Here is a 115,343-nt window from a genome sequence, read left to right on the forward strand (position 1 = left end):
CGAAGAACCCGGCGTTGGAGGAGTCGGCGGTTTCCTGTTTGCCGACCTGGATCATCACGTCCGCGCGGCGCCGCGCGACATCGTAGTTACCGCAGCCCGCGATGGGGCTCCACTGCACCCGGTGCGGCCACTGCACGGTGCCGGTCAGTTCCATGAGCCACGCCGTGCCGCGCAGGCTGGCGGTGGCTTGCAGCACGTCGGGGCGGATCGAGGTGACCACCGCCGGTCCGGGAAACCGGCGCAGCCACGGAATGATCACCTGCGAGGTTTTGCCCTGGCGCGGTGCGGCCACCAGCAGCACCGACGACTCCAGCCCGGCATACAGTTTCCGCCGCCCGGTGCTGCCCAGCTCCACCGCCACGTCGGCCAGCTCCGGCTTACGTGCCAAGGTCGGGCGGATGCGCGTGGCCGTCTTCAGCACGGCACGGGCGGACAGTTTCCGGTCGAGTTGCTGCGCCGAGGCCATGCCATGCGGTTGTCCGGGCGGGCGCGCCCACCGCCACACCAGCACCGTCACCGTGATCAGCACCGCGCACACCAGGACGGCGGCGGTGTAGAAGCCGACCGGTCCGGGCAGCTGCGCCTGAGCGGCGGCCGGCCACGCCTCGCGTGGGTTGCCCCAGTGTTTCGGTAGCGCGACGGCGAGGGTGAAGCACTGGTCGAACGGGACGTCGGGCCAGGTCCAGCGGAACAGCAGCCCGCCGATCTGCCCGGACAACCACGTACCGGTCCCGAGGAATCCGAGGCCGCCGATCAACGCCGCAACGGCGTAGTCGGAACCCGACATCGCGCCCGTACCGCGAACCCGGGTCGTAGTCGTCGTGTCCATATCAGACTGACATCCGCTCGTTGGTGTAGTACAGGCCGCGTTCGGTGGGGTGCAAAACGACCTGCACGACGTGGGAGGCGGTGCGGCCGATCTTCCACACCGCGCGGCCGATCTGTTCCCCGGACCATGAGGCGATGTGCGCGCATTCGGTGTCGGTCAGGCCGATGGCGTCGCGGGTCATGGCGAGCGGTTCGGTGTCTTGGCGTAGGCAGATCCGCACGTCACACGACGCGATCAGGTTCCGGGCGATCGCGACTTCGGCCGATCCGGCGGGGCCGACTGCTTCGAAGTCCGCGAGCCGGTGCGTGGCCAGGAGTTGGATGGTGCCCTGGGCGCGGGACAACCTGAGGTCGGAGTCGATTTTGCGGATCATGGCGGGGATCCGCATGGCCCGCCACAGCTCGTCGCGGATGACCAGGCGGACGGGTCCGCCGGGGGTGTCGATGGCCGCCTGCCCCCACGAGCTGACGCAGGCGAGGGTCATGGCGACGGTGTCGTCACCCCGCCCGTCGATCCGGGACAGGTCCACGGTCTGGATCGGGGCGTCGAAGTCCATCCGCACCGTGGTCGGACGGTCGAACAGCCCGGACAGGGAGCCTTGGACCATGTTGCCGAGGGCGTCCGCGGCCGGGCGAATCATCTCCCGCAGCGCCGCAACGGAGCCGTTGTCGACGCGCATCTCGGTGGCCATCTCGGGCAGTGGGTCGCGTAGCAGCGCCCATACCTGGGGGATGGTCGGATCCACGAGCGTGGTGCTGGCGGTGGCCTGGCCGGAGGCGTGGGTGATGGCCAGCGACAGGGCCGCTTCCTCGGTGGGCTCGAGGTCCCGGCCGAGCCGGACCGTGATGAGGGAGCCGAGCAGGGTGATCCGCCGCCGGTGGATCTCATCCAGGCGTTCGCGCAGCAGGTCGGGGTCGGCGGGCAGGTTGTCGCCGAGCGGGCCGGCGTCGAGGGGGTTGAGCCGGGCCGGTAGGCCCGGGCCGATCTCGACCGGTTCCACACCGAGGGCGCGGGCGAGGGGAGCGTATTCGTTCTTGATGTCGCCGGGGACGAACGCCTTCACGCCGTAGGCCATCAGCCGGTGCGCGATCGCTTTGATCGTGGCGGACTTCCCCGCCCCGGGAACCCCCGTGATCATCATGTTGGGGTTGGTGACCAGACCCCGTTGCAGCCATTCGATGGGGTGGCAGGTGAACGCGCCGCCGGAGAGGCAGTCGATGCCGATGTAGGCACCGACCGGGGGCATCGACGCCCCGTACAGCCACGGGTACAGGCCCTGGACCTGCCCGGTGGAGCCCCGGAACGTGGGCACTGCTGGGGTCAGCGGGGCCCGGCCGCCGAACGGGCGGGCCCAGCCCCGCGACGGCGGCACCGGCTCCCGCGCCGCGCGCGGCGCCCGTCCTGTCTTCTTCTCAGCCGCTGCCGCCGGGCGGTCTTGCTTGCTGGTCGTGCTCCCGAGAAGGTCGCTCAGGTCCGCGACAGGCAGGTCACGGGTTTGGGTGAACAGTCCCATGGCTGCCGTCACCACCTTTTCTTGGGCAGGCCGAACCCGAGTGGCAGGGCGCTCATCGCGAACCCGACGTCCTGGGCGAACCACATCCGCCGCAGCTCGATCCGCGCCGCGGCCGCGTCGGCTTCCAACTCGGCGCAGGCGTCCTCAAGCCGGTCCGCGTCGGTGACGGTCACGGTGACGTACGCGGTGAACCGGACCAGGCCGTGCCCGGCGGCGCGTTCGATGTCCTGCAACCGGGCCCGGTCATGCGCCTGCCGTTCGTGTTCGGGGACGATCTGCCCGGTGCGTTGGCGCATCGCGATCGCGACCTGCCGCGCGGTGCGTTCCCGCATCACTTCCCGTTCCGCTTGGCGCGGCCCCAGCGGCTCGACATGCAGGCTGAACGCCCGCCGGTGCTGCCCCTCACCCAGCAAAGGGGCGAGGGCGGTGGCGTAGACCTCGTTGCGGGGCCAGTCATGCACCCAATACGTGACGCTGGTCGCGCCGTCATGGCTGTACGCGCCGGGCTGCGCCACCGCCGCGGCAGGTCCCGCGACGGCGGGATCCACGCCCGCGTCCAGGCCCTCACCGGTGGCGAGGGGGCCGGTGGCGGTGGCGCGGCGCTCGGCGAGGTGCCGGACCGAGTGCGGGTCGAACGCGGTGCGGATCACCTCGGCCAGATCGCGGGGGCCCAGCCAGGCGTCGATCTGCAGGTCCGCGCCGGCCACCGACCCGGCGACGGCCCGTAGCTGCCGGGTCAGGACCGCGGCGGCTCCGGCGGTGCCGCCGCCGGCCTGCTTGATCGCCCGCGCGGCCTTCTTCGCGTCCATGGTGAACGCCAGGAACGCCTCCCGATCCGAGGTCGCGAGCGTTGCTGTCGAGAGCAGTCCGGTGGTGATTTCCGCCGACACCGTCGGGGCGTCGGGGGAGAGGTGGTCGGTGTGCCAGCGGCGCAGCGCCGCGCCGGACTCCGGCAGCAGGCGTTGCATCGCCTGGACCCGCACGATGGGCGCGCCTTCGGTGCACAAGCCGGCGAGCAGCGCACCCCACCCGGCGACGCGTTGCTCGCGGCGGGCGGTGTCGACCAGCCCGATCCCGGGGAACCGGACCCGGGCGACGGCGGTGTAGGTGCGCTCGTGACGATGGTGTGCGATGGCCAGGGGTTCACCGCCGGGCATGGCAGCTTCCAGGATCTGTACCGGCGCCAGAATCCCCGGTAGGTCCTGCGGGCGGGGCGCGGCGGGTGCGGCCGTCTTCGCGGGCGGGGCGAACGCCGCGGACGCGAACTTGTGCTGGCCCTGGAACCGCAGGATCCCGTAGGAGGCCGCGGCGCTGGCCCATTCGTCGACGGTGCGCCCGCCCACCCGCAGGAACGCCAGCCCGACCAGGAGCACGGCGGCCGGCCAGGTGACGAATCCGGCGGCCAGGCTCGCGATGGTCAACGGCCACGCGGCGAGCACGACCGCGACCGCGAGCATTCCGAAGCGGGGGCCGGACAGGCCGTACATGAACGCGACCTTGTCCTGCTGCCACCCGGCATAGGTACGCGGGCGGGAACGATCCTCAGCGGAAACCGTGGTCACGACTGCTCACCCTTCTGGTGCTCGACAGGACTGCTCTGCACGGGACGGACATGCTCCACCGGACCCACCTGTCCGCTCGAGGGAGACGGTTCTGGCCGTGCCTGCTCGACGGGGCTGGCGGACCGTTGCTGCGGGATCACCGGCGTCGACTGCTCCCCGCCGGACGGTCCGGGCTCGGCGGCCATGCTGTTGGCGCCGGCAGTGTGGTGGTGCTCCGCCGGGCCGGGCGAGGGCGCCGGTAGCGCGGACCCTGCCTCACCCCGTCCGGCGGCGTCTGTGCCCGACTCCACCGCTGAGCCGCGGGAACCGCCGACCTCACCCGGAGGGGGTGCCGAGTTCCCCGAGCCCGAGTCACCGGACGGTGGGGAGTCCGAGTTGGAACCGCCGGTCGTGGAGCTGTTCATCGGCGGGACCGGGCGGGGATAACCGGCCGGCTGCGCGTACGGGGACGCGCCGGGCAGGCCCGCATGTCCGGCGGTCTGTTCCATCCGGCCCACCAGGCTGTTCGCCGCCCGCTGCGCCATCTCTACACCCTTGGCCACGACCAGCGGAATCCCCGCGCCCGCAGCACCTGCCGCCGCGCCCGCAGCCGCGCCGCCTGCGCCCGCGGCACCCGCACCGCCCGCACCGCCCGCACCCGCACCCGCACCGGCGCCACTTGCGCCGCCGGCGGCGCTGGAGGCGGCTTCGGCGCGGGAACCGTACTCCGCCATGGTGCGCGCCTCCGCGTGCTTGCCGAACTGGCTCGGATCAACCCCGGCGGGCTGGCCACCACCCGCGCTGGAGGTCTGGCCGCCGGCGAAGCCGAGCACCGCCGCGAGGCCGGAGGGGCCACCCGAGTGCGCGGCGGCGAAGGTGAAGAACCGGGCGATCGCCGGCCATGCCAACGCCGCCAGCAGCAGGATCAGCATCCCGGCCAGCAGCGTGGCGAGGTCTTTGTCCTCGTTGCCGGCCACTCCGAACCCGAGCGCGAACACCAGCGCGATCACCGGCTTCAGCACGATCAGCCGCACCGTGGCCGACACCAGCTGCGACCACCACTGCTTAGTCGCGTCCGACACCATCCCGACCGCGGCGATCGGCGACGTCGCGATCAACGCCACCACCGCCGCATTACGCAGCAACAATTCGAACCACAACACGAGAACCAGCACGATCCCGATCACCGCGAGCAGCAGGATCAGCGACGGCGCCTGCAGAGTGTCGAACTCGAACAGGGTGGTCAGCTTCGTCGTCAGCCCCTGCGTGCTCCCGAAGCTCTGCCGGATGATGAACGCCGTCATCGCGTCCGCCGCTACCAGCGCCGTACTCGCCACAGTCAACGTGGCCAGGAATGCCAACGCCGCCTTGCCCACACCGATGAAACCTTGGGCGAGGGCGTTGCCGTCATGCGTGATCACTGTCCGCGCGATCTGCAATAGCAGCAGCAACACCGCCACGAAGCCGGCGATGCCCAACGACAGCCCGTAGACACTGCGGACCCCGGACGATGTCAGGTCCACGTTCGGGAACGCGGCGAACGCCTCCGCGAACCCCTTCAACATCGTCACCGCGGCCTCGGCGAACGACTTACACACCGACTCCCACGCCGACGACGCGGCGCCACTGATCACATCGCCGACCAAGTCCGACGGTGTGCAGGTCAGCGGCAAGTTGGTATCACACGGCACAGCAAGCTCCAGCGTTTGAGCGCGAGTCAGGTGAAAGGGGATTCAGTGTCAGACGGTTAGCGGCAGCCAGCCGGCGGCTACAGCTTGGGCACTGCCCGGAGCGAAGCGCAGCTCCGCGTAGTCCGGGGCGTCGGAGGCCCGCCGGACCATCTTCCAGTCGCCGCCCGACCACACCAGCGGGACCGGGAACACTCCCACGAGGTTCCGCATGCCCTTCGCGGGCGTCATGACGGTCAGGTAGCCGAGAAGCAGGACATTGACGTGATCAGCATCGGCGTCGCGGATCTGATAGGACACCGGCCCCAGAGTCATGGAAGCGCCCGCGGGAACCGGCCCCGCTACGGGCAGCCCGAGGCGGCGGCGTGAGTCTGCCGGGCCTTCGGCGAACTCGGCGGGTCGGCGCCCTGACACGGGATCGGTCACCGCCGTGCCGATCTGGATCGCGCGCGTCGGGTCCAGAGTAGACCCGACCTGAGCGGCGTACTCCACCGCCGCCGACACCGCACCGACCTGCGTGTGGGGGTATCCGACCGCGACTCCGTTCACCCGGCGGGCACCCTGGGCCAGCCGCAACGGCGAGGCGCCACCCGCAACGGCGGGGGTGGTGCTCGGCACAGCCGAGACCGTCGCCCCGGCAGGGGCGGTCGGAGCGGCTGGCGGGGAGGCCGCCACCGACGCGTGGTCGCGGCCCCGCACCAGCACCAGCACCGCGGCCAGCGCGACCGCGACGCCCACAACCAGGGCGATCAACTGCCGCCGTGCCGTACGGGGCGTGGCCAGGAAGGTGTTCTCCACCGGAGGCCTGTTCAGCCGGCCGCGGACTGGACCGCGTTGATCATCGGGATCGCGACCGCGGAGGCGAGGACACCGAGGGCGGAGAACAGAAACGCGCGCTTGCCCTTGTGCGCGGCGTCGGGCCGGTCCGACATGCTGCCCCACGCCATGTATGCGCCCGACGCCACCGCGACCACGCCGCAGACGATCAACACGCCCCACTTCACATACGAGATCAGCAACTGGATCGCGGACGAGCCGCCAGTGGGATCCACCGCGGCCGGGTTCGGGATCGGCGCGGCCACCACGACATCGGACAGGTGCGACAACAACACGGGAACTCCAGAAGTTACGCAGGGTCATGATCGTCCAGATCCCTGCGAATGACGTCGAGGCGGCCGCTTAGGGGTAGCCGACGGGGGGCTCACTCGTCAGGGGAACGGTCAGACAATAACCGAGAGTGATGCTCGCCTGTCAACCCTTGTCGGATAACTCCTCGTGTTCCGCCGGAAGCAGTCAAACGGCTTATAGCGGCCTAAACCACGCTGGCGACCGCATTGACGAGGAAGCCGCGAGCGCAAAACCACGCCGTTGCCCGGGCGCCCCGGTCCGGCGGCCACCGCTGGGCATCTACCTTTCACCTGCGGAATCGGTTTGCGACAGGGCTGCAACTGGGGTGCTGTGCATCGCCAGTTCAGGTAACCGACGGTGGTTCCACCATGCGACCTCCCCTCGACGGATCGCTCCCTCAGCCGCTCTTGACGTCACCGTCGAAGCATCACGTACAGTTACCGACCGGCGGATCCGGGGCGCTTGCGACCAGTCCCGCCCTCGCCGGGCTGCCCCGCCCAGCTTTCCATCCCGAAAAACCAGGACGGTTACTCTCCGATGTCATCCACGCCCCTCCAGCGCGTCCAGTGAAGCTGCGCGTCCTCGTTGCGGCCATCGCCGCGCTGCCGGTCCTGGCCACCGTCGGCGTCGCCGTCGCAGCCACCGGCTCCGGCGCGCTGGACCCGGTCTCCTGCGCCAGCCCTCTGTCACCCGCGACCAGCGACCCGACCGGCGGCAGCGCACCGATCAGCTACGACGATCTCGCCCCTGCACAGATCGGCAACGCCCGCATCATCTACACCGTCGCCGTCCAACGCGGCCTACCGACCCGGGCCAGCGTCATCGCGATCGCGACCGCCCTGCAGGAATCCCACCTGTACAACCTGGACACCGCCGTTGACCATGACAGCCTCGGCCTGTTCCAGCAGCGCCCGAGCCAAGGCTGGGGGACACCCGCGCAGATCCTCGACCCCGCCTACGCCTCCAACGCGTTCTACGACCGGCTTGTCGGCATCAACGGCTGGCAGGCCATGTCCCTCACCGAAGCCGCGCAGAAGGTGCAACGCTCAGCATTTCCCGACGCATACGCGAAATGGGAACCGCTTGCCACGCAACTCGCCGCCCAGTTCGCCACCGAACAACCCGCCCCCGCCATCCCCGGGAACGCGAGCGCAGACTGCGCCGAAGAGGGCGACGGATTGCCCACCGGCGGTGACGTCGACCTGCCCAACGGCATCACCCTGCCCGCCGGAACCCCGGCACCGGTGGTCACCGCGATCGCGTGGGCACTCGCCCAACGCGGTACCCCCTACCACTTCGGCGGTGACTGCACCGACCCCCACAGCGGAAACCCGGCCCACCAATGCGACTGCTCATCCCTCATGCAACAGGCCTACCGGCACGCCGGAATCAACATCCCGCGCACCACGCTCGACCAGATCCACGCCGGAACTGCCGTTCCCGCCGTCTCCGCCATCGCTCCCGGCGACCTCGTCCTCATCGCCGGCAGTCTCGGCAGCCACAGCCGCCCCCGCCACGTCGGCATGTACATCGGACAAGGACTCATCGTCCAAGCCCCCCACACCGGAGACGTCGTCAAACTGACCCCCCTCTCCGCCTGGCACAGCCAGATCGCAGCCATTCGTCGCGTGGTTAACTGACGGTCGGGTAGCGCCATCTCCCCGAGACGCAAGGCGCCGCAGCAGCCTGAAGCGGTCACGTGGCCCACGCTGTGTACGCTCACCGGTTCGGGCTGCCTGCGGTCGGGTACGAAGGAACCGGGGGATGGGCGTGCGGATACTCCTGGGTGGCGACGTCAACATCAACCGTGACGCGCCGGTCACCGCGTTGCAGCCGCTGGCGTCGGTGTTGGCCGACGCCGACATTCGGTTCGTCAATCTGGAGGGCCCGCTGTGTGATCCCTCCGCCGATCCATTCAGCCCGGACATCCCGCACAAGCCGGGTTGGCGCCACAGCCCGCCACGGATGGTCGACGGGTTGCTCGCCGCGGGCATCGATGTAGTCAGCTGCGCGAACAACGTCAACTACCCGCCGACCGCGGCGCTGGCGAGCATCGACGTCCTCGACCGGTACGGCATCGCGCACTGCGGCGCCGGCGTTGACCGCGCGGCGGCGCGCTCACCCGCGGTCGTCGAGCGAGCCGGCGCGCGGGTCGGATTCCTGGCCTACACCAGCATCTTCTTCCCGTACGGCCACGCCGCCGGCGACCGTCAGCCCGGCGTCGCCACGGCGCGGGCGGAAACCAGTTACCGGCCCGACCCGCGTGTCGCCGAGGTGCCGGGGCGTCCTCCTGTGGTGTGCACCGTCGCCGATCCGGGCGACCTCGCCGCCCTCCGCGACGACGTGCGCAGGCTGCGCGACCAGGTCGATGTCGTGGTCTTCTCGATGCACTGGGGCGTGCCCGGGGACGGCCTGTGCGACTACCAGCGGCAGATCGCGCACGCCGCGATCGACGCCGGGGCAGACGTCATCGCCGGGCACGGCACACATGACGTGCACGGCGTCGAGTTTCACCGGTCGCGCCCGATCCTCTACGGCCTGGGCAACCTGGTCTTCGACTGGCCACCGATGTGCGGCCGCGGCGCCGGCCTCTCGCCATCGTCGACGTAGCACAGCGGTGCCTCACCCTGCACATCGTCTCCGCCACGGACGAACACGGGACGATCCAACTACTCACGCCCGCCGACGCCGGGACAGCGATCGCGGACCGCGTCACGCGGCTGTCCGCGGAACTCGGCACCACGGTTGTGGCGCATGACACCCATCTCGACGTCGAATGGCCGATCCGGGAGCGACCCGATAGCGCTCAGGAGGATCCAGTGGCGTTCGGGCGGGTGGACGTCGGTGGCAGCGGGAACCAGTAGTTCACGGTGGGTCCTTGCGTGGCGAGCCCCGCTCCCATGGATTCGTACAGGCGGCGGGCCGCGGTGTTGTCCTCTCCGGTCGTGAGGAACATCTTGCTGGCGCCGAGCTCCACTCCGGCCTTTATGAATGCCCGCAGCAGTTCACGGCCGATGCCGTGCCGCCGCCGGCGCTCGGCGACTTCCAGATTGTGTAGGTACAGCATCCCGGCACCATCCGGCCGGGGCAGCAGGTAGCCCCAGCACCAGCCCTGGACGTCGTGATCCGCCGCGGCGATGAACGCGATCGTCCCCGGCGACCGGGCGAACCCGGCAGCGCCGCCCGAACGCCGCAGAATCGTCGGGCCGCCCCCTCGAAGGCCTCCACGTCGGCCGACGCAACACGAATGATCACGAAAGCATCCTGCCCGAGTCCGCCCATGATCATCCCTGTTCGGATCTGGTGACACGCTGCTGATCACCTCACGCTTTGGGCAGGGACCGGCATGGAGCTGGTCTGAGTTCACCCGACCGACTTGCGTGGTCGCCTTGTGTGGCCGGCGGGCTGGTCCGGGCGGAGGTCGGCGATCAGGCGGGTCACCAACGGGCGCAACGCGGCTGATCTCGCGTGGCGCCATGCGGAGATGCCCGGCATGACGGTGTCCGGGATCGTCGCGGCACGGATGCACCACATTCCGGCCAACCCCACGACGAAACGCGATGCCTCGGGCGGCAGCGTCCGCAGCAGCCGATACGCCCGGTCCGTCGCCGCGGGTTGGCCGAGGGTGTGTCCGGTGGCGACCACGTCGGCCGCGAGCTGGGCGAGGTCGATCCACGGGGCACCGGCAGCGGCGTACGCCCAGTCGAGCAGCACCGCCGATCGTTTCTGGGCGTCGACCGTCGTGTTGTCGAGGCGAATGTCGCGGTGGACCAAGGCGTCGCCGGCCGTCCAGCGTTCCCACCCGGCGACCAGGTCGGCGGCTGGCCCTGCGTGCGCCGCCTCCCAGGCGTCGCCCGTACCGATCTCAAGCAGGCGTGTCCAGCCGTCGAAGTCGAAGATGCGCTGGGCAACCGGAGGCAGAGTGCCCGGTGCAAGGTGTCCGTTCGCCGTCCGGCATGCCGTCGCGACGGCCGCGATCGATGCATCGGTCCATGACTTTCCGGTTGCGCCGACGGCCCAGGTGGTGGCCAGGGCGATCCAGTCCCCGTGTTCGACGGTGGCGAGGCGTTGGGGCGCCGGCACCGACGTCGGCAGGGCGTCCAGGATCGCCGCCTCCTGACGGATCATCGTGTGGTTGTGTGCTCGGACCTCAGCAGACACGGCCTTGACGAAGACCTGTCGTCCGTCGGCCAGTCGCAGGCCCGCGGCGGGGCCGGGTGACATACCGCCGTGCAGATCCGTGTGACCGGCGATCGTGGCGCCGAGCGCCTCGGCGACGGCCGTCCGCACCGGTTCCGGGGTGTCGGCCCAAGCGGCCCGAGGGGTGAACGTCACGCCGCATCGTATGCCGGACACGCTGGCGGGTCTCTGCCACAGCAGATGGTTACGGGTCATTCCCCGCCGGTCGGCCTTGGACGGCCACGCGGATCGCACGGTGTCACTGTTGGCCACGCTGAGCGACAGCCGGAGTCGGTGGTGGGGCGCCGAGACGGCCATCCGGTAGCGGCGGTGGGTTGACGTGAGCGGTTTGCCAGGGCAGGAACGCAGCGCTGGACAGGACCCCGATGCCGCAGATCAGCAGCGCCGTCCGTACGTCGGCCACGGCGGCCAGTGCGCCACCGGCCGCGATGCCGGCAGGTTGGCTGACGCGTGAGGTGATCGACCAGCAGGCGCCGACGCGGGACAGGTACCGGTCGTCGGTGACGGCCATCCGGTAGGCGGCGAAAGCCGGATTGAACAATCCCGAGCCGAACAGCGCCAGGGTGCTCAGCCCGATCACGAGCAGCAGGCCACCGAGCCCGGCAGGGACGGCCGCGAGCGGGCACACCCACAATGCCCTACCCACTCCGGCGGCGAGCATGACGAGGCGCTGCCCGTATCGCCGTGTCAAAGGGGTCAGCGCGAGCGCACCCAACACCCCGCCGAGACACGGGAGCCCGTAGGCGAGGCCGTACTGCCAGGCGGGCAGGTGCAGCTCACGCAGCAGCAACACGGCCAGCAGCGGAGATCCGGCCATCATCGCCGCGCCGAAGATCTGCGCGTTGAGGAACAGAGCGCGCAGGCCCGGGTGCGCGGCGATGTAGCGCCAGCCCGCCACGATCTGAGTGCGGCGGCCAGCCCCGGCGATGCGCGCCGGCGGCCCCGGTTCACGGCCACCGATGCTGCGGATGCCCAGAGCGGACAGCAGGAAGCTCACCGCGTCCACACTGACCGTCGCGGCGACGCCGAGCCACGAGATCAGCACGCCGCCCACCGGCGGCCCGGCGCTGTTGGCAATCCAGAACGTCGCTTCCAGCCGCCCGGTCGCAGCGGTCCGGTCCGCGGCATCCACCAGAGCCTTGAGGTGGGCGCCGCTGGCCGCGGTGAAGACGATCGCGCCGGCTGCCTGCACGACCGCGACCGCAGCGAGGTGGGTGTAGGTGAGCGCGCCGGCCACCAGCGCGGCCGGGATGCTGAGGAGTGCGCCCGCCCGGGCCAGGTCCGCGCCGATCATGATCGGCCGTTTGCGGCGGAATTCGATCCACGGCCCGGCGGGCAGGGCAATGGCGGCCGCTGCCAGGCCCGACACAGTCGCCAGCAGCGACACCTGCCAGGCCGGGACCTGCAGCACGAGGATCGCGACCAACGGGATCGCGCCGAAGCCGACAGCGCTCCCGGCCTCGCTGGCCGCGGACGCGGCCCACAACCGCCGGAAGTCGGAGCCGAGAGCCACCGCAGCACTGTACTGAACAGTGAGGAGAGACTGCCCGGTGGCGCCTGATCGGGCGCTCGGCGACCACAAAACCCAGCTCAGCGCTTCCCAGGGCACGGACAGGTGATGTTTAGTTCACCGTGAGTCCTCGCGTTTGCGAGCCCCGCTCCCATGGCTTCGTAGAGGCGGCGGGCGGGCGTGTTGTCCTGCCCGGTCGTGAGGAAACACCTTGCTGGCGCCGAACTCCACCCCAGCTTCCATGAACGCCCGCAACAGTCCACGGCCGATGCCCTGCCGCCGCCAGCGCTCGGCGACTTCCAGATCGTGGGGGTACAGCATGCTGGCCACGTCACGATCTGCCAGGTGGCCGCACTGGTGCTGGGGAACTGTCGGTGGGGTGGCGCTGATGTGCGCCACCCCACCGACGGCGCTGCCCGTCTGGCAGTGGCCGGACCGAGGCTGCCTGGGAGCCTGTGGTTCCGGTCGTGTAGGGGGAGGGATTAGCCCTTGACGGCGATCTTCTTGCCGTAGGCCTTGACCGTGAACGAGACCCTCTTGTGGGTCCACGGGTTCCTCGCGCGCAACTTGACGCCGCGGTCCACGGTGGTCACCTTGACTATCGTGGCGCCCATCATGCGGTTGAAGTCGGCCGCGTCCCGGCGGACGGTCCGGCGCAACGCGGCGACCTTGATCCGGTGCCCGTGCGCGGCTCGGCGGGTGTCGGCCGCGCCCTGGGAGGCGACCTCGCCGACGGTGGCGGTCATGTTCACGTACGCCACGCCCCTGGCCAGTGTCGCCGTGCTGATCGTCACCGAGGCGGCTGGCAGCGGCACGTGCTGCGCCCCGTAGGTGTACGCCGTGGTGTCGGTGAAGCCGTCGCCGGTGCCGCGGCTGCTGGTCAGCGTCCCCGCCGCGCTGACGTGCAGGGTGATCGCCATGCCGTCGCTGTCGTGGTAGGTGTAGTCGGTGGACCCGTCGTCGTGCACGGTCTTGGTGCCCGCGTGCGCGCTGTCGTCGGTGAGCGCCTCGGCCGGAGTCTCCACGCCGGCGCCGATGTTGTCGACCAGGGTCGACGACGGGATCGCGGTGAACTGGTAGCGGACCTGGGGGCGGCCCATCATCTTCACCGCCGCCCGCTCGTCCGGCTCATTCAGGGACCGGTAGATGCCTACCACCGACGACGTACATGGCGTATTCGTAGCTGCCGAACCGGGACCGTGTGTATGCGATCTTGTGCGTGGTGTCGACCACCATCAAGGACGAGGCCGACTTCGAGCCCTCGCCGAACGTCTCGATGGCTTTCCAGCCGCTGCGGGCCGCGACCGTCGAGGCGTCGGCGACCGTCTTGAGCGCCGCGGCCATCGCGGTCGCGTCCAGCGAGGCCGTGGTGTCGGCGGCGTAGGCGGGGGCCGGTAGTGCGAACAGGCCGGCGGCCAGCGACACGGTGGCGGTCAGCAGGGAGGAACGGGTCGGACGAAACATCGGTACTCCGGGCAGAAGCGAGGGATGTGGATCAGAACGACGAACGGTATCGAAAGGTGCCCGTAACGCGGCTCAACGCAGCAGGTGCTGTTACTGACCGCTACCGCGATGGCGGATCGCCACCCGGCCTATCAACGGTGGCCATCCGTCCCGAGGCGGACTCGCCGGACCCGGACTGGCTACCAACTGCTACGTGTCCGATACATTCCGTGCGGATCTGGGTGGCGGAGCCTGCGAAATGGCAAGCGCGGCCGTCGCGGCCGCAGGGTCACGACCAGACCGGCACACCACCAGATCACTGTTACGCAGAGTTGCTGACATTCATGTCGCGAACCACTCACATGTCGAGATGTCGCTCATCAGCTGCTGGCTACCGGAATGGTGGATCGGACGGCGGACCGTGTCGGGCGGGTCGCGTCCACCCGGTGGACGCTTTGCCAACCGAAGCGCTGAGCGAGTGTCAACCCGAGGCCAGTCCCGAGGTGCGAATGTCCTTGGCTGCGGGCCAGGATCGTGAAGCGATACTCGGTGCAGGCCAGGATCATGGTGGCGCCCCTGGCACCACCAGGTCACATACGGGGACCGTCTTTGGGGCCCGTACCGTTCGGTGATTGTCGCCAGCGTGCGGGGGCTGACCACCGGATACCTGGAGATCACCTCAATGCTGCACTCCGCGCGCCTCGCCGCGATCGGAATGGCCCTGCTCACCCCGGCCTCGCTGGGCGTGGTGGCCGCGCCCGCGCAGGCGGCCACGTCCGGCCTGGCCGCAGTCGTGGAGACCACGAAGGTGCAGTACAAGGCCGCCAAGGCAAGCAGAACAAGGTCGTCGTGACCCGCACGGGCAACACCATCACGATCGACGACCGAGTGCCGGTCAAGGCGGGCCGGGGCTGCCGAGCGGTCAAGGGCGACAAGACCAAGGTGCGGTGCACCACGTCGAAGACGCCGACCAGGGTGCGGGTCTACACCTATGACCGGACCGACTCGATCGTCAACCAGACGGGGCTCGGCATGACCGCCGATGGCGGCAGCGGAAACGACACCATCACCGGGGGCCCGCGCCGCGACAGGCTTCGCGGCGGCACTGGAAACGACAAGATCTACGGCCTCGGCGGTTCGGACGACATCCAGGGGTGGGACGGCAACGACCGGTTGTACGGCGGCGACGGCGGCGACCGCATCGACGGCGGCGAGAACGACGACGCCTTGTACGGCCAGAACGGCGACGACTACCTCGACGGCTGGACGGGCGACGATCGGGTGTTCGGCGGCGCCGGTATGGACTGGATGTTCTCGAAGGCGTACCTCAGCGACGACTATGCCTTCACCGACGACACGGACCACGACGTCTTCGCGGGGGGCAGCGGCCGGGACAAGGTCGATTACTTCGGCTACGACGATCCGGTCACGGCCGACGCCGACGGGGTCACCGGCGACGACGGCATGAAGGGCGAGCACGACACCATCAAGACCGATGTCGAGGAGATCCAGGGCGGCCAGGCCAACGACCGGCTCTACGGCACCAGCCACCAAGACATCCTCTTCGGCGGCCCCGGCAACGACATCATCAAGGGGTACGGGGGCGACGACATCCTGGGCGGCGAACTCGGCGCCGACGTGATCGACGGCGGCTCCGGTGATGACGAACTCGTCGGCGACGATTTCGATTTGGGCCCGGTGAGCGCCGACATCATCCGGGGTGGGCCGGGCCGGGACCGGGTGAACTACATGAACTACACCACGGCGGTCGTGGTCGACCTGGACGGCGCGAAGGGTGACGACGGCCAGGCAGGCGAGCACGACACGGTGGGTGCCGACGTCGAGGACCTCATCGGCGGTTCCGGCAATGACCGGCTGACCGGCAACGCGGCCGCGAACGAGATCTGGGGTTGGGCCGGAAACGACATCATCCGCGGCGGCGCCGGCAACGACACGCTTTCCGGTTTCGAGGGCCGCGACAGTATCTACGGTGAGGACGGCGACGACGAGCTCGACGGCGACGCTACCGACCGGCTCGACGGCGGCCCGAACGGACCCGTTGGCGACCTGTGCCAGCCATCGGACAGCGGCACCGTGGTCAACTGCGAGCGGTAGGCGCTGACGGCGCCGTGTCACCCCGAACCTGGCCTACTCGCGACCGGGCGCTCCAACCAGGCGCTGCAGCGCGAGTTCCCGGACGAGGTGCAGGGCCGCATCTACCCTTTCGAAGGCAGGTCAAGTTTCGCCGTGCAACGCATGAAGCCGAGGCGGCGGCACGGGGGAACCGCAGCCTCGGCATCCACAGTGTACCTATGCGTAGGATCTTGAAACACGGCCCTCGTAGCGGCTATCACCAGATGAGGTCTCTCCGCAGTGACCAACCACCGCTACGGGGGCCGCACCAGCACCGCACAATCTGGTGCGGAGTGCGATGTGCGGCCCGGACCACACGACGAGGTCCATCAGGTCATGCGAGGCGGCCGCAGTTCGTCGGTGTCAGCGGAGATGGTGGAAGTAGTCGGCCACCGTGAAGTGGATGTTGGTGTGTCCTCGCTGCTGACTCGAAAATAGGCAGTGAGTAGGCAGGCGGCAGCGCCGGGGCGGAGCCCCGGCGGGTTTGTTGCTGGCTGACCTTGACGGTGGGTGCGGGTGTTATGCGAGGGCTGGCTCGGTGCGGGTGGTGAGGGTGACCTGCTGGCCGGTCAAGCGTTCGAGCTGGTGGATCAGGTTGTGTTGGTGTCGTTGGTGGTAGCGGGTGTCGTGGAAGCCCGATCCGAGGTCGTGGTAGCGGGCGGCAGGATCGGCGAGCAGGTGCCAGACGACGGTGAGGATCGAGTTGCCGGTCGCGACGATTGCTCGCATCTTGCCTCGGCGTCGCGATAGGCGTCGATAGCGTTCGCCGAGGAAGGTGTCGCTGCGGGCCAGTACCGCGGTGATCTCCCCGAGGGTGCTGGCCAGCCATGGATTGCCTTTGCCAGTGGTCGCCGGTTTCGTTCGGCCGGCGGACTGCTTCGCGCGGGGAGCGAACCGGGCCCAGGACGCCAGATGCGCGGCGGTGGGAAAGACGCTCATGTCGAACCCGAGTTCGGCGATGAGTTCCTGGGCGCAGCTGGCACCGATGCCGGTGACCTCGTCGAGTTGCTGAACCTGCGCCGCGTATGGGCTGATCACGTCCTCGATCACGGCGTTCAAGTCGGCGATGTCTGCGGTCATGGCGTCGATGCGTTCAAGCATCTTGGCGCAGAGCAACGCGTGATGTTCGGCGAAGTGGCCGGTCAACGCCTCCCGCAGTTGGGGGATCTTCGCGCGGAGCCGACCACGGGCCATCTCCGCCAGCACGTGGGGGTCGCGTTGCCCGCCGATCAGCGCGGCCAGGATCGCCCGGCCGGAGACGCCGAAGGTGTCGGAGGCGACCACCGACAGCTTGATCTGCGCGTCTTCCAGGAGCTTCTCCAGACGCTGCTTCTCCCGGGTCCGATCGCGGATCAGCGACCGGCGATACCGGGTGAGGTCACGTAACCGGCGGATCGGCTTCGGCGGGACGAAACTCGGTGCGCACATTCCTCGCTCGACGACCTTGGCCAACCACACCGCGTCCAACTTGTCGGTCTTGGGCCGGCCCGGCACGTTCTTCACGTGGGTGGCGTTGAGCAGCCAGCACTGTAACCCCTCGGCTTCGAGGAGATAGAACACCGGCTTCCAATAGTCCGAGGTGGCCTCCATCGCCACCCGGGTCACCCCGAGCCCACGCAACCGATCGGCCAGACGCAGCAGCGACCCGGTGGTCGTGGCGTACTCGGCGACCTCCTGACGGCGCCGGCCCGCAGTGCTCTCATGAGGGATCCTGATACACGCCGTCAGAACGGCTTTGCCGATGTCCAACGCGGCGACCCGCTCGACCAGTTCGGTCGCTTCTACGGTTGCTTCCATTCCTGGCTCCTCGCGGCAGACACCATCAGGTGGCTGCCCGCGGGGCCGAGGGAAGAACAGAGGCGGACTCGCGTGCTCGAGGCAACAATGCAGGGCCCTGGAAACCGGCTCCCAGCGTCAGACTACTTGACGGTCTCACAGACCAAGCCGCGACGCCGTCGGCGGGCAACCGCCCCCATTTTCCCGCCGGTCAGGGCGTGCAGAAAGCACACGAAGGACTACTTGTGAATCGCCAGGTGCGATATCTCGCTCGCGCCGCTGGTGTTCGGCGCCCCCTCGAAGGGCATCGTTGCCGTGCCGTCCAGATGATCGTTCGTGCAGTCTCAGATCTCCTGAAACCCGGCGCGGACGTTGACCTTGATCCAGCCCGGGATGCCCTGGCGATCCGGGTGGCGTTCAGTCGGCAGTCCCCATCTACCTTGTCGTCCTGGCCCAGCGTCCTCTGGGCGAATGTCGTCGGAACGGTGTTGAGCAGGTGGAGCGTGCGCGGTGCCCCATTTGTCATCGTTGAATGTCGTGGTGCCGCGGCGCGTCATCCTCCATGTGGTCGGATGCGTGTTCCTGCTCTGCGAGCGGTCCGCACGTCTCGTGCCCCAACTGTCACGCTGCGTAGATTTCGATCTTGTGGGCCGATGCAGTCGTTTCCGGTTCTGTAGGGTGGCCCTGCTGGATAGCGCGACACACCTGCGGGGAGGGGTTGGGCGATGTTGCCGGCTGATGGGGCGATGCAGCAGATTGCGGTGGAGATCGATGGCCTGAAGCAGGTCGCCGCGAGTTTGCGTGGGGAGTTGGAGGACAGCTTCCGGGTGCAGGTGCCGAAGGTGCATGACGCGGTGCAGCCGGGGGCGACCCTGGGCGCGTCGATCGCCGGAGGTGCCTGGGTCGGTCTGCAGGATGCTCTGCATGCCAGCTTGCAGGGCACCAGTGACGCGTTGTTCAACCTCGATCAGGGTACGCAGGCCGTCACCACTGCGGCGGAGCAGATCGCCCAGGACTACGGCGATGCGGATGCCTTCTCGAAGGCCAGGGTGGAGGACGTTCACGAGATCATGGTGGCGCCACCGCAGGCCCTGGCACCGCTGTCCTCGACGATCCCGGCGGGAGACCTCTGATGGCGGAGGTGGGACGCTTCATCGCGGGTTCCAATTACAGCGGGTTCGACGTGAAGCAGTTGTTCGCCATGGTTGATGCCGCGCAGTCGAGCCTGGCGCCCAGTCATGCTCAGGTCGATGCGCTGAACCGGGCCCAGCAGATGCTGAGCGCGCATCAGCAGGCCTTGAGGAATGCGCGGGCACAGCTCGCGGATCGGTGGCCGCCTGAGACGAACGCGGCGTCGAACGCCTATCTCGTGGAACTCGACCGGCTGATCACGGCGGTTGGTGACACTGCGTTGACCTGCGCGGTGAACGTGTTGCACATCAACCTTGTCAGCGACGCGATCGTCGCGTCCCACAAGGCGGTGAAGCCGCTGTACGACGAGTACGTCGCCAACGAGAGTGCTCTGGCCAAGTACGAGCAGGACGTCCATGAGTTCGGTGATGGCGCCAAGGACATCCCCTTCGGCAAGAGCATCGCCGAGGGTGCGAAGCGGCTGTTCTCGGATCCGCCGGTCGCTGACGGTCGTCAGGACGAGCTGACCCAGCGTGTACGGCAGGAGATGACGTCGCTGGCCGGGGCGGCGCAGGACGGCGCCGCCCGGATCCAGCCGCCGACACCGTACGTACCGCCGAAGGTAAGCCCCAGCCAAGCAGCCGGCGAACAGAAAATCGGTGGTTCGGGCGGTAGGTCGACCGGTGGGGCTGTGCGGCCGCCGCGCATCGACCCGCCGGCGCACACCCGTACTTCCCCCGACGGTGACACGCCCACGCTTGGCGGCAGTGGGGGCGGCGGCGTGCCGTCACCGATCGGCGGCGCGCATCCGGTTCCGTCTGGCGTTCATCCCGGGCTGTCCGGGAGCGGGCCGGCCCTGGCGGGTGGCATCGCCGCGCCGGTGCTGCCTGCGCCGGTCCATCCGGTGCCGGCCCCAGGGGTCGGACCCGTACCCGCACCGCCCCCGGCTGCCGGGGGCGGGTTGCCGGGACTGCTGCCCGGTCTTGCCGGGCCGGTGGCAGGCTTTGGCCCGGTCGGGCCCGGCGGGGGGATCGCTGGTGGTGTCCCTGCCGGGCGGCCCGGCGCACTGCCTAACTCGAGCGGCCCGCTCGGTGGCCTGCGCAACGGTGTTATCGGCGGCGTCCCCGGCGCAGGCGGGATCTCCGGCCAGGGCGGCGTCCCGGGTCCGGGTGGCATCCGAGGCACGAGCGGGATTCCCGGCCTGGGCGGCGCGGGCAGCGGCGGCCTGGGGGCTGGAGCCGGCGCCCGGCCGAGGATCAATCCGGTCGGTGGGGTCATCGGCCAGCAGCACGAGGCTTCGGCCGGTAGCCCCGGCCGTGGTCCCGGCGGCCGCGTCGCCGGATCGGCGGGGATGGCTGGCGCTCCGGGTGGACGCCGGGGTCGCGGCGGCGAGCCGGCTGACGGGCAGCGGTGGGATCCTGACAACCCGTGGGAGACTGCGGAGGGCGTCGACCCGGTGATCGCACCTGAGCAGTCGAGCGGCCAGGTCGATCCCGGACCGGGCATCATCGGATTGCACCGGTGAACCCACCGCGACACCGCTTCACCCGCCTGGCCGCCGCAGCGGCCAGCGGGGTTCTGCTGGTCCTCGTGGGTGCGTCACCGGCGCTCGCGGACTCGATCCGGGAGCGCCAGTGGCATCTGGACGCGTTGCACGTCACCGCCGCTCACAAGGTCAGTCAGGGTGAGGGCGTCACGGTCGCGGTCGTCGACACCGGCGTCCGCGCCGATCACCCGGATCTGGCCGGCAACGTCCTGCCCGGCGTCGATTACCGCGAGGCGGGCACCAAGGGGTGGGTGGACACCGATGGACACGGCACCGGCATGGCCGGGATCATCGCCGGGCACGGCCACGGCCGGGGTGACGCCGACGGTGTCCTGGGCATCGCACCGAAAGCCAAGATCCTGCCCATCCGGGTTCTCAACGACAACAACCGGCCCACCACCAAGATCCCCGACGCCATCACCGAAGCCGTCCGCCAACACGCCGACGTCATCTCCATGTCCTTCAGCGACACACCCGACGGACCCCTCCAACGCGCCATCCAGCAGGCAATCGACGCGAACATCGTGCTCGTCGCCAGCTCCGGCAACCGCCCAAGGGACGTCTTCCTGCAGTACCCGGCCAAGTACCCGGGTGTCGTCGCGGTCGGCGCGACCGGACGTGACGGCAAAGTAGCCCCATTGACCATCACCGGCCCGGAGATGACCCTGGTCGCGCCCGGCATCGACATCGCCACCACCGACAACGACGGCGGCTACGTCGAGTCCAGAGGAACGAGCGACGCCACCGCGATCGTCGCCGGCGCCGCCGCACTGATCCGCGCCAAATACCCGGACCTGTCCGCCGCCGAGGTCGTACACCGGCTCACCGCCACCGCCACCGACAAAGGCGCCCCCGGCCGCGACCGCGACTACGGCTACGGCGCGCTCGACCTCGTCGCCGCACTCACCGCCGACGTTCCCGCCAGCGCCGGGCAGCCTTCCGCGGCCCCGAGCAGCTCGGCAGCCCCGCTCCCGGATCCGACGACGAACGCCAACACCGCAGCAGCCCCCTCCACAAGCAAGGCGGCCGCAGTCAACTGGACGGCCATCGGCGTGGTCGTCGCCGTCCTCAGCATCGTGATCGGCCTGATTGTCGGCCTGCCCGTCTGGCTGGTCCTCCGTAGCCGCCGACACCGCAAACCGTGACATCCGGGTTTCCGCGACCCGACTCAGCGTCCGCAGCATTCGGTACGTAGTCAACAGACAGCGTTCGGTTAAGCCGTGTCCGATCAAGAGCACCGTTCACCACCTGCTGCAGCGCCGGCATACGCGGGGCCGCGAGACAGAAACGCGAGTCAGAAACCAGTGTGATCACCCGCCGGATCGGGCGTCGGTGGACTACCGCTCCAGCGCCGGCGAACGGTCGAACAGCACAAGGATCGACGGCCGTCGTCGCCCTGGTCAACCGTCCCCACAGGGGCAGGTCGCTCGGGTAGGGTGGCGGGTCCGCAGTCGGGACGGGGGAGGTGCCGGTGCAACCGGGGGGTTTCGAGGTTGACGTCGAGGCGTTGCGCGGTATCGGAAAAAGTGTGGCAGGGGTCGCCGCGACATTGCGGGAGGCGGTGAAGGCGGCCGGCTCCGGTCTGGCGCCCACAGGACTGTCGGGCTCTGCCGCCGCTGCCGCGGCGCAGGCCGCCGAAAAGGTGTGGCATGCCGATTTGCGGCGACTCACCGGCCAAGTCGATGACTGCGGCAAAAGTCTGGTCAGCGCGGCGCAGGAATACCGGGCCACCGACGAGGCGAACGCTCACAAGCTGCACCGCAGCGGGGCGGGGCTGGGCCGGTGAGCGGCATGACGTTGCAGGAACTGCTCTGGTTCGACCCGGGGCCGTGGCATTCAGCGGCCGACGCGTGGCATCGGCTGGCCCAAAGTGTCGATGACGCTTCCGACGAGATGATCAGCGGTACCCGTGACCTGGGTGAGGCGTGGTCGCAGGGCCCCGGCTCGGCCGCCGCCGCGGAGAAGGTCGCCAGCCTGCGGGGCGAGGTGACCAACACCTATCTGCCGGCGAAGTCTCTGGGTGATGTGCTCGACGAGCACGCGTACGCGATGGTGGGGCTGCGGAACGTGGCCGAGGGGATTGTCGCGTCGGCAAGGCAGGCCGGGTACACCGTGGACACGGCGGCCGGCACGATTACCGCGCCCGCGTCCGCGTACATGGGTGGCAACCTGGAGCAGACCGGCCGGGAGACCGGCGAACTGCTCAATGAGTTGCGTACGGTCGTGGCGCGGGCGCAGGCGCAGGATGACGCGACCGCCGCCACCATCAACGGCAATGTGCCGTCGGTGCAGTACGGTTTCGGCGCCGCCCCGCCCGACAAGATCGCCCGGGCCGAGGAGCTGGCGAAGAAGATCAAAGATCCGACGTATGAGCCGACCGCCGCGGAGCTCGACGAACTGCGGGACCTGGTCAAGACGTACGGCAAGGACCACATCTTCGCCTACACGTTCCTCAACGACCTCGGGCCCAAGGGCATGCTGGAACTCAGCGGCACGCTGGCGACCTTGCAGCTCGACAATCCCGGCAAAGACGCCGACGGCATGCTGTTCAACCGCCACACCGCCGACGACGTGCGGGACCTGCAGAACGGTCTCGGTGCGATGCTGGGCACCGCGACCCACGCGACCGGCACCCAGACCGGCCCGCGGGGCGAACAGTACGTGCCCGGCGAGTACGAGCTGTCCGGCCAGTGGATGTCCGATCTGATGGTCGCCGGGCGCAGCAAGATGGACATCGGTGATCCCTCCAGCCCGGCGCGGCACCTCGAGGGCGTCTACGGCTACCAGCTGCTCGGCCCGCTGCTGCACAACGGCGACTACGACGCGAAGTTCCTGTCCGCCGTCGGCGGCGACATCACCGACTTCGAGATGTCCCAGGGCAGGAACAGCGCCCTGTGGACGGACGTGCGCGGCGAGAACGTGCGCCTGGACTGGACTCAAAGCCACGACGACAACCCGGTGCCGGCCGGCTACGACCCGATGAACGGCCTGATGGATGCCCTGTCCCGCAACGGTGACGCCACTCGGGACCTGCTCACCGGTGTCACCAGCTACACCGGCGACGGCCCCGACGGCGGTCGGCTGCCCCGGCTCGACTACCTGCTCACCGACCGGGACTGGAGCGCGACCGCGGACCACCCCGGCGGGCCGGGCTGGTATACGGAGCTGGCGCAGCATGGCGGGGACTACAAGAACGGCGCTCTCGACAAGTTCGGTGTTGCTCTCGAGCACGCCACGATCGACCATCCCGGGCCGGACGCGCAACGCCTCGTCGAGTCGATCATCTACGAGACCAACGTCGACGAGCAGGCCATGGGCTACGGCAACGGCGAAACCCCGGGCCACGGCAAGACCGGCGACTTCGCGACCACCGATGTGATCAACCCACAGCTGCGCGGCTCGATGGGCCACATCATGTCGGCGTACATCGACGACGTGAACCGCAACATCGCCGAGGGAAACCACGTCCTGGCCGGCGACGACCAGCACGTCAACGTCGACCGGAACCACCTGGTGCGATTCCTGGCCGACCTCGGCAAGGACCCGGGTGCGCACGACACCATCGCCAAGGCCGAGGCGGCGTACGCCACGGGCCAGTACAGCGAGATCCTGTCCGGCAAGCAGAATCCGCACGACGACCTCGCTGGCAACCTCCGTGCGATGGAGACCGTCTCGCACCGCTACGGCAGCGTGCTGGGCGCTGTCGACTTCGGGGCGTCCGAGGCCCACCACGCGACCAGCGCCGAGCTGGACGAGAAGTACAACCAGGGCGTCGAGGACCGGTACAAGGTCGTCGGTCGCGTGGTCGACGAGGTCATGGGAAAGGCGACCAGCAAGATCCCGGTACCCGTCGTCGGTGACCTGGCCAACGAGTTCGTCAGCGACCTGATGACCAAGGCCGAGGAACAGGCGAAGGTCGACAACCACGGCCAGGCGACCTACGAGGTCGGCGCCATGCTCGGCGCCGGACGTACCACCTCGGTCGACCTCACCGAGTATGCCCTCTACCACTCCGGCAAACTCGAACACTTGCCAGACAACTTCACCTCAAACGGGGAGCTGAAGCCGGTGAGCGAGTGGACCGCCAAGGATCAACGGGCCTGGCAGGACTACAAACTTCATTTTGGTGAGAGCACGGTGGGTGTCGCCGGCACCCACGCAGGGGTCTCCTATCAGAACGGCTACGGTTGGGCGAGGGACACCCTCCAGCATTGGAAGGACACGTCCAAGTGAGAATCGATACTGGCTCGCCCCGGCCGAAGGTGTTCGCCGTCGCGATCGTTGCCGTGACGATGGGCTCTGCTATGGCGGGTTGTACCGACGGCAGCCGGCCCGGGGACAAGACCTCACCGTCGGCCGCCTCGAGCAGCGCTGCCGGGTCTTCCATGACCTTCGAGGAGGCGTACCGGAAACTGCCGATGGACGGCACCAAGGATCTACCGATCACCTGGGACCTGTCGGGGGCGCCGGACACCGACGAGGTCCTCGCCGCCCGACGGGGCCTCGCGTTCGAATACTGGCTGGACCAGGCGACCGACTGGACACCGATCATCCCGATCGGACGGTTCACCGTCACCGAGGAACGGTACGAAAAGCTTCTCGCGCCGTACGCGAAGATCTCGGCGGCCGAGAACCCGATGATCGGTCCGATCTGGGTCAAAGTCATGGGTGTCGAGAAGAACGGCGCCGACCAGGCAACCGTGACGTTCTGCACGGACCACGGCTACTGGCGCCACGCCAAGGACAGCCCCCAGGTCCGCAAGGACCGGGCGAACCTCGAGTCGTACCAGATGAAGAACGTCGAGAGCGGCGACGGCGAACACCATTGGCGCGTCGACGGACTGATCGACAACGATGGAACCCGCGAAGCGAAGTACGGCGCGCAGTGCACGAAATGGGCCCAGCACCAACCCTGACAGAACACGCGTTCATGCGACGCCGCCCAGGAATCTGACTGAAGCGATTCCAACCCCCGCCCGGGTCGGTGCCTACAATCCGACTCGGTTCAATGACCGCGAGGTTGTCGCGTGGCGGTTCGGCGAGGCAACGGCCTTGCTCGGCGTGCTCGTTCTCCCATCGGAGCCCGGGCCACTCTGGGTCCCGTTCCGGATGGTCGGCAGGCAGCACCCGGGGCTTCGCCTAACAGCTGTGTGCCGCGCGAGCGGTCCCCAGAGTCATAGGGGCACTCAACTCTCAATGCCCAACGCTGACCGTCGTTCGCCGACGGGCCCACCGAACGACTGGGCGGATGGCCGCAGCAGGCGCCAACATCAGTACGGCGACGAGAAGCCACCCGGCTCCACCCAAACCGAGAACGAGTGAGGTTAGAACGATCGGCGCGGCCATGCCGCCGAGCTGCAGACCCATAGCGTAGGTCGCCTGGTACTGCCCCTGCTCATCAGCGGACGCGAGCTCATAGGACAGGCCCCATCCGGCGGCGGAATGACGGAGTTCCCCAGTGACGTGCAAGAACGCCCCGACCAGGATGAGCCCGATCGTCAGTGGTGGTGGTCCGAATGAGCTGGACGCGAACGCAAGGCAGGACACTGCGATTAACGCGCCCGCGCTGCGGAACGCCCGGATTGCTCCAGCCACCTCCTCTGTTCCACGAGACATGCGTACTTGGAAGAGAACCACCATCGCTGTATTGACGATGACACAGACGGCGATGAGCCAGTGCGGAGCGTCGGTGTATTGGGCTATCCAGAGCGGGAGGACGAGACTTAGGATGTTGTGGTGCATCGACATCATTCCGTCGAGTGCAACGAATGCCAGGAAGGGCTTGTCGCGAAGCGAGGTGAGTCGGGGACCGCTGGTTTTTCTTGGTGTAGGAGCGATGTCGGGCAGACGAAGAGCCAGCCACGCGATGACCAGGTAGCTAATCGAATTGCCCAGAATGAGGGCGCGGTAGGCCACTGGCGTGCCCACCGCAAGGCCGATTCCGGCCACGGACGAACCGAGGGTCAGCCCGACGTTGGCGGTGGAGCGGAAGAAGGCTCGGGTACGGACGAGTTCTTCGCGCGGGATCACTCTGGCGATGGTCGCCTGGCGCGCACCGCGTTGTCCGGCGTCTGCCAGGGCAGTCAGGGACGCGACCAGGATGAAGCCGCCGACGGAGGTCACGAGAAGCATCGCGGCGGAGAGGGCGGTCAGCGCCAAATAGAACCACACCTGCAACATTCGAGGGCCGTACCGGTCGGCGATGTATCCCATCGGCGTGCTGGCCACCAGGGACACCAATGCCGACACGGACAGCCCTAGGGCCACCTCCGTGGGCGTCAGACCCACCATGGTCGTGAGATACAAGGCGCTGGATGTGAGCCAGAGGCCCGAGCCGGTCGTGTTCGCCAAGGTGATGGTTGCCAAGGTTCGGGGTGGCCCGGTTGGCAGCCGAAGACGCGAGATCACGAAGGTATCTAACCATCGATGTCACGGCGGGTGAACCGCTCGCCGCACAGACGTCGATCACGGTTGGGGAGTGAGTCAGGGCAGCTGTGCCGAGTTTAGGGGATGCCTGGCGTTCACGACCTCTGTGGACGCGGGGAGCGCGAAGTTCCGAGAAAGCGGCAGCTGGCCGAGGCGTGTCTGGCGGCATCGACGGATGGCACCCGGCCGGGGCCCAATCGGTTTCACTATGATCGACAGCCTGCCTACGCTGTCAGTGCGATCGCGGATCTGCCGGGACCTGTCCGTGCGTGCGGCCTACCGAGGAGCCTTGAATGGACTGCGACGTCGAAATCGTCGTCGATCTGCGCGCAGAGCTGGCCGAAGGGCCGTGGTGGGATGCTGCCGCTCGCCAGCTGGTCTTCGTGGACATCGTCAGCGGCGTCGTCCACCGTTACTCTCCGCAGACAAACCATCTCGAATCGCTCCGGATAGGTCAGCCGGTGGGCGCAGCGGTGCCGCGGGCTAGCGGCGGCCTCGTATTGGCACTCCGCGATGGGGTGGCGGTGTGGGATGGTGTGAACCCACCGACGATGGTGTGCGACCTCGAGGGCGACGTGCCTGGGAATCGCCTGAACGACGCAAAGTGCGATGCCGCGGGGCGACTATGGGTGGGCTCGATGGCCTCGACGCCCGCGGCCGGCAGTCTGTACACAGTCCTGCCCGACTATTCGCACGTGCGGGTCCTCGGCGGCGTGACCATCTCGAACGGTATCGGGTGGAGTCCTGACAACAACACCATGTACTACAACGACAGCCGCACGTTTCGGGTCCAGGCCTTCGACTTCGATCTAAGTTCGGGTTGCCTCAGCGGGGGGCGCACATTCGCGCGGCTGAGCCCGGAAGAGGGCGAGCCGGACGGCCTGACGGTGGATGCCGATGGATACGTCTGGATCGCCACCTTCGGCGGTGGCGCGGTGCGGCGATACGACCCGGCGGGTCGGCTCGACGGCCTCATCGAGTTCCCCGCGAGAAAGGTCACCAGTTGCGCATTCGGCGGCACGGACCTGGACGAACTCTACGTTACGACGGCGGCGATCGACCGCGATGCGCAAGAGGCTGCCCATGAACCACATGCGGGCGGCGTCTTCCGGTGTCGCCCGGGGGTGCGGGGCCGGCTCGACCACGCCTTCGCCGGGTGACCGCTAGGCCCGGCGCACTGTCACTAACGCCTGCTCACGAACGGAGACGACACTATGGGTGGAGCGCCATCCGAACTCGAGGGCGGTTACCGGCTGTCCGCCGTGATCATGAGCCACCCGACTCGTGCTCGCCTGGTGGAGCGCCTGCAACGTTCCTGCCCAACCCTGGACTTCCAGGTTGTCATGGACGACTCCGCTCAGCCGTCACCGGACGGCGCTTTGGCCACTGCCCTGCGCGCCTGGAGTTCAGTGGTGGACGATGCGACCCATCACTTGGTGCTCCAGGACGACGTCATCCCCTGCTTGGACTTCGCCGTCCGTCTGTCGCGCGCCATCGGCTCCGACCCAGACCGGGTCTTCTCCCTATTCTCCGAGTGGGGTTCGAAGACCGCCCAGATGATACGGATAGCTGCCCTCGGTGGCTACGGTTGGGCGACAGTCGCCGACGCCTTCCTGCCCGCGCCCGCGGTGCTGATGCCGGCGGAGTCCGCGGTGGAATTCGCGCGCTTTCTCGCCCTCCGTCTTGCCGAGGGCGAGAAGCGGGACGCTTTCCTACTGCTCCACTATCTGCGCGACCATGGTCGGCAGCCCCAGGTCTGCGTGCCCAATCTGGTCCAGCACGACGATCCGTTGCAGGCGAGCCTGCTGCCCAATGGCAAGGTCCGCGGCCCTCGACGTACGGCTTGCTACCCGGGTTCGGCGGCATTGCCCGACCCGTGGCCCCCGCAGATCCGCCAGCTTCCCCAGTACCTCCCCTATCACTCTCCCCACGATCTCGTCGCGAACGTCTGTTTCTCGCCGGACGCCGACCAAGGCTGGCAGACCGTTCCGGCCTTCGCCTGGCTGGCCGAACGTGGCTGGTCATTGACCGACCTCGACGAGTTGTTCCGAGAGTCGATCCGGATTGCCGGTCTTCAACTCGACGACGAACCACTCGGGTACGACTCTCTGAAGGAGAGCGTCATCTCCGCCTTCGTAACGGGATGGGTACTCGATGAAGGGCAGGACCTGCGCGCTTTCGATCCAGACCATCTGTCGGCGATCCAGCTTTCCGCGCTCGGCACCATGGCAGCCGGTCCCTTCCGTCGGGTGTTGTCCGTGCGGCAGTTGAACCACCTGGAAACCGCGATGCGGCCGTTGCTGACGAACGCGATCCTCAGAGGCATGGAAGCGCGGGACGCGGCGGGTGGACCAGCGCACGGGAGGGCGCCGCAATGCGCCGCGTGAGCACCGTGGTCTTCGACTTCGGCGAGACGCTCGTCGACGAGACGACACAATGGTCGACCTGGGCATCCTGGCTGGGGGTGCCACCGTTCACGCTCATGGCCACACTCGGCGGTTTGCTGGAGCGGGGCCGTCCGTTCAAGGAGGTGTTCCGCCTCTTCGATCCGACATTTGACATCGACGAGGAAATTGAGCGGCGCCGGACCCTCGGGGACAGCGTTCCGCTTGACCGGACGACGCTGCACCACGACGTCGCGCCGACCATGGACCATCTGGCTTCGGCCGGCTATCGGCTCTACATAGCAGGCAATATGACGCCGCAGGAGCGTCTCTGTCTCGCTGGGCTGGCGCTGCCCGTCACGGCCGTGCTGTCACACGGCGATCTCAGCGCGCGAAACTCCGAGGCAGCGTTCTTCGGCTCACTTGTGCAGCGGCTCGAAACCGCGACGGGCGACATGGTCTATGTCAGCCACCGCCTCGACACCGCGGGCCTAGCCGCACGTCAGGCCGGTGTCCCGTTCCTCTATCTGCAACGCGGGCCGATCGCGCACCTGCGCCTCGGCAAGCCGAGCGATCGCGCCACCCGGTGGCGGATCGTCGGTCTGGACGACCTGCCCGGTGCGCTCGACGAGATGAACCGCACCGGGCCGTGGTAAACACCGGCCTGGCCAGGTGGCTCAATGGTCGGTGGGGATCACCCTGGCGCCGCCGAGGACGGTCGCGCCGATCCCGAGCCGAGCTGCTTCCTCGATAAGTACGCCGGTCCGGACCGCCTCTGCGACTGAGCGGTGGAAGACCAACACGCCGTGGTTCTCTAGCAGGAGTGCATGGGTGTCGGGCGTGATGGCCGATCGGATGTTCGCCGCCGCATCTGGGGTTCCTCGCCGTGCATACGGGACGACAGGCACGCCCGCATCCAACCCGAATATCACCAGTGGCTCGGCCCAGGGGAGGATCGGGTGGCCAGCCACCGCGTACGTCGTGGCGGCGGGTGAGTGGGTGTGTATGACGCAGTTGGCGTCGTCCTGCTCGGCGTACACCGCGAGGTGCATCTGTACTGCAGCAGCGGACAGAGGCGGCAGATTCCCTTCGAGTACCTCACCGTCGAGCCTGATCCGGACGATCTGCGCCGCCTGGAAGCCTCGCAGGCTCGGAGACGCCGTGTAGAGAATCTCGTTACGACCAGTGAGGCGCAGACTCACATTGCCGTGACCGCTCAACGACAGAATGTCGGCCGTCGTGACGGCGGCGGCTGCCGCGACAAGCTCGTCGCGGGCGGAGCGCAGGTCGACGATTGTCACAAGATTGATGCCTCCTCCATGAACAGCGGCCACAAGAGCTACTTAAGACGGTGCCGCGGCAGAGGCAGAAGGATCACGGAACCCGCTCTGCGCTGCATCGATCATCATACTGCGGGTGGTGCAGGCAGCAGGCCCGCAGGGCACTCGGCTCCGCGAGAGTCGCGGGGACCCTCGCAACGGCCTGCCCATCCAGCCGATCTTGGCTATGGTGGACAACGTTGTAAACATGGATCATGAGGGCCGACAGTGGGGCGGTGTCGCCCTACGGGCTGAGGAGTCGTGTCGGGCGAGGCGCACCGGAGGTGCGCCGAACTCGCAGAATCCGGGGCCGTGGCCCGCGGCAGCCCGATGTAGTCTTGGCCAGCACAGGGGAGAGCACATGCCATCCACACAGGAAAGCCTCGTACATATTCTCCGCGACAAGATGAACGTGTCGGTCGACGACATCACCTCCGGCCTCTCCCTCGGCCCCGAGGGCCTGGACTTGGAGTCGCTCAGCATTACGGAGCTGATCATGCACTGCGAGGAAATGCTGAGCGTGAGGATCCCGGACAGCGATTACCAGCTGGTGCCGCAGATGACACTCCAGGAACTCGCCGACTATCTCGACCGCAGGACCGGCGAGAAGGTTTGAAGTGAACTCTCCCCTCACCCTCCGCGCGCTCGCCGAGTTGCTGGCCGAGGCCCCGGTCCTCGACACCGTCCCAGCCTCGGATCCCGACCAGCCCTTCGTTCTCGATTCACTGGGGCTGACCTGGCTGGTCCACCTGCTTGAGGACAAGCACGGCATCACGGTCGACCTCGACGACTCACAGCTTCGTGAGCCCACTACCCTCCGTCGTCTACTTGGCCACGTCAACGTGACGGCCGATCGCGAAGGCGTGGTCGACGCATGACGACCGACGTCGCGATCTCTGGTTTCGGAGTCTGGAGTGCGTTCGGCCGAGGACCCGGCCCGCTACTTGATCACGTGTTTCAGGGCAAGGCCAACTTCCGCACTGTAGACAGGTTCGATGTAACCCGGTTTCGGTCGCATCATGCGGCGCAGGCGACAGACGCTCCGACGATGGCTCAGGCATTCGCTGACGCCGCGCAGGACGCCGTGGCCATGGCAGAGCTCTCCCTCCCCGGCCGGGCAGGTGTACTCCTCGGCACGCAAGGTGACTGGAGCGGCCTGACCTCCTACTGGCGAACCGGGGAGCTGCGGGGGCTTCCGGCGGCGACCGCCGGACACCATCCGGCCGGTCTCGCCGCGGCACTGGCACTGGGCCCGGGCCGGCGTCGCGCCTTCGTCAACGGCTGCATCGCAGCCACGACCGCCATCATCCAGGCCGCACAGCTCATCGCGTACGGGCGTGAGCAGGTCGTCTTCGCCGGCGGCGGCTACCTCGTCGATGAGGAGTTCTTCGCCAAGTTCGACTCCGGGCATGCGTTGACCACCGCCTCGGTAGTTCGGCCCTTCAGCCGAGACCGCTCCGGGCTGCTGTTAGGTGACGGACTGGCCGTGCTCATCCTGGAGCCGCTGCACCAGGTGCTTGACCGTGGTGCGCGTCCGTTGGCCGTCATCTCCGGTTGGGGGTTGGCATCGGATGCTTACCACGTCTGTCGACCCCACCCTGACGGCCGGGGAATGGCTCTCGCCATTTCCCGGGCGCTGGAGCGGGCTGGCGCTGCTGCGGCGGATATCGACTATGTCAACGCCCACGGAACCGGTACACCTGCGAACGACCCAGCCGAGAGCCGGGCGATCCGGCACGTCTTCGGTGCGCAGCCACCTCCCGTCAGCTCGACCAAATCGACAACCGGGCACGCTCTGGAAGGCTCCGGAGCGCTGGAGGCAGTGATATCGGTTCTGGCGCTGACCCACGGACTGCTGCCTCCGACAGCGGGATTCACGGAGGTCGACCCGGACTGCGCCGTCGACTGCGTTCCCAACGCTCCTCGGCAGATCGCCGTCCGGCAGGTGGTCAGCTTGTCCGCCGCGTTCGGCGGCGCCAACGCGGCTCTGGTCCTCCGCAGGCCGTCATGAGGATGAACGTCCAGACCACCGCGGCCATCGGCCCTTGGGGACACACTCTGGAACAGTTGCCAGAGTGGCTCGATGCAGGGTGTCCCGCACCGTCCGACGGGCACAGCCCGCTTGAGCTGCCGATGACTCGAGGCTTCATCGAGTCGCGCTTCATCTCCTTGGTCGACCACGCGCTGACAACATGCCTCACCGCAGCGCCGCCCGACTTTGACGGGGAGAATACGGCAGTCGTGTTGGCGACGATACTGGGCGACACCACGACGGCCGACAAGGCCAGCGCGGCCGTGGGTGCCAGTCGGCGCCCGCAGCCGTTGCTGTTCTACCAGTCGGTACCGACGTCCGTGCTCGGGCACGTCAGCCGACAGTTCGGCATTACCGGCCCGTTGGTCTGCGTGTCCGGCGGAGCGAACCTGTACCAGGACGCCATGGAGACGGCCGAGCTGCTTTTCCTCGACGGACACCTTCGACACCTGCAGATGGTCTACATCGACCTCGGCACTGGGCCGCGCCCTCAGGCCACCCTGGAAATGCTCGCAGAGGATGGCGGCGAGGAGTTGGCGGCGCCTTGGGAGTGCTGTATCGCAGCGTTGACGACCGCGGGCGATGAGCCGGTCTCGGTGGATCCGCCGGGCGGGACCGGCGGGCTCACGGCCGCGCATCTGCCCCGTCCGATGTTGGAGTTCCTGCGGCTCGCTCTGCGGAGATCCAGGTGACCAGCACAACGCGAGGGTGTGGGGCCGGGAAGCCCGCCGATTCCCGCCCTGCGGTCGCGGGATGGGCTGCAGCGGCTCCTGACTGCAGAGAAGCCAGTTCCCAACGAGTCCACATCGGGGTGTAATCATGAGTCTGCAAACGATGCCGAACATCGTCCCTTGGGAACAAGGGCGTCAGGTTCCGTGGCCGACGCAGGCGTCGGTGAACCCGGGCAAACGCCGGCGGCTTGGTCGGCTCGGTCCAGGGGACGGCCGCTACCTGTTCGTACCGATGGACCACTCGGTTTCGGACGGCCCGATCGCCTCCGTCGAGGCGTTTCGGAGCATCGTCGCCGATGTAGCCGCCGCCGGCGCGGACGCCATTGTCGTTCACAAGGGTCGCGCCGCCGTCATCGCCGACGTGCCTCTCGGCTCGTGTTCACTGGTCGTCCACCTGTCAGCAAGCACCAGCTACGCACCGGACGTCAATGAGAAGGTACTGGTGGGGACGGTGGAGGACGCCGTGCGTCTCGGCGCCGATGCAGTGAGCATCCACGTCAACTTCGGCACCCCGACCGAGGCTGCGCAGCTGACGGACTTCGGTGTGATCGCCTCAGCCTGCGAACGCTACGGAATGCCGCTGCTGGCCATGGTCTACGCGCGCGGCGAAGGTATCGCCGATCCGTACGATCCGGCGGTGCTGCGACACATCACGAATGTGGCGGTTGATCTCGGCGCGAATATCGTCAAGACGTCGACACCCCGACCGATCAGCCGGATGAGTGAGATCGCCGAGGCATGTCCGGCGAGCCTCGTGTTCTCTGGCGGACCGCGATCGGAACACGACGACAGCAGCCTGGCACGGCTCGCCGAGGAGGTCGTCGCGTCCGGCGCGTCCGGCCTCGCGATCGGCAGGCGGGTATGGACCCACCCAGAACCGGCGAGCGTGGTGCGCACGCTCGTCGACGTACTGCACCCCTCGGCCGGCGAGGGCCGGATACCTGCGGCCCGCACCTCAGGAGAGTAAGAATGAGAAGCACCTGGATCGACCTTCGCCGCGTGCCCACCGAAGCCGTGGACGCCGTGCGTCAGGCGGCCCTACATGTACGCGTCACCGCCCTCGTCAGCGAGGACCCGGCACAGCTGGCGGACCTGCCCCCGACAGTAACCCGGGTCTACGCGGGACCCGAGACGATGGCCTGGTCGATGGACCGCGTAGCACTGGCCGACCCGGCCAGCTACCACGCGGACATGCTCATGCTACCGGTGTCTACCTACACCGACCTCGCCGACGCCGAGCGCCTGGAACAGCCGCTCACCCTTTACATCAAGGTGCACGACCAGGCCAGTCTGGAGTTGGCCTGTGCCAGCGCCGCAAGGATGCCGCGAACGGTGGTCGAGTTCACCGACCCCACCAAGATTCCGCTCGAGATCGTGATCGCCGCGGCGGACAAGGCATCAGGCGAGCTCGTGTGCGTCGTCGCGGACCGGACTGAAGCGGAGATCGTCCTTGGCGTCCTGGAGAAGGGGTCCGAGGGCTTGCTTCTCGCACCGATTGCTCCTGCCGAGGTGATGGACCTGCAAGAAGTCGCCACGGAGTCGTCACCTGCGCTGAAGCTCGTGACGCTGCGCGTGGAAAGCATCAGCCACGTCGGTCTCGGCGACCGCGTCTGCATTGATACCTGCAGCCACTTCGAGGAGGACGAGGGCATCCTGATCGGGTCTTTCGCCCACGGGTTTATCCTGTGTTGCAGCGAAACCCATCCACTGCCGTACATGCCGACGCGGCCGTTCCGCGTCAACGCCGGAGCCCTGCACTCGTACGTCCTGCAGGACGATAACCGGACGAACTACCTCTCGGAACTCCGTTCCGGAATGTCGGTGCTGGCCGCCCGTGCCGACGGTACCACCCGGAAAATGGTGGTCGGCCGGGCGAAGCTGGAACGCCGCCCACTGTTGATGATCACTGCGCAGGCGCCGGAGGGGCAGCAAGTGTGCCTGACCCTTCAGGACGACTGGCACGTCCGTGTGCTCGGCCCGGGTGGCAGGGTATTGAACGTGACGGAGCTAGCACCCGGGACGGAACTGCTCGGTTATGTGGCCGACGACCGCCGCCACGTCGGGTACCCGGTCGACGAATTCTGCCGCGAGCAATGACGAATCACTGGAGCGACGGTCTGATCGATAGTCCGTCCGACGCCACCCCGGCGGTACTCTTCCCGGGCGGTGCCCTTACCTATCAGGCGTTACGCAGGTCCGTGCGGGACTGGGAGAAGCGTCTGCGTGAGACGAAGGTCGGCGAGAGGGACGCGGTCGCGATCCAGGTGCCGCCCAGCGTTACCTATCTGAGCCTCCTGCTGGCTGTGCTCCGCCTCGGTTGCCAGGCGCAGTTGCTGGATCACCGCCTCACACTCGACGAACGCCGCAGATACCTGCATGACCTGCGGCCGGCGGTCACCGTCACCACCGATGGCAGGGCGGCTGTCACGGGGTTCCAGGCGGTGCGGGAGGCTCGGCTCCTCACTGCGGAACAACCCGCGCCGTCCACGCCACACGCGATTGTCCAGTTCTCCTCCGGGTCCACCGGTGACCCGAAGGTGATTGGGCGCCACAGCACGGCGTTGGAGGCGGAGCTCGCCCGCTTTGCCGCCGTGCCGGGCTGGGTCGGGAAGGGCGACGTCCTCCTGGTACTGAACTCGTTAGTGCACAGTTTCGGACTGATCGGCGCGGTCCTGCACGGTCTGTCCGTCGGGGCGACCCTGGCGTTCGCCGCAACGTCCCTGCCCCGGGACCTGAAAGTCGCGCTCGCCGAGTTCAAACCCACCCTGGTCAGTGGCGTCCCCGCCCAATTCGACCTCATGGCGCGCCTTCCGGCAGGCAGTCTGGGCGAGGTGCGGGCGTGCGTTTCCGGTGGCGAGGTGATGTCGGCCGGCACGTATGAACGATTCAGCAGCCAGCACGGCCTTGTCCCAGGGCAGTCGTACGGGCTGACCGAGGTCGGCGTCGTCGCCATGGACGTCACCGGTGCCGAGTCGCCGGCGGTGGGCCGAGTGGTCGACGGGCAGGAGGTGCAGATCGTCGAGGGGGAGGTAGTCGTTCCGGTGCCCGAGTCGCCCTATCTGACCTCGGTCGGTTCCGAGCGTGTACGTGACGGACGGTTGCATACCGGCGACCGCGGAACGCTGAGCGACGCCGTGCTGCAGATTCACGGGCGGACGGACTCACTGATAGTGATCGGCGGATTGAAGGTGGAGCTGTCCGAGGTGGAAGCGGTGCTGCGCCGGGCGCCTGGAGTCGACGAGATTTTGGTCCTTCCCCACGGCGACAGCATCGAGGCACATGTCGGGAGTCACTCCGGGGTCACCGCAGAGTCTCTGTATGCCTGGTGCGCGCAGCACCTGGCTGATTACAAACGGCCCCGGACCATCGTGGTCGGTCCGTCGCTGCCTCGCACGGTCACGGGCAAGCTCCTGCGTCGACCGCACCTCCTGGACGCGCGCAATCGGGACGTCGCCCCGTGATCGTGGTCAAGCCGGCGTTCCGCGGGCCGCTCTGCGCCACCGCTCATCCGGAGGGGTGTTCGGCCCAGGTCCGGGCGTGGGTGAACCGGATGAACGCCTTCCCGCCGGTAGGCGGGCCACGACGCATCCTGATCATCGGCGCCTCCGGGGGGCTAGGGCTGGCGGCGCGTATCGCTGCCGCCTTCGGCAACGACGCCCGGAGCATCGGAGTGTGCCTGGAACGGCCAGGGCTCGCCGAGCGGCCCGGAACGGCCGGCTGGTACCGCACCGTCGCCTTCGAGCAGCTCGCCGCCCGCGAGGGGCTGTTGTCCCGGACCGTCGTGGGCGACGCTTTCGCCGACGAGGTCAAGGCACGAACGTGTGACGTCGTCGCAGCGACGGTCGGTGAGCTCGACCAGGTCATCTATGCGCTGGCCGCACCCCGGCGGCGCCATCCCCGCACCGGCCTGATCCTCCGGTCCGTCCTCAAAACCACCGGACGACCGTTCCGGGACAAGGCGTTCGACCTGTACGAGCGCGTAGTCCGGCCGATCACCGTTGAGGCTGCGACGGATACCGAAACCGCCGACACCATTGCCGTCATGGGCGGCGAGGACTGGAGCTGGTGGATCGAAGCTCTGCTCGCGAGGGGCCTGTTGGCCAAAGGCGCCGGCACGGTTGCCTTGTCCTACGTCGGTCCTCCACGGCTGGCACCGACCTACCGAGGTGGGACCCTCGGCGCCGCGAAAGACCACCTCGAGACCACCGCCGCCCGGCTGGACGACCTGCTGGCCCGACGATGTCTCGGGTCGGCTCGCGTCGCGGTCATGCGGGCCATGGTTACACAGTCCAGCCTCGTCATACCGATGAGCGCCCTATACACGATGTTGCTTCTGCGTGTGTCCGCCGAACTCGGCCTCGGCGAGGACACCCTCGACCAGGGTCAGCGGTTGCTGGCGACTGCATCGTCGCCGTCCGCCATGGACGACAAGCGGCGGTGGCGCCTGGATGACCTGGAAATGCGTGACGACGTCCAGAATGAAGTGTGGCGACGCTGGGACCGAGTCGCGACCGACAGTCTCCCCGAGCTGGGTGATCTCGACCTCTTCGAACGCGAACTGCACGGTGTGTACGGATTTGACGTACCGGGGGTCGACTACGCCGCCCCGGTGGAACTCGTCAGGACGTCGCCGACCGTCCTCATGTGATTGGCCCGACGGTGCGGGCTGTCATAGGACGGGGTTCCCGGCCGCGCCGGCCGTTCGGTGCAGAGTGGGCAATACAGCTGGTAGCTTCCCTAGACGATCATGGCCGTGTATGGACGGCAACGAGGAACGGAGTTCTGATGGAACGGCAGTCGCCGCTCCGGCGGTCGGTCCCCCGCCCTATGACCGGAAGCAGCTCGTCGGCGAACGCCGCTGCGGCGGCACTCGTGGAGAATTTCCGTGGTCCCGTCCTGCTACCCGGCGATCCCACGTACGAGATCGCCCGGGAGATCTGGAACGCCGACATCAACCGTCATCCCGGTGTGATCGCCCGCTGTACCCAGGTGGCGGACGTGGTGGAGGCGGTACGCGTGGCCGGGCAATACGGCCTTGAGGTTTCGGTCCGTGGGGGCGGGCACAACATCGCGGGTACGGCGCTCTGCGACGGCGGCATGATGATCGATATGTCTCTCCTGAAGCACGTCCGCGTCGACCCGATTGGTCGCCAGGCAACGGCGAGCCCCGGTCTCACCTGGGGCGAGCTGGACTCGGCGAGCCAGTCGGTCGGGCTCGCAACCCCCGGGGGAGTGGTTTCGACGACCGGCATTGCCGGCCTCACGCTCGGCGGCGGATTCGGTTGGCTGTCCCGAAGGCACGGCTGGAGCTGCGACAACCTCTTGAGCATCGAGATGGTGACCGCCACGGGTGAGGTGATCCGCGCCGATTCGGACGAGAACGGCGAGCTGTTCTGGGGGGCGCGGGGAGGCGGTGGCAACTTTGGCATCGTCACCTCGTTCGTCTTCCAGCTGCATCCCGTAAATGGCGTCTACGCCGGATTCCTACTGTACGAGTTGGAGCGTGCGTCGGAGGTACTCAGGCACTGCCGTGACCTCATGCATGACGCCGCGGACGAGTTCTGTCTGGTGATAGGAATCGGCAACGCACCCCCGGTCGCAGGGCTGCCGGCCGATCTGCGTACCGCTCGAGTTCTGCGCATCGGGTTCTGTCATTCCGGACCGATCGACGACGGGCGGAGCGCGGTGGACAGCATCACGCGTGCCCACCAGCCGGTATTTGCGCAGTTCGGGCCAATGGCGTACCGAGAGCTTCAGACGATGTTGGACGCTGGGGCCCGATTCGGCCTGGCACACTATTCCAAGTCGCACTTCCTCGCTGAACTGAGCGACGAGGCGATCGATACGCTGGTCCAGCATGCTCGACAGCCGCAATCTCCGCGCTCTCGGGTGGTCCTGCATACCTGCGGTGGGGCGGCGTCTCGCCGCAGCGAGGATGCCACCGCGTTCGGACATCGGGACGCCCTGTACAACCTGCAGATCGACGCCACATGGGAGCCCACCGAAGACGGGTCTGCAGACGTCGCGTGGGCCAAGGAGTTCGGTGCCGCAATGCAGCCGTTCAGCAATGGTGGAACATACGTCAACTTCCTCAGTGACGCGGCTGACCGAACGGGCGTGCAGGCGGCGTACCGCGGCGGCAAGTACCGCCGGCTCCAGGAACTCAAGACCCTGCTCGATCCGGGAAACTTCTTCCACCACAACCAGAATGTGCCCCCGCTGCAGGAGGTTGCATCATGACCACCGCTAACGGTCCCGAGACCTGGCTCGTCGATGCGTTCACCAGCCACCGGGGCGGCGGCAATCAGGCGGCCGTGGTGGCGCTGTCGGCGCCCGCACCGGACTCATGGCTATCGGCGACGGCCGCCGATCTCGCATTGCCGGTGACCACCTACTTCTTTCCCGAAGAGGACGGCTGCATTCGGTTGCGTTGGTTCGCCCCATCCGGGGAGCTGCCATCGTGCGGTCACGGTTCGCTGGCCGCGGCCGCGGTTCTGATCGAGGAGCGCGGCTACCGCGGCCCTGTCACGTTCGATACTGCTCTAGGCTTGCTGACCGCACGCCGCACTCGTGACGGCATCGAACTGACGGTACCGGCACAAGTGACCCGGCCGTGGGAGTTGCCTGGCTGGGCGATCGAGGCGCTGGGGATAAGCCCCCTGGAGACGCGGCGATCCGAGCGGCACGCATTGGTGCGGGTAGCAAGCCAGTCCGACGTGGACTCCATCGAGCCCGACCTGCGGGCCCTGGCTGGTCTGCCCACCGTGGGCCTGGCTGTCACCGCACCCGGGACCGGCCGTTTCGATCTGGTATCCCGCTGGTTCGTCCCCCGGGAGGGCATCGAGGACCAGGCCACCGGAACAGCGCATGCCATGCTGGCGCCCTACTGGTGCGAGCGGACAGGCAGGAGCCAGCTCGTCGCTCAGCAAAGATCTGCCCGAGGCGGCGAGTTCGAGCTGACAGTCGACCGCGGGCAGGTCACGCTTTGGGGGCAGGCCATCGTGACGGTGCACGGTAACCTGTCCGACCGACCACCCGCCGATGGTGGCGACCCGCGGAATGAGATCCGGTGACACGAATGGACGCGCCGATGCTGGGCTCCTTCAGCAACGTCCTCGACCGGGTACGTGCGCTGCTGCCGAACGTCCAGGAGGCGGCCGACGAGTCTGAGCAGGCAGGACGCATAACCAGCCGCACGCTGCTGGCACTTCGGGATGCCGGCACCTTCCGCATGTGCGTGCCGCGGTCGCTGGACGGCGGTGAACTGCCCCCCGCGATGGTACTCGACGTGGTGGAGACGTTGGCCACGGTCGACGCCAGCACGGCATGGTCGGCGATGATCGGAGCGACAACCGCCGTCGTCTCCGGCTACTTGTCGGAGGACACGGCCAAGGAGATCTACGGACCCTCGACCACGGTTACGGTCGGGCCGTTTGCCCCCCTCGGCAGGGCCAGGCGGGACGGCGACGGCTATCGGCTGAGCGGCAGATGGCCCTATGTGAGCATGTGTCGGGACGCCTCGTGGATCGTCGGCGGCGGCCTCGACGACAACTCCCGCCGTACCCTGTTCCTCTTTCCCGCGAGGAATGCCCACATTCACGAGACGTGGCAGGTTATGGGTCTGCGAGGCACCGGCAGCCACGATATTGAGGTCCGCGAGGAGTTCATCCCGGCTGCGCGCGCGGTTCCATTTGGTTTCGAGCAGCCAGTAAACGACGCGCCACTGTACCGATTTCCGGTTCTCGGCCTGCTGGCGGCGGCCATCTCGTCGACGGCGATTGGTGCCGCCCGCGGAGCGGTCAACGACCTCATCGAGCTCGCCGGTGCCAAGACACCGACGTACGCCATCCGGCGCCTTCAGGAACGTCCGTTGGTTCAGCTGCAAGTCGGGCAGGCTGAAGCGGAGCTGAGGGCGGCCCGGGCGTTCCTCCGCGAAGCGGTCGCCGAAGCTTGGGATCAAGCCCAGGACGGCACAGTGGGCGTGACTCAACGGGCCACGCTGCGTCTGGCCGCCGCGCAGGCGACCGCGACGAGCGCCAGAGTCGTTGACCTGATGTACGCGGCTGGCGGAGGCACGTCCAACTACCTGCACAGCCCGTTGCAGAGACGGTTCCGAGACGTCCACGCAGCGACGCAACACGTCATGGTGAGTTCAGCGACGATCGAGCTGGCCGGACGTGTCCTGCTCGGGATGAGGGTGGATCCGGACCAGCTCTGAGGCTCACGTGACCCGTTTTCCGGCGCGGAACACGGCCTGTACCTGATGGATGGCGGACAGGTCTCGCGTAGGGTCACCCGACACTGCGAGGATGTCTGCGTCAGCGCCCGGCCGAAGGCGACCCTTGGCGGGAAGCCCGCAGCAGTCCGCCGCCCGGGAGGTGGCCGAGCGTAGCGCCTCCACGTTGCTCATGCCCGCTGCCGCTGCCATCTGGCGTACCGTGAATGGCAGCACGTCGTGCGGCTTTGCGGGCGCGATACCTGCGTCCGAGCCGGCGACCAGCCTCACTCCTGCGGTGTGCATGTCCCGTAGCAGGTCGTCTGCCACGGCGAGGCGGGCGGCCACGGCGGGTGGTGGAGGCGGCGCGCCGGGAAGCGAGCCCAATGTCGGGCAGACCCAGATCCCTCGTCTGGCGATCTCGTGGATGGTCGCATCGTCCGGGGCGATTCCCTCAGGGACCCAGAACTTGGCATGCTCGAGCCCGTGCACCCCTGCTCGGACAGCGGTACGGATGCCGTCGCGGGCATGGGCGTGGACGGTCACGGAAATGCCGGCGTCGTCGGCGACCTCCACGGCCATGCGTAGCTCGGCGAACTCGAATTGCACGCTCAGCGGGTCACTGCCCGGAGTCATCGACCCCCCGGTCCCCATGACCTTGATGACATCCACGCCACGCTCGATCAGACGCTTCACAGCCGCCCGAATCCCGTCGACGCCGCGGGCCTCACCGCCCATGAAATGGCAATGACCGCCCGGCGAGGTGATCGGTGGACCCGCGGCCACAATATGTGGGACGACCTGGTCGCCCGACCGTGGTGCATCACGAAAGTCGAGCACCGAGAAGCCGCGACCGCCCAGGTCACGGATAGTCGTGACGCCGGCCGCCAGCGCACGTCTGGCATGCGTGGCCATGAGGCGGTGAAGCTCCTCCTCGGTGCCACCGAGGAACGACTCCAGCGGCTGCAACGTGGCATCAAAACCAAGATGGACATGCGTGTCGATCAGCCCAGGTAGGAGAGTGGTGTCCCCAAGGTCGTACTCCTGGAGATCGGAGGGGGTCTCGCCCCCCGACACCACCGCGGCGATACAACCCTGGTCGACAATGACGAGCGGTCGGGCCAGGCAGCTCTCGGACTGACCGTCGAACAAGCGCGCGGCGCGCAGCGCAAAGCGGCCCCCGTTATGCCGGCTCCCCGGCGCCGAGGACACGGCGCTCCTCCTCATACTGCTCGATCTCGCGCCGGATCGCCGTGGCTGTGTCGTCCACCCATCGAGTCACACCCGGTGTAGCCGACGGCGAGTCGAGAAGCCAGCGATTCGATGCCTGAAGCGGCTCGAGTTGGCCCTGGAAGTGCGGAGCGACCTCCTCGGCGAACAGCTGGTAGGACTCGAGCGTCATCTGCCGGTTGGCCAGTTCCGCACCCTGCAGCATGTAGCAACCGAAGCCGCCGGACTTCTCGATCAGCCGCCCGATCGTGTCGACCGCCATCTCGGGTGTGCCGATGACGCCGCCGCCGAGCCCGTTGATCTGGTCGATCATCTCGTCAAACGTGCTCGCCGTCAGGGTGGGCAAGGGGATGATGTGGCGCAGGTACTCGAAGACCCGGCCGAGGCCGAAGCGAACGTTTCGGCGCGCCTCAGCCTCGGTACGTGCGATGTGCACCGGCGCCATCATGCGCCAGCTGGTCCGGTCGACGACTCTGCCGTGCAGTGCGGCCTGCTCTTCCACGATGTCCCAGTGGTCCCGGAGCACCCCGAAGCCGTCCGGATGCCACGAGGCGATCGAGAGCAGCCCGATGCCGTTCGCACCGGCGATGCGGGGGCCGGCAGGGGAGATGGAGGCCGCAACCGCCATCTCGGGCAGCGGATGGCTGTAAGGCCGCATCTGCAGCCTCGCCTCGCGCAGCGTGAACCAGTCGGTGTCCTTGCTGATGGGTCCCTCACCGCGGAGCAGCTCTAGAATGACTTCGATGCCCTCGCGCATCATTCGCCGCTGCTCACCGGGGTCGATGCCCAACATTCGGGCGTCGGAGGCGAGCTGACCTGGACCGAACCCGAACATCACGCGCCCCCGCGACAGATGGTCCAGCAGGACCATCCGCTCGGCGGTAGTGAACGGATTGTGGTACGGCACAGACAGCACGCCTGTACCGAGCCGGATGTGCTTGGTCCGCTCCGCCGCGAAGGCGAGGAAGAGTTCGGGGGACCCGACGAGTTCGAAGCCGCCCGAGTGATGCTCGCCCACCCACGCCTCGTCAAAACCCCAGCGATCCATCCACTCGATGAGTTCGAGGTCCTTCTCCAGCGCTACCGTGGGGCTTTGGCCCAGCGGGTTGATGGGAAAGAGCATGGCGCCGAAGCGCATGGGCTTGTTCACAGTCAAATCTCCCCCGAGCGAAGAGTGTGCATGCAGCGATGGTGATCGCTATAGACCGTCCTCTCGCTGCACTGTGGGACCTTAGGCGCAAGCTCCGACAGGGTCAACTCCGCGCGTTGCTGGGGCGGATCGGGTTGATGGTAGATCATCACTCCTCTAAGCTCGGCCATCGGGACGAACGGGGACCGTCCATCTAGCTTGGCAAGGAGTCATACCGTGCTCGCTGAACCAGTCGTCGAAACGAGTTCCTGGTTGGACGTTGCGGCGCGCTGGAGTTGCCGACAACAGGACGCGGTGCGTTGTGATTGGTACCACGGCACGTGGCAGTACCTGCGCTTGTTGAACCTGGTTTCCAACCCGGGCTGGCACAGCAACTACTTCCTGCGGATCTTGCCCGAGCGTGCGCCCCGTTCCGGCCCGGTGCGCCTGCTCGTCAGCGGTTGCGCAGACTACTCGGCCTATGCGCATGCTCTAGCTGGGCTGGGCGATCGGCTCCAGGGCACGGCACTCGACTGGTGCCCTACGCCGCTGTACGCGACTGCATGGTTTGCGCGCTATCGCGGCGCCCCGGCCCCGGAACTGGTGTGTGCGGACGCTGTGGCACACCGACCCGCATCAACGTACGACCTCATCATGAGTGACTCTTTTCTTCCGCGCTTCTCGCCCGAGGCCCTACCCGCGCTTCTACAGTCCTGGCGGCTGAGCCTGCGGGAAGGCGGAACGGCGGTCACCACCGTGCGGATCCACGAAGCCCGGACCACTGGCACTGGTGGGAAGCCGAGCACCGCACAGCAGTGGCGCGCCGTGGCTGAGGCGAGTGCTCCGTGGTGGGGGAGTGTTTCCACGCTGCCTCACGCGGACCTTGTGGATCGCGTCGTCCACTTCGCCGAGCACCAGGAGCGCAACGCCATGTATGACATCGACGACATGGTTCGGCTGTTCCGTGACGCGGGCTTCCAATCGGTGGAGCACGAGGCCGTTGAGGTGAATGGCCGGCGATTCGCTCGCCTGGCCGCCATATAGTGACGATCAACCGAAGGGCCCGACAAATGAGTGACACTAGCCCCGGATTCACCATCCGCGGCGTCGACCACCTGGCAGTCGGCACCGACGACATGGCAGAGAGTCTGCGGTTCTACGTGAAGGTGCTGGGTTTCCGTCTGGTGATGGCACGTCGGACGCATCCTGCGCCGGACGCAGACAACCCACTGGTTTCCGACGACGACCCCAATAAGGAAACGGCGGCCTTCCGGCGGCCGCCCGGAGCTCCCCAGTTCGACGACATTCGCCACTACTGCCTGGACATGGGCAACGACTCTGTGTTCAGTCTTTTCGAGTACCCTGCTGGCACTCCCACAGCGGTCCGCGACTCGATTGCGGGCCTTCAGCACATTGCGCTCCATGCCGAGCGACCCGAGTTCGAGAAGGTCCGGGCACGCCTCGATGAATTCGGTATCGACTACCTCGGGCCGTTGTACCTCGGCGACGGCCACACCAGCATCAACCTGTTCGACCCCTCAGGTCTACGGCTGGAGATCGTTACCGCCGGGCACGAGGACACCTACTCCTCGGTGGAACGGGCGCGGATGCCGGAGGACCTTGTCCGCTCCGAACTGCTAACCCTGTTCGGCAGCGAGAGCGAAGTCGATGAGATCCTCCTCGCTTCGCGCGAGGGTTAGGGATCGTGCCATAGCGTGGTGGTTCGTCGATCGGGCATGACGGCTCGTCGAACAACCGCCGACGACATGCGGCACGGTGGGAGCTGCTTCTGCCGGACCGGCCGCCGCACCGCGGCGGCCGGTGGGCCGATTCACCCGCCGTTTCGCGAGGCAAGGATCATCGGAGCGTCCAGGGATACCGCTGCCAGAACGACGTCGTCTGCCTGATCAGTCCGTGTCGTCGATCGGATGGGTGGCCGGTGGCAACACCACCCGCCTGAGCCACCGGGGCGGCCGGTCGACTACGGCCGCTACCGGCGGCTCCTTCGGCAGCGTTTCCGTGGCAGAACATTCCTGGACCAGGGCAGACCCCTGGAGCTGACGGGTCCAATCCGGACCGAAGACGAGCTCAGGATCCGATAGCGGACCGTACATCATGACTCCCATGCTCAGATGATCTGCCGCAGAATTCCTTCGGAAACCATCTGCGAAGCGCTGCCGACTACATCGCGTGCCAGGGCTGGCAGGTGCGGACGCACGGCCTCCATGGCGCCCGTTGACATGACACATCGCAGAGCGCCCTCGCCGAGGGTGCCCAGTGCCGTTGCACCGTATGAGCCTGGCCGGTAATCGAGGTCCGTCGACGGCGCCAGTCCTCGTGCCGTCATAGCCAGGGCCGCTGCGGTTTCGACGACCCCCGCGAGGTGTTTCCGCTCCTCAGCGGTCAACGGGGCAGACTGTAATGGTGACTCGGCCAGAGCCTGAGCGGTATGGCTGGCGGACCAACCCTGCCGTTCAAGAACCGGACCGAGCGATTCACGCAGCCAAGAATCGTGCGCGGCGTCATCGCGCCTCATGTGCAACGTCTTACCTGTGAGCCACTGAAAGAATGGGTACGTAGCCAGGTCGGACACCACCGCCTCGGTGAGTGCGGTGGCTTCTGGCCGGTAGCAGACCGAGTGCCGTCGACCTTGCCAACCATTCCCCGTCCTGCTCGGCAGGTCGAGGTGCTGCACGAGGTTGGGAACCGAGATCAATTCGCGGATACCTCGTGCGGAGAGAAAGCGATGAACGACCACGTCCTCCGGTGGTGCATCGGCGCCCTGCCGGGCCAGGTGCGCACCAAGGTCACGAGCGACCTCGGCGGGAAGTACGAGAGCCTGAGTATGCGCGTATTTGTCCACGGCCTCTGCCCAGCCGGCGCCGAGCAAGGCAGCCACCCGGACCGGCGAGGCTGATTTGCAGCCCCACTCGGCGAAGAACGCGAGCGCGTCTGTCGGATGTGACCGTGCAGCATTCTCGACGCAGTCCAGCAGCGCGGAGCTCAGTTCGACGTCGTCCTGCAGTACTAGGTGGTGGGTAGATGTTGCCGGTGCGCAGGACCAAGCGATTGCGGCGGACTCCAACGCGCTGGGTCGCGACGTCGCCGTCATCTCGAACGAGACCTGCACCTCACGTGGCGCGAGGCGTGCCCGTAACGCGTCAAGAGGCTCCTGTCTCTCCGGGATTGCCATGACTGCCACGGAGAGTCGCACGCCGCGGGACTCGTCGAGTGTCGCAGCGTCCAGCATGATCGGTTACGCTAGCCGACGGGCCCATCTAGGGGCAACCATCCACTATCAACACAGCTGGCGTCGATCGACGCTCAGGAGTGAGGGTGTCGGTAGGATACCGTCCAAGCTGGCCGTAACCGGATGACATTCAGACTGAGCTAACGCGACTACGGGGGGACGTGCCGTGATCGAGGAGGTCACACGAAGTTGGGCGCTGGTGCTGGAAAGGGGAGTCGAGCCCGACCAGCACCTCTTTGAGGAACTTGGCGCTGAGTCGGTGAAGGTGCTGGAACTGCTGGACGTCATGTCAGAGCGCTTCGGTGTCTTCCTGACCGTCGAGCAACTCTACGAGAACCCCACGCCCAGGGCGGTCGCGATCCTCGTCGAACAGTCCGTCTGATGTCGGATGAACTCATCCCGGTTCCACTGACCTGGGGACAACGGGCGATCCTCGGAACAATCGACCAGCTCGGTTCCGGGGGCGACTACTTCAACATCCTCCGCGTGGTCCCACTACCCGAATACATCGCCCCGGCGCAGATCCGGAAGCTCGTCACCACCGTCACCACCGAGAATTCGGCGCTTCGGACACTGGCGCTCCGGTCTGGGCCGCATCTCTTCCAGCACACCGTGGCACCGGAGACGATCCGGGTCGAGGTCTACGAGACAGGCGGGAACGTGCTGGCTCGGGCACGCGCCGTCGCCGCCAATCTCGCGGCCGCGCCGATCGACCACGCGGCGCAGCCCCCGGTTCGGTGGGCAGCGGTGACATCGCAGAAGGGAGAAGCCGCGCTGGCGATTGCTGCGTCACACTTCGCAGTTGACGCGTACGCTCTTGCGCTACTGGTGCGTCGCGTCACTGAATTGGCGGCCGATGCGAGTGCGGAGCAGTGTTCGGTGTGGCAACCACGAGCTCAGGCGCTTCAGGAGTCGACGCCCGGGGCAGCCGTCCGGACCAGCCGCGCGATCGACCGCTGGAAGAGGGTGACCGGCCAGGTGCCAGCCTCGGCTTGTTGCGTCCCGGACAAACGCGACCGGCCGGATCGGTTTGTGGAGTGGAGTCTCGACTCGGTCGACATGGTTGCCGCCAGCACAAGAGTTGCTACACGTACCGGAAGCTCTCTGGCGTCTGTGGTTCTAGCCGTATGGTGCATCGCGATCGGAGTGTTAGACGGCCGATCAGCCGCCTCGATGACTCTGATCTCGGGCAACCGTGTCCGAGAGTATGAGCGTAGATACGTCGGGCCGATGGCCCAGGACACGGCCATGTGCGTCGAGTGGTCGGCGTTGTTGGCTTTCGACGACTTCGTCAGTCAGGTGCACCGCGAGGCGCTCAGCGCGTATGCGGATGGCAAGTACGATCCGGAAGCGCTCGCAGCCTCCCTGGGTGCCTCGAGCGGCGAGGTTCGCCCGCCGCGCAAGATACTGACGTTCTTCAACGATGCGCGCGGTCAACCGAGCCACATGTCGACGACCGGTGCGAGTCCCCTTGCCGGGGAGCCGCGCCGTCTCGGTGCCTGGCCAATGCTTGATCTTGCGCGTTTTCTCATGCTGCAGGAAACCCCCATGGGCTGCCGCCTGCGCCTGCTGGTCGACACGGAATACGTCGAGGACCGCCGTGTGCCGGAGCTGCTCCTTGCAATCGAGAATGCGGTGATTGCGGGCGCCGAGGCGCGGACCGTCGATGATGTCCGGAGCACGTTCTCGGCCAGGTTCGCTGAATAGACGACGTTTTCGCACGTCGTCTTGAGGATCGAGGAGGCTAGCTGCATGGAGAAAACCGACGAGGCTTCTTGCCGGCGGATGGGTCTTGTGGGGTGAGGTCGGTGACCAAGTACGCCGCGAGCGGAAGCTCCCCACTGACGTTCGGTCAGCTGTCGGTCCTGCGTGACCTACAGGATCTCCCCGCTGAGACCTGGTGGCAGACGTACCTCTGCAAGAGTGTGGCGCTGCGCCCCGGTACGACATTGTCCGACGTGACGGCGGCCCTCAGTGTGGTGAGCCGACGACATGACTCGTTGCGGACCTACTTCGTCGGCTCCGAGGACGAGATGGTTGCCGTCACCGTGCCGTCTGGTCTGCCGCCGGTCGAGGTGATCGAGATGCCGGACGCAACGGAGCATGAACTGGCGTCGACCGCGTTGCAGAACTGCCGGAATCCCTTCCAGTGGGATCGGGAATTCGCCTGGCGCGCGTTCATCTTCACCGCTTCTGGGTCTTTGCGGGAGCTGGTGTTAGTTCTCGACCACATGCTCGTGGACGGAACAGGCCTTCGCCAACTGCTCGCGGAGTTGCGGGCGTTGTTGCGTGGCGACGACGAGGAGGGCCGCCAGCTGCTCGCATCGGCACCTCGTCAGCCTCGGGAGCTGGCAGCGGCCCAGGGTTCCGAGCTGTGGTCGGCCCGGCGGAGGGCTATCGATCAGTACTGGGACCGTCTCCTGGATCTGCCGCCACACGTGTTCCCGTGGCCTACTGGGCAGAAGAACGCCGGGCGGGTCGGCGGGGTCTTGTCGTCGGCGCGCACTAGGGCCGCACTTGGGCAGGTAGCCAACCGGCTGAGTGTCACCCCACAATCGATCATGCTCGCACTGACGGCAATCGCCTTAGCTGCGACCCTCGACCAGGAGAACGTCGCACTCTCCTTGCTCGCCAACAATAGGTACGATCCGAAATGGCGTCACCTCGTTTCTTCGATGAATCAGATTACGCCCGTGGCAGTCGCGGTCGGTCGAACGGACGAGAGTTTCGAGTCTTTTGCGCGCAGAGTCCACGTGGCGGGTCTTAATGCTTACCGACACGGAAGCTACAACGTTGACGATATCGCCGAAAAAGTGCGTAACGTCCGTGGCAGCGAACTTACATTCGACGTCTACTTCAACTTCATGGCATTCGACGTGCCGCGCCATTCGGAGGCGCCTCTCAGCAGCTTTCCGGAACCGGAACTCAGACTGCACGAACCACAGCGGCAAGACGGCCAACGTCTCGACTTCAGGGTACGTGGCGGCGCCAATATGGAGATAGCTATGCGCGCTGATCCGACCGTGATGTCATCAGACACGTTGTCGCGGCTTCTGGCATGGTACGACGAGGAGCTTATTGGACTCAGCCGGGGGGAACGCGTTGGCGTAAAGGACTCGATCTCTCGCATCCACTGACTCTCTACTGCTTCGGCTCCCCACCGCCGCCGGCTTCGTTTCGACCGGGAATTCGTTCGCGCAAGCGTCAGGCCGGAGGTCATAGGGGCACCGGTTCGGGTTCCGATTGCATGATGAACTGCCTACCTTCCCTTTCCGGAGCCGACTTGGAAGGCGGGGTAATGGCAGGTTGTAATGCTCCCGGGCGGCGCATACTCCGGGCGCACTGTAGTGATCTGCGTACTGTTTGCAAGCGATTCAGGTGCGTCAGTATATGCCCTTTCCTCGACTGCGGCGTTGCTGTAGCCTTGGATGCCGGTGGGAATGGCGGGCTTCGAGACCTCCTCGAACTCCTGTTCTCCAACTCCTTCGGACAGATCCGAAGGAGTCAACGCAAACTGCGATTTACGAGGGAGGTGAAGACAGATGAAGGGCGTGTGCAAGAAGGGCGTTTGCAAGAGGGGTGTTTGCAAGTAATCCAGGCGTGTCAAGCAGGCACTACTGATTAGTATCCGGGGGTGGTCGGTGTTAGCACTGGCCACCCCCGGTGCTTTATTTCTGCACGCCGTATCGAAACCGTGATCGGCGCGCTGAGTTTCGAGCCATCGGTAGTGAGTCGGTAAAGTGCGGCCCAAAAGAGCGGGCAATGTGAAGGTTCGATTAGCACGCGTTCTTCGGAATGGCCGCTCGCCTGTTCACCCGAATGGGCAGAATGCCGAAGGCGCGGTACAGGGGTCCTGCATCGGCTCGAAGAAGCGCACTTGCCGGTAGAATTCTGGAACCCCTCGCAGTGGTCCGCCATTCAGTCAGGTCTCTCCGCAGTGATCTGTCCGCTGCGAGGGGTACCAGCTTCGCGGGCGGCTGTCGCCCACCTCAGTTCGGCCCACAGCATTTGCCCACCCGATAGGTCCAGCGTCGTGGATGGGACAAGGTGGCTACTGATTTACTTGACCCGCCGCGGGTGGGCCTGGTTCGTTCTCCGGGCGGGCGGGGGACGTCCGCCAGGGTCCCGCCAGTCCGCGCCGTCGTCAAGCCGACCGGTTTCGCCTCTACGGTGCCGGGCACGCCCGGCTTGCTGCGCTGCGCCGGGGCCGCTACGCGGCGCCCGCCCCGCGCGGCTTGCCGGGCTGGCTTGACGTCGGCTGCGCCCTGCCGGGGACTCCGTGGCCGTCCCCGCCGACGGCCGGACACGGCCCTGCGCAGTACGTGCTCGCGCCAGGCTGGGGCCGGGCGGGGGATCGCCGTTGCGCCGCGACGACACGCTGCCTGCGGGAGGATGACCGGTCCGCGTGACAAGTACGAGGCCGTCCGGACGTCCCCGAGCGCCTGATCGACCCGGTGGACGACCGCACCAGATTCCTGTGACGAAAGGTAGGGTTGAGCACATGAACACGGAGACTTGGTGGTCTCCAGCCCACCCGTGGGGGTTCAAGTCCCCCCTCGGACACACACTAAGCACACGGCCGAGGTCGGATGAGACGACCTCGGCCTTCACTGTCTTTGCGCCCGGCTTGTAGGTGAGCCTGAGCCCGATGCGGCTGTACAGCTCCGCCTTGTCGCGTGGATCGGCCTCGCGGAGGACGGCGAGCAGGCTGCCGAGGCCCTCGACGATCGCGCCGATTTGATCTTCGTTGAGCCGTTGCGGCGGCGCCGCGCTGAGGCGTAGCGCGGCGGCAGCGGTAGATCGGACGGCGGAGGTCTCGCGGATCCAGCCAGCGATCAGGGCGGGGTCTCCACCGGCATCGAGCGCGGCACGGTAGCGCTCGATCTTGGTGTCGCAGTCGGAAATTGTCCGGTTGAGCCGCTCGGTCTCGTCGTTGGCGTCGTGCGCGGCGAGTGCGGCGCGGTAATGGGCATCAGCGATGCTGCGCAGGTTGGAGGCGAGATTGTCGCCCCTCAGCTCCTGGCGCAAGAAGCGATCGATCGGCTCGATGATCGCGTCTTCGCGGAGATAGAGCACAGGTGGATGCGCGACCTGGCGCTGTCGGACGAAGTCGCGGGATGCTTTGCAGCGGTAGTACAGCCGGCCGTGGTTCGGGTTGCCGACCATGTGGCGTCCGCAAAGCCCGCAGGTGATCAGGCCGCGGAACAGGTACGGCCGCGTGCTGCGCCGGGGCGCGCGACCGACCTCGCTATTGGTTCCACGAGTCTTGATCGTTCCCTGTGCTTGCTCGTACAAGTCCGCCGTGATGATTGGCGTGTGGGCCTCCGCCGTTGACCACACCCACTCGCTTCGGTCGTTCCACCGGTGCTTGTTCTCGTGTCCGAGTGCGATGTCCTCGACGTTGATGAGGACCTCGTCGGTGCGCTGCTTGTTCCAGACCTGCCGACCGGTGTATCGAGGGTTGAGCAGGATGGCACGGATTGCGGTCGTTTCCCACACCAAGGTGCGGCGGTGCGGGTTGCGCTGACGGTCGTAGGCAGACGGACAAGGGATGCTGTCCTGGGTCAAGCCGCGAGCGATGGTCGTCATGCCGCGCCCGGCGACGTACTCGTTGAAGATGCGTCGCACGACTGGCGCAGTTGCGGGATCAAGTTCGAGCCGGTGGAGTCGTTTGCCCTCGGCGGCCTTGCCGGGGTTGGGGTGTGGTCCGGCATCGGCGAGGCGATAGCCGTAAGGCGGCCGGCCGCCGAGGTAGCGGCCTTCCATCTCGGTCTGGGACTTCATTGCGGCCCGCACGCGGATCTTGATGCGGTTGCGTTCGCCCTTGCTCATGCCGCCATAGAGGGCCATGACGAGGTCATGGGCGTCGGAGCCGGGGTCGATGGCCCCGCCGACTTCGGGCACCCAGAGGCCGACGCCGTAGTGCACGAAGACGGGAAAAGTCATGCCGAACTGGCTGCCGTAGAAGGCGCGTTGCGGCTCACCGATCACCACCGCATCGAAGTCGCGGCCAGCACTCTTGATCGCGTCGAGAAGGCGCAGCGCCTCGGGTCGCCGTTTCCAGGGCAGCGAGCGGGAGAGTCCGATGTCGAAGAACTCGGCGACGATCTCGCCGCCGGTCGACTCGATCAGGCTGCGGGCTCGGGAGAGCTGCCAGGCTTTCGACGCCTGCGGGTCCTGCTGGTCCTCGGTCGACACACGTCCGTAGAAGGCGAACCTCATGCCTGTCGAGTCTTCCGGGCTCGGTCGATGATGCGCCACAGCACATCGGCGGCGGCTTCGGAAAGTGGGACTTCTAGGGACGTCTTGAGCTGCCCATTCTCGATTTCCAGCGTCGTGCACGTTCGTATGCTGCGATTTCTCCCTTCGTCGGTCGGGCCTTCCATGGCGATCGCTGGCCTCCTTTCTGATCGGTGGGTGGTGTCCGCGCGGTCGTCCGTCCGTCGTCCGTCCGCGCGCTGATCTGCGCAGACGCGCGCGAGCGGACGGACGTCCGTGCGGACGATTGGGTCAGGCGCGCCAGCGGCCGCGGGTGACCTGGCGAGCGTTTCCGGCGGCGGCGAGCGCTTGGAGCCGGTCGTAGATCCAGGTGCGGCGCATGCCGGTCGCTTCGATCAGTTCCGGGATCGTGAGTCCGTCGTCGGGCGCCTGGTCGAGCGCTTTCAGGAGTGCCTGCTCCGGGTCGTCGGCGACCTTCGGCGGTTCGAGGGCGCGCGATTGATGGTCGATCGCGGCTCGGGACAGCGGGTCAAGGTCGGGCCGCTGGTCGGTGTACCGGGCGGCCGTTTCCCGGACCTTCTCGTCGGTGACGAGGTAGGCGCGGGCACGGCGCGGCTGGTTGTGCCCGTCGGCGAGAACGTAGAACTTGCCGGGTGCGTCGAGGGTGTGCGCGTGCCAGCCGGCGGCGAGCATGCCGTTGTCCAGGATCAGATCAACGTCGCGCCGCTCCCGGACTCGCAGGCAGACCCGGACGCTCATTTGTGAGCGCAGCGCCCCGCCTCCCATGGCCTTCTGCGTCGGGCGTTGCGTGGCGGCGAGCAGGTCGACGGCAACCGCCCGGCCGCGTCGGGCGACCGATTCGGCGTACGTGACGGCGGCCGGGGCGGTGTCGGCGAGTTCGGCGTACTCGTCGATGACGATGACCAGCGCCGGAGCGCTCGGCGTGGGCTCCCAGACGCGGGTGTTGTCGCGGCCGGATGCTTGGGCCCGTGCGTCGAGGACGGCGACGGCGTCGGAGAGAAGTCGGGTCGCCTCGTCGGGGGTGGTCGCGAGCCGGGCGAGGCATGGCGCCCACGGGCGCAGTTCCATGCCGCCCTTGAGGTCGATGCCCCACAGGACGACGTCGGCGCAGGCGGCAAGGTTGCCGAGTACGACGTTCAGGACGCCGCTCTTGCCCGAGTCGGTCGTGCCGCCGATCAGCGCATGCCGTCGCAGTAGCGGCACCCGGACGGGTGTCGCGTCCTCGAAGACACCGAGTTCGATCGGGTCGGCGAGGGACCGAGCGGCCGGCCCTGGCCACGGGATCGCGCCGGAGTGCGGATCGACGGCGAGGACCCGCATCGTGCACTGGCCGGCGTGCGCCGGGTCCTGCTCGACGCGGACCGCGCCGGGCCGTGTCCCCAGCGCCGACTCGATGGCCGGCACCCGGGCCACGACATCAGCGACGCTCTGCCCCGGCCGGAGCTTCATCCGAGCGCGCCAGCCCCAGGTGTCCACGGCGGCTGACATGACCCGCGACCCGTCGAGCCCGATCGCTTCTGCGAGGTTCGGCCACGCGTGGATGACGCGATCCACCCGGACGCGTGCGCGTCGGCGCCGGTGTGCCCACCAAGGGACGCCGAATGCGACTGTCGCGACTACGAGGAGGGTCGGCAGGGGAGTGCGGCAGGGCCCGAGTGCCGTCGCGGCGGCGAGCCAGCCGCCGACGACGGCGGTCGTGGTCGCGGCGTAGGCGCGTTCCTCGGCGCGGTTGAGACCCCAGGGCAGTCCGCGCAGCCCGGCAGCCAGTGCCGCGACGGCGGTGAGGACCGCGACCACCGGCCAGGTACCGGAGTGGCTGCGGTGCAGCGCGAGTCCGGCCAGGGTGAGTGCCAGTCCGGTCGTGATCGGTGCGAGTTCTGACCGGTACCGGAACAGGGCGCGCCCGATCGCGGCCAGGCCGACGACGAGGAGCGGCTCGTCCGGTACGAGTAGGAGCGGTTGCGGGTTGCGGCGACTCCACCGGCGGTGCCGGCGTCCGTAGGCCCTCATTCGGTGGGTTCGCCTTCGTCAGGCAGGGTCCAGGCGCGATGTTCAGCGACCGCGTCGCGGAGGTACGCGAGAGGGTCGGGTTCGCCGTCGTGGTGGGCGGCGAGAGTGGCATGCGCGGCGGCGAGCAGGTCGGCGAAGTCCCACCGGGTACGGCTCAGCAGCCGGGCGAGGCGGTTGACTTCGGCGATCAGGACGGGGATGTCGGTGACGGCGGTCCAGATGTTGACCGGCGTCGGCCGGCATCGGGCGGCGTGCAGATGGGTGAGAACGGCCTCCTGGTCGACGGTCGGGCGCGGGGTGTGCGGTTCGTTGGTCATGGGCGGGGTGAAGCCTCCTTTCGGTCGGTGCTGTCGGCGGTTTCGGCGGCGAGGATCCGTCGCAGCTCGGTTGCCTTGGGTCCGGCGATGCGCAGGGCCGAGCGCAGTCCGTCTCGGCTGATGGGGCGTCCGTCGTGCGCGGCGCGGTGCCGGGCGTCGGCCTCGCGGGCGGAGTTCAGCAGGTTTGCATCGGTGCGGCTCTTGGTGCGTCGGGTCCGGACTCGGGTACGGGTCTGGGGACCGTCTTTGGCGGTCGGTGCCGGATCGCGATCGGTCGCTGTGACGGTTCCGAGTGCGTGCAGGTGAGCGGTCAGTCCGAGGACGGCGGCCGGTACGGCGCCGACGAGGACGACGATCGGCCAAGAGATCGCGACGAGGCCGGCGGCAACGAGGTGGTATCCGGCGTTGCCGACGATGCTTGTGGCGATGGCGCCGATCGCGTTGGCTCGGGCGAAGCGCCGGGCTCGGCCCCTCCCGTGCGTTCCCGCGAGCCATACCCGAGCCGAGGTCATCGCGTACGCGTCGATGGTGACGGGCAGGAGCCAGGCGAGCCGGTCGGGCCAGCGGGCGACCTGAGCCAGCCCGCGGAGGCCGGCGAAGCTCGCCACCGCCGCGGAGATCGCGGCGACGCTCATGCCGACGATCACCCACCAGTCGCGTCGCCCGGCGGTGGGGGAACGGCTCACCTCAGAGATCCAGTCCGGCGATGAACCGTGCCAGGGCGCGGAGCCCGTTGCCGACCTCCGGGCCGATGGACGACGAGGCTAGGAAGTAGCCGAACGCCGCGCAGATGGCGGCCTGCCAGAGCGGCAGTCGGGCGTACCGCCACAGTAGGTAGACGAAGACGCCGAGCAGGACGACGGCGGAGACGGCGATCGTCATGCGGCCTCACCGTCCTGGTCGCGGTTGCGCCGGGCGCGGCGTGTACGGATCGTTCGGTCCGCGCCGCCGTGACCACCGCGGGCCTGGTGCCGGCGGTTCCAGCGCACTCGGGCGCTGCATTTGCGGCACAGGGTCGGGTGTCCCGATCCGAGCTGTGCGCCGCACTGGCAGGTCGGGACCTCGTTCGAGAACTGCTGGGTGTCCATGGCTGGTCTCCTCTCGGTTCGGCGATGCGTGGTCCGCATCGACGCCACTGAGAGTGCGATCAGAGGACGGGACGTGATCAGGTCGTGGCTGGACGTGTCCGAGACGTCTGGCCTAGGGTGGTCAAGCTGCCGGGACGTCCTGACGGGAAGACGATGCCGAACGAGCGACTACGCACCGCAATGTTGGAACGAGGGCTCACCCCGTCCAGCCTGGCGGAAGCGCTCAACGTGGACCCGAAGAGCGTCGAGCGGTGGATCAACGGGCGCACGCCGTACCGGCGCCACCGGTACCAGGTCGCCGCGCACCTCGGCGTAGACGAGGTCTACCTGTGGCCCGACGCGCTCAGCCCTGATCAGGTGGCCAGCGCCAGCGAGAGCGAGATCATCAACATCTATCCGCACCGCTGGACCGTCCCGTCCGAGGTGTGGCGCCACATGTTCGATCACGCCGAGCAGGAGATTGGAGTCCTGGTCTACAGCGGGTTGTTCCTCTCCGAGGACGCTGGCGTCCGGCGCATATTCCGGCAGAAGGCCGAGGCCGGGGTACGCGTCCGCATCCTTCTCGGCGACCCGGACAGTGAGGCCGTCGCGCAGCGCGGTGCCGACGAGGGGGTGGACGACGTCCAGGCGGGAAAGATCAGAAATGCGCTCGTGATGTATCGGCCGCTGCGCGAGGTCGACGGCATCGAGTTCCGGTTGCACCGCACGGTGCTCTACAACTCGATCTACCGCGCCGACGATCAACTCCTCGTGAACACCCACATTTACAGCTTCACCGCTGCTCAGGCTCCCGTGCTTCACCTGCGCCGGGTTGCCGGTGGTGGCATGGTTGCGACCTACCTGGACAGCTTCGAGCGGGTGTGGGACAGCGCCACGCCGTTGACATGAGGTGCCATGACACGGCGTATCGACTTCTATGACGACCCTGCCGCACCGCGCGCGACGTCGCTGGTGCCATCGGCCAACGTGGTCGTCACCAATGACGCTGGCGAGATCCTGCTGATCCGGCGTTCGGACAACGGGAACTGGGCGCTTCCCGGCGGCGCGATGGACCTCGGCGAGTCACTACCGGCGACGGCGGTGCGCGAGACCGCCGAGGAGACCGGGATCGATGTCGAGATAACCGGGTTGGTCGGGATCTTCACCGATCCTCGCCACGTCATCCTCTACACCAGCAACGGCGAGGTGCGGCAGGAGTTCTCCGTGGTCTTCTCCGCGCGGCCGGTCGGCGGCACGGCGACGACCAGCTCAGAGAGCACTGAAGTCCGGTGGACTCCCGTACCAGACCTCGCTCCTCTACCGATGGACCGATCGATGCGCATGCGGCTCGACCACTTCCTGAGCGCGCCGCAGGACATACATCTTGGATAGCGACTGGCTCAGCGCGTTCGCGGACGTCTTCTCGGCCGTCGGCACTGTGGGCGCGTTCCTGGTCGGTTTCCTGCTGCTGCGGCGTGAGCACCGCCGAGAGGCCGACCGGGCCGAGGACGAACGGCGAGCACAGGCAGCGCGGATAAGCGCATGGGTGGAACTCATCCGGAAGGTCGACGGCGGCCGTGAGCTGGCGTTCCACATCCACAACGCGAGTGACATGCCCATCTACGAGGTAGAGCTGCCGATGCCGACGCGCGACGGAGAGGAACCAGGCTCGGAGTTCGTCGGTCTCGTTCCGCCCGGCCGGACCGTTCAGCGAGCGGCACCCCAGGACTGGCTACGGACGTACGTCGAGCCCGAACCCGTGGAGATCGAGTTCCTGGACAGCGCCGGTCGGCGCTGGAGCCGCGACGAACAGGGATCGCTGTCCCGCGCCGACGCTCAGGCGCCTGTCACCAGCGCGGACACCCGCTGAACCGACCCGATGATCAGCGGGCTTGCCTCGCGGATCGACTCCGCAACGAGGTCGCCGGCGCCATACCGGGCAAGGATCTCGGCAAGGCGTCCATGCACCTCGACCGGCTCGCCGTCCGGGCTCGTCGTCATGTCCGCGTAGGTCAACGCGTCGGACAACAGGCCCTCGACGGGCGGGAACTCGCCCGCAAGTTCGTCGAGCAGACGCCGGTGTCGAGCCTCAATGAACGCGCATGAGTGGTTGGCAACGAGTCGGCAGACGAGATCGTCTGCGTTGGCAACATCGCGCAAGTAACGGGCGCCGTCGAGTTGATGCATGCCCGTGACCACGAGATCGGGAGCGTAGCCGACGTCGTGGAGCCATGCCGCGGACACCAGCGCCGAAGCGTCGTTGCCGACAAGGTTCGCGATCGACTCGGCCTTGCGGCCAACACCTTGACTGTGCGTCCACCGGCGGGGGATTGACTCGGCCAGCAACAGGCGCGTGAGGTCGCGGGCACGTTCGACCTGATCCACATGGGCAGACTAACGAACCGCCCTATCTGCTGGGTCGATCGCTGCTGGGAGTCGTCGTCCTCCGTTACTCGGCGCCATCCATATTGACGCCGCCACGCAGACGCGCGGCGAGCCGATCCGCGACGGACGGTTGGACGTCACCGATGCGCACAACCGCGAACCCCCGTCGGCCGATCGCGTCATGAAGTGCCGGAAAATCTTGGCCAACGTCGAAGCCGACGTCTTCGAGCGCCAGGGCCAGGCGGTCGGTAGACGTTCGTGCAGCGGTTTCCCCCGCGCGGTCGTCGGTTGGCATTGTCGTCTGTCCGCCCGCTCTCGTCGTGGTTGATGACCCCAAGCCTCTACGAGATGTGACTGAATGTGAACCACAGGGTGAGGACGTCTTGGGACTTCCTGGCTACGATGGCGGTCTCGCCAGCGATCGGAGTCGTTGCGTGAATCACCCACTTGCACGCGCGTTGCGCAGCGCCGGAATCAATGCGGTCGACGTCGCAGCCCGCCTCAGCGTCGACCCGAAGACCGTGCAACGTTGGATCAACGGTCGTATGCCGTACCCCCGGCATCGCGATGCCCTGGTCGATCTGACCGGCTGGTCACCGCACGACCTATGGCCCGACCTGCCCCGGCCGTCCGAGCTGGTGACACAAGCCGATGAGATCCGGATCGTCTACCCGCATCGATCAGCGGTGCCGGCCGACGCGTGGTCACGGCTGTTCGCGCAGGCCACGAAGGAGATCAGCATCCTCGCTTACAGCGCGCTCTTCCTCGCCGAGGACTGCGTCGTGTCGGCCCTCCTTCGTGAGAAGTCAATGGCTGATGTGCGTGTTCGCATCGCACTCGGTGATCCCAACGGCGTCCACGTCGCCGACCGGGGAGCCCAGGAACGGATCGGCGACGGCATGAGCGCACGCATCCGCACCGCATTAGTCGGTTTTCAACCCATTGTCGAGGCGGGCGCCCGATTGCGCGTTCATGACACGGTGCTCTACAACTCGATCTACCGCGCGGACAACGAACTGCTCGTCAATATGCACGTGCTCGGCCGTCCCGGCGCACACGCGCCGGTCTTGCACTTGAAGGGCGTCGACGCCGACGGCATGGTAGCGACCTACCTCGCGTCCTTCGAGCGGGTGTGGTCCGGATCGGAACCAGCACCGGCGCACTTCAGGTGATCACGTATGCAGCGCAATGCTTCACAGCTCAGAGTCGCTGCTCAACGTCGACTGCGGCAGGTGGCGGACGGCTGCAACACGGATCTGGGCGAAGCGTTCCTCGCCCTCGACTCCCCGCGGCCACAAGGGAATGCCGTCAACAGCGATCCATGGTTCCTCCGCCAAGATCAGCACACCGTGGACCCTGGTTATGCGTAGCGTTAGGTGACCGAGGCCGTAGCAGTAGTCGTCCTCGGCCACTCGGACGACGTCGCCGATCTTGATCGGCGCGAATCTGGTCACCTCAGACCTCCTCGGCTACGGAGGTTCGAGGATCAACCATAAACGCGGTCCTGCTTCCGGTGTGGATCAATCTCTGGGCGGCTGAGCGCCGGTCCGCACATCTCGACATCCTGCAGAGCAGGCAGGCGCCGACAGCCGGATCATCGGCGTGAGCCGCCAGTACATCGCGGTAATAAGCAATGATGCGGTTCGACAGTGAGACGTAAACTTCCTGGTGCGGTCCAAGGGTCATCGAGCGTCCTCTGATAGGTGCAGCCCAGCCGCCCGGAGGCGATTTCACGGACGGCCGGGGCCTTACGGAAGAACCTCCACCAGGGCAGTGAGGTTCCGTCCGACAGGGTTCGTCGGATACCTCCTTGGGCGGGACCCCGTCATCGCGGACGTCCCGTTACGTCTTCTCGTCCCAGGAAGGCCACTGCATGTCGGCTCGACCGTCGTGAGTCCGGCAATAAGTTCGACGGCCTCCGACTGCCGGGTGGGAGCCCGCCCTTTGAAAATCAGGGGACATTTCGGCAAGTACGGCTGAACGGTCGCCGGTGACAATTGAAGTCGCGGAGAAATCTTGCTAGAGTTTCTTCGTGCGTCGCAGTAACGTCAATACATATGGATCCGGAGAACATGGCACTTATTGAGAACTCGATTTATCGGCGTGCTGTCACGAATGTATCAACTTGGGGAGACACGGATGTCTTTCCATTTCCCATCGAAAATCACGTTATGCACGATCGCCCCGACGATGTGATCAATTTACTAGCGGACTTGGCTAAGAACTTCGACGAGCGAATCAAGCAGCCAGTCCACAGCTATTCAACGCTTGCGCCGGTCGGCTATACGGGATTCAGATGGGCAACCCAGGTTGATCCTCTCTGGAATACATACCTTCTGTCCTTGGTGCTCTCGATGGCGAACGAGATCGAGTCGAGCAGGATTCCGGAGAGCGAGGGGCGCGTATATTCCTACCGTTTTCGACCCGACGGGGAAGACGGGCTGTTCAGTCAAGACGGATGGCGCCTCTTTCAGGAGCGCAGTCGTGAGCTCGCAACAACAAGTTCGTACGTGGTCACGGTTGACATTGCAGACTTTTACTCGCGCGTGTACCACCACCGCCTTGAGAACGCCCTTCGTCGCCTAGATCCAGGCGCGAACAAAACTCGTCAGATCATGGCGATCTTAAGCAAACTCTCCAACAACACCTCATACGGTCTTCCCGTCGGCGGGCCTGCCGCCCGCCTGCTTGCGGAGCTGGTCCTTGATCCAGTGGATCACCTTCTCCTGGCCGATCCGGACGCGCGGGATTTCTGCCGATACGCCGATGACTACCGGTTCTTTGTCAAAGATATCCAGAGCGCCTATCAGGCCATCGGGTTCTTGTCTGAAAAGCTCCTGCGCAACGAAGGAATGGCTCTGCAGAAGAGCAAGACTAGAATCATGACCTCTAGCGAGTACCTGTCAATGCTCGATCCTGTGAATCCAGAGCCGGGCAGCGCTGCGAAGTTTCTAGGGCTTCATATCCATTTCGATCCTTACTCAGCGACGCCCGAAGAGGACTATGTGCGTCTTCGTGATCAGCTCAACGAGTTTGACATTCTCGGACTGCTGCGGGATGAGCTATCAAAAGGACGCGTACATGCAGCTCTCGCGAGACGGCTAATTGCAGCATTGGAGCTGATGGATCCTGGACCGCGCGGGCAGGCAGTTATGTCGCTAATGGAAAACATTGAAACGCTCAGTCCTGTGGTGCCACAAGTCATGCGAGCAGTGCGCGGATATATTGATAATAACGGCGGCGACGACACGATTGAGATTGTTCAATCAAGGATCAGGGAGCTAATCGCCAGTCGTCACTATCTCGCTAGAATAGACCTAAATCTTTCCTACATGGTGCGGGCACTGGCAGGAAAGCACACCCTGGCGAATGAACAAATGCTGATTCAGCTCTACAACGCAAATCACGGCTTTGGTAGCGGTACTGCGCCGAATATCCAACGCGACATCATGCTTACGATGGCGAGATGGGACGTACGGTACTGGATCAGTGATCAAAAGAACTACGTGAACTTTGTGCATCCCTGGGTTCGGCGAGCCTTTATCATAGCTTCATATATTCTGCAGGACGAAGGCAAGCACTGGAGGGAGTCGAACAAGCCTGGAATGACAGGGCTGGATATTTCTGTTCGAGACTGGGCCGCCGAGAAGCGGAACACAAGCGGATGGAGGGTTCCGGTTTGATATCTGCAAAGGATTTCGCTGGCCAGTCCTCGGTATGGCGCCAGATTGTGCCGATGCTTGATCGAGTTGTGAGATGGCTAAATACACAGCAGCAGTCACTTGGTCGAGCGGTCGAAAGTTACGGTATAAACCAGCGTCACGCACTTATTGCCGAGACCGCATTTCTCATGGCTTCATCTAGCTACAACACCGGGCAGATGCTTGACGGAGACTATGAGGGCGCGGCAAGGCAGGCCCTCGCAGGGCTGCCCCGGAGCGATTTTGCAAGCGAGGCATTAACGATCTCCGAGCGGGGGGAGGCGGTTAAGGTCTCCAGCAAAATTCTCCGCTTCTTGTCCGGGAAGTCGGACATCGAGTTTGCCCCCACCGTACCGGGGTGCGGCGTCATCCCCCATGCGCATTGTGATATTCGGGTCGCAACCGACCTGGTGGAAGTAAAGGCGGTTACCCGTCCTTTCAGGGGAACTGACTTGCGTCAACTCATCACCTACGCAACCATGTATTATGCTAAGGGTCGGAGGATGGACAATCTTACGCTCCTTAACCCGCGGCGGGCTCGCTATGTGACTATGTCACTCGACACTATTACCCAGGGTGCGAGCGGCCGCCCTTCGGTAGAAGTGATGCAGGACCTTGTTGAGGCCATGGTCGGACTCCAAGTGTCTGCATAGAACCGGTAGACGATGCCTCGCTCCGATTTCTGCCGCTGAGCGCGTTGCCGTGGGATATTCAACGCCTGCTCTAGACCGCTGGTACGTGACTGGATGATCACCCGGTCGCTGGAACCCACCTGACCGCCCGGCACCGCGCACTGGCGGGAAGGCAGGTCAGCCGCATCGACATCGGGCTCGACCGCTCGGGCGGCAGTGGCGTGTACGAGGCTGCATCGACGACATCAGCATCACCGGATGCCAGTGCCTGCCTTACCGCTCCGGCGCCGCGTCCCACTCGCTCAGAACCCTTGCGACGAAATGATCGACGACGGGCCGAATTGCTTCCGGAGGAACATCGGCAATATCGAGGCGGGCAATCAGCGAGTCATACATGGAGCGAAGCCGGGCTTCACGTTCCGTCGAGGTGTCAGACGCGCCGACGCCGGACAGGTAAGCCCGCGTCGCGCCCGCCTCCTTCAGCGCGGAAACAATACCGGTCGGACCGAGTCTGTGGCCCGTTCCTCTGCCGATCGTGACCAGTAAAGGCGGCAGCACACGCTTGGCATGGTCCTCGCCATACCGCACGAATAGACCCGCAGGGGCCGCGACGCTGTTCGAGATGGCGCCGGCCAGAACTCCGACACAGGCGTCCACCAACCTCACCGGTGCGCGACGCACCCAACAGTTGGCGGGTCGGATTGCGTAGCCGTAGTCCGCTGTCACATGCCGCCGTAGTGCGGAATTGGTGGAGTGGGTGAAGTATTGCGACGCCGGCCGATACGCCAGGTCATACAGGTGAATGGCCAGCGTCGCGGCGGTCTTCGAGTCGATCTGCTGAGTCATGGACCGCACGTCGGGCAATTTCTGGGACTCGCCGAGAGCGGTAGCAGCACGCCGGATGAGGTCCTCCGGGATGATCCCGGTGCTCGACAGGAACGTCAGCATGGCCGCTCCGGCCTTGTACTCGGAAGCGCGGAGTTTGGCTGCGGCGTCAGGAATGAGCAGGCACCACAAGCCCAGGATGCAGGTCTCGATGGCGGTGCGAGTGAGTAGGGCCGCCGCTTCACGCTGACGGGTCCGGACCGCTCGCCGCGTTTCGCGCTGTAGAAACAACAGTCGCACCAGGGCCACCCGTGCGAAGTCGTCGCCGGTGACTTGCTCCTCGTCTCGGGGAAAAGGTTTGCAGGTCGCGAGGGTGCGGGCGCTGCGTCGGACGCGAATGCGACGCGACAGGTCGGGGTACGGCAGCACGCCACGAAGGACGGTGCAGGCGAGGGTGGACAGGATGGCCATCACAGCACAGCATCATTGCAAGAACCGCGCCGGACGGCGTCACATTTTCGGCGCGGTGGGACCTGCCCATCTTGGAGGCGCTCCTGTGCCGGACGGCCACACCGTAGGCGGTCGACGTATCGGTGAGATCGACGGTCCTGATGTGGGTCAGCCCTGGGTGACACCGGCAGCCTGGCATGTTAGCTCTCTGGACGCGATCACCGTGTGCGTATCCCTTCGGTCTCGGCGGTGCCCGACGAGCAGAGCGGTGAAGTCGGCGATGTGGCTGAGCGGCCGATCAAGGCGGTACGGCACGCCCCGCTCTCCTTCGCAGGATGATTGAGGCTCACTGATTGCTACATCGGCAGCGTGATAAGCCGGTCGCGGATGACGGCGAATCGGTCGGGGGTGATGCTTAAGCAACGGATAATGATCTCGTCTGGAGTGGTGAACCCCCCGCTCTGCTCTCGCACGGCGACGATCTCGGCTGCCTGCGCTGACGTCAGTTCCAGGTCGCGGACAAGCCACTCGACGGGTGCGTGATTGATGTCGACTAGACCGCCGTCCATGTACTGCCGGTCGGGCCGGTCGGGTCGCCCGATGCCCAGCTCGATGGCGAGTGCAGGGTTTTGAACGGCCAGATCCTGGGCTTCTTTCCGGCGCTGCATGCGCCATTGCGCGGCCGCGACCGCCGGGTCGCCGCTGCGACCGTCCCACGGAGTGTTACCGGCCTCCTTCCGTTTCGCTAGGTGCTGTAGGAAGGCGACGTGTGCAGTTCCGATGCACCAAGTGAGCAGCAGGGTGACCGACATCAAGAGGTTGTAGAGGACGCTGTCTGGCTCGAGTGCCGGGATGAAAGTGAAGTACGCCCCCGTCACGAGGAAGTAGACGGCGGCCGCCGCGAAGTTCACTTGGAGAAACCGACGAGACCGGACCTTGGTGAGCCGGGTCGTACCGAACGCAACCATCGCGAACGTAGTGAAGCCGCAGGTCAGTAGTGGGACGAGAAACCACCACCACGTCCCGGGTTGGCGGCGGACGAACTGCGGTGTCCGGCTCTGGGGTGGTGGGGACGGTGGGAATGGGGGACCCTGCTGCATCCGAACAGTGTAGAAGCAAGAAGGGCAAAAGTATCAAGTTGGACAGGGTGTCTGTCGCGCTGCGACCTGTGGGCCTTGCGTTGTCAGGATTGGCGCTATGTGGTCACTGTGGCGGTGTTTCGCCGATGAGGCGAAAAGGCCGCCGCACAGTTGTCGTACCGAGCAAGGTAGGCACGCGGCGAGGTACTCGTTCTTCCAGTCGCTTATCGATCGGACCGCGAGTGGCCACACCCGGCGATCTAGCACGCAGAGTTGGTGGTTGTAGATGTTGGTGCGGACGCCAGCGTGTTTGAGAACGATGGCGGCCTCGGCAAGATCGGCGCGGTAGTCGTTCGGATCGACCCAGACGTCGGCGAGGTTGGCGCGGGCTAGGCCGGTCATCTCGAGACCCATCAGCGCAACCTTGTCCACGAACGGCAGATTACGGGCGATGAACTCCGCGATTTCCACGATCACGGGTGCGGTGTACTTCTGCAGGACCACGCGGATCTCGACGCGCTGCCGCAAACGACCGAGAGCGAGGATACCCGCGATCGTCTCATTGAAGGCTCCACGCGCCTGGACCACGTAGTCGTGTAGGGATGGTTCGGTGCCAAAGATTGGGATGCCGACCATGAGGCGGGGATTGTCCACGGTAGCGTACTCGGCCGCGAAGTTTATGTCGGCGAACCGTCTACCGTTCGATAGCAGGTGGATCTCAGTGGCCGGTAAACATTGCGATGTGGTCCTCAGCAGCTCGACCAGTTCGCTGCCGTACAGCGTCGGTTCGCCGCCGGTGAAACCTAGTTCTGATGCGGTTGGGGGGAGCATGCGGACCAGCGCGGCGGCGCGTTGTAGGAGGCGCGAGTCGTCGCGTTCCTTCGGCGGCTGCGAGCACATCAGGCAGTAGTTGTCGCAGCGTTCGGTCAGCAGGATGCTGTTGTGCGGCGACTGGGAACGCCACAACACCTCGACCTGCGCACCCGTGGGTGAGACGGCAATGATGTCGCCAGCGCTGAGGTAGTCCAGGTGTGGGGGGAGCACGATCGCGTTTGAGGCCGGGCCGTCTACCGAGCGCCGTACGCTCAGCGCGGTGGCCGTGGAGGCCGAGCCGATGACGGCCTCGTCCGAGGTGGCTGGATGAACGTCCACGAGTCGCCATAGCTCGCGGGTGAGTGGCCGGTCGAGAATGGCGGACAGTGTGCGACCGCGAAGGGAAGTCACCGGGCCGCCCACGCCCAGAAGAGCTCTCGCGCTCGCGGATCCGCGGTGTATCGGTCGAGGAGGTAGCGGAAGACTGCGGTGTTTCGGCGGCAGAATGCTGACTCAGGCTTTCGGCCGAGCGGGTCGCCGGCGGTCGCGTGATGGAAGACCGGATCGGCGCCGCACCAGCGTTCGAACGCGCAGTCCGAGCACTGCGGCGCACTTCCTGTGTACGACTCCTCAAGAGGGTCCAGCAACGCTGCGCAGGTCATCAACGCCTCGTACGAGTCCTGTACGACATGTCCGAGGCGGAACGTCGTGTCACCATTCTCGGCGAGCATCCGACCCTCGTCGGAGGCGTACACGGCGCCGTCATAGTTGTAGACCAGGGCGCCGATGCCGATTCCCGCAGGAGAGGTGAGGTCGACATATCCGGGGTTTGCGTTCGTCAGCATCTTCTTGAGCACCAGTGCCGAGTAGGTCTCCACTACCGGGACGCCCCGCGCGTTAAGCTCCAAGATGTAATCCATGCCCTCGGTGTAGAAGTCGATCCAGGCTCCCATGTCGTAGCTGTTGCGCTGCCGCGGTCGAAGTGCAAACCCGTACGGCGATATCGGGCGCAAGAACACATCGCGAAAGCCGTTTTCCAGGTAGCAGTCGACAACGTCACGCACCCGGCCCAGGGTCGCCGCCGTGGTTGTCATCAGCGCGCTCACCCGATGGTGCCCGAGCCGCTGTCGGATCCGTTCGATTCCTGCCAGAGCTAGCTCCCAACTGTCCCGCCCGGGGCGCGGCCGGTTCCGGTTGTGGAGTTCTTGCGGCCCGTCCAGCGACGTCGAGAAGTACACGTCGTACTCGTCCGCAAAGTCCAGCACCTCGTCGTCCAGGAGCGCGAGGTTCGACGCGATCACGAAGGCGAGCTGCCTGCCTTCCGTGCGGTTGCGGCGCTGTGCCTCCTCTGTCACCAACCGCACGATTTCCATGTTGAGCAATGGCTCGCCGCCCTGGAATTCGAACTTTATCTGTGGCGACGGCGATCGAAACGCCGCGTCGACCGCGGCCAGCGCGGTTTCTGGGGACATGTCATATTCGGTGCGGGCCACCGCTCGGCGCGAAACCTGGCAGTAGCTGCAGGAGTGCTCGCAGCGCAGCGTCACCACGAACATGTGCAGACCGGTAAAGTCGGCAAGCCTGTGGTGCTGGGTCTGGTACTTGAGCGCGAGGAGTTCCACAGGCAGTTCCTCGCCTCGTTGCCGGACGATGTGCTTCGCCCGCAACCGCCGCAGCAGTGTGGGATCTCCGATCCGTAGCTCGGCGAGCGAGGCGAACTCCTCCTTGGCCAGGAACACGTGCTCGCCGACCATGTTGGTCACCAAGACTCGGTCGTCCGCCCAGCGTTCGAAACGAAACGGTAGGTGTTCGAGCGGGCCGGAGGTCGGCTCGAGGGCGAGTCGCTGCCTCATGCCCCTGGCTCCGCTAGCCCGGTCCGGGAGAATGCGACGGCCAGAACGAGGTTCCGAACCTCCTGGGTCTCGTCCCGGATTCGGGCCCGCAGGACCTGATCGACGATCTCGGCGCGGAGGTCGTGCACAGCGGTGCCGAGGCGTTGCGGGTCACGGGCGAATACCTTGCAGGTCAGGATGTCGCCGTCGCGGCCGACCTCGGCCGTGAGGACGTCGCTGAACCGGTATGCCGCACGCTGGACGACGTCCGCTGGGTGGGCAGCGGCATCGAGTCTGATGACCGCATCCGGTTGAGGTTCGGGCATCTTCAGCTCCTGAGGGGGACGGTCATCGGCCGCCGCGTTTGCGGCTTCGAAGGGCGAAAGCTGCGGCCGCAGCCCCGGCCAACGCGACGAAACAGCAGCACCTGCCGAGCATCCCGAGCGGCGACGAATCCGAAACGGGCTGTGGCCGCACGTCCGTTGTGGCCGTCGTCGCTGGGACGGTCGGGGCCTCGCTCGTCAGCGTCGGCTCCGGTTCTTCAGTATCCGGTTCTTCAGTAGGCGTCGGCGACTTAGCGGTCGGTTTCGGGCTCGGTGTGTGCGTCGGCGTCGGCGATGGGGTCTCGGTTTCGTACGGGCTGTAGGGATCGTCATACGTATCGTCCTCGTTGTTCGGTGGATTTACCGACGAGACGTGCGAGAGATGCGACGAGTGCGATGAGTGGCCCGAGTAGTGCGAGGAGTGCGAGGAATGTGAGCTGTGTGAGCTGTGCGAGCCGTGGAATGCGTGCTCGACGTCGCCCCCTAGCCGGGTCGTGGACAGCGGAAGGGCCAGCAGTGGCTGGTTCTCCTCCGAACGGCGTATCTCGACGCGTACAGGGGGCGGGGGTGCCTGGGCCGCCTGGGCCGGGCCGGTGGGGACGAGCGCCGTCAGCGCCGTCGACACCGGAATGAGGAAGGCGCGTCGCACGCCGGACACCGTAGCAGCGGTGTTCCTTTAATCCCATATTTCCGAGTCAGGTTCACCCGTAGGGAAGCGCGGTCGCATCAGATGGTGCGGCCGCTGCCTATGTCGCTGATCATGTCGGTCCGATTCCGGAAGCGCTCGGTGCGCAGGTCAGTTCTCTGGCCGCGATCACCGTGTGCTTGTCTTGAGTGTTGAGCTCGGACACGCAAATCCCCACGAGGCATCAGTCATAGACGATGCCTCGCTCCGGTTTCTGCCGCTGAGCGCGCTGCCGCGGAATGCTCAACGCCTGCTCTGGCCCGCTGGTAGGTGACTGGATGATGGCCGATCTCTCATGATCGGGTTCGAGCGAGAGGCTCGTCACCTGGCAGTCGATCGTGACGTGGTGAGTTCGAAGGAATGCGCCAAGCATGGCCGCGTTCTGGGTGCGTTGAAGCTCAGCGATTTCCCGCAGGATTGCCGTGTCACGGCTGGTTATGGTGTGTAGCTGGGCGAAGGTCCGGCTGAGGATGAGGTGTTCGCGCAGGTAGAGGTTCGGCGATGGGCGTCGGGATGCGGGGTGGGCGCTGGTGTGGCCGTGGCGGCATCGGTAAGCATGGTTCCCGTGGCTGAGCTGGGCCTCCATGCTGCGTCCACACGTGCCGCAGCGCAGCAGCCCGGTCAGTAGGTATGCGCGGGTGATGCCGTCGGTCGGGCGGCATCTGGCGTTGACGGCCTGCGCCGCGACGAAGTCGGACTCGCTGACCAGGGCCTCGTGTGCGGGTTTGTCGGAGATCGCCCATTGCGGGGAGGGGGTCAGCGTTCGTAGTCCGGAAACGCCGGGGACCACGTCGTTGGTTGGTCGCCGGTTGGTGCGTTGCCGGTTCCAGACCTGGCGGCCGGTGTAGCGGGGGTTGGCCAGGATCGCGGCCACCGTACGCAGATGCCAGGATTCGCCGGGCCGGTGCGGGTTGCGTCCGCGGTCGGCTGCGGACGGGCACGGCACCGTCGTTTCGTTGAGCATCCGGGCGATGCTCGCGATGCTGTGCCCCTCCAGCCTGCGTGCGAAGATCCACCGCACCCATGGCGCGGTCCGCGGATCCGGCTCCAGCCGGTGCAGGCGTCGGCCCCAGGCCGCGTGGGCGGAGTTGGGGTGTGGCCCAGCGTCAACGATGCGGTATCCGTAGGGCGGCCGGCCACCGAGGTGGCGGCCTTGCTCGCGGGCTTGGGCCTGCATGGCTGCGGTGGTGCGGAACCGGGCCCGCTGAATCTCTTGTTTGGCGTGGGCGCCCAGCAGCATCAGCAGCGCCTGATGCGTCGAATTGCTCAGGTCGACTGGTCCATCGATCTCGGGCAGCCACAACTGCACGCCATTTACGAGCAGCAATGGCGCAAGGTGTAGGGCCTGGCTGCCGTAGAACGCCCGCGCGTACTCGCCGACCACGATCGCGTCGAACCCGCGATGCGGGTTGGTGATTGCGGCCTGCAGTCGGGCGGCTTCGGGCCGATCGTTCCAGGCGACTTCACGGGAGTAGCCGGCGTCGAAGTATTCGGCCACGATCCGGCCGTGCCCAGCGACGAGTTCGCGGGCGAAGTCCGCCTGCCATCGTCGAGACGAAACCGGATCCTGATGGTCCTGGGTGGACACCCGACCGTAGAACGCGAACCGTAGGCCCGTTTCGATCCGGCGGCCGTGGTGGCGGACCCGGTTGGCTCGCTGGGTGGCCCACAAGCCGAGCACGTCGCCGTCTGGCACATCGATCGCCGTGGTCACGTCAGCCACCTCCGCTGTGCCGGACGCCTCGTAAAGAAGACAGTGATGGCGGGCGCCAATGACGTGGGGATTCCGGTTGCCACCTGAACGGGCGCCGGCACGGTCGTCGTCACTCGCGGCGGAGAACGGGCTCGTCGCCGACACGCCAGACGACCTGCCCAGCTTGGCTGGGGGCCATCCGGGAGGCTCCGCTGCATGACCCAACGCTTCGCGGGGTGTAGAAATCGGCCAGTTCCCGGGCCGCCTTGCCGGTACGGGCGGGGCGGTCGGCGCCCCCTTGGGGTCGACAGTAGCGATTTGTGAGACCGGGCCGTGTTGTTGCATTAGGCGATCGGGTCGTCACACTCCGACAAGGCGGGACCCGGTTGTGGTGGCGGGTGCAGGTGTATTGCTCACGCTGCCGGTGAGTCGAAGGATACGTATGGGCGGCCGCGAGCTGCTGACACTTCCCCGCCGACCCCTGCAGTGCCGGATTGCGGCGGCTTGCTGCTCGGTCTAAGGTGCGAGATTCGATCGTGGGGGAGGGTCGGATCATGTACGACGTCGACGAGGCCGAAGGCTGGCTCGACGCGTTGGTGTCTGGCGCCGACGTGCAGGCGGCCTTGGCTGTGGACCTTTCGCGCAAGGTGGCTGCGCTGACTGGCACGGCTCGCAGCACTGACGGTCTGATCGCCGTGTCGGTGGGGTCCAACGGGCAGTTGGTCGACGTGAGCCTCGACGATCGGGCTCTCACGACCGGCCGGGAGCTGAGCCGAAGGATCCTGCAGGTGACACGGGACGCGCAGCACAACCTCGCGGACGCCGTCACGGCCGAGGTCCAGCGCACCGTGGGAGAAGACAGCGCCACCGGGCAGGCAGTGATCGACTCGTTCGCCCGCCGCTTTCCGCAAGAGCCGTCGCCGGACACCCAGACAGATGAGGGCACTCGGTGAGCGCCGACGTGGTGCGGTTCCCGACCGACGACGTACGCCGGCACGCAGGCACGGTCGATCGGGTCGCCGAGCAGGTGCAAACCGCCCGGGGCGCGATCCGTGAGGTAAGCATGGATACCCAGGCGTACGGACAGTTGTGCCAATTCCTGCCCGCTCTGTTGTCACCCGTGTTCGGTCTCGCTCTTGATGCCCTGAACAGCAGTACAGAGGCCTTGCAGGAGACCGCAGTCAAGCTACGCGCCGCCGCGGCCGACACTGAGGCAACCGATCAGAGCAGCGCGCGCCGGATCCGTGCTGCATCGCCGATCAGGCCCGGTAGCGAGCTGCCGCTGTGACCAATCCACTCGTCGCCCAAGCCCACGACTCGACGACCTGGGCCACCGGGCTCGGCCTGGTCGAGGACGTGCAACAGATCACCAACGGCATCCAGAACCAAAGCTGGGTCGACGGCACCCTCGGAGGCGTGGGTGCATCCCTGGACACCCTGTCACTGGTGATCGACCCGCTCGGCTCGCTGGTGTCATGGGGCGTCTCCTGGCTGATGGAGCACGTCAAACCCCTCAAGGACGCCCTTGACTGGCTGGCTGGCAATGCCGACGAGGTCGCCGCGCACGCCGCTACCTGGAAGAACGTCGCCGCATTCACCGGGCAGGCCCGGCAGGACTTCGCCGACCGGCTCCGCGCCGAGGTCGCGGGCTGGTACGGCGCCTCCGGCGACGCATACCGCAGCCACGCCGGGGAGCACCTGTCCGTATTGGAAGGCATCTCGACCGCGGCGGCAGGCATTTCCTACGCGGTGGAGGGCGCAGGGCTGCTGGTTGGCCTGGTTCGCGGCATCGTGCGGGACCTGATCGCCGAGTTCGTCGGCACGCTCGCCGCACGGCTGCCGCAGTGGCTGGCCGAAGAGGGCGTCACTCTCGGCATCGCTACCCCGGTTGTGATTGGCCAGGTCGGCGCGCTGGTCGCGAAATGGGTCAACAAGATCCAGCATTTCGTCCGTGCACTTTTGAACAGCCTGCGCCGGCTACGACCGATGCTGGGCAAGCTGGGCGACGCCTTGACTGACCTGCGCGGGCTGCTGCAGCGGTTGTCCCGTACGGATCCGGTGTCGCCCTCGGGCGCGAAGCCCCACGCTGCGGCAGATCCGCTCGCGCCGAAGGCCCCGGAGGATTACACCTACAACATGGTGGAGAATCCAGGCCCGCTCGCCGCCATGGACGGCACTCCGGCGGCGAACTTCGCCGGCGGCCGCTACGACGAGATCGAACTAGCCGAGGACCGTGTCTTCTACCGTGGCGGCGACAGCCACGGAAACGAATTCGGCAAATGGTTCACCCTGGAGCCGCCCGCCGGTGTCGCCGAGGTGCGCATCGATACCGCCGTCAAGCTGCACTGGCTCGACTCCGAGGGCGGCCACACCGGCACGTCGATCATCGACTCCGTGTACGCCATCAAGATCCCAGCCGGAACGAAGGTGTATGCGGGCCCGGTCGGCAGCATGGGCGGCGTCTATGTTGGCGGCGGCCATCAAGTCTTCATCCCGGAACCCTGGAAAGGCGGCGTCGTCCTTGGAAACGAGCCATTGAGATGACCGCAAGCGATCCCCACGAGACCATCGCCGCAGCCACGCGGGCGGCGGCTCAGTTGCGGGAACTCGTCCTCCGCGAGGCTCCGCGTGGCGTCCGGCTCGCCTGGGCGGAGCAGCTGCGCCAGGTGGTCGACATCCTCACCACCGACGATGATCCGGCCGAGGTGCTCAAGTACGCCATGCTGACGTTCGACCGGTTGTATTCCGGTGGCCGCAACTTCTCCGATTTCCACGTGGAACGCCCGGACCGGGCAGCGATGGTGGCGGAGAACGAGCAGCTCGCCGCTCTGACGGGGGAGCTGCACGGTCTGCTGCACAGCACCTGATCTACTGTTTACCCGACATGACCCGAATTCGTGACATGGGGAGATGATGGCTTTCCCGGCCAATGCTCTGGAGCGGGCACTCGCGGGCGCCCATGCCGGCGAAACCTCGCCCGATCAGCTGCTGCAAGCGCTGGCCGACAGCCAGCTTTGGGTGCCGCTGCCGGCCGGCGCCGACGAGAACGGCGCCACCCCACTGCCGATCGTGATCCTGGACGGTCGGCCACACGTGGCCGCCTACACCTCCGCCGAACAGTACGCCCGCGGCGCCGGCACCCAGGCGCACATGGTGCTCACCGGCCGCGAGCTGGCGGACCTGATGGCCGCCGAGCTCGGCTTGGCCGTCAACGCTGGGGCCGAACTCGGGCTGCCGGTCAACCCCAGTGGTGTGCGCCGCCTGCGCGGTGGGACCGTCCGGTCAGGGACCCGGATGCGCCTCGGCCTGCCCGCTGAGGAGCCGGAGCAACTGCTGGCCGCGCTCGCGGCGGCCTTCGCCCGCATCCCCGGCGTATCCGAGGCACGCCGCGCACTCGCCCAGGTCGGCGACGAACCGCCAGCTCTGCTGATCGGGATCCGTTCCGAGCGCCCGGGCGCCGGCATGCAGCACGACGACGTCCTCACCGCAGTCCGCGACAGCACCGCAGAGGTGCCCGCCCAGTATCCGGTCGAAACGGTCTTTCTCAACGACCCCAGCGATCCGATCACCGCGTGGATGTTGCGCAACACCGAACCGTTCTACCAGCGAACCATGCATTAGGGCGATCCTCGCCCGCAAGGCCGCACCGCAGGCGGTCGGCGTATCGGCGCGGTCGCCAGCCCTGGCGTGGATCATCCCAGTGCGACACCGGTAGCCTCATACACCAGCTCTCTGGACGCGATCACGGTGTCGGACACGTTAACCCCCACCAAAGTCATTCACATTCTGTCGATGGCTTCGGTGGGGCGTTCTCCCTGTCTGCGGCAAGGATCAGCGTGGTCAGTCCAGGCAGCGCTGGCTGGTGCAGCTTGTTCTTGAGCTGAGCCCCTTTCCTCGGGTTCGGTTTTTCGTTCGTCGAGCCCGGTGTGGAGGGTGATCCGGCGGCTGCGGAGCTGCGGCGAAGTCGATGGCGTCGATCATGTCGAGGCGGGGTTCGGTGAGACGGTCCGGCTGGTTGCGGCAGGGCTGGGGTTTGGCTGGCGTAGTCGATGAGTTCGCCGGGTGTCGAGCCGGTTGAGGTGCCACACGAAGGTGTAGTAGCCGCGGGCCGGGTTTCATGAGTCGGCGTCTTGTGACGACCCACAGGTTGAGCGTGCCTCCCTTGACATTGCTCGGGTTCAGGACGGTGACCGCGGGGTTGTAGTGCGAGAATCCGTTGTTGTTGCCGCCGTTGGAGCCGCCGTAAGCGGCGGGTGGTCAGACCAACCGCTAGCTCCTGCGTCGTCGGCGCCACGACCCTTGTGCTCTCGTTCGCCTTGTTGGTGTGCCGGAAGGATCATCGTAGTCACGACGGCAGTCCTTCGCATGTTCGGGAATGTTGAGCTAGCGCGCTTGTGGATATGCGCGGTTTCCGGCGTAGAGGCAAGGTCTGCCATCAGGTAGCCGCACGAACGTGGCGGGCCGCCAACGGGTTTGGCCTGGATCGCGGTGGAGCAGCAGATCACGACCGGCTACCACGGTTTCGTATTCGCCTTCGGTGGTCGGCATGACATCCGCAAGGGAGCCCGAGAAGGTCCACCGTAGCAGCGGTACTCCTTCGTGTCGTACGACTTCAATATTGTCCTCGAAGCCTTGATAAACGCCGGCATGCCGCTCGAGATCAAACGGTTCAGGGTCGGACTTTGGCTGGAGAAGTGGCGGCAGAGAGACTCCGGCGAGTTCGGCGAAGATCTCGTCGCACAGGGATCTGTAGAGGTCACGGGCCGGTCCGCCATTTGTCAGAAGCGCGACCGCGAGGCCTTTCGATGGCATGACGCGGAGGCACGCAGTCTGGCTAATGGTATCGCCGTCGTGCCCAAAAAGTGAGTGCCCGCCCCAGTTCTGGAGGAACCAGCCCAACCCTACTGATTTTGTCTCACCATTATCGAACGGCATTTCAGCATGTGGGGAACGCATATCGCGTATAAGTTCGGCTGGAAGCAGTGCTTCGTTATTCGGGAGACTTCCGTCGTGAAGATGGAAGCGTGCGAAGGCGAGTACGTCACTTACGGATGAGATGATTCCGCCAGCTGGGCCGCCGGATCGAGGTAGTACCCAGCGCGCCACCGGAGCAAAGGTGCCATCGTGCTGCCGTTCATGGCCGACGGCAGCACTGTGGAGTATCGCCTCCTCCGGCAACGTCATTGTGTTCTCAAGACCAAGCGGTTTGAAGACGAGGTCATGCATCGCCGCGTCCCACACCCTGCCGGTGACCGCTGAAATGATCCGGCCCACCAGGCTGAAGCCTGAGTTGCAGTAGGAAAAGCTCTCGCCTGGTGGAAGGTTCGATGGCACGGAGGCCAGGGCATCGACATATCGTTCGAGGCAGTCATCGCCTCGGCCCGTGTCTGTGAAGATGTCACCGGCGATACCGCTGGTGTGTGTGACAAGGTGGCGCAGCGTTATGCGGTTCTCCAGGCCGTCCGCCAGCCGGAGTTCCGGCAGCCAGGTCGATAGGGGCTTTTCCAGATCCAGAAGTCCTTGGGCGACAAGGCATTGGACCGCTGTTGTCGTGTAGACCTTGGTGATTGAGCCAATTTGGAACACGGTGTCAGGCTGAACTGGAATCCTGGCTCTAGCATTGGCCATTCCATACGTAGCGCACAGAATCGTGTCGCCTGACAGAATGCCGAGGGCTGCACCAGCCACGCGATGCTTCTCCGCGAGTATGTGGAGTCGTTGCTGCCAAGATGCGGCGTCGAATGTGGACGGGGCATGACTTGGGTTGGGCATGCTGCGATCCTAAGGGTTTGGTTGGGGTCGGCGGGAGCCGCGAACCACGTTTGAGAAGCGGCGCCTGGTGAAACCGCCTGATCACTCGGCCTCGACCGTCCTTGCCGGCATCAAGCGCGTGCGGGTACAAGGGCAAGCTCTGGGCACGCATCGCGTAGGTGTCGGACCCTTGTCCCGGTCTGAACGTCCGGTCCACTGCCCGGCGGGTGCGGCGCGGCCGGGTGGCCCCGGATTTCCAGGGGATCGCTCAGCGAGGCATTGCCTTCGAGTCGTACCTGCGCTGGGACGACATCGGGAGCGCGCAGGGCGCCTACTACGGCGTCCGTCCCGGGGCTGGTGGTGGCCCGGCCGGACGCGGATTGGCAGCGGCGTCGAACGGCGAGGTTCTGACGACTTTGCCGGCTCCCTTCAGAAGCTGGTGCACCGTCTCGTGACCTTCTCCGTGGAGAGTCCGCAGGCCGGTGGAGCTCGGCGCGCGGCCAGCAAGCGCTGCGCAGGTCACACCGACACACTCACCCCGCTGGCGCGTCTGAGCCCGCCGAGGCATGATGCCCAGTGGCCCATGCGCGAGCTCGGCCAGGTGTGCGGCAGGCGCTTACCAATTCAAGAGAGCGAGCTCTCTGGCCGCGATCACCGTGTGCTTGTCTCGAGTGTTGAGCCTCGGACACATTTGATCAAGGGTTGACCAGCGGATATTAAGTGTGTGGTCGCGGGTCGGTAAAGCGAACGTCGAGGTCAGTGGTGTGGGTGTTCAAGTCCCGCTCCAACACATTTGTTCACCACACCGCCGCGGCGGCCCGAGGCCACTTTGGGCCGAGCCGGACGGACCCCTACTCCGAGTTTTCTTGCGGTAGCCAGGCAAGCCTGCCGTCCTGGATCACGGGCGTGTGGTCGTGCAGAGCCGTACCGGACTCGAGTGCGTCGGCCAATTGCTGGAGGAGGACGTCGAGGTGGGGCCAAGTTGGATCTGAGCCCATCGGCCCCTCGTTGCCAGCGATGGTTACCTGGCCCTGTGTAGGCGAGTCGGAGCAGTCTACGACCAGAAGGTCTCCGGTCCAGCTCGTGCCGATAGGGAACCATCGCTCGTTCCAGTAGAAGTCGGCTTCCTCTCGCCAGTCAGGGCCGAACTCCTCTTCGGCGATCTCGCCGCGCATCGCCCAGTCGGTGAGAGCAGTGTGTAGCGACATGAAGCCGAACTCGGGTGTCAGCCAGAGCGCATCGTGGGACCGGCTCGCCCCCCCGTCGTGCCACAGGTAGAGCCGATGCACGGCGTTGGGCAAGGGAAACCCGAGGGTCGTCTCGGCGTCGGCAATGTCTGAGGGTGTGGCAGGAGGGTGGGCGGCAGCAGCGGTTTCCGGCGCGTGCGTCCCCAGCCAGCGCTCGAGGCGGACCAGTTGATCTGTCATCTGTCACTTCCACGCATAGACGCCTACGTTGTGGTGTTCGGGACCTGGGACCGGGCGAACGCTGCCTGCCGTGCCTTCCTGGCCGCGACAGGCAGCGCATCCGCTATCAAGGCACGTAACTACACGGGCGGTCCGTTGATGATACTCACGTAGACCGGTCGCATTCGAGCATGTGGCCACACCCTAAAGGCAAAGGTCGGGCGGTTTCAAAGCATCATGGACGAGGCCCACGGTCGCTTCAATCATTGGTCATACTGAACCATTGAAACGAAAGTAGCCTGCCATCGCAGCTAAATGCCAGACCTACACGAATCTGGTCTGGAGCTAAGGTCACTCCCACGTTTGGGGAAACCGTTACAATCAACGGGGGTTGACTGCTGGATGCAGCAATGGCTGCGATCGCCCCATGGAACGCCGGATTGCCGGAGTCGTCGACCACATTATTCATCGCCGGGTATTCTTGTCGAATCTGCTTCGCAATCGCGCCATTCTCGCCGAGGGTGAATCCGTTGGGAACAATTCCCGTTACTTGATTGCCCCTTGGGAAGACTTGAACAATGTGGAAATAGCAGCCTTCGAGGCGATGATTACCCAAGCCTTGAGCAGCCCAAGAGGTCCGCACAAGGAGCGTTCCCTGAGGTGCAGTGCCGGGATCTTCCGGATGCATCGAAGTCCAGACTGACTGAAAATCCGCAGGGCTGTCTTCGGCCGCCGACACTTGATACGATCCGTCAACTTCGGGCTTAGGATTCGATCTGGCTGAGTAACCGCCATAGGCAAGGAGCAGGACTGCAACTGCGACAACTGCCAATAGGTAGCCTTTTCGGCGATTCACTGTTGCAGTCCTCCCCCTGCTCGCGAATCGAAGCAGCCTATGCTACACGGCAAACTTCAGTAATTGCAAATCTCGCCGATAACGCCGGGCTCCTCGATCTGGAAATCCTTCCCTTCCTTCGTCCATCCAATGCTGAAGCTGTCGACGCCTACGCCAATCGAGTTGACTTCAGTCTCATCCCAGGTGTGAACGTATTTGGCGTAAATTTGCACCCTGACGCAACTGTGACTGGGAATACCGTAAGGGTAGACGGTCATCCAACCGTTCCCGTGATCCATATTGAAGTCGACATCTTCCGTGCATCCCGGAAAGTGAGGAGCGCCCACCTTGATTGCGTGGTCTTGTTCCATCCAGCCAGTGCCGTAATCGTTTGCGACGGCAGAGTGCGCTACGGTTGATTGATCATAGTGGTTTTTGCGCGTGGCCAACTCATGCCTACCTTGGTACCAAGCTCCGTGGTCGAAATTGTATACGGTCGCGCCAGCGACGCGGACCCCCCACGCGTCGTTACCACCAATCTCTTGGTCCTCAAAGCACGCCCCGTCGTAATCGTCCTTATAGTTTTGATTCTTCCACTGCCAGGTCATAGCCGCGTAATACATGGTTTCTCGGGTGTTGTAGTAGAGGTTTGTACCAATCTCAACATCGGCAGACTCCGCCAACCGCGCCGCGCTCGCTGGTTTGCGTGGCTCGATGCCCACCTTGACCACACACCATTCCCTCGCCAGAACCGTGTCAATCTCGGCCTGGCTGCGTCCATTACTCTCAAGCGAGCTGGTGAACTCCGCAAGTGTCTTTGAATTGATGCTCTTTCCGGTGGCCGATCCATGTGGCACGCAGCTCGATTTCCTTGCGGGGCCGTCCGCGTTTGCAGGTTCAACACCCATGGCCTGGAATCCCAAGGCAATAATGCCTACGGTCAACGCAGCCTTAACGCGCTTCCAGTTTTCCACGTACAGAGCCCTTCCCTCGCGCTTGGATGAAGGCGCACGAAGGCATCCAAAACTGACGCGGATAGTTCTGATCGGAAGCCCCCGTGGCGGATAAGACCCTAGTAATCTCAACGGCGGATGTCAATGTCATGGACATCTTGCCGACAGGGCAGGTTCGTCCCCCCTTCCACAGCTTCCGAAACGGTTGCATCTTAGCGATACGAACGACCCGCTCGGCGGCCATAAGTGCTGGTCAAGCATGGAGTCCGGCTGCAATAGGCGACCCGGAAACTGTGGCAGGGTTTGATCTGCTATCACGCGGCGGTCCTCGTAATCCGCGTCAAGGGGTCATACTCCCTGGTCGCGCCAGTGTCCCGTCTCACGCGCGCTGCGATGGGCAAACGGAGGACGGGACAACCGCAAGCCGGTGCGCACACAGCGCGTAACGTCGATGGGCCTGCTCATAAACGATTGTTTCCGGGCCTGGTTGGTAGGTCAGCCACAGGCGGATCTGGCTGTACAGCTCGGCCTTGTCGGGCGGGTCAGCGTCGCGGAGCAGCCGGAACAGGTCGGTGAACGCGTCGGCGATGGCGTCGAGTTGGTCGCGTGTCATCCGCTGCGGTGGCGCCTCGGTGAGGCCGAGCCGGGCTTGGGCGCCTCTCTTGAGGGCGGCGGCCTCGCTGATCCAGCCGGCGATGAGTGCCGGGTCGCCACCGGCGTCGAGCGTCGCCTGGTCGCGACTGATCTTGGTGTTGGCCTCGGCGATGGTCCGGTGCAGCTCTTCGATCTCGCCGGTGGTGTCGTGGGCGGCGAGGGGGCCCGGTACTGCGCGTCGGCGATGCGGCGCAGGTTGTCGGTGAGCGTTGATCCGGTGAGTTCGGCGCGGAGGAACCGGTCGATCGGTTCGGTGATGGCGTCCTCGCGCTCGTTGAGCGCGGGCGGGTGGCTGATCTGGTGTTGGCGGACGAAGTCGCGGCTCGCGGTGCAGCGGTAGTAGAGCCGGCCGCGGTTGGGGCCTGGTGGCGGCAGGGCAGCCTGGTCCGCCGTCGGATCCTGGCGCTGACCGCGCCGGTGGCCGGCATCGCCGCGATGGTCAACTACGGATTCGCCGGCTTCATGTATTCCAGCCAGCAGTTCCCCTCGCCGATCCTGCTGCGCCCGTTCCAGTGGGCAATTCTGCTGGCGACTCTCGTGGCGGCGTTCGCCGTGGCGGCGGTCGGGCTCAACCGGTGGGAGCGGCTGAGCACGCTGGTCGAGCTCGGCCGCCGAGCCGAGCAAGCCTGAGCCCAGCCACATACGTCAAGTGGGTGGGTGGCCGGGCGATTGAAGGTGTCATGAGCCGCATGCCAGTTCCCTGGCCGCGATCATCGTGTGTTTATCCCGAGTGTTGAGCTCGGACACGTTAAACCCCATATCGATCATGCGCGTTTCAGTGAGATCGGTTTGGGGTTGGTTGCTACCTGGCGGTTATTCACCTCCAGGTTCCGCGTCCGCGGCTGCTGAACCCACGGCCTGCCTGCGTCTGCGATCGTGGGAGTGCCGCGGCCGCAGGTGACAACGAGGTCATGCTGCCTTGGGTAGGCCGCGAGATCGTCGGCGTCGTCGAGCCCCGCGAGATTCTGATGGGTGGCGATGAGGTCTTCCACCAGTCGGGCTTGAGGCCAGTACAGCCATCGTGGCGCGTCCTCTGATGCCGGGTGGGCGGTGGTGTGCCCGTGGCGGCAGCGGTAACCGGCCCGGCCGTTCACCCAGTGCGCCGCGAGTCGCCGCCCGCAGATCCCGCACACCAGCAGGCCGGTCAACGCATACCAGCGTGCCTGCCCGTCCGCCGGCGTCGCCCGGACGGTGATCTCCTGCACGACCGTGAAATCTTCGTCGCTGACCAGCGCCGGATGGGTCCGGTCGGGGCAGATCACCCAGTCCTCGCGACGATTCCACACCCGCACCGGGCCGCGACTGCTGCGCTTGTCTCCAGGTACAGCCTCGCGGTGGTCGGTGAACTGCCGATTCCACACCTGCCTGCCCGTGTATCTCGGGTTCTCCAGGATCGCCGCGACCGTCCGCAACGTCCACACCGCTCGCGCCCGATGCGGATTCCGGACTCGGTCATAGACACCCGGCGAGGGGATCCGCCGCTCATTGAGGGCGCGGGCGATCCCCGCGGTACTCATGCCTTCCAGACGACGAGCGAAGAGCCACCGTACGTGCGGCGCCGTCACGGGATCCACGTCCAGGCGATGCCGACGGCGGCCCCAACTCGCGTGTGCTGCATTCTGATGGGGCCCCGCGTCCACCAACTGGTAGCCGTACGGGGGGCGACCGCCCTGATGCCGCCCTTGTTGTTGGACCTGGGCCGCCATCGCCGCACGGACCCGGAAGCGGGCACGCAAGACCTCCCGCTGCGACTGATGACCAAGCATCATCAACAGTGCCAGGTGGGTGGGGTTGCCGAGATCGACAGGGCCTTCGGCCTCGGGCAGCCACACCTGCACACCGAAGCTTCGCAAGGTTTCGATGATGCGGCGGTCCTCTCCACCGGCGAACGCCCGCTCGAACTCTCCCACCACGACCGCGTCAAACTCACGGCCCGGTTCCGCGGCCGCGGTCAGTAGAGCCGCCGCTCGCCGGCGCCGCCGCCACGGCACACTGCGCGACGTACCGGCGTCGAAGAACTCCGCCACGATCCGACCCCGACCCATGATCACCCGCTGGGCCGACTCTATCTGCCACGCCCGCGAGGACACCGGATCCTGATACTCGCTCGTCGAGATCCGCCCATAGAACGCGAATCTGACGCCACCCGCGCCTGGCCGGACAGGCCGGCCAAGAGCCCGCACCGCAGGTACTGCGGTGGACAGCCACGTGTCGAACACACTGGACGACCGATTGGACGAGGAGGCGGTGGTGGGTGCAGGCATCGCGGATCACCTCAGAGCCGAGGAAACGAGCCACTGCTACATCGATAACAGGCCTGTGGCTGCGCAGCCCGAGCTGTATCTGGACAGGTCACCCGCGTCCTGCCTGCAGCAGGAAGATTTCACCCGATCGCACGACAACGCCGTATCGCGACGGCTGAAATGTGCCGGTGGGCTTCGGCCATCGGCGTCGACCGGCAGATCCAGGACACCTCGTGGCTACGCATCGGAACCGTCGCGCTATTCGTGGCCCTCGCATGCGGTGTCAGCTGGGTGCGTGACGGGCTATAGCCTTCGTTGGGAGCCAAGACTGGTCCGCGGCGAGCCGTGATTCACGCCTCGACGGCCACTGCAAGCTAGTCTTGCCCTGCCCCACCTCGCAAATCGGCTCAGGGAAGTCCAGACGACTGGTCATCTCCTAAGAGGACGTCTAAACGCCTCACCGCCGAAACCACCCCAACCTGGCGATACGGCTAAAGCTATAACGCTCAAACTACGTGAATTAGACGTCCTCTAAGCGGCGGCGTCGTCGAGCAGGTCCGCGATGTCGACTCAAGCGTCGGCGAGGATCCGGGTGACCAACGCCAGTGACAGCCAGTCGATCACGTCCGGTTCCCCTCCGGGGTTCTCGTGGATGATGCGGTACCAGTGACTGCCGGTGCCGCGGGAGAGGACAGCGATTCGCCACACCCGTCGGGTGAGCGCAGGCAGGGCCGGACGGACTCCACCCGGCCGAGGGCACGCCCGGGCCGGGCCGCAGGCGGCCGGTGGTGGTGCAGAAACCCGCACCTCGGCCGGGACGGCGACCGAAAGGTCATACTCCTGGTCCGCCGCAATGGCCATACAAATTGTAGTGATGCGTTTCACACGGCCGATTACCTCGGCTGATTCGCGTGAACCGGAAGGCATCTATCTAAATTGGACTTCATCGCTTGACTGCCGCGGGTGACGGTGATCGGATCTGAACTTCATGCGGGGGAGGTGATCTCATGAAGCTGATCAAGCGCGCTGCGACCATTCCGTCGATGCCGACCGACCTGCCGTTGAACGGATACGGCCACTGCTCGGAAGAGTGAGGTAGCGACCGGGCCCCGGCCTGCTCCGTGAGCGCCTCGGCCCGGTCGCCCCGAAACGCTGCGCAAGGAGTAAGGGACACCGTGGAAGTCGTCGGGGGAGCGGTACCGTTCTCGGCTGCCCGCCAGTTCATCAGAGCACTCGAGCTGACGGACCCTCATCTGAGATTCATTCTCCGGTTTGTCACGCACGTAGAACCGGCACCGGACATGGCGACGTTGAATGACCGGCAGCCACTCAAGGGCCAGCTGCGTTTCCGGGGTACAGATCGCTGCCTGGCAGAACTGCGGGCCCTGGGCTGGCACATTCACGACTCGTTCCCCGCCGGTCTGAGCATGATCCACACCGGCGTCATCAACGACGCCGACGAGGCATTCTTCCGCGCCCTAGTCGGCCATTGCCGGGGAGCGCTCCGTGTCACTTATACCGGAGCCGACGCGGTGGACGATGACGACGAGACCCGGGCGGTGGCCGCCGACCGTGACTGGATCGCTCAGGAGTTCACCGGGGTCAGCCCCGACCACGACTGGAAGCAGCTACGCCGACGCTGCAGCCGTTATCTGCGCTGCGGTGACTCCTGGACGGTGCGCTGGCTGCTGGAGGAAATGCTGCGCCACCCGGTCCGGCTGCCCGCGAACGTGGCCCATCTGACCGGCATGACGTATCAGATGCAGGGGCTCAGCGGTCAGGCCGAACTGTTCTACCGCGTCGCCGCCGGCGACGAGCTGACCGGTCGCGCCGGGCTGGACAGCCTCGCGATGCTGTACGTACGGCACCACCCGGTGGCGCTGCGCAGCCTTGAGCACGCCGAGCAGCTGCTGACCACCGGCCCCGAGCCCGCCGAGTTCGACGGCGAGGACGCCGTGCTGGACTTCGCCCTGCGGCGCAACGCGCTCGCCCTGGTGCACATGCGGATGGGCGACCTCGACCAGGCGGCCGCGGACATGTCGGCCGCGCTCGAGATTCTCGGCCCGGGACCGGGCAACGCGCACGCCCGGGCGATCTTGATGAACAACCTCGGCCGTCTGCGGATCGCCGCGGGCCGGCCCGCGGACGAGGTCGAGGCGGCGCTGCGCACCGCGACCGAGCTGGATCCCAACCTTCCCGAATACTGGCTGGACCTCGCGTTTCACCTCGCCCGATCGGGTGCTGCCGACGACGCCATGGCCGCCGCTCGCCGCGCAGATGAGCTCACGAACATCATCGCCGAGATTCCCGCGCTGATCGGATACCTGCTCGCCTCCTCGGCCAAGCACACCGACGCCGCGCATGAGTACCTGCGGGCGGCCGCGCGGGCCACCGACGCCACGGATCACCTGCTCGAGGCGGCCCGCCAGTTCAGCGCCGCCGACGACTACCGGCTCGCCGCCGCCGCTCTGGGCCGCGTCGCACCCGTGCCCGACACCGACGAACGGGCCGCGGACCTCGCCCTGCTGCGGCTGGAGACGACCGCAAACCTCGACGGATGGTCCCCGGAACAGCTCGCCGAACGCCTCCAGGTGCTGTCCGCCAGGTTCCCGGAGTCGGAGCTGGTCGCCTCGAACGTCGCCGCGATGAGCGGTAGCACCGCGTGACATCACCGCTGCGGCGCATCCTGAACTCCTACCACGATGTGCGGACCCCGCCGTCGCAGATCACAGCACCCCAGGTTACGGGCACCGGCCTGGACCCGGCCCCGGACATGGACGCCTTCACCGACAGGTACCTGAGGTTGGGCCTGTGGCGCGCCCTCGCCGTCACCCTGCGCCGTCAACTCATCCAGTACGCCTGCCTGGGCGTGGCCGTCGTCGCCGTGAGCACGCTGCTGCCGGTCCTGCTTCAGCGGACCCTGGAGCAGCAGCTGGCCGGTCCGCTGGTGATCGCCACGATCGCCGCGATCATCACGCAGTCCGCGGTCCGCTGGTTGTCCACGTGGAAGATCAGGGTCCTGGTCTACCGCTCGCATCTGCTCACCAACCGCCTGCTGTTCCGCAGACTGCAGCAGATCAGCCCGGGCTGGCTGCGTGCCCACGAGCGGTCCACCTCCGCCTATCTGCAGACCTGGCCGGACCAGATCTCCCAGGTCGTGTTCGCCGCGGAGTTCGCCGTCAACACCGCGCTGATGGTGGCTCTGGGCGTGTACATCGCCGTCCTGTTCGGCGTCGCCGGGCTGGAGACGGTCGCCCTGGTGGTGGCGCTGACCGCCGTGGTGCAGACGCTGACCGCCCGGTCGGCGCGGGTGCTGCAGGCGTACTTCAACGCGGAGCAGGCCCGTGCCGGGGTGGTCGACATCCTGGTGGGGGCATGGCAGTCGGTGCGCCGGCAGAGCCTCGAGCCGCAGGTCCTGGCCAGCCTGTCGCGCACCCGTGCGCGGCAGCGCGGCGCCCTGCGGCGCCGTGCCCGGCTCGACGCCGTCCGCAAAGGCGTCACCGAGACCCTGCCTGTCCTGATCGTCGTCCCGGTCGTCGTGCTCAGCTCGGGCATGGCCGCGGGTCAGGGCATTGCGTTGCTGGTCGCGGTCCGCCTGCTGCTGTCGGCGCTGACCGCGAACGTCACCAGCTACGGCGACCTGCGCTCCGCGGCCGAAGCGCGCCGAGGCATCGATGAGCTGTTCGCCGTTACCGCCGTGACCATCGCGGATCCCGTGCCGGGCGCGGCGGCTACCTGCGATACGATGCCGGCAGCCCAGGACCCGGTCCTGGCGGTCGACGGTCGCCAGTACCGGCTGGTGCCCGGCGAACGTGTCGCGGTGGTCGCCGCCACGACGGCTCTGGGCACCGGCGCACTGAACAGCATCGCCGGGCTGCCCGACGACGACCGTTTCGCAGGCTCGGCTGCACATGCCGCCGCGCTGGTCACCCGCAACCAGCCCACCCTGGACGGGACGATCGCGCAGATCGTCACCACCTTCACCGCCGACGTCGACGAGCAGCGCTACCGCCACGCGCTGACGGCCAGTGGCCTGGCCGCAGACCTGGCCCGGTTCGAAGCCGGCGACGCCACCGCACTCAGCAGCTCCGACGTACGCCTTTCGGAAGGTGAACTCGCCCGGCTCGCCCTGGCCCAGGCGCTGTACCTCGACCCGGCCGTGCTGCTGCTCGACGACATCTTCGCCCCCTTCGACCCGGCGACGGTCGCCCGCGTCACCGTCCAGGTCCTCGGCGTCGGAGAGAAACTGCCGTTACGTGTCGTCGCCACCTCCAACCCTGAGGTCATCCACGCCACCGACCGGGTCATCGTCATCGGCGAGACCGGCTCTGCGGTGTTCGGCACCGCCTGCCTGCCCGACGCGGGCACCCAGCAGCAGATCACCGAGATCCTCGGTCACGGCATCCCAGTCCCCGGCACGTCCGCTGCGCCGGGCGTGGCCGCCGTCGACTGGCGGGCCCTGCGCCGCCACCGGTTCGGTGACCGGGCCGTCGCCGCGGAGACGCTGGAGGATTCCCGCGGCACGGCGGCGCCCGCCGTCGGTATGCGCAGCATCCGGTCGCTGTACCTTCCCGGCCTTGTCCCGCTGATCGCTGTGCTGGGCCTGGTCGGATGGGCCACGGAGGTGAGCGTCGCGAACAGCCTGGCAGGCACCTCGCTCACGATCGCGGAGTCGTGGCTCTGGATCGCCGCGATCGGCGGTCTCGCAGCGACCGCCCTGCGGGTGTGGATCACCGAACGGGCCCCGGTCGGCCAGGCGGACCGGCTGCACCGGATGCTCATCGTCCGGCTGCTGTCCGGTGCGCTCGACCGGCGGACCTCCTCGATAGGCGGGCGGATCGGACGCGACTTCGTCAACGTCGACGTGTACGCCGCCATCTCCAACGTCGCGATCGCCGTCGCGCTGCTGCAGGCCACCGCCGGCCTGATCCTCATCGTCGTCGTCACGCCGGCGGCGACCGTGCCTCTGCTCGCGATCGGGGTGATCGGCTGGCAGTCGCACCGGCGGGGCCGGGCGGCGACCAACGATGCGCTCGTCTCGACCAGCGCGCTGCGGGGACCGGGGTTCAACCTGGCGATCAGTGTCGTCGGCGCGCGGGCCCACCACGCATCCGCGGCCCTGCGTGCCGCGGTGTCCGCCCGGTTCGACGAGCTCACCTCGCGCCGTATCGTCGCGATGGACGGCCTCATGCGGGTCCGGCTGCGCGGCCTGCTGGAGATCGAGGTGTTGGCCACCGCCGTGCCGGTCGTGACCCTTGCCGCCGCCACGCTGTTCGGCGGCACGTTGCGGGTCGCGCTGGGGGCGCTGGTCTACGTCTCGTACTCGTTCGTTGACAGGCTCGTCAGCATCATCTCCCAGGTACAGGGCACCGGGACCGTGCTGGCCGCCGCGGGACGCCTCGCCGACGTCGTCGACAGCCGCACGCTGCCGACCCGCTCTCAACTCGCGGCGGTGCCCCACCGGCCCCACGAGCTGTACCGGGAGATCGTCGCCGGTGATCGCGCCCCGGCGGACGTCACCGGCCCCGCGGACGCGACGCCGCCCGACGGCGTCATCTGCAAGGACCTCGAGATCAGCACCCCGAACGGGAAACTGATCGCCCGGATCGACTGCGTCATCCCCGCCACCGCGTTCGTCGCCGTGACCGGGCCCTCCGGCTCGGGCAAGAGCAGCTTCCTGAGAGTCCTCTCCGGCGCCCTGCCACCCGCCGGCGGTACGGTCCTCGTCGCCGGGCAACGCCCCGACTGGCTGTCCGCCGCTACCCGAGCCACCACGATGGTCGCTGAGTCCGACCTGCCTCTGCTGCCCGCCACCGTCACCGAGATCGGCGCAGAAGCCGCGCTGCTCGCGCAGCTGTGCGACGCGGCGGCGATGCCGGCGATACCCGGCGACTCACCGATCACCTCCCTGTCCCACAGCGAACGCCAGCTCGTGAACATCGCCCGGGCCCTCACCAGCCCGCCACCGGTCCTGCTGCTCGACGAGGCCACCTCAGCGTTACCGGCCGGTGCGGAGCGCAAAGTGATGACGGTGGTACGGGACCGGATGCGCGCCGGCACTGTCCTGGCGGTCCTGCACCGACGCGACAACCAGGACCTCGCCGACCACGTCATGACGATCGGTGCGCAGACACCTGCGCCTCACCCGCAGCCGGCGGCTGCCACGTTCAGAGAGGCGTCACCGTGCGCATAGCCTTCACCGGAGATCTGCTCATCACGACCGACCTGTCCGTCGTCACCGCCGCCGGGCGCCTCGACGCCCTGCGCACCTGGCTCGGCGGCGCGGACGCTGTCTTCGGGAACCTGGAGACGGTCATCCACGACTACCAGTTCCCGCCCGCCGCCCGTGCCGGAGGGACGTGGCTTCGCGCTCCCGTGGACGTGGCGGCGCAGCTGGCCGGGTTCGGGGTCAGTGCCGTCAGCGTGGCGAACAATCACAGCTGCGACTACGGCACCGACGGGCTGCTGCACTCGATCCAGGCGCTGCACGCCGCCGGGATCGCCACCGCCGGCGGCGGCCCGACCCTCACGCACGCCAGCGCACCGGCACGGGTGCCGGTAGCCGGGACGTCCGTGGCGACGGTCGCTGCGACAACGACCGCGCCGCTGGAGGCATCCGCGGCGGACGAGGCGTACGGCATCCCCGCCCGGCCCGGCGTCTTCCGCATCGCCTTCTCCGACAAGACCGTGCTGCCGTCGGCCCAGTACGACAACATCGCCGAGATCGCCCGCATGTTCGACAATGCGACCCCCGACGACGAGCTGGTCTACGACGGCACCATCTACGTCCGCGGTGACCGGATCGCGCTGGTGTCCACGCCGCACCCCGACGACCTGCGGCAGCTGGTGTCGGCGGTGACCGACGCCCGGAGCCGAAGCGACATGGTTACCGTGAGCCTGCACTCCCATGAAGGAAACGGACGCTGGGAGGAGCCCTCCGACGTCCTGGTGGCCCTGGCACACGCCGCCGCCGACGCGGGCGCATCAGTCGTCTGGTGCCACGGCCCGCATCTCGTGCGGGGCGTCGAACGGCGCGGCGACGCGATCATCTTCTACTCGCTTGGCAGCCTGTTCTTCCAGGTGCGCGGCGTCGACCGGCAGCCAGCCGCTATGAGACGCCTCGCCAAGCTTCCTGCGGACGCGACCCTGCCGCAGATCTGGGCACACCGGTACGACTACCTCGCCAGGCCCGCGTACCGGGAATCGATCGTGCCAGTGTGCACCTGGACCGGTGGGCGCCTGACCGGCGTGCAGCTCGCCGCGTTCATTCTCGATCACACCGACGGAGACACGTACGGTCTCCCGCGTCCCGCGACCGCCGAGGAAGCGAACACCGTCGCCGGCCGGATCAACGAACTGTCCGCCGGATGGTCCACGAAGGTCTCCGCCGACCACACCGGCACCCTCACCATGCACCTGTGACCATGCAGGTGTGAGCGGGCTGCGTGCACCCTCAGCGTGGTAGTGGTGTGCGGGGCGCGGCCGGGGCGTTCGGGCCGCCGACGGTGTACGCCCGCGCGTGCCCGTCGTCGCTGAGCTCGTCCTCGTCCTCGTCGTCGTGGCGCAGGTGCGGGCCCGCCGCAGCGCACGCTGCCACAACGCGGTCGCGATGCCACGGCGGAGCAGGTCGTCGCGCACACCGACGTAGTCGACGATGCCGCTGTCGGGATTCCAGCGCAGCTCGGCGACCAACCTGCCAGAGCCGTCGGTGACGGACACGCTCGCCAGCCCGGGACAGCCCGGATCGTCGTGGTCGGTGACGGTGAACCCGTCCAGCGCGCTGGTCATACCGCAGACGGTGCCCGCTGGCGCGCGCACCGCACTGCGCGGTCCGGCAGGTCAGCAGGTCGCGGTGGCCGCGGTCAACGTCGCGGCGACCGGGGCGGGGCAGTGACGTGCGCGGTCCCGTCGTCGACGACCCCGAACACGCCTCTACGTACGGCAAGAAGATGGACTATCGCGGCGAACTGCTCATTCAGGTTCCAGCAGGGACAGATCCTAAGGTGTTGATGGACGCGTTCTGGTCCGCTCGTAAGGATGACCGTCTGCTGGCGAAGTTTGCGGACCTGTATGCGGCATTCCGGGATCCTGACGGAAAGCCGCTGGGATTGTGGATGATCGGGGCGCGGGGCATGGGCGTGCCCGGCGTCTGATGGCGGCGGAAGGGGCGATGTGGCCACACACGTGTTCCTGGCTGTCTTCGCGGAGACGTGATCATGGAGCTCGGGATCGCCGTGCCGGTCGGGTCCACGGGACATCTGGGTCACTACCGGGGAGGCGAGGGCGTGCCGCGCTCGTCGGCGTTGCGGGAGGAGTCGTCGGCGTTGTGGCGGCTGCTGGCCACGCACGCCGGGCACCATTTCACGGCGTTGTACGAGGGCGCGGAGCGCTGGCGCGAGCTGTACGTGGGTGACCTGGGGCCCGATGTCGTGGGCGGCGACGCGGACCTGGACATCCCGTTTGAGGATTTCTTGTACGGGTGGCGGGAAGGCGATCAGGCCGGCTTGTCGGTCGCGGGTCACGGCGTTCTCCGGTGCCTGGAGTGTGGGGCCGGTCTGTGGCTGGGCAAGGCCTACGGTGCTGGTCCGGATGAGGTGTCGTTTTTCCACGCCGGGGCCGGGGCCGGGGGTGGTCGCGGGAACTCGGCGAATGTGCCGGTCAACCGGGCGTTGTGGCGTTTCCTCGCCGAGCATGTGATGCATGAACTGTCTGTCGGCGTTAACGGTGAGGCACCGGCCGCCGTGATAGGCGGCACTGATGGACCTTCGTTCGAGGATTACGTCGCCGGCTGGCCCGGCTGAGGCCGTGGCTTTTCGTCAGGTGCTCTCGCTACGCGAGGTACCGAGGAGTCGGTGCATCAACGGGATGTTGGCCCCATATGGACTGCCAGCTCTCTGGTGGCGATCACCGTGTGCGTATCCCGTGTGTTGAGCCTCGGACACAATTGATCAAGGAATGACCTGCGGCGTTGGCGTGTGACTCATCGACGGCTGAAGCGTACGGCGAGGTCACAGGCGTGGGGGTTCAAGTCCCGCTTCGACACAGCCGCCGAGCACACCGCGAAGCGACCGTGCGTTCCCACGGCCGCCGCGGGTTGGCCAGGATCGACGCCGCGGAACGACTAACCAGGCGGTTCGGGTGCGTGCATGGTCATGCCCTGACGACTTCACTGAGGGAACCGCTGACGGCCCACCACAGGCTCTGCGTGCCGTCACGATCCAGGACTTCGTGCTCATCTTCGTGTCCCAGGCACCGGCCTGCGTGCCAGGCGGTGTCGAAGCGCACCGCGCTTTCCGCGGCTCTGTTCCTTGGGTGAGCGCTCGACCTGGCCCTCTCGCGGCGGCGAGGCGGGCCAGCGCGCGGGCCGTGTCAGGAACGATCGCGGCCCGGTGGGGTGTCTTCCCGCTCACGATGTTCGTCGGCGGAGTCGTCCTCCGCCGTGGCGGCTTCCTGGCCCGCCAGCGCCCGGTCCAGATCTTCGGCCATCTGCTCGGGATCCAGGGTGGCCAGGTTGGCGAGGCCGCCGTTCAAGGTCTCCCGGTAGTAGTCCGACGCGGCCAGCTGCCGCATGTCGAGTGCGCCGTCGCGCAGCTGCTCGCCGATCTCGCGCAGGGTGGGGTCCGAGCTACTCGCCATGGTGTCGTACAGGAATCGATTACCGGCTTCCTCGTCGAGGAGGATGTCGCGGTAGCCAGCTTCGGCCACCTTCTCCAGCAGGGCACGAAGGTGTGGTGGGTATTCGTCGAAGGATCCCATGGGCGGGGCCTCTCTAGCGGGTGTTGGTTCAGCGCGGCAGGGCCGGTGCCGACGGCAGCGGGGTGGCAGGCTTGAACGAGCCGTTGATCATTCCGAAGTCGCCGGCGGCAGCATCGACGGAGCTGGTGAGCGCGTTCACCCGCGACACCATGTCCGCGATGATCTTGATGATGTTGAAGACCTCTTTGCAAACCTTGTAAACCTTGGTCAAGGTGAACGCGCCCAGGACCAAGGCCAGCGGCACGCCCACCCCACTGGCAGTGAGGCCGCCCGTCGCGGCACCCGCGGCCGCCGCGCTGATGGCCGCGTCGGTGATGTCGCTGAGGATGTTTCCGATGGTCGAACTCATGTCGTAGCAGCCTTCGGCCGCGCCGTCGTACTCCTGGCCGAGTTGCCGCAAAGCGACGCTGGTGTCGAACAGCGACCTTCGGATCAGGTGCAGGTTCGCGACCGCCGCGTCCGCGGCGTTGCCGTGCCAGCTCCCGTTGATTCCCAGAATGGCCCGCCCCAGATTGAGGTGCATGTCAATCAGAGCGTTGGAGAGGTTAGTCATCGTGACGCCGGTCGCCTTCATGCCCGCCCAGTCGCCGAGCACCGGCTTCAGCACAGCCTCGAAGATGTCGTACTGGCGGTCGCAGACGCCAAGCTCCATGCCGAGCCAGGTGACCGCCCAGATGGCGTCGCGCAGCAGCCCGGTCGGGCTGGACAGGTCGGTCCAGCTCGGCTCGTACGGCATCTTCTGGTTGAAATCAGGCAATGCGGCCAGGCGCTGGGACGGCTCGGCGCCGTCACCGAAGCTGTCCGGCGGATTGCGGTAGTCGTACGTGACAGCGATGTCGCCGTCGCCAGCCCCCGTGACGTTCACTCCTGGCATCGACCTGTCGATCTTCTCGGCGGAGGCCAGATCGGTGGAACGGTAGTGCTTCGCGGCCGCCTCGACCGCATCCGCCACGCCCGGCATCGTCGTGCCGGCAAGCGCGCCGAGGTAAGTCTCGATGCGGCCCTCAATCTGGTCGTCGGACCTCCGTAACAGATTGATGATGCCTTCGCCGCTGAAGGCGATGCCCGCGTTGCGATCCCAATAGGCTCGCATGGCCGACGCATCCTCGCTGGCACGATCGAGCAATCGGGTCAATGCGCCCATAGCAGCTAAATCAACGTCAAACTGCATGGAGTCCCCTCTGCGATCATCGAGTCCGCGAGGCTAGCACTCCCTGGAGCAGATCACTGTCCCGTGAAGCTTGATCCGACACCGTTGACCGCCGTGCCACAATGGCCGGCGTGTCGGAGAGCCGTTCGCTGTATTCCAAGTTCAACCGCTACCTGCATGCCACTGTCGCGGTCGTGTTCGGCATCGCCGCGATCTCGTTCGTGGTCGTCGCCTTCCGGCCCGATGAGGTCAACGTCGGAGGCCTGATCGGCGCGGGTGTTATCGCCGCGCTGCTGGCCGGTGTCTTCGCCCGCATCAGCCGCCTACGGGTCGTCCTCCACGACGACCACGTGGACGTGGTCAACCCGTTGCGGACCCACCGCTTCCGCTGGGCCGACATCGACGCCATCGACACGGTCGTATTCCACGGCTGGCGGGTGCGGATCTGGAGTAAAGGGACCGCGCGGTTCGCCTTCGGCCTTTCGCAGTACAGCAAGTACACCCACCGGCGCGAGGATGATGACGTCCGACGCGACGCACCCCGCTGGCTCAGCCGCGGCTACTCCGAACTGCGCGAGTGCTGGCAGTCCCGCCGACAGATTGCCTGACCGAAGGTGCTGGCTAAGTTGTTCAGGTTCGCGGGGAAATAGGTGTCATTGTCGTGCCTGGCTCAGCTGCTCCCTCACCTTGGCCCGGTCAAGCGGATAACACCCGGCCTTCGTGCCGGGCATATGCGTCGGGCGGCTCTCCGTTCAGCGACTGATGGCGGTTCTCGGCATCGCAGAAAGTGCAGAGATCCGTTCTGAGCTGCCGTGACGGTGTGGATTTGTCCCTGGAAGGGGACAGCCAGCCACCCGGGCGTCCAATGCCCGGCATCCGCTTCTGCCGAGTCCGAAATCGCCCCGGCAGAACTCATGGCACTATCGGCAGCGGCGACCACAGCCACCGTCGGCGCGGCCGACGCCGCACCACCCCGGACTCCTTCGAGGGCCGCCGCCACCCTGCTCACCCTGAGGAGCGGGGCGGTCCAGCCGGCCTCGCCTGGATCCGGTTCCTCGTGGCGACCATCGCGCCGAGAAGAGTGGTGGCCAGATGGCCGGCTTTCCGGCGTGACCTGTAGAAGCAGCGTCAGGTTGATCGAGATTCGGACGGCGATCCTCGACCAGGCCAGCAACATCGTCGCCGACACCGGCGTCCGACCGACCTCCAACACGAACCGGGTCGAGAACACCGCGTCCGGCCCATGCCGCACCGGTCTGTATCGGACGGCCGCGGCTGTTCGTCGAGTTCGGATCCCGCACCCCGCCTACCGCATCGGGCGTGTTCGCGTCGGAATTCGCCTCGGTGGTCTGCTGACGGCGGATTTCTGAGCACCACGTCGCGGGCGAGACCGATCCTTTGGTTTACGGGTTGCATGCCAGTTCGCTGAATGCGATCACCGTGTGCGTATCCCTTGTGTTGAGCCTCGGACACTAACCCAATGCCTACGGCAACGTCCGGGTCGAGGTCAGCCTCGACTCGGACGTTGCCGTATGTGGGGTGGTACGTCAACCTGATGCTCAACTGCTGGTTGATCTGCGCCTTGGCCGGCGCCAGGTCGGCGCGGCGCAGGCTGGTGCGCAGGTCTCCAGCTCGGTGGACGAGGTCTCGGATCTGGTCGCGGCTCATCCGGGGGAGGTTCGTGCGGGCGCGGTCGGGACGTCGGCGTGCTGCGGCGACCGCACGGGCGGCGGTGGTTTCGGCGATCCAACCGGCGACCAGGGCAGGATCAGTGCCCTCATCGAGCAGCGCCCGATAACCGGCGATCTTGCGGTCGCAGTCGTCGATGATCTGCTGGTTCGGGTCGGCCGGTTCCGGGAGGGGTACGGGCTGGCTGGCGTACATCGCCTCGATGGTGTCCTCAAGCTGCCCGGGTGCGAGGGCGCCGAGGAGCCACTTGTCCAGGGCCGGGGTGAGGTGGTCCTCGCGGAGGTAGACGTTGCGTGGGTGGGGGATCTTGTTGGCGATGGCGTACTGCTCAGGGAAGCGGCAGCGGTAGTAGGCACGCCCGCGCAGCCACTGGCCTTGCATCCGTCGCTGGCACACCCCGCAGAAGAGGGCACCGCGGAACAGATACGGCTTGGGGGAGCGGCGGGGCCTCACGGTGGTCGCGGCGCCCTTGGTCGCGAGCCGCGCCTGAACCTCGCGGAAGGTGTCGAGGTCGATGATCGCCGGGTGCGCGGGCGAGTCGGACCAGATCCAGGCGTCGGCATTGTTCCACGTGAGCTTGGTTCGGTGCCCGAGGGCCACGTCGGTGACGTCGACCTTCCCTGGCGGGCGGTTCAACCCTCGGGACGAACACGAACGCGCCCGCTACGCCGCCTACGCCCTCACCCGCCGCGCCGGGGAAGCCGCCACCCTGCGCGTGGCCCTCACCGACGCCTTGGGCGGGCCGGGCGAGCATCGGGTGATCCTGACCGGGGACCTCAACGACACGCCGCAGGCAGCCACAACCCAACTGCCGCTCGGTCCGCCTGGTTCCGAGATCGGCACCCGGGGCTTCGACCAGCCTGACCGCGGCGACAACCAGCGGATGTGGAACCTTGCCCCGCTCATGCCCCCGGGGCACGACTACTCCCGCATCAATAGCGGTCGCACGGAACTCATCGACCACATCCTCGTGTCCCACGCCCTCGTCTCACCGCTGTCCGCGGTCACCGCACACGCCATCATCGACACGTCGCTGACGTCCATCGACCCCAGCGACCCAGAGGCCCGCCGCGACTCCCCGGCTTCCGACCACGCACCGGTCCTGGCGACCTTCACTAATCTCTGAACACACGGCCGAACGCGCAGGACACGGTGCTGGGCGACCGTACGGACCTCCCGTCGTCGATCACCTCGCCGACCACGGCTTGTCCCGCAGTCCTCACCGCCTTGGCCCACGCACCGCTGGTCAGCACCGATGGCTGCTGGTGCCTTGAGATCGAGGTCCGGGTGAACCCGGCGCCGTAGCCTCCACGGTGCCCGTTCTGTCGGGCACCATCTCCGATATGGCCCTGGATCCCGTTACGCGCTTGCCGGCTGGCTCACCCAGCAGGCGGGTAATGCCCTCGTTTAGCGAAGTCGAGGTGCCACGGGTTCGTCAGGCGTTTCCACCTGAGCCGGTGCAGGCCGACCGCCTCGGGCACCGTGACGATCACGAACAAGACTGACCGCCCGCTCGAGGGCACTTCCGGGACAGTCGCGTACGCCCTTCCCGCCCCGCTTGCAGCGCTTGGCCCGGCATGCAATGACCCGGCGGTGAGCCGCGGATCCGGTTCAGACTCACCGAACCAGTCGATGACGACGACCCGGCGAAACGTTCAGGGGAGGTAGGTCATGTCGAAGCTCATCACCCGGGGGATTCTCGGCATCGTGGTGGCCGCGATGGCCACCGGCGGCGCCGCCGCCACCGGATCCGCATCAGCCCCGCACGCGCGAGTTGTCTGTTCCGCCGGAACGCGGGACAGCAGCCACGGCTGGGCCTCCTGCACGAAGAAGTCCGGCCGTGGGGCGACGCGGCCGTGGCAGCTCAAGACCCGATGTTCGGTGTGGCCCGTGTCCAGCGGAAAGATCACCGGGCCGGCTCGCGTCGAGGTCACGTGTCCGTGGCCGCAGAAGGCGCGCTATTCGTACGTCCAGTTCTTCTGAGCCGAACGGCGCTACTGCGCCGGCGGGACCGTGTTCAGCAGCCACAGGGCCGTCATGCGTGAGGAGGACGGCATCGACGGGTCATCGCGGATGTGCACGAGGACACCGCGATGGCCCTCGGTGCCCAGGCCGTACGTGAGGCCGTGCAGGATCCCCTCGCCCGGGCCCGACGGGCTGGACCGCCATGCCGCGCGCTGACAGGCGAGAATGGTGTGCCACTGCTCCGCCGCGAAGGTTCCGGTGCAGTGCGGGATGGCCCACGCGGCGTTGTAGCGAAGCTGCGCTGGGAAGGCCGGTCCGGACAGAATCCGGTACAGCAGCGGGCGATGCATGTCCACGCGCAGATTCGTGAGCGCGCGCAAGGAGATCTCGTGCCCGTCGTCGGCCCGGCGCGCGATGCTGGCGGTGATCTCACCGAGGAGGGCCTGCGCCACCGCCTGCCGGTACGGCGTGCTCGCGATCAGCATCGTCGCGATCATCCGTTGGTCCGGATCCGTGCCGCCGACCACCATCCGGACGAGATCCGTCAGGACGTCGTCGACGTCCGTGCCGTTGTCCGGCCCGCACCGTTGCGCCGCGGCGGCGATGCGGGGACCGGGCCCCTGCCCCAGATTCGCATCGGGATTCTCGGACGCCCGGCAGGCGCGGGCTCCGGGGGGTCGAAGCCGGGCCGCCGCGCCGGGTGCATGGCGGACGACGGCGGAGGCGACCTCGGTAACCAGCGGCCGCAGCACCTGCGTCAGGCCCGGGTCGGCCAGCAGCCGGCCGATGCACGCGACCACGCGCGCCAGTTCGGTCTGGAAGTGACCGTGCCTGATCTTGTGCACGGCGGCCAGCAGGGCGCCGTAGCAGGCGCGTTCGGTGGCGGGGCGTTCCAGCTGGGACAGCACGTAGCGGTTCGCGTCCGGGTGCGCGGTGACCGACAGAAGCGCCAGCGGTTCGATCACGACGGGCGAGGACGGGTCCTCGGCCAGCGCAATGCATGCGGCGACCAGGAACGGACCCGCGACCGGGTGCTCGAGGAGCCGGCTGACCGCTTCGTTGCGCTGTAGCCATGCCGTGTTCTGGGCGATCGTCAGTTCCATCAGGAGCTGTTCGGCGATGTCCTGCCACAGTTTCGGTGGGTGCAGCACCAACGCCGGTTGGGCACCGATGAGGTCGGTCAGCTTCCCCCAGCTGACCCCGGTCATGGCGCCACCCGGATCGGCCGCACGATCGAGCAGATCGTGCAGCTCCTCGGTGGGTGGTGCGACGACGGTGGGCTGGTCCACCGGCGCGGACCGGCGGCCCGGCCCGGGGATCGTCCTTAGCGCCGCGTCGCTGATGGTGACCAGCGACTCCGTTGGCAGTCCGAGCAGCTGCTCGTAGCGTCGGATCGTCGGCCGGCCCACCGGGAGCGCGCCCTTCTCCCACCGGGTGATCTGGGACGGGGCAAGCGGTCGCTCGCCGTCGCGGCGGAACGCGCGAGCGAACTCCTGCCCCGAGCGCAATGACGGGTTCGGACCCAGCCGCCGATTGGTCCGCAGCAGCCAGCCGATGTAGGTGGTCAACGGCGTTGCTGACACGCACACATCGTCACCGGACCGGGCGGAGCTCGTACAGTGATGTGTCGGAAATCAGCGGATTCACTTACCAAAAGACCTGGTTGGTGCGGCAGCGCGCGACGTCGCGCCGCAGTGCGGGCAGCCGCGCAGCGAATCGATCACCCGGGCAGATGGTCGGTTGCCAGTCACGGTGCCCGCTGATCACATCGACCGTACGGGCCGCGCCGGTGATCGGATTGACGTAGCCGGCGACCCTCAGCGGATCCAGCTGGGTGAGCCCCGCCAGGGTGGCCAGCACTCGGGTCAGCGCCTCGCGCGCGACCACCGTGGGTTCCCGGTCGGTGAGCGTGCCGAGCAGCGCGACGCCGACGTTGCCCGCGTTGAAACCGAGCACGTGGGCACCGTTGACCATCTGCGGCCGGCCGCCCGCATCGGCCGGACCGAAGACCGGAGCGGGGTCGGTACCGGACCAGCGCCCTTCGTACACCGTGCCGGCCTCGTCAATGAGCAGGTGATAGCCGATGTCGCCCCAGTCCTGCGTGATCGCGTGGTAGTAGTAGATCGCCCGCACGGTCGCCGCGGGGTTCCGGTCGCCGCTGGACGTCGCCGTGTGGTGCACCGTCAGCGTCTGCACCGGGAAGTACGCCGGTGGCCAGGTCTGACTACCGTCGGGTTCCAGGCGCAGGGACTCGTCCGCGCCCCACGCGGCTCTCCTCAGGTAGCGTACCGACGTCCCGCCGACGGCCAACGCCCGCGCGGACGGCCCGCCGAGAGTGTTGAGTTCCGTGACCTCCACGCCGGCGGCCGCCCCGCCCACGAACGTCAGCTCGTACCCCACCGCTGCGGGCACTTCCAGCAACGCCCGGTGCACCGGGCCGGCGCCCGGCCCGCACGAGCCGACCGGTGTCGCGACCCGCCGGGACGACCAGCCGGTCCGGTACCGGATCGAGATCGCTGGCCGGCCGGTCCCCTTCCAGCGGACGACGAGATGGCTCAACGGGAAGGCGCTCTCCGGCCGAAGCACCTGGTCGCCGGTCACGGCGACCCGCGACGCCAGCGTGCGGTCCGCGGCCGTGCGCGGCACGGCTGCCGCGGCGCGCCTCGGCAGGGCCAACGCGGCGAGGGTGCCGGCTCCGGCGGTGAGCACTGCGCGGCGGGTTGTCATCGGTCTTCCCCCTGTCTGTGCGGGTCGGTGGAACCTCACCGTCCCCGATCCGGGCCCCGGGACGACCCGGCATTGCATGCCTAGGGGAGCCGTGCAATGCCCCGCCGCTGCATCCGCCCGACGACGCATTCTCACCTTCCGCATGTCGAGTGATGGGGGAGAAAAATGCGAATCACGTACCGGTTGACCGCCACCGTTCTCATCAGCGTCGTCTCGGCCGTCTTGACGCTGTCGGCGCCGCGTCCCGCGGCGGCGGGGCCGACCTGTTACCAGTCATCGTGCAACGGTCAGGATCCGAGTCGCTATTCCTGCAGTGCCGACACGATCTCCTCGTTCTACTACAACGGATCGAGTCCGGACCTGCGCGGCGCGCTGATCGAGCTGCGCCGCTCCCGCAGCTGCGACGCGGCCTGGGCGCGGGTCACCAACGGAAGCTGCCGCCCGATGTGGATCCCCTGCGGGTTCGTCCTGGAGGTCTCCCGCGGTACCACCCAATACGGCGCCAACCCGACTCCCGGCGCGCAGGTGTGGACCACCATGTGGTCGTTCCGGAACTATGTCCGGGCCTGTTTCGTCGTGGACTTCGTCGGCGATTCCTATCGTCGTGACGGTTGCACCGGCTGGCATTGAGAACCCGCGCGAGCGTACTTGAGCCTGCGCCGTCGTGTCGGCAGTCGATTCGGCGCTGCCGTCCGCGATGCTCGGTTCGAGGGCGCGGTGGTCAATGGCGGTGCGCAGATGTCTGACGGCTGCGGGGGCGGCGCTCGCCGCGACCGTGCCGGCCGCCTGCGGCGGAGCCGATCCGCGGCCGGTGCCTTCGCCGACGGTGGCCCCCACGGCCCGCGCGTGTGTCACCGACCGCAAGCTCATGCCGAGCTGCGGCATGCTCTGGGGCGCGGCCGCCGGTGGGTTCAGCGCGGTGCCGCGGGACCGGGCGTTGCGGACGTGGGAGGACCGGACCGGCCGCACCGTGACGATCTTCCACACCTACCACCGGGGTGACGACGTGTTTCCGAGCCCCGCGGAGGCCGCCATGACCCGGGACCCGACCCGGCCCCGGGTCCTGCTGGTGAACTGGCGGCGTCGCGCCCGGCGGGTAGCAACGGATGCGGCACCGGGCGGAGGATGGGTGTGGGCGGACGCTGGAGTGCTCGCAGCAGCACCGTCGCGATCCGTGGGGTACAGGGCGATTGCGCGGCGGCCGCCAGGCGGATGGCACCGACGATGTTGATCAGCGGTTGGTCAGCGTCTACGAAACCCTGGACGCCGGACTCGGCGGCCAGCACCACGGTGTCGGCCTGGGCGTGTTCGGCCCGGACGCCGATGCCGAGCAGCCGCGTGGTTGGCGTGCTGCGTCGTAGCGCGAGCAGGACTGGCATCAGCTCGTCGGTGCCAAAGTCGAGCAGGGCAACGGCTGGCTTGCGTGGACTGATCAGGGCCATCGCCTCGCTGCCAGACTCGGAGTGCGCGATGAGTTTACACCCGGGCTCTGAATTGATCACGTCGGCTTGGGCGTCGCGGTAGGCGCGTACTGGTGCGATGAGGACGATGCCGATCATGTGACCTCCGCCCCTCGTCCGGGAGACCGCAGGACCGTATCCGCTGCTTGGTGTAACGGATGCGCTAGTCAAACAGCGTTGGTCCCGTCAGCAAGACGAACGCCCCGAAAGGGGGATGTACGGCCGGGTGGGGCTGCTCAACACCTGTCGGGAGTGGAGGGATTCGATACTTCTTCGACGACAGCAAGCAGCGGGAGATCGCCGATGAGATCGCCCTGCTGCGCACGCTTGCCCAGCAGGACGGGATGCGGGCTGTGGGAATGTTCGATGACAATGGCATCCGTAGTCGATGGCGAAAATCAGTCGGCGCCCTGGCCTGCGGCGTCGGCGTTGGCGTCGGTCTCGACCTCGCTCGCCGGAAGACGCGGTGAGAGTTGCCCCCACGGTGGCCGGTAACTCGCCGCCACCTTGGGGGTTTTGTCGAGCACTTGAGGTCCGTGCCGGTCCATGGCCTCGCGGTTGAAATTGAGCCACCACCGGTACGCTACGAGCGAGGCGACAACGATAAGAGCGATCAGCCATGCGGGCATCGGATACACACCTCCTGGTGTCTGCCGCGGTTATCGCGCATCTTTACGTTCTGGTTCTCCAGTTCGGCGCGTCGGGCACACGGCCTTACACCATGCCCACCGGTAGCCGACGAAGACGGCGAGAAGTTGGCTGAGCGCGATTGCAGCGCACCATGTAGCCATGTAGGGATCGTCCCAATTGGAGGCGTAAAGTTCCAATGCGAAGGCCGGGACGTAAGCGATCGAGAGATACAGAACAAGAAGTCCAACGATGAGGCGGACCTGCCATTGATCGGTGGTTATCAGCCGCGCCACCCGCTCCCCCAGCAGCGGCCCCAAGGTGAGAGAGATGAACCACACAATTACATCCTTGGGCACCGGGACTCCGGTGATGTGGGACTCCCAACCGACCGCACTAACCAACGCGACGCACGCGATGACGCCATGCAGCACTACGTGCAACATCCGTGGTCTGAGAAGCCAGACACGGAGCCGGATCAATACTGCTGCCCGAATGAGATCCAGCGCCGACATCGTGGCATCAAGGCGACCAAGGCCGGTCTGAGTTAGGCCGTCGCGGTACTCGGCGGCGCAGGCCCGCCACTGGGAGCCGGGCCATAGCTCGATCAGGGCGGCGACCGCTGCAAGCGCCGCCGAGAGTGCGAAATTCTGGCCAGGCATTGTACCGCCCGAACTGCGAAACCAGGTGCGAATGCGCGCACTCCGGTAGCGTCCTGGGAGAGGTAGCCGCCCATGATCCGCCGACTCAACGGCTGTAGCAGGTGTTGCCGGCGAGCATTTCAATTCGCAGGTTAGAACCAAGACGATGATCGGTGATCAGATGATGCGGATGCCGGCGCGGCGCATCGGGGTCGGGTCGTTGACGGAGATGCGGACGTTGCTCACGCCTGTTCGGCGGCAGCGACGACCTTCTGTCTATCCCCGATCTCAGCGGCGACGCCCTCAACGGCGGTCCCCGCGGGACAACCTGTACGGCGAGAATGGCGGCGACACCTCCTACGACCACGCCAGCACCGACAATCTGTACGGTGGGCGGGCTCGGCAACGACAACGTCGACACCCGAGATAGGCCAACGACGACACCGCCGACGGCCTCGAGCTGCGCCACCGACGCCGGTGACAGCACCACCGGCTGCTGACCCTCACCGACATCAGCCAGCAGACCGGACGCCTCGCCCCCACCATGGACGCGGAGGCCCTCGGGCCTGCTGAGCGCGCGCCCCGCGCTCCCAGATCAGAAGCACTCCCCGCACCGCTGTGGTGCGGGAGCTGAGTCGCCTGCCGCCACATCGGCGGGCATGTACGCCCAGTCTTTCCGCGGCCGGGCGTACGTCCGCCCGCACGCCGGGGCCTCGTTACAGGATGACGTCAAGTCACATGCCCGGAAGGCCGGACCCGCGCTCGGCCGGGCCGTCGGCCGACCGGTCGCTTGGGGGTGCCGCGGTCAAGCGCCTCGGGTGGCCGTGCCCGCGCAGGGCGGGCGCACTGCGCTCCCCGCGCCGTGTCCGACCCGGCCCTGGTCCCGCGAGGGGCCCCGCCGGTCGGCATCGCCACCGTCTTCCTCGGGAGGGCGATGGTGTGGCTGATGGTGGCGGCGCCTGCGGCGCCCTTACCTGCCTGCGGGCGTTCGGGCCAGTCGGCGGCGGGGTCAGCGCGCCCCCTGGCGGCGGGCCGCCGGGCACCACCTAGCGGGTGACGTCCAGCCACAATTCCGCTGCCGACGCACTGCGCCGGTCGTCAGCGGTGTGCGACTCGGACACGTTAACCCCACCAAAGTCATTCACGTTTTATGGACGGCTTCGGTGGGTCTTCTTGCCTGCGGTAGGACCAGCGTGGTCAGTCCGGGCATTGCCAGATGACTTGTCTCACCCTGGTCGGCTGAGGCTGCTTCCTCCGGCTCGGTCTCTGCGTCGTCGAGCCCGGTGTCGAGGGTGATGCTGACCGGGGTGCAGGCGATCGCGAACCCGCGGCCGCGGAGCTGTCCGGCGAGGTCGATGGCGTCGATCGCGTCCGGGTCGGTCCCGATCAGATAGGCCAGTTGGGTGCGGGCCTGGTCGATGAGCTGGTCCTGGCGTACGTAGAGGGTTTTGAACCGGTCGGGGTCGGCGTCGCTGGCACTGGCGTGGCCGTGCCGGCAGCGGTAGCGGGCCCGGCCGTGGGCCCAGTGCCCTTCCATGCGGCGTCCGCAGAGCCCGCAGATGAGCGGACCGGTCAGCCGGTACCGGTCGAGGTTGCCGTCGTCCGGCGTGGCGAGCGCGGTGATTCGCTGAACATGGAGGAAGTCGGCTTCGCTGACCAGCGCCGGGTGCGCATCCAGAGGGGAGATCTCCCATTGGTTGCGTGGGTTCCAGGTGCGGGTGGGTTTGCTCCCCGGTGGCCGGCTGCCCTTGTCCCCAGGTCGGGTTTCGTGGTGGTCGATGCTCTGACGGTTCCATACCTGTCGGCCGGTGTAGCGCGGGTTCGCCAGGGCCGCGGCGACGGTTCGTAGCGTCCAGGCGGTTCCGGCGCGGTGCGGGTTGCGGGCCCGGTCGTGCGCCGACGCGCCGGACATGCTCGCCGAGCTGGCGCCGCCGAGCGGCGGTGGCCGTCTCGGCGCGTGCCCGCCAGGCGTAGAACGTTGCCCGCGGCACGCCCAGCAGCCGGCACATGAACGCGATCGGATAGGTGGCCTTCTCCGCGTCGATCAGCGCGCACCGCACGGCTACGGGTGCATCCGGGCGAAGAAGGCCGCGGCCTATTTCAGGAACTCGTTCTCCATCCGCAGCCGGCGAAGTTCGTCTTCCATCTCCTTCACTCGCGCCGCCTCCACCGGACCGGTGTGCTGGTCAGGGTCAGGGTGCTCACGCCGCCAGGCGTTCACCCAACTGCCCAACGTGCCGTCATGAATGCCCAGATCGGGGGCTATCTCCGCGATCGGTTTCCCGGTCTCGATGACCATCTGCACAGCCTCGGCCTTGAACTGTGCGCTGAACCGACGGCGTTGCTCGGGCATGGACTCATCCTCTCAACTCGGAGGACATGTCCAAGATCCTTGGTACGCCTCACAGTTCCGGATGAACCTGGGTGGAGGGCCGATCGATTCGCCCTCCACCCACCATCTGTGGCTACGGCATCGAGCTTCTGAGCCGTGGCAGGGCTTCGAGCGCGATGGCGCGGCTCGTGTTGCGGGTGGCGTTGTTCGCGACCGCGTCACGGTTGAGCGGTGGGCCCACGAGCTTGCCCAGGTGGTACAGCTCGTGGTCGGTCGCCTGGTCGCCGTTGTACGCGACGCAGGTGTAGTGGATCTCGACGGTGACGACGCGGCCTTGGGTGTCGTGCTCAACATATCGCTGCTCATTGCACGAGGGCGCTAGCTTGGCTACCACGACCTCGTAGCTGCGGACCTGGTCGCGCAGCAACAAGTCGACGCCGTTGTGCAGGTTGGCTTTGACGCGGGCGGCGATCGCGATCGCGTAGATCTCACCGATGACGTGGCCGAGGTTGTCGACCGAGTTCTTGCTCACGACGGCGTCGAGGTACGCGGTGGCCAGCGCGGCACACCGGGTGGCCTCCTGCGCCCATAGCTGACGTACCGACGTGGACATGGTGTTGATGTCTGAGAGCTCGATCGCGTGCGCTCTGGCGCAGGCCTGCACCTCGGCGCTGGCGATCGCGTCGATGTGGTTGAGCATCCTTGCCTCGGACGCCTCGATCGCGCCGATGATCTGCTGCGTCGCCGCGTCAAGGTTGCCCCCGCCGCCTGCGCCGTAGAGAGCGCCGGCTACGGCGACGACGGCGCTGACCCAGTCGAAGGCAAACGCGTTAGCGGTGGCGGCCGGTGCCTTGGCTGAGGCTGGTGCCGGCGGGGCGAGGCCGACCACGCCGATGGCGGCGGCCAGCAGGCCGGCCGTCGCACGAGACAACAGTCTTGTCCTCACTGTTGTTCCTCCAGCTTCCTCAGCTCCTGTTCCAGCATGGGCAGGTACTCCTTGGCCACGATCCAGCTCGACTTCTGGCCGGCCTCGAGTTTGACCGCGTCGATGTTGACCGGTCCCAGGTAGTACCGGCCCCCGATGACCTGTTCGGACTTCGTCACCTCGTCCACGTTGTTGGCGGCCACACATCGGTAATCCCGCTGGTAACCGCCGGGGAACGTCTTCGTGTTGATCCACTTACAGTCCGGCTCGAGCGTCTCGATCATCTGCCTGTTGGCCGCGACGTATTCCCGCATTACGGCTATGAGGTACGGCCTACTCCCGACGAAATCGGCGCCTACCAGCGCGATCTGGTACAGCTGGATGACGGCCTGTGCGATCTGCTCGGCTGACGGCCGGTCCACCAACGTCAGCAGCCCCGCGCCCTTCCGCCCAGCCCGGGCCACGTCGCGCGTCCACTGTTCGAGGCCGAGCTCGTCATCGATGATTCCTTCAATGTCGGTGAACTCGGTGCTGGCGCTGTCGGCCGCGGCCTTAACCTCGGCGGCCACGATCGCGTCGATGTGCTTGATGACTTCGTTCTGGGACGTGGTAACGGCGCTGATGGCCAACTGGATAAATGGCTTGAGATCGGCGCCCGAGGCCTTTCCGGCCCTGAGCCGGCCAAGAGCGGAAAGCACATCGAACAGCTTGATGGCCACGCCGTCGGCTGCCTGCGCCGGCTGCGCGGTACCCGGCAGGATTACCGTCAAAGCCAATATCGACGCGGCGAGACCGCGTAGCAGTCTGGTTCTCAACTCGACACTCCTTTGCAGACTCGTTGCCCGGGGAAGTGATGCGGTCAGACTTCAATGGCCGACAATCTTCCGCTGTTGGCGCAGCGGGTTGAGGAATGGCCATTTGAGGTCGAGTCTGACGAGCTCAATGATCCGCCCGTCCTGGAAGATCAGCCGTTCGTTGCCCTTGTAGAAGCTGTAATTCAGGCTGCCGGACGGTTCTCGCTCGACCGAGATGTCGTCGAGGCCGTACGTGTAATACTCCGGCAGGAAGGGGAATTCCCGGCTGATGGAGCCGCTGGTCACCGCGTAATTTGTGTCGTTGAAGAACGCGAAGTTCCCTCCCTTCACCACCATGTGGGAGATCGGGAAGTAGGTGGTGGTGGAGTTGTTGAAGTCGCTGATCCCGTCGTAGCTTTGCGGCAGGAACTGCTGTCCGGGGATGATGCCGGCGTCCTCGAAGACGATGACCTCATTGCCCTTCGTCCAGGTGTGCCGCCAGTAGTATCCCGAGCGGCTGAACGCGATGCCGGCGGAGTCGACGTCGTGAGTGAACCGCTCCGGCAGGAACGGCCACTTCAGCCGGATCAGTTGCGGACCCTCGATGATGCCACGGTCATTGAAGATGACGTACTTGTCCCCGATCAGCGCCATGTGATACCACACGTTTTGCCGCTCGACCGTGGTCACGGCGTCGAAGTTGCGCAGCGTGGTGGTGGCAGCCGCGGCCGTTGCGGCGGACATGGGTAGAGTCACCACCGCAACGGCGATGCTGAGTAGCGCAAACAACCGCCGCCACCGCCCAGGCAGCCATCTGGCGGACACTCTGTGCATGATTCCTCCATAAGCCGTTGCCCGATGAGCGACGCCGGGCGGCGCCGCCGGCAGCCGCACCTCCACCGCGTCCACTTCCGCGCCAGGCCGGCCGTCGCCAAGCTAGGTCCGGCGACTGGATATCCACTGGATGGCGGCTGAGCGTCGCTGGCGCAACCTCCGTGCCGGATGCGGTGCCGACGTGGGACCCCCGTCCCCACGCCGGTGATCGCGTGTCGTCGATGCGGAGTCACCGTCAGCGGTTAGGCCGCGAAGCCTGGCACGCACCTGGTCCGCGTCGGGATGGCCGAGCTTGTCCAGGATGGCTATCGCCCGGAGCCACGCGCCGCGTGCCTGGTCGACGTGGCCCGCAGCGTCGTGGGTGTCGCCGAGATGGGTGAGCGCCTCCGCCTCGAAGTAGCGGTCACCGACCTCCCGGAACCGGGTGATGGCGCGGCGGAGGTAGCGGACCGCGAGCCGGTGGCGGCCGAGGTGGTGCAGGGCGTAGCCGATGGTGTCCCATGCGATCGCCTCGCCGTGGCGGTAGCCGATCTCGCGTGCCCGCACGAGCGCCCGTCGGCAGCAGGAGAGGGCCTGTCCGTACTCGTCGAGCATGGCGTAACTCCAGCCGAGCGCGTTGAGCGCCCGGGATTCGCCGTCCCGGTCCGCGGCCGCTCGGAACATCATGAGGGCCTGTTGTTGGTGATCGACCGCCTCCCTGTGGCGGTGCTCGCGGCCCAGCAGCCAGCCGAAGCAGCGGTGAGCGTCGGCCTGCCCGACCTGATCGCCGCACTCGCCGTACAGCTCGAGCGCGTGCTGGGCGTGGGTGTGCGCTTCCTCGAACCGGTCGAGGCGAGCGTGCGCGCGGGCGAGGACCCGGTGGATGCCGGCCTGTGCGTGCCGGTCGTCCAGCCGCCGTGCGGCATCGAGCGCGATGTGCTGCACCGTGATCTGGTCGTGCCAGTGCCCGGCGAAGTCCATGAATTCCACGAGGGTCCGGGCCAACTGCCAGGCGTACCGGTCGAACCCGGCTGCGGCCGCATGCATGACGACGGCTGAGAGGATGCGGTGCTCGGCGGCAAGCCAGATCCCCGCCCGCCGCGCGTCTGCGAAAGTCTCCGGCGCCGTGCCGGGCTGGGGCGGATCGAGGGCGTTCGGGTCGAGCTGGGGGCTCCTCAACAGCAGCATGGCGGCGCTCGCTGTGTGAAGATAGTGGTCGAGCAGGCGGTGCAGCGCGCCGCGTCGCTCGTCCACGGTGTCCCCGGCGTCGCCGACCTCGGTGGCGTACGCGCGAAGCAGGTCGTGAAACGCGTAGCGACCTGGGGTCTGCTCGACAAGCATGTGCGCGCGGGTGAGCTCGGCGATGTTGGGCCGAACCCGGTCGACCGGCACCCCTGCCAGGCTGGCGGCGGCAGGCAGCGTGATGACGGGCCCCGGGTGGCATGCCAACAGCCGGAACAGCCGCGCCGCGCCGACGGCCAGGCCCTGATACGACCAGGAGAACACGGTCCGCACGTCGGTGATGGCGTCCGCGCCGGCGAACGCGTCCAGCCCGCCGCGCGCCTCGCGCAACTGCTGAGCGAGAATCTTGAGGCCGAAGCCGGGACGAGCGGCGGCACGAGCGGCCGCGATCGACAGCGCCAGGGGGAGCCCGGCACACTCACGCACGATCTCGTCCGTCGCCTCCGGCTCCCCGGCCAGCCGGTCCTCGCCCAGGCGGCGCGCGAGAAGCGCACGCGCCTCCGCCCCGGAAAGCAATTCCAACGTCAGCGGCTGGGCACCGTCGGCGGCGACCAGGCCAGTCAGCTGGTTGCGGCTGGTTACCACGACGAGACAGCCGGACGAGCCGGGCAGCAGTGGGCGGACCTGCTCAGCCTCGCGGGCATTGTCCAGCAGGATCAGTACCCGCCGGCGGGAGAGCATGGTGCGGTAAAGGCCCACCTGGGCGTCGAGCGTGCCCGGAAGGCGCTGCGGCGGCAACCCCAGCGCCTCGAGCAGCAGCCGCATCCCGTCCGCCGGTGATACGACGCGTCCGGTGGGGTCGAATCCGCGCAGGTTCAGGTAGAGCTGGCCATCGGGGAACCGGTCGGCCACCCGCTGGGCCCACCGTACGGCGAGCGTGGTCTTTCCTATCCCGGCGGTGCCCTGGATCAGGCAGATCGCCACCGCCCCCGGCCGGGGGGCGCCCGTACCCGGCAGCAACTTGTCGAGCTCGCGCAGATAGCCGTCGCGGCCGGTGAAGGCCGCGATATCCGACGGCAGCTGAGCTGGTACCGGCGGGGCCGGTACGCCAGGTGCGCAAGCCGCCGGGCTCACCGGCACGGCGAGGTGAACCGATGCGCGCGCCTGATCCTCATGCAAGATCGCGGCGTGCGCGTCAGCCAGTCCCGGCCCGGGGTCGACGCCCAGCTCGTCGGCGAGCCGTGCGCGGATCGTGTGGTAGACGGCGATGGCCTGTCCCCGCCGTCCAGCAGCGTGATACGCGCGGATCAGGCGGGCATGGGCCGCCTCATCCAACGGCTGCGCGGCCGCCGCCCCGACGAGTGCGGGAAGGGCCTCGCTGGCGGCACCCACCGCGAGCATGGCGTCGCCGTAACGGGCGATCGTGTTGTGCTGTTCCGCCACGAGAGCGAGGACTTTCGGATGGCTGGCGAGCAGGGCGACGTTTGCCAGCGGAGGGCCACGCCACAGGGCGAGCGCCTCGCCGAACAACAGAGCGGCCCGAGATGGGTGCCCCGCACGCTGCTCGTTCGCCGCGGCGTTAACCAGATCGCGGAACTGCTGGAGGTCCACTCCGCCGGCGGGCATGCGCAGCGCGTATCCATTCCCCACACCCGGCAGGATCAGACTCGGCGAACGTGGCCGCCGGTCGGGCTCCAGTGCCCGGCGAAGGTGCTTGATGTAGGTCTGGATGATGTTGACCGCGCTCTGCGGCGGCGCATCCCCCCACAGCGCATCGACGAGCTCCGCCCGTGACAGCGGCTGCCCGCACGCCGCCGCGAGTAGCCCGAGCACTGCCCGCTGCCGGGGCGGACCGGTGTCGAGCTCGGTGCCTTCACACCAGACACGGACCGGACCGAGGATCTCGACCCGCACGCCCTCACCCCGTGTGCGCCGCCAATCTACTGACATCGATTGAACGTCCAGTTGCGATTCAACCACATCCGGCGACACCAAGCGCGGCCGCGCGCCCGAATTTCACTGGGGGGCTTCACGCGAAGCACCGTCTATGATGGCCGGTGATCTGCCGGAAGCCCTCCAGGCCGCCGGGACCCGTCGAGGGGCATGGGGTCGATGGGACCGGTGACGGCGAGTCAGCCGCCCGCCAATCGGCTCAGGTTGCTACCTGGTGACCGCTCCTGCGCAGACAGGAAGCGGGCCCTGGTCAAAGCCACGGGTTATCGTGGCGGTCTCCACGTACCTGGTGACGGAGACGTTGCGGCTTCTGCCGGGAGTGACTGCTCGCAGTCAGGAGCCGCACGTTGTCTGCGGCCAGTTCCGGGCACACGACCTGGTGAGATGGCCGTCGGCGAGATGGTGCGTCAGCGCCGCCGGAGGGTTCAGGACGACCGCGCGAGCTCAGCGACCTGCCGCAGGTGCCGTGCCTTGGTAGCCTTCCAGTGCTCAGCCGCATCGTAGGCGCCTGTTGCGCGAGCTCCGAACACGAGGAATTCGCTGGATCTGGCCCGGACACCGATGCGGTCGGTCAGCATAGTGGTCTTCATTGCCGCACAGCATCCCGAAGCTTTCAGGTCCGGGATGCTGTGCCCGGCGGTGCACAGCACCAGAGCCATCCGCGCCGGGCGCAGGCCCATCGGCTTGTATGCGAAGCCCACCGTCCACACCTGGGCCTGACCCGCTTCGGCGGGCTTCCGGATCATGCCCAGGTCCAGCGAACCGGGGCCTGATCACTCATGAGCTGCTCCTACTGCGGTTGCGTGCGCGGCGCCGGGATGACGTTATCGGAGCGACACTGCGACCTGTCGATCACGGCGAGGGCTAACTGATGGTGATGCTCGGCCCTCATGCCAAGGCGTACGCGAACCTGGTGAAGGCCATCCGCAAGCTGGCAGAGCTGACCCAGGAGACCGGAACGCAGATCAACGCGGCGCAGCGGGACTATGCGCGCGCGGATGCCGGCGCGGCGGCCCGGCTGGACGCCGGATACCCCGGCGCGAAAGACACGGCAGCGCTGCGGGGCACGCTGGCACAGGGCCGTCCCGATCTGTGGCCGCATCACCTCGGCCGGGAACCGGAACCCGGCGGACGCAGAGAGAGGAGGAGACCCGGGGCGCGACGCAGCGGCATGCTATGCCGCAAGGCGCTCGGCCGCGCCTCTGTCCATCCTGCGCACGGCGCCGCAGTAGGCGCACTGCAGCAGGTAGGTGCCCCGGCCCACCGGCAGGAGCGGAACGAAGAACAAAGTGAAGATCGTTGACCGCTTCACCAGCACCTGCCGCGCCGATACCCCACACACCTCGCACACCCTGGGGCTCGAGGAGAGCGGACGCTCCCGGGTACGGAATCCGAAGAGCACGAACATAGCGTCAGCGACCGAAGGTGAAGCGCCGGCGCTTCGACTGCCGGCCGAAGCGTCCCTGCAGAACGTCAGCACCTTGGCGGAGCAGGCGCGTGCCGCGATTGCGGCCGCGCCGCGACTCCAGCACGTCACCGAGCTTGCGGGCGCTTGCCGCGGCCAGCGGAACGGCTATCGACATCACCACGAAGCGCCGGAACAGGCTGTAAAACACGGTGAGCTCCTCGGTACTCGGCGGCTGCTACTGCCCATGTGCCCCGCGGACCTCGAGGCTAAGCATCTGGAAGCCCTGCATGTGCCGGTGACCGCGGAAATTCGGTACTGATCATCCCGATGGCCCAGCCCGGCATGTGCGTGACCGACACCCGGCAGTTACCGTTGGCGCTCGAGCCCTGCAAAGACGGCAACCGGGCGCAGGTCTGGCAGGTAGCGCCAGCCGGCGACTCCGGTCAATTCGAACTCCAAGGCCGCTACGGCACCGTCAAAGGGCGACCAGGCCGGGCCGCGTCCGGTGTGGGGTGATGGGGTGGCCGGGGCGGTGGCGGGTGAACTTTGCTGGCGTTCGGCACTGCTGTTGCTTTCCCTGATCGACTTCGCTGCCCCCACCCGCCGGCAAGGTCAGCGACATCCTGAATCGGGCGTCGAGGGCATATCGGGCGGTTGATTCAGCGGCCGCCGCCCGGCTCACGACGGACCCGGGAACGCAGGTCACCGGTGGCTCAGCTCGGCGAGACACAAGACGCGACGGCGCTCGTACCCGGGAATCCCGGCATTGTCCGAGCCAACGCGAAGACGCTCGACGCACGCGCGGCGAGTGCCGAGTCGGCGGGCGACGGGCTCATTGACATCGACATCGACACCGGCGCGTGGCAGGGCAAGGCCGGTGATGCCTTCTGCGACAAGTTCAGCTATGGGCCCACCAAATGGTACGACGCGGCGAACTCGTTGCAGACCGCCGCCAATGCGCTCACCACGTACGCTGATGTGCTGGAATGGGCTCAGCGGCAAGCGGTGGAGGCGATCCGCCTCTGGAACGAGGCCGAGGCGCGTTCGGAGCAGGCACGGCGCGAGTACGACCAGGCGCTCGCGCAGGCCGCCCCCGGCCAGAGCGTCGCGCCGTACGTCGACTAAGGGGTCATCCCAGATGGCTGTGTTTGGTCAGTCGGCGGTAGGCCAGGAGGAGACAGCCCAGGTCGGCGAAGGCTTGGAAGTGTTCGGCTTTGCGGTCGTAGCGGCGCACGAGGCGTCGGTTGTGGTGCAGCCAGGACAGGCACGACTCCACGATCCAGCGGTGCCGGCCGAGTCGTTGGGAGGACTCCACGCCCTTGCGGGCGATCCGTACGCCGATGCCGCGGCGGTGGACCTCGGCGCGTAGCGCCCGTACGTCATAGGCTTTGTCGGCGTGCACTTCTCCGGAACGTGCCGGGGCCGGCCCCGGTTGCCGCGGATCGGGATGATCGAGTCCAGCGGCGGAAGCAGCAGCTGCGCGTCCGGTACGTTCGCGGCGGAGACCAGAACGGTCAGCGGTAGGCCGGTCCGGTCGCACAGGATGTGGATCTTCGAGCCGGGTTTGCCGCGGTCGACCGGGTTTGGGCCTGTCTCGTCGCCCCTTGTTGGGCGCGGAGGCTGATCGAGTCCACGATCACCCGGGACCAGTCGATCTCACTCATCATCCCGAGCCGGTGCAGGAACTGTGGTGAAGCTGCACCCACAGACCGTCGTGGGTCCACTCGGTGAAACGCCGGTGCACGGTGGAACGGCTGACCCCGAACATCGCGGCGGGCAGCTTGGCCCAGGAACAGCCGGCCTGCACCAGGTACACGATCGCCGCGAGTACCGCCCTGTCGTCGGCCCGCCGTTTCCCGCCGCCCTGCGGTCGCGCTGCTGGTACGGGAATCAACGGGCGTGCCGCCTGCCAGAAGTCGTCCGGCGCCCACGTGCAGACCATGTCCTCAACGACCGTCGTCACTCAATCAGGATCGCAGCCCAGGCCACAGCCCAACCATCTGGGATGAGCCCTGAGAACCGAATTTTCCCACGCCACCGTCACGCGGAGTGATTTGCCGCGGAGCGGCCCGGGGTAAGCCTATGTCGGCGGCATCGCGCGCGGCGTGAGTGAGTGTCGAACTCCCGCGCGAACGAGTACCGCCGAGCAACCTACCCGATCCTTCAAAGTGCCAGCTCACGGCAACGACCGCCGTTTTGCGCGGTCCAGGTACCGGTGCCGCCCAGCCGGGAAGTGGTCCGGCGCCCTGCTGGCCCGCGACCACATGAGCACCATGAATCCGCGGTAGGCCGCCGGGGCACCGTGACCGGCGGCCATCTGCCATCATCGGTCCCGTGCCGCCTTCGCCATCGCGCTACCAGTTCTCGTACGGCTTCACCACCAGCCGCTCGACCCGCCTGCTGCTGCTCACCTTCGGCGGTCTTCTCGGCGTACCCGCGGCCGGGTGCCTCGGCGCCATCGTCGGCGGGGGAATCGGCTCGGTATTCGACGAGCCCGGCCCGGACGGCAAGGTGCTGATCGTCATCCCGATCGTCCTCGTCGCCGTGCTGGCAGGGGGGATGCTCGCCTGGATCGTGATCAACCTTCGAACGGTCGCCATGATGGGCGCCTGGCTCGAAGGGACCCTCCTGACGGTCCGGGAGCGGCGTTCCCGGACGATTGATCTCGCCCGGGCCCGGTCAGTCTCGATCCAGCCGTCCCGGATCCGGTGGAAGACCCCGCCCCAGGCCGGCGTCGCGACCAGCGAGCAGATTCCCGAGGTGGTTGTGATCGGAGACGAGGGCGAGGTCCGGATGCGACTCAGTAACGCCGAGCGCGTTCCGCTGCCCCCACAGGAGCTTCATGTCCTCGCGGGCGCCCTCGCCGGGGCGCA

General features: G+C 67.0%; 108 protein-coding genes and 1 pseudogene (2 of these 109 running past the window's edge). 54 read left to right on the forward strand and 55 right to left on the reverse strand.

The window, feature by feature from the left end:
• The 6 genes from ACMCNO_RS12790 to ACMCNO_RS12815 form a co-directional block, all read right to left on the reverse strand.
• A protein-coding gene (locus ACMCNO_RS12790; protein WP_412749628.1) for a type IV secretory system conjugative DNA transfer family protein crosses the window boundary here: on the reverse strand, window positions 1–829 show its 5' portion. 1,016 nt of this gene lie to the left of the window's left edge; the window shows 829 of its 1,845 coding nt (coding positions 1–829); the start codon lies at window positions 827–829; its stop codon lies off the left edge, out of view.
• Between the two features lies 1 nt (window position 830).
• Complete coding sequence (locus ACMCNO_RS12795; RefSeq protein WP_412749629.1) at window positions 831–2,354, reverse strand: type VI secretion protein; 1,524 nt, start codon at window positions 2,352–2,354, stop codon at window positions 831–833.
• Window positions 2,351–3,904, reverse strand: a complete 1,554-nt coding sequence (locus ACMCNO_RS12800; RefSeq protein ID WP_412749630.1) for an SCO6880 family protein — start codon at window positions 3,902–3,904, stop codon at window positions 2,351–2,353. Before ACMCNO_RS12800 ends, ACMCNO_RS12795 begins: the two co-directional genes overlap by 4 nt.
• Window positions 3,901–5,529 (reverse strand): hypothetical protein, encoded by a 1,629-nt coding sequence (locus ACMCNO_RS12805; RefSeq protein WP_412749631.1) that lies wholly within the window; start codon window positions 5,527–5,529, stop codon window positions 3,901–3,903. Before ACMCNO_RS12805 ends, ACMCNO_RS12800 begins: the two co-directional genes overlap by 4 nt.
• A 93-nt stretch (window positions 5,530–5,622) precedes the next feature.
• Window positions 5,623–6,369, reverse strand: a complete 747-nt coding sequence (locus tag ACMCNO_RS12810; RefSeq protein WP_412749632.1) for a hypothetical protein — start codon at window positions 6,367–6,369, stop codon at window positions 5,623–5,625.
• 11 nt (window positions 6,370–6,380) lie between these two features.
• Window positions 6,381–6,683, reverse strand: a complete 303-nt coding sequence (locus ACMCNO_RS12815; protein ID WP_412749633.1) for a hypothetical protein — start codon at window positions 6,681–6,683, stop codon at window positions 6,381–6,383.
• Between the two features lie 582 nt (window positions 6,684–7,265).
• Between ACMCNO_RS12815 and ACMCNO_RS12820 the strand changes: the two genes are divergently transcribed.
• On the forward strand, window positions 7,266–8,339 hold the full coding sequence (locus ACMCNO_RS12820) for a C40 family peptidase (protein ID WP_412749634.1): 1,074 nt from the start codon (window positions 7,266–7,268) through the stop codon (window positions 8,337–8,339).
• 124 nt (window positions 8,340–8,463) lie between these two features.
• Window positions 8,464–9,309, forward strand: a complete 846-nt coding sequence (locus ACMCNO_RS12825) for a CapA family protein (RefSeq protein WP_412749635.1) — start codon at window positions 8,464–8,466, stop codon at window positions 9,307–9,309.
• A 196-nt stretch (window positions 9,310–9,505) separates the two neighbouring features.
• Here ACMCNO_RS12825 and ACMCNO_RS12830 read toward each other — a convergent pair whose 3' ends face one another.
• From ACMCNO_RS12830 to ACMCNO_RS12850, 5 genes are all read right to left on the reverse strand, one after another.
• On the reverse strand, window positions 9,506–10,177 hold the full coding sequence (locus ACMCNO_RS12830; protein WP_412749636.1) for a GNAT family N-acetyltransferase: 672 nt from the start codon (window positions 10,175–10,177) through the stop codon (window positions 9,506–9,508).
• Window positions 10,063–11,034, reverse strand: a complete 972-nt coding sequence (locus tag ACMCNO_RS12835) for a phosphotransferase family protein (protein ID WP_412749637.1) — start codon at window positions 11,032–11,034, stop codon at window positions 10,063–10,065. The genes ACMCNO_RS12830 and ACMCNO_RS12835 overlap by 115 nt, the downstream gene beginning before the upstream one ends.
• A 103-nt stretch (window positions 11,035–11,137) precedes the next feature.
• Complete coding sequence (locus ACMCNO_RS12840) at window positions 11,138–12,412, reverse strand: MFS transporter (protein ID WP_412749638.1); 1,275 nt, start codon at window positions 12,410–12,412, stop codon at window positions 11,138–11,140.
• A 479-nt stretch (window positions 12,413–12,891) separates the two neighbouring features.
• The gene (locus tag ACMCNO_RS12845) at window positions 12,892–13,566 is read right to left on the reverse strand and encodes a hypothetical protein (protein ID WP_412749639.1); all 675 of its coding nucleotides are present in this window, start codon (window positions 13,564–13,566) and stop codon (window positions 12,892–12,894) included.
• Window positions 13,538–13,873 (reverse strand): hypothetical protein, encoded by a 336-nt coding sequence (locus ACMCNO_RS12850; RefSeq protein ID WP_412749640.1) that lies wholly within the window; start codon window positions 13,871–13,873, stop codon window positions 13,538–13,540. Before ACMCNO_RS12850 ends, ACMCNO_RS12845 begins: the two co-directional genes overlap by 29 nt.
• Before the next feature lie 622 nt (window positions 13,874–14,495).
• Between ACMCNO_RS12850 and ACMCNO_RS12855 the strand changes: the two genes are divergently transcribed.
• Both ACMCNO_RS12855 and ACMCNO_RS12860 read left to right on the forward strand, forming a co-directional pair.
• On the forward strand, window positions 14,496–14,705 hold the full coding sequence (locus ACMCNO_RS12855) for a hypothetical protein (RefSeq protein ID WP_412749641.1): 210 nt from the start codon (window positions 14,496–14,498) through the stop codon (window positions 14,703–14,705).
• Entirely contained in the window at window positions 14,702–15,967 is a 1,266-nt protein-coding gene (locus ACMCNO_RS12860) for a calcium-binding protein (protein ID WP_412749642.1), read from the forward strand. The genes ACMCNO_RS12855 and ACMCNO_RS12860 overlap by 4 nt, the downstream gene beginning before the upstream one ends.
• 537 nt (window positions 15,968–16,504) lie before the next feature.
• On the opposite strand, the gene ACMCNO_RS12865 is transcribed toward ACMCNO_RS12860, so the two are convergent.
• Window positions 16,505–17,782, reverse strand: a complete 1,278-nt coding sequence (locus ACMCNO_RS12865; RefSeq protein ID WP_412749643.1) for an IS110 family transposase — start codon at window positions 17,780–17,782, stop codon at window positions 16,505–16,507.
• 704 nt (window positions 17,783–18,486) lie between these two features.
• Here ACMCNO_RS12865 and ACMCNO_RS12870 point away from each other — a divergent pair.
• The 6 genes from ACMCNO_RS12870 to ACMCNO_RS12895 all read left to right on the forward strand — a co-directional run bounded on the left by ACMCNO_RS12870 (window position 18,487) and on the right by ACMCNO_RS12895 (window position 25,354).
• Window positions 18,487–18,894, forward strand: a complete 408-nt coding sequence (locus ACMCNO_RS12870; protein ID WP_412749644.1) for a hypothetical protein — start codon at window positions 18,487–18,489, stop codon at window positions 18,892–18,894.
• Complete coding sequence (locus tag ACMCNO_RS12875) at window positions 18,894–20,417, forward strand: hypothetical protein (protein ID WP_412749645.1); 1,524 nt, start codon at window positions 18,894–18,896, stop codon at window positions 20,415–20,417. The genes ACMCNO_RS12870 and ACMCNO_RS12875 overlap by 1 nt, the downstream gene beginning before the upstream one ends.
• Window positions 20,414–21,583 carry a type VII secretion-associated serine protease mycosin gene (mycP, locus tag ACMCNO_RS12880; protein WP_412749646.1) on the forward strand — a complete coding sequence of 390 codons (1,170 nt, stop codon included), beginning with the start codon at window positions 20,414–20,416 and terminating at the stop codon, window positions 21,581–21,583. Before ACMCNO_RS12875 ends, mycP begins: the two co-directional genes overlap by 4 nt.
• A gap of 320 nt (window positions 21,584–21,903) precedes the next feature.
• Complete coding sequence (locus tag ACMCNO_RS12885) at window positions 21,904–22,224, forward strand: WXG100 family type VII secretion target (RefSeq protein WP_412749647.1); 321 nt, start codon at window positions 21,904–21,906, stop codon at window positions 22,222–22,224.
• A gap of 5 nt (window positions 22,225–22,229) precedes the next feature.
• Window positions 22,230–24,671 (forward strand): hypothetical protein, encoded by a 2,442-nt coding sequence (locus ACMCNO_RS12890; RefSeq protein ID WP_412749648.1) that lies wholly within the window; start codon window positions 22,230–22,232, stop codon window positions 24,669–24,671.
• Window positions 24,672–24,823: 152 nt separating this feature from the next.
• The gene (locus ACMCNO_RS12895) at window positions 24,824–25,354 is read left to right on the forward strand and encodes a hypothetical protein (protein WP_412749649.1); all 531 of its coding nucleotides are present in this window, start codon (window positions 24,824–24,826) and stop codon (window positions 25,352–25,354) included.
• Between the two features lie 277 nt (window positions 25,355–25,631).
• Here ACMCNO_RS12895 and ACMCNO_RS12900 read toward each other — a convergent pair whose 3' ends face one another.
• Window positions 25,632–26,789, reverse strand: coding sequence for an MFS transporter (locus ACMCNO_RS12900; protein WP_412749650.1), 1,158 nt, complete (start codon window positions 26,787–26,789; stop codon window positions 25,632–25,634).
• A gap of 368 nt (window positions 26,790–27,157) precedes the next feature.
• On the opposite strand from ACMCNO_RS12900, the gene ACMCNO_RS12905 reads away from it, so the two are divergent.
• Genes ACMCNO_RS12905 through ACMCNO_RS12915 form a run of 3 tightly spaced genes read left to right on the forward strand, consistent with a single transcriptional unit; the run spans window position 27,158 to window position 29,904 of the window.
• A complete protein-coding gene (locus ACMCNO_RS12905; RefSeq protein WP_412749651.1) occupies window positions 27,158–28,024 on the forward strand; it encodes an SMP-30/gluconolactonase/LRE family protein in 867 nt (288 codons plus the stop codon).
• A gap of 54 nt (window positions 28,025–28,078) precedes the next feature.
• Window positions 28,079–29,251, forward strand: a complete 1,173-nt coding sequence (locus ACMCNO_RS12910; RefSeq protein ID WP_412749652.1) for a hypothetical protein — start codon at window positions 28,079–28,081, stop codon at window positions 29,249–29,251.
• Entirely contained in the window at window positions 29,248–29,904 is a 657-nt protein-coding gene (locus tag ACMCNO_RS12915) for an HAD family hydrolase (RefSeq protein ID WP_412749653.1), read from the forward strand. The genes ACMCNO_RS12910 and ACMCNO_RS12915 overlap by 4 nt, the downstream gene beginning before the upstream one ends.
• A gap of 21 nt (window positions 29,905–29,925) precedes the next feature.
• On the opposite strand, the gene ACMCNO_RS12920 is transcribed toward ACMCNO_RS12915, so the two are convergent.
• Window positions 29,926–30,549 carry a class II aldolase/adducin family protein gene (locus tag ACMCNO_RS12920; RefSeq protein ID WP_412749654.1) on the reverse strand — a complete coding sequence of 208 codons (624 nt, stop codon included), beginning with the start codon at window positions 30,547–30,549 and terminating at the stop codon, window positions 29,926–29,928.
• 379 nt (window positions 30,550–30,928) lie between these two features.
• On the opposite strand from ACMCNO_RS12920, the gene ACMCNO_RS12925 reads away from it, so the two are divergent.
• From ACMCNO_RS12925 to ACMCNO_RS12975, 11 genes are all read left to right on the forward strand, one after another.
• Entirely contained in the window at window positions 30,929–31,183 is a 255-nt protein-coding gene (locus ACMCNO_RS12925) for an acyl carrier protein (protein ID WP_412749655.1), read from the forward strand.
• A gap of 1 nt (window position 31,184) precedes the next feature.
• Complete coding sequence (locus tag ACMCNO_RS12930) at window positions 31,185–31,445, forward strand: hypothetical protein (protein WP_412749656.1); 261 nt, start codon at window positions 31,185–31,187, stop codon at window positions 31,443–31,445.
• Window positions 31,442–32,578: a beta-ketoacyl-[acyl-carrier-protein] synthase family protein gene (locus ACMCNO_RS12935; RefSeq protein WP_412749657.1), complete on the forward strand. Its 1,137-nt coding sequence runs from the start codon at window positions 31,442–31,444 to the stop codon at window positions 32,576–32,578. Before ACMCNO_RS12930 ends, ACMCNO_RS12935 begins: the two co-directional genes overlap by 4 nt.
• A gap of 2 nt (window positions 32,579–32,580) precedes the next feature.
• Window positions 32,581–33,291 carry a hypothetical protein gene (locus ACMCNO_RS12940; RefSeq protein WP_412749658.1) on the forward strand — a complete coding sequence of 237 codons (711 nt, stop codon included), beginning with the start codon at window positions 32,581–32,583 and terminating at the stop codon, window positions 33,289–33,291.
• A 127-nt stretch (window positions 33,292–33,418) separates the two neighbouring features.
• Complete coding sequence (locus tag ACMCNO_RS12945; protein WP_412749659.1) at window positions 33,419–34,297, forward strand: 2-amino-3,7-dideoxy-D-threo-hept-6-ulosonate synthase; 879 nt, start codon at window positions 33,419–33,421, stop codon at window positions 34,295–34,297.
• Window positions 34,298–34,299: 2 nt separating this feature from the next.
• Window positions 34,300–35,427: a 3-dehydroquinate synthase II family protein gene (locus ACMCNO_RS12950; RefSeq protein WP_412749660.1), complete on the forward strand. Its 1,128-nt coding sequence runs from the start codon at window positions 34,300–34,302 to the stop codon at window positions 35,425–35,427.
• On the forward strand, window positions 35,424–36,791 hold the full coding sequence (locus ACMCNO_RS12955) for a class I adenylate-forming enzyme family protein (RefSeq protein WP_412749661.1): 1,368 nt from the start codon (window positions 35,424–35,426) through the stop codon (window positions 36,789–36,791). The genes ACMCNO_RS12950 and ACMCNO_RS12955 overlap by 4 nt, the downstream gene beginning before the upstream one ends.
• 2 nt (window positions 36,792–36,793) lie before the next feature.
• The gene (gene fabV, locus ACMCNO_RS12960; RefSeq protein ID WP_412749662.1) at window positions 36,794–37,978 is read left to right on the forward strand and encodes an enoyl-ACP reductase FabV; all 1,185 of its coding nucleotides are present in this window, start codon (window positions 36,794–36,796) and stop codon (window positions 37,976–37,978) included.
• Window positions 37,979–38,115: 137 nt separating this feature from the next.
• The gene (locus ACMCNO_RS12965) at window positions 38,116–39,570 is read left to right on the forward strand and encodes an FAD-binding oxidoreductase (protein ID WP_412749663.1); all 1,455 of its coding nucleotides are present in this window, start codon (window positions 38,116–38,118) and stop codon (window positions 39,568–39,570) included.
• Window positions 39,567–40,403 (forward strand): PhzF family phenazine biosynthesis protein, encoded by an 837-nt coding sequence (locus tag ACMCNO_RS12970; protein WP_412749664.1) that lies wholly within the window; start codon window positions 39,567–39,569, stop codon window positions 40,401–40,403. Before ACMCNO_RS12965 ends, ACMCNO_RS12970 begins: the two co-directional genes overlap by 4 nt.
• A 5-nt stretch (window positions 40,404–40,408) precedes the next feature.
• A complete protein-coding gene (locus tag ACMCNO_RS12975; protein WP_412753689.1) occupies window positions 40,409–41,548 on the forward strand; it encodes an acyl-CoA dehydrogenase family protein in 1,140 nt (379 codons plus the stop codon).
• 3 nt (window positions 41,549–41,551) lie between these two features.
• On the opposite strand, the gene ACMCNO_RS12980 is transcribed toward ACMCNO_RS12975, so the two are convergent.
• Both ACMCNO_RS12980 and ACMCNO_RS12985 read right to left on the reverse strand, forming a co-directional pair.
• Window positions 41,552–42,757, reverse strand: coding sequence for an amidohydrolase family protein (locus ACMCNO_RS12980; protein WP_412749665.1), 1,206 nt, complete (start codon window positions 42,755–42,757; stop codon window positions 41,552–41,554).
• Window positions 42,729–43,925, reverse strand: a complete 1,197-nt coding sequence (locus tag ACMCNO_RS12985) for an LLM class flavin-dependent oxidoreductase (RefSeq protein WP_412749666.1) — start codon at window positions 43,923–43,925, stop codon at window positions 42,729–42,731. Before ACMCNO_RS12985 ends, ACMCNO_RS12980 begins: the two co-directional genes overlap by 29 nt.
• A 216-nt stretch (window positions 43,926–44,141) precedes the next feature.
• On the opposite strand from ACMCNO_RS12985, the gene ACMCNO_RS12990 reads away from it, so the two are divergent.
• Both ACMCNO_RS12990 and ACMCNO_RS12995 read left to right on the forward strand, forming a co-directional pair.
• Window positions 44,142–44,948, forward strand: coding sequence for a hypothetical protein (locus ACMCNO_RS12990; RefSeq protein WP_412749667.1), 807 nt, complete (start codon window positions 44,142–44,144; stop codon window positions 44,946–44,948).
• 26 nt (window positions 44,949–44,974) lie between these two features.
• Window positions 44,975–45,604, forward strand: a complete 630-nt coding sequence (locus tag ACMCNO_RS12995) for a VOC family protein (protein ID WP_412749668.1) — start codon at window positions 44,975–44,977, stop codon at window positions 45,602–45,604.
• 428 nt (window positions 45,605–46,032) lie between these two features.
• On the opposite strand, the gene ACMCNO_RS13000 is transcribed toward ACMCNO_RS12995, so the two are convergent.
• The gene (locus tag ACMCNO_RS13000; RefSeq protein ID WP_412749669.1) at window positions 46,033–47,154 is read right to left on the reverse strand and encodes a hypothetical protein; all 1,122 of its coding nucleotides are present in this window, start codon (window positions 47,152–47,154) and stop codon (window positions 46,033–46,035) included.
• Window positions 47,155–47,320: 166 nt separating this feature from the next.
• Here ACMCNO_RS13000 and ACMCNO_RS13005 point away from each other — a divergent pair, with 166 nt between their 5' ends.
• The 3 genes from ACMCNO_RS13005 to ACMCNO_RS13015 all read left to right on the forward strand — a co-directional run bounded on the left by ACMCNO_RS13005 (window position 47,321) and on the right by ACMCNO_RS13015 (window position 50,291).
• Window positions 47,321–47,536: an acyl carrier protein gene (locus ACMCNO_RS13005; protein WP_412749670.1), complete on the forward strand. Its 216-nt coding sequence runs from the start codon at window positions 47,321–47,323 to the stop codon at window positions 47,534–47,536.
• Window positions 47,536–48,861: a condensation domain-containing protein gene (locus ACMCNO_RS13010; RefSeq protein WP_412749671.1), complete on the forward strand. Its 1,326-nt coding sequence runs from the start codon at window positions 47,536–47,538 to the stop codon at window positions 48,859–48,861. The genes ACMCNO_RS13005 and ACMCNO_RS13010 overlap by 1 nt, the downstream gene beginning before the upstream one ends.
• Window positions 48,862–48,962: 101 nt before the next feature.
• A complete protein-coding gene (locus ACMCNO_RS13015; RefSeq protein ID WP_412749672.1) occupies window positions 48,963–50,291 on the forward strand; it encodes a condensation domain-containing protein in 1,329 nt (442 codons plus the stop codon).
• Between the two features lie 922 nt (window positions 50,292–51,213).
• Here the strand turns inward: ACMCNO_RS13015 and ACMCNO_RS13020 are convergent.
• From ACMCNO_RS13020 to ACMCNO_RS13040, 5 genes are all read right to left on the reverse strand, one after another.
• Window positions 51,214–53,376: a recombinase family protein gene (locus tag ACMCNO_RS13020; RefSeq protein WP_412749673.1), complete on the reverse strand. Its 2,163-nt coding sequence runs from the start codon at window positions 53,374–53,376 to the stop codon at window positions 51,214–51,216.
• A gap of 288 nt (window positions 53,377–53,664) precedes the next feature.
• Complete coding sequence (locus ACMCNO_RS13025; protein ID WP_412749674.1) at window positions 53,665–55,404, reverse strand: FtsK/SpoIIIE domain-containing protein; 1,740 nt, start codon at window positions 55,402–55,404, stop codon at window positions 53,665–53,667.
• Entirely contained in the window at window positions 55,401–55,721 is a 321-nt protein-coding gene (locus ACMCNO_RS13030; protein ID WP_412749675.1) for a hypothetical protein, read from the reverse strand. The genes ACMCNO_RS13025 and ACMCNO_RS13030 overlap by 4 nt, the downstream gene beginning before the upstream one ends.
• Window positions 55,718–56,356, reverse strand: a complete 639-nt coding sequence (locus ACMCNO_RS13035) for a DUF2637 domain-containing protein (RefSeq protein WP_412749676.1) — start codon at window positions 56,354–56,356, stop codon at window positions 55,718–55,720. The genes ACMCNO_RS13030 and ACMCNO_RS13035 overlap by 4 nt, the downstream gene beginning before the upstream one ends.
• Window positions 56,357–56,408: 52 nt before the next feature.
• Window positions 56,409–56,603, reverse strand: a complete 195-nt coding sequence (locus ACMCNO_RS13040; protein WP_412749677.1) for a hypothetical protein — start codon at window positions 56,601–56,603, stop codon at window positions 56,409–56,411.
• Window positions 56,604–56,989: 386 nt separating this feature from the next.
• Between ACMCNO_RS13040 and ACMCNO_RS13045 the strand changes: the two genes are divergently transcribed.
• From ACMCNO_RS13045 to ACMCNO_RS13055, 3 genes are read left to right on the forward strand one after another with little or no spacing between them, the layout of a single operon-like run.
• Window positions 56,990–57,697: a helix-turn-helix domain-containing protein gene (locus ACMCNO_RS13045; protein ID WP_412749678.1), complete on the forward strand. Its 708-nt coding sequence runs from the start codon at window positions 56,990–56,992 to the stop codon at window positions 57,695–57,697.
• 6 nt (window positions 57,698–57,703) lie between these two features.
• Complete coding sequence (locus tag ACMCNO_RS13050) at window positions 57,704–58,180, forward strand: NUDIX domain-containing protein (RefSeq protein WP_412749679.1); 477 nt, start codon at window positions 57,704–57,706, stop codon at window positions 58,178–58,180.
• On the forward strand, window positions 58,173–58,658 hold the full coding sequence (locus tag ACMCNO_RS13055) for a hypothetical protein (RefSeq protein ID WP_412749680.1): 486 nt from the start codon (window positions 58,173–58,175) through the stop codon (window positions 58,656–58,658). The genes ACMCNO_RS13050 and ACMCNO_RS13055 overlap by 8 nt, the downstream gene beginning before the upstream one ends.
• On the opposite strand, the gene ACMCNO_RS13060 is transcribed toward ACMCNO_RS13055, so the two are convergent.
• Window positions 58,625–59,173 (reverse strand): HD domain-containing protein, encoded by a 549-nt coding sequence (locus ACMCNO_RS13060; protein WP_412749681.1) that lies wholly within the window; start codon window positions 59,171–59,173, stop codon window positions 58,625–58,627. The two genes, ACMCNO_RS13055 and ACMCNO_RS13060, sit on opposite strands and share 34 nt — an antisense overlap.
• Before the next feature lie 64 nt (window positions 59,174–59,237).
• Window positions 59,238–59,468 (reverse strand): hypothetical protein, encoded by a 231-nt coding sequence (locus ACMCNO_RS13065; RefSeq protein ID WP_412749682.1) that lies wholly within the window; start codon window positions 59,466–59,468, stop codon window positions 59,238–59,240.
• A 139-nt stretch (window positions 59,469–59,607) separates the two neighbouring features.
• Here ACMCNO_RS13065 and ACMCNO_RS13070 point away from each other — a divergent pair, with 139 nt between their 5' ends.
• Window positions 59,608–60,345 carry an XRE family transcriptional regulator gene (locus tag ACMCNO_RS13070; protein WP_412749683.1) on the forward strand — a complete coding sequence of 246 codons (738 nt, stop codon included), beginning with the start codon at window positions 59,608–59,610 and terminating at the stop codon, window positions 60,343–60,345.
• A 21-nt stretch (window positions 60,346–60,366) separates the two neighbouring features.
• On the opposite strand, the gene ACMCNO_RS13075 is transcribed toward ACMCNO_RS13070, so the two are convergent.
• Entirely contained in the window at window positions 60,367–60,627 is a 261-nt protein-coding gene (locus ACMCNO_RS13075; protein WP_412749684.1) for a hypothetical protein, read from the reverse strand.
• A 603-nt stretch (window positions 60,628–61,230) separates the two neighbouring features.
• Between ACMCNO_RS13075 and ACMCNO_RS13080 the strand changes: the two genes are divergently transcribed.
• Window positions 61,231–62,856 carry an RNA-directed DNA polymerase gene (locus ACMCNO_RS13080; RefSeq protein WP_412749685.1) on the forward strand — a complete coding sequence of 542 codons (1,626 nt, stop codon included), beginning with the start codon at window positions 61,231–61,233 and terminating at the stop codon, window positions 62,854–62,856.
• A gap of 53 nt (window positions 62,857–62,909) precedes the next feature.
• Window positions 62,910–63,527, forward strand: a complete 618-nt coding sequence (locus ACMCNO_RS13085; RefSeq protein WP_412749686.1) for a hypothetical protein — start codon at window positions 62,910–62,912, stop codon at window positions 63,525–63,527.
• Between the two features lie 252 nt (window positions 63,528–63,779).
• Here ACMCNO_RS13085 and ACMCNO_RS13090 read toward each other — a convergent pair whose 3' ends face one another.
• The 6 genes from ACMCNO_RS13090 to ACMCNO_RS13115 form a co-directional block, all read right to left on the reverse strand.
• Entirely contained in the window at window positions 63,780–64,802 is a 1,023-nt protein-coding gene (locus ACMCNO_RS13090; protein ID WP_412749687.1) for a hypothetical protein, read from the reverse strand.
• Window positions 64,803–65,137: 335 nt separating this feature from the next.
• Window positions 65,138–65,749, reverse strand: coding sequence for a ComEA family DNA-binding protein (locus tag ACMCNO_RS13095; RefSeq protein WP_412749688.1), 612 nt, complete (start codon window positions 65,747–65,749; stop codon window positions 65,138–65,140).
• A gap of 165 nt (window positions 65,750–65,914) precedes the next feature.
• Entirely contained in the window at window positions 65,915–67,012 is a 1,098-nt protein-coding gene (gene hxsC / locus ACMCNO_RS13100; protein ID WP_412749689.1) for a His-Xaa-Ser system radical SAM maturase HxsC, read from the reverse strand.
• A 68-nt stretch (window positions 67,013–67,080) separates the two neighbouring features.
• Window positions 67,081–68,526: a His-Xaa-Ser system radical SAM maturase HxsB gene (gene hxsB, locus ACMCNO_RS13105; RefSeq protein ID WP_412749690.1), complete on the reverse strand. Its 1,446-nt coding sequence runs from the start codon at window positions 68,524–68,526 to the stop codon at window positions 67,081–67,083.
• Window positions 68,523–68,831 carry a hypothetical protein gene (locus ACMCNO_RS13110; protein ID WP_412749691.1) on the reverse strand — a complete coding sequence of 103 codons (309 nt, stop codon included), beginning with the start codon at window positions 68,829–68,831 and terminating at the stop codon, window positions 68,523–68,525. Before ACMCNO_RS13110 ends, hxsB begins: the two co-directional genes overlap by 4 nt.
• 866 nt (window positions 68,832–69,697) lie before the next feature.
• A complete protein-coding gene (locus tag ACMCNO_RS13115) occupies window positions 69,698–71,227 on the reverse strand; it encodes a recombinase family protein (RefSeq protein WP_412749692.1) in 1,530 nt (509 codons plus the stop codon).
• Window positions 71,228–71,760: 533 nt separating this feature from the next.
• Here ACMCNO_RS13115 and ACMCNO_RS13120 point away from each other — a divergent pair.
• Genes ACMCNO_RS13120 through ACMCNO_RS13140 form a run of 5 tightly spaced genes read left to right on the forward strand, consistent with a single transcriptional unit; the run spans window position 71,761 to window position 74,827 of the window.
• On the forward strand, window positions 71,761–72,159 hold the full coding sequence (locus tag ACMCNO_RS13120; protein ID WP_412749693.1) for a YbaB/EbfC family nucleoid-associated protein: 399 nt from the start codon (window positions 71,761–71,763) through the stop codon (window positions 72,157–72,159).
• Window positions 72,156–72,494 (forward strand): type VII secretion target, encoded by a 339-nt coding sequence (locus ACMCNO_RS13125; protein ID WP_412749694.1) that lies wholly within the window; start codon window positions 72,156–72,158, stop codon window positions 72,492–72,494. Before ACMCNO_RS13120 ends, ACMCNO_RS13125 begins: the two co-directional genes overlap by 4 nt.
• Window positions 72,491–73,750 carry a WXG100 family type VII secretion target gene (locus ACMCNO_RS13130; RefSeq protein ID WP_412749695.1) on the forward strand — a complete coding sequence of 420 codons (1,260 nt, stop codon included), beginning with the start codon at window positions 72,491–72,493 and terminating at the stop codon, window positions 73,748–73,750. Before ACMCNO_RS13125 ends, ACMCNO_RS13130 begins: the two co-directional genes overlap by 4 nt.
• A complete protein-coding gene (locus ACMCNO_RS13135; RefSeq protein WP_412749696.1) occupies window positions 73,747–74,073 on the forward strand; it encodes a hypothetical protein in 327 nt (108 codons plus the stop codon). The genes ACMCNO_RS13130 and ACMCNO_RS13135 overlap by 4 nt, the downstream gene beginning before the upstream one ends.
• Before the next feature lie 43 nt (window positions 74,074–74,116).
• Window positions 74,117–74,827: an enhanced serine sensitivity protein SseB C-terminal domain-containing protein gene (locus ACMCNO_RS13140; protein WP_412749697.1), complete on the forward strand. Its 711-nt coding sequence runs from the start codon at window positions 74,117–74,119 to the stop codon at window positions 74,825–74,827.
• A 762-nt stretch (window positions 74,828–75,589) separates the two neighbouring features.
• Here ACMCNO_RS13140 and ACMCNO_RS13145 read toward each other — a convergent pair.
• The 4 genes from ACMCNO_RS13145 to ACMCNO_RS13160 form a co-directional block, all read right to left on the reverse strand.
• Window positions 75,590–76,978, reverse strand: a complete 1,389-nt coding sequence (locus ACMCNO_RS13145; RefSeq protein ID WP_412749698.1) for a serine hydrolase domain-containing protein — start codon at window positions 76,976–76,978, stop codon at window positions 75,590–75,592.
• An 830-nt stretch (window positions 76,979–77,808) separates the two neighbouring features.
• A complete protein-coding gene (locus ACMCNO_RS13150) occupies window positions 77,809–78,384 on the reverse strand; it encodes an SMI1/KNR4 family protein (RefSeq protein ID WP_412749699.1) in 576 nt (191 codons plus the stop codon).
• 238 nt (window positions 78,385–78,622) lie between these two features.
• Window positions 78,623–79,219 (reverse strand): hypothetical protein, encoded by a 597-nt coding sequence (locus tag ACMCNO_RS13155; RefSeq protein ID WP_412749700.1) that lies wholly within the window; start codon window positions 79,217–79,219, stop codon window positions 78,623–78,625.
• 56 nt (window positions 79,220–79,275) lie between these two features.
• Window positions 79,276–80,172, reverse strand: a complete 897-nt coding sequence (locus ACMCNO_RS13160; RefSeq protein WP_412749701.1) for a hypothetical protein — start codon at window positions 80,170–80,172, stop codon at window positions 79,276–79,278.
• A gap of 430 nt (window positions 80,173–80,602) precedes the next feature.
• Here ACMCNO_RS13160 and ACMCNO_RS13165 point away from each other — a divergent pair, with 430 nt between their 5' ends.
• Window positions 80,603–81,145, forward strand: a complete 543-nt coding sequence (locus ACMCNO_RS13165; protein WP_412749702.1) for a hypothetical protein — start codon at window positions 80,603–80,605, stop codon at window positions 81,143–81,145.
• Window positions 81,106–81,435, forward strand: a complete 330-nt coding sequence (locus ACMCNO_RS13170; RefSeq protein ID WP_412749703.1) for a hypothetical protein — start codon at window positions 81,106–81,108, stop codon at window positions 81,433–81,435. Before ACMCNO_RS13165 ends, ACMCNO_RS13170 begins: the two co-directional genes overlap by 40 nt.
• A gap of 134 nt (window positions 81,436–81,569) precedes the next feature.
• Here ACMCNO_RS13170 and ACMCNO_RS13175 read toward each other — a convergent pair whose 3' ends face one another.
• The gene (locus ACMCNO_RS13175; protein ID WP_412749704.1) at window positions 81,570–83,069 is read right to left on the reverse strand and encodes a recombinase family protein; all 1,500 of its coding nucleotides are present in this window, start codon (window positions 83,067–83,069) and stop codon (window positions 81,570–81,572) included.
• Window positions 83,070–84,349: 1,280 nt separating this feature from the next.
• Between ACMCNO_RS13175 and ACMCNO_RS13180 the strand changes: the two genes are divergently transcribed.
• From ACMCNO_RS13180 to ACMCNO_RS13190, 3 genes are read left to right on the forward strand one after another with little or no spacing between them, the layout of a single operon-like run.
• Window positions 84,350–85,714, forward strand: a complete 1,365-nt coding sequence (locus ACMCNO_RS13180) for a tetratricopeptide repeat protein (protein ID WP_412749705.1) — start codon at window positions 84,350–84,352, stop codon at window positions 85,712–85,714.
• Window positions 85,711–89,241 carry an ATP-binding cassette domain-containing protein gene (locus ACMCNO_RS13185; protein ID WP_412749706.1) on the forward strand — a complete coding sequence of 1,177 codons (3,531 nt, stop codon included), beginning with the start codon at window positions 85,711–85,713 and terminating at the stop codon, window positions 89,239–89,241. Before ACMCNO_RS13180 ends, ACMCNO_RS13185 begins: the two co-directional genes overlap by 4 nt.
• A complete protein-coding gene (locus ACMCNO_RS13190) occupies window positions 89,232–90,470 on the forward strand; it encodes a CapA family protein (protein WP_412749707.1) in 1,239 nt (412 codons plus the stop codon). Before ACMCNO_RS13185 ends, ACMCNO_RS13190 begins: the two co-directional genes overlap by 10 nt.
• A 31-nt stretch (window positions 90,471–90,501) precedes the next feature.
• On the opposite strand, the gene ACMCNO_RS13195 is transcribed toward ACMCNO_RS13190, so the two are convergent.
• On the reverse strand, window positions 90,502–90,645 hold the full coding sequence (locus ACMCNO_RS13195) for a hypothetical protein (RefSeq protein ID WP_412749708.1): 144 nt from the start codon (window positions 90,643–90,645) through the stop codon (window positions 90,502–90,504).
• Between the two features lie 57 nt (window positions 90,646–90,702).
• Here ACMCNO_RS13195 and ACMCNO_RS13200 point away from each other — a divergent pair, with 57 nt between their 5' ends.
• The 3 genes from ACMCNO_RS13200 to ACMCNO_RS13210 all read left to right on the forward strand — a co-directional run bounded on the left by ACMCNO_RS13200 (window position 90,703) and on the right by ACMCNO_RS13210 (window position 91,849).
• Entirely contained in the window at window positions 90,703–90,942 is a 240-nt protein-coding gene (locus tag ACMCNO_RS13200) for a hypothetical protein (RefSeq protein ID WP_412749709.1), read from the forward strand.
• Between the two features lies 1 nt (window position 90,943).
• A complete protein-coding gene (locus ACMCNO_RS13205; protein ID WP_412749710.1) occupies window positions 90,944–91,201 on the forward strand; it encodes a hypothetical protein in 258 nt (85 codons plus the stop codon).
• Window positions 91,202–91,264: 63 nt separating this feature from the next.
• The gene (locus ACMCNO_RS13210) at window positions 91,265–91,849 is read left to right on the forward strand and encodes a hypothetical protein (RefSeq protein ID WP_412749711.1); all 585 of its coding nucleotides are present in this window, start codon (window positions 91,265–91,267) and stop codon (window positions 91,847–91,849) included.
• Window positions 91,850–92,417: 568 nt separating this feature from the next.
• On the opposite strand, the gene ACMCNO_RS13215 is transcribed toward ACMCNO_RS13210, so the two are convergent.
• Both ACMCNO_RS13215 and ACMCNO_RS13220 read right to left on the reverse strand, forming a co-directional pair.
• Window positions 92,418–92,804 (reverse strand): hypothetical protein, encoded by a 387-nt coding sequence (locus tag ACMCNO_RS13215; protein WP_412749712.1) that lies wholly within the window; start codon window positions 92,802–92,804, stop codon window positions 92,418–92,420.
• 28 nt (window positions 92,805–92,832) lie between these two features.
• Window positions 92,833–93,975 (reverse strand): hypothetical protein, encoded by a 1,143-nt coding sequence (locus ACMCNO_RS13220; protein WP_412749713.1) that lies wholly within the window; start codon window positions 93,973–93,975, stop codon window positions 92,833–92,835.
• Between the two features lie 110 nt (window positions 93,976–94,085).
• Between ACMCNO_RS13220 and ACMCNO_RS13225 the strand changes: the two genes are divergently transcribed.
• Window positions 94,086–94,562, forward strand: a complete 477-nt coding sequence (locus ACMCNO_RS13225) for a PH domain-containing protein (protein WP_412749714.1) — start codon at window positions 94,086–94,088, stop codon at window positions 94,560–94,562.
• Window positions 94,563–95,082: 520 nt separating this feature from the next.
• Here the strand turns inward: ACMCNO_RS13225 and ACMCNO_RS13230 are convergent.
• Window positions 95,083–96,243, reverse strand: a complete 1,161-nt coding sequence (locus ACMCNO_RS13230) for a zinc ribbon domain-containing protein (protein ID WP_412749715.1) — start codon at window positions 96,241–96,243, stop codon at window positions 95,083–95,085.
• Window positions 96,244–96,247: 4 nt separating this feature from the next.
• Here ACMCNO_RS13230 and ACMCNO_RS13235 point away from each other — a divergent pair, with 4 nt between their 5' ends.
• Both ACMCNO_RS13235 and ACMCNO_RS13240 read left to right on the forward strand, forming a co-directional pair.
• On the forward strand, window positions 96,248–96,769 hold the full coding sequence (locus ACMCNO_RS13235) for an endonuclease/exonuclease/phosphatase family protein (protein WP_412749716.1): 522 nt from the start codon (window positions 96,248–96,250) through the stop codon (window positions 96,767–96,769).
• A 545-nt stretch (window positions 96,770–97,314) separates the two neighbouring features.
• Window positions 97,315–97,626, forward strand: a complete 312-nt coding sequence (locus ACMCNO_RS13240) for a hypothetical protein (RefSeq protein WP_412749717.1) — start codon at window positions 97,315–97,317, stop codon at window positions 97,624–97,626.
• An 11-nt stretch (window positions 97,627–97,637) separates the two neighbouring features.
• Here ACMCNO_RS13240 and ACMCNO_RS13245 read toward each other — a convergent pair whose 3' ends face one another.
• Both ACMCNO_RS13245 and ACMCNO_RS13250 read right to left on the reverse strand, forming a co-directional pair.
• Entirely contained in the window at window positions 97,638–99,191 is a 1,554-nt protein-coding gene (locus tag ACMCNO_RS13245; RefSeq protein ID WP_412749718.1) for a hypothetical protein, read from the reverse strand.
• 64 nt (window positions 99,192–99,255) lie between these two features.
• Window positions 99,256–100,335, reverse strand: a complete 1,080-nt coding sequence (locus ACMCNO_RS13250; protein WP_412749719.1) for a peptidoglycan recognition family protein — start codon at window positions 100,333–100,335, stop codon at window positions 99,256–99,258.
• A gap of 165 nt (window positions 100,336–100,500) precedes the next feature.
• Here ACMCNO_RS13250 and ACMCNO_RS13255 point away from each other — a divergent pair, with 165 nt between their 5' ends.
• Entirely contained in the window at window positions 100,501–100,965 is a 465-nt protein-coding gene (locus tag ACMCNO_RS13255) for a DUF2690 domain-containing protein (protein WP_412749720.1), read from the forward strand.
• Window positions 100,966–101,246: 281 nt separating this feature from the next.
• On the opposite strand, the gene ACMCNO_RS13260 is transcribed toward ACMCNO_RS13255, so the two are convergent.
• The 12 genes from ACMCNO_RS13260 to ACMCNO_RS13315 all read right to left on the reverse strand — a co-directional run bounded on the left by ACMCNO_RS13260 (window position 101,247) and on the right by ACMCNO_RS13315 (window position 112,678).
• Complete coding sequence (locus ACMCNO_RS13260) at window positions 101,247–101,894, reverse strand: hypothetical protein (protein WP_412749721.1); 648 nt, start codon at window positions 101,892–101,894, stop codon at window positions 101,247–101,249.
• Window positions 101,895–102,193: 299 nt separating this feature from the next.
• Window positions 102,194–102,424, reverse strand: coding sequence for a hypothetical protein (locus ACMCNO_RS13265; RefSeq protein ID WP_412749722.1), 231 nt, complete (start codon window positions 102,422–102,424; stop codon window positions 102,194–102,196).
• Between the two features lie 30 nt (window positions 102,425–102,454).
• Window positions 102,455–103,084: a hypothetical protein gene (locus ACMCNO_RS13270; protein ID WP_412749723.1), complete on the reverse strand. Its 630-nt coding sequence runs from the start codon at window positions 103,082–103,084 to the stop codon at window positions 102,455–102,457.
• A 1,120-nt stretch (window positions 103,085–104,204) separates the two neighbouring features.
• Window positions 104,205–104,975: a recombinase family protein gene (locus ACMCNO_RS13275; RefSeq protein WP_412749724.1), complete on the reverse strand. Its 771-nt coding sequence runs from the start codon at window positions 104,973–104,975 to the stop codon at window positions 104,205–104,207.
• A gap of 183 nt (window positions 104,976–105,158) precedes the next feature.
• Window positions 105,159–105,416 carry a transposase gene (locus ACMCNO_RS13280; RefSeq protein WP_412749725.1) on the reverse strand — a complete coding sequence of 86 codons (258 nt, stop codon included), beginning with the start codon at window positions 105,414–105,416 and terminating at the stop codon, window positions 105,159–105,161.
• A 112-nt stretch (window positions 105,417–105,528) separates the two neighbouring features.
• Entirely contained in the window at window positions 105,529–106,326 is a 798-nt protein-coding gene (locus ACMCNO_RS13285) for a hypothetical protein (RefSeq protein WP_412749726.1), read from the reverse strand.
• 11 nt (window positions 106,327–106,337) lie between these two features.
• Complete coding sequence (locus tag ACMCNO_RS13290; protein WP_412749727.1) at window positions 106,338–107,135, reverse strand: hypothetical protein; 798 nt, start codon at window positions 107,133–107,135, stop codon at window positions 106,338–106,340.
• Window positions 107,136–107,186: 51 nt separating this feature from the next.
• Window positions 107,187–108,014 (reverse strand): hypothetical protein, encoded by an 828-nt coding sequence (locus ACMCNO_RS13295; RefSeq protein WP_412749728.1) that lies wholly within the window; start codon window positions 108,012–108,014, stop codon window positions 107,187–107,189.
• Between the two features lie 36 nt (window positions 108,015–108,050).
• The gene (locus tag ACMCNO_RS13300) at window positions 108,051–111,023 is read right to left on the reverse strand and encodes a BTAD domain-containing putative transcriptional regulator (protein WP_412749729.1); all 2,973 of its coding nucleotides are present in this window, start codon (window positions 111,021–111,023) and stop codon (window positions 108,051–108,053) included.
• A 464-nt stretch (window positions 111,024–111,487) separates the two neighbouring features.
• Window positions 111,488–111,808 (reverse strand): hypothetical protein, encoded by a 321-nt coding sequence (locus ACMCNO_RS13305; protein WP_412749730.1) that lies wholly within the window; start codon window positions 111,806–111,808, stop codon window positions 111,488–111,490.
• A 428-nt stretch (window positions 111,809–112,236) separates the two neighbouring features.
• Window positions 112,237–112,470: a zinc-ribbon domain-containing protein gene (locus ACMCNO_RS13310; protein WP_412749731.1), complete on the reverse strand. Its 234-nt coding sequence runs from the start codon at window positions 112,468–112,470 to the stop codon at window positions 112,237–112,239.
• 4 nt (window positions 112,471–112,474) lie between these two features.
• Window positions 112,475–112,678, reverse strand: coding sequence for a hypothetical protein (locus ACMCNO_RS13315; RefSeq protein WP_412749732.1), 204 nt, complete (start codon window positions 112,676–112,678; stop codon window positions 112,475–112,477).
• 500 nt (window positions 112,679–113,178) lie between these two features.
• On the opposite strand from ACMCNO_RS13315, the gene ACMCNO_RS13320 reads away from it, so the two are divergent.
• Window positions 113,179–113,595, forward strand: coding sequence for a putative T7SS-secreted protein (locus ACMCNO_RS13320; RefSeq protein WP_412749733.1), 417 nt, complete (start codon window positions 113,179–113,181; stop codon window positions 113,593–113,595).
• A gap of 4 nt (window positions 113,596–113,599) precedes the next feature.
• Here the strand turns inward: ACMCNO_RS13320 and ACMCNO_RS13325 are convergent.
• Window positions 113,600–114,412: pseudogene (locus ACMCNO_RS13325) on the reverse strand (IS5 family transposase).
• Between the two features lie 392 nt (window positions 114,413–114,804).
• Here ACMCNO_RS13325 and ACMCNO_RS13330 point away from each other — a divergent pair.
• A protein-coding gene (locus tag ACMCNO_RS13330; RefSeq protein WP_412749734.1) for a hypothetical protein crosses the window boundary here: on the forward strand, window positions 114,805–115,343 show its 5' portion. The gene runs 67 nt beyond the window's last position; 539 of the gene's 606 nt are visible here — the first part of the coding sequence; its start codon is at window positions 114,805–114,807; the stop codon falls past the right edge of the window.

Source organism: Krasilnikovia sp. M28-CT-15 (assembly GCF_047159595.1).
GTDB lineage: Bacteria > Actinomycetota > Actinomycetes > Mycobacteriales > Micromonosporaceae > Actinoplanes.

Bases quoted from the DNA above. Each gene is read 5' to 3' on its own strand.
- ACMCNO_RS13165 (WP_412749702.1), top strand. From the start codon at position 80,603: ATGGGCCTGCTCATAAACGATTGTTTCCGGGCCTGGTTGGTAGGTCAG.
- ACMCNO_RS12950 (WP_412749660.1), top strand. From the start codon at position 34,300: ATGAGAAGCACCTGGATCGACCTTCGCCGCGTGCCCACCGAAGCCGTG.
- ACMCNO_RS12910 (WP_412749652.1), top strand. From the start codon at position 28,079: ATGGGTGGAGCGCCATCCGAACTCGAGGGCGGTTACCGGCTGTCCGCC.
- ACMCNO_RS13000 (WP_412749669.1), bottom strand. From the start codon at position 47,154: ATGCTGGACGCTGCGACACTCGACGAGTCCCGCGGCGTGCGACTCTCC.
- ACMCNO_RS13275 (WP_412749724.1), bottom strand. From the start codon at position 104,975: ATGTCCGGCGCGTCGGCGCACGACCGGGCCCGCAACCCGCACCGCGCC.
- ACMCNO_RS12865 (WP_412749643.1), bottom strand. From the start codon at position 17,782: ATGGAAGCAACCGTAGAAGCGACCGAACTGGTCGAGCGGGTCGCCGCG.
- ACMCNO_RS13200 (WP_412749709.1), top strand. From the start codon at position 90,703: ATGCCGCTGTCGGGATTCCAGCGCAGCTCGGCGACCAACCTGCCAGAG.
- ACMCNO_RS13150 (WP_412749699.1), bottom strand. From the start codon at position 78,384: ATGACAGATCAACTGGTCCGCCTCGAGCGCTGGCTGGGGACGCACGCG.
- ACMCNO_RS13255 (WP_412749720.1), top strand. From the start codon at position 100,501: ATGCGAATCACGTACCGGTTGACCGCCACCGTTCTCATCAGCGTCGTC.
- ACMCNO_RS13220 (WP_412749713.1), bottom strand. From the start codon at position 93,975: ATGCAGTTTGACGTTGATTTAGCTGCTATGGGCGCATTGACCCGATTG.
- ACMCNO_RS13270 (WP_412749723.1), bottom strand. From the start codon at position 103,084: ATGCCTGGCCAGAATTTCGCACTCTCGGCGGCGCTTGCAGCGGTCGCC.
- ACMCNO_RS12890 (WP_412749648.1), top strand. From the start codon at position 22,230: ATGACGTTGCAGGAACTGCTCTGGTTCGACCCGGGGCCGTGGCATTCA.
- ACMCNO_RS13140 (WP_412749697.1), top strand. From the start codon at position 74,117: ATGATGGCTTTCCCGGCCAATGCTCTGGAGCGGGCACTCGCGGGCGCC.
- ACMCNO_RS12965 (WP_412749663.1), top strand. From the start codon at position 38,116: ATGGAACGGCAGTCGCCGCTCCGGCGGTCGGTCCCCCGCCCTATGACC.
- ACMCNO_RS13050 (WP_412749679.1), top strand. From the start codon at position 57,704: ATGACACGGCGTATCGACTTCTATGACGACCCTGCCGCACCGCGCGCG.
- ACMCNO_RS12940 (WP_412749658.1), top strand. From the start codon at position 32,581: ATGAACGTCCAGACCACCGCGGCCATCGGCCCTTGGGGACACACTCTG.
- ACMCNO_RS12975 (WP_412753689.1), top strand. From the start codon at position 40,409: ATGGACGCGCCGATGCTGGGCTCCTTCAGCAACGTCCTCGACCGGGTA.
- ACMCNO_RS13025 (WP_412749674.1), bottom strand. From the start codon at position 55,404: ATGAGGGCCTACGGACGCCGGCACCGCCGGTGGAGTCGCCGCAACCCG.
- ACMCNO_RS12925 (WP_412749655.1), top strand. From the start codon at position 30,929: ATGCCATCCACACAGGAAAGCCTCGTACATATTCTCCGCGACAAGATG.
- ACMCNO_RS12875 (WP_412749645.1), top strand. From the start codon at position 18,894: ATGGCGGAGGTGGGACGCTTCATCGCGGGTTCCAATTACAGCGGGTTC.
- ACMCNO_RS12830 (WP_412749636.1), bottom strand. From the start codon at position 10,177: ATGGCGCCACGCGAGATCAGCCGCGTTGCGCCCGTTGGTGACCCGCCT.
- ACMCNO_RS12945 (WP_412749659.1), top strand. From the start codon at position 33,419: ATGAGTCTGCAAACGATGCCGAACATCGTCCCTTGGGAACAAGGGCGT.
- ACMCNO_RS12825 (WP_412749635.1), top strand. From the start codon at position 8,464: ATGGGCGTGCGGATACTCCTGGGTGGCGACGTCAACATCAACCGTGAC.
- ACMCNO_RS13265 (WP_412749722.1), bottom strand. From the start codon at position 102,424: ATGCCCGCATGGCTGATCGCTCTTATCGTTGTCGCCTCGCTCGTAGCG.
- ACMCNO_RS13305 (WP_412749730.1), bottom strand. From the start codon at position 111,808: ATGATCCGGAAGCCCGCCGAAGCGGGTCAGGCCCAGGTGTGGACGGTG.
- ACMCNO_RS13280 (WP_412749725.1), bottom strand. From the start codon at position 105,416: ATGCCCGAGCAACGCCGTCGGTTCAGCGCACAGTTCAAGGCCGAGGCT.
- ACMCNO_RS12935 (WP_412749657.1), top strand. From the start codon at position 31,442: ATGACGACCGACGTCGCGATCTCTGGTTTCGGAGTCTGGAGTGCGTTC.
- ACMCNO_RS13010 (WP_412749671.1), top strand. From the start codon at position 47,536: ATGTCGGATGAACTCATCCCGGTTCCACTGACCTGGGGACAACGGGCG.
- ACMCNO_RS13030 (WP_412749675.1), bottom strand. From the start codon at position 55,721: ATGACCAACGAACCGCACACCCCGCGCCCGACCGTCGACCAGGAGGCC.
- ACMCNO_RS13250 (WP_412749719.1), bottom strand. From the start codon at position 100,335: ATGACAACCCGCCGCGCAGTGCTCACCGCCGGAGCCGGCACCCTCGCC.
- ACMCNO_RS13035 (WP_412749676.1), bottom strand. From the start codon at position 56,356: ATGAGCGTCGCCGCGATCTCCGCGGCGGTGGCGAGCTTCGCCGGCCTC.
- ACMCNO_RS13040 (WP_412749677.1), bottom strand. From the start codon at position 56,603: ATGACGATCGCCGTCTCCGCCGTCGTCCTGCTCGGCGTCTTCGTCTAC.
- ACMCNO_RS13085 (WP_412749686.1), top strand. From the start codon at position 62,910: ATGCTTGATCGAGTTGTGAGATGGCTAAATACACAGCAGCAGTCACTT.
- ACMCNO_RS12895 (WP_412749649.1), top strand. From the start codon at position 24,824: ATGACCTTCGAGGAGGCGTACCGGAAACTGCCGATGGACGGCACCAAG.
- ACMCNO_RS13210 (WP_412749711.1), top strand. From the start codon at position 91,265: ATGGAGCTCGGGATCGCCGTGCCGGTCGGGTCCACGGGACATCTGGGT.
- ACMCNO_RS13310 (WP_412749731.1), bottom strand. From the start codon at position 112,470: ATGTTCGTGCTCTTCGGATTCCGTACCCGGGAGCGTCCGCTCTCCTCG.
- ACMCNO_RS13145 (WP_412749698.1), bottom strand. From the start codon at position 76,978: ATGCCCAACCCAAGTCATGCCCCGTCCACATTCGACGCCGCATCTTGG.
- ACMCNO_RS13180 (WP_412749705.1), top strand. From the start codon at position 84,350: ATGGCGACGTTGAATGACCGGCAGCCACTCAAGGGCCAGCTGCGTTTC.
- ACMCNO_RS13020 (WP_412749673.1), bottom strand. From the start codon at position 53,376: ATGAGGTTCGCCTTCTACGGACGTGTGTCGACCGAGGACCAGCAGGAC.
- ACMCNO_RS13175 (WP_412749704.1), bottom strand. From the start codon at position 83,069: ATGCCTGCACCCACCACCGCCTCCTCGTCCAATCGGTCGTCCAGTGTG.
- ACMCNO_RS12955 (WP_412749661.1), top strand. From the start codon at position 35,424: ATGACGAATCACTGGAGCGACGGTCTGATCGATAGTCCGTCCGACGCC.
- hxsB (WP_412749690.1), bottom strand. From the start codon at position 68,526: ATGAGGCAGCGACTCGCCCTCGAGCCGACCTCCGGCCCGCTCGAACAC.
- ACMCNO_RS13080 (WP_412749685.1), top strand. From the start codon at position 61,231: ATGGATCCGGAGAACATGGCACTTATTGAGAACTCGATTTATCGGCGT.
- ACMCNO_RS13045 (WP_412749678.1), top strand. From the start codon at position 56,990: ATGTTGGAACGAGGGCTCACCCCGTCCAGCCTGGCGGAAGCGCTCAAC.
- ACMCNO_RS12870 (WP_412749644.1), top strand. From the start codon at position 18,487: ATGTTGCCGGCTGATGGGGCGATGCAGCAGATTGCGGTGGAGATCGAT.
- ACMCNO_RS13095 (WP_412749688.1), bottom strand. From the start codon at position 65,749: ATGGTTGCGTTCGGTACGACCCGGCTCACCAAGGTCCGGTCTCGTCGG.
- ACMCNO_RS13240 (WP_412749717.1), top strand. From the start codon at position 97,315: ATGTCGAAGCTCATCACCCGGGGGATTCTCGGCATCGTGGTGGCCGCG.
- ACMCNO_RS13120 (WP_412749693.1), top strand. From the start codon at position 71,761: ATGTACGACGTCGACGAGGCCGAAGGCTGGCTCGACGCGTTGGTGTCT.
- ACMCNO_RS13135 (WP_412749696.1), top strand. From the start codon at position 73,747: ATGACCGCAAGCGATCCCCACGAGACCATCGCCGCAGCCACGCGGGCG.
- ACMCNO_RS13260 (WP_412749721.1), bottom strand. From the start codon at position 101,894: ATGATCGGCATCGTCCTCATCGCACCAGTACGCGCCTACCGCGACGCC.
- ACMCNO_RS12970 (WP_412749664.1), top strand. From the start codon at position 39,567: ATGACCACCGCTAACGGTCCCGAGACCTGGCTCGTCGATGCGTTCACC.
- ACMCNO_RS13065 (WP_412749682.1), bottom strand. From the start codon at position 59,468: ATGCCAACCGACGACCGCGCGGGGGAAACCGCTGCACGAACGTCTACC.
- ACMCNO_RS13215 (WP_412749712.1), bottom strand. From the start codon at position 92,804: ATGGGATCCTTCGACGAATACCCACCACACCTTCGTGCCCTGCTGGAG.
- ACMCNO_RS12905 (WP_412749651.1), top strand. From the start codon at position 27,158: ATGGACTGCGACGTCGAAATCGTCGTCGATCTGCGCGCAGAGCTGGCC.
- ACMCNO_RS13110 (WP_412749691.1), bottom strand. From the start codon at position 68,831: ATGCCCGAACCTCAACCGGATGCGGTCATCAGACTCGATGCCGCTGCC.
- ACMCNO_RS13090 (WP_412749687.1), bottom strand. From the start codon at position 64,802: ATGGCCATCCTGTCCACCCTCGCCTGCACCGTCCTTCGTGGCGTGCTG.
- ACMCNO_RS12850 (WP_412749640.1), bottom strand. From the start codon at position 13,873: ATGTTTCGTCCGACCCGTTCCTCCCTGCTGACCGCCACCGTGTCGCTG.
- ACMCNO_RS12995 (WP_412749668.1), top strand. From the start codon at position 44,975: ATGAGTGACACTAGCCCCGGATTCACCATCCGCGGCGTCGACCACCTG.